The following is a 106755-nucleotide window of genomic DNA, read 5'->3' on the forward strand; positions in this document are numbered from 1 at the left end:
AAGTTTGTGTGTATTTCTCCTCTTGTATTGATCACCCCTGCATTCAATGAGGAAATCGGCAAGAGATTCATCAGCCCTGACAGTGACGAATTCTCTGATCTTCTATACGAATCAACATTGACTAGAATGGAAAGATCAGGTTGGTATACGCCAGAGCAAATGGAGTCCTTCTATAAGTTTCAAGTTGTACCAGACATGAACTACGTAAACAAGCTGAAAGAACAGCAGAAAAAGTTTGCGAGAATTTATTCTGTGTATGATATGGATGTCAAATACGAAGTGAGAGGTTACACCCTACCATTCACCTTGTATGCTGCTCCAGAAGTTCAGGATTTTGTTTTCAAGTGCGGACTTGGAGCATTTACTCACAAAGGATTTGGTATGCTAGATTTGGCCAATCATCCTTCAGGCACTCGTACCACAACTTACAAATTCAAGCGTGAGGGTTTTGTTCCTTACCGACCTACAGAAAGAGTCAGACAGAATGTGGCTCCATCTGAAGAAGGTGAAGAAGAAAACACTCAAGAAAGCGATGATTAATATTTCTAAATCCCCAATCTAAGGTTGGGGATTTTTTTTGGCTAAAATGGAAATGTCAGCAAAGAGTGCTGACTGACGGTATAAAAATCTCTCCAGACCCGATTCAACTCGGAATTTGGATCAGCTGCATGTAAACCTGCAAAAGGATAAAGTGATGCATTACTTTCCCGGCAGAATTGAGTCGTAGTCCGACAGATCCGACTTAAAGATTCCAAACTAGACTCACTTATAAATCTTGAATTGCTGAGTTCAGATTCGGCTTTGTCCACGCTAGAGTAGAATTCCGATCGAAATAAATCCAATTGCTCCGTGGTTTTTTTTGCCTTTTCCTCAAAGAATTCAATTTGCTTTTGATTGAATGGCTTGAGTTCATGTCTATACCAAAAGGACTCATTTATCAAAGACTGAAGGTGCTGTGTGATTCCAAGGATGTTGGCTGAAAGTGTAGCCTCTGCAAATTGCAAAAAAGGAAACCGGTAGATTGGGTTTTCAAGCTTAACCCGATCAGGTACAATTTCAAAGCATCTAGCTCTTGGAACTTTTAACCCTTTGGCTGAAAAGGCATGGCTACCCGTAGCAACCATTCCCATATATTTCCAACTGTCCAATATCTCCACCTCCTCTCTTTTCAGAAGAAAGGCTTTCACGACAGGAGTTCCATTTTCTGATATGATGGGTTTTCCATTCTCAAAAACCTCACAATTCGCAGTGAAATGTGTAGCATGAATAGCACCGGATGCATAAGTCCATTCCCCCGTAATTTCATACCCATTCGGCACTAATTCAGCTTTTCCTCCTACAAAGCCACTTCCTGCCAAACAGACTTTGGGATTATCGAACACCTCATTTCTCAGCTGCTCTTCCATGAACCCGACAAACCAACCTGCTCCTGCACAAAGAGTCACCGTCCAACCCAAGCTTCCATCCATCCGGGCTAAGTGCTCTTCTACTTTCAAAGCTTCTAAAAGTCCCAACTCCAAACCACCAAGATCTTGGGGAACAAAGAGTTTAAACCACTTCCGAGCATAAATTTCTTCAAGCCATTCCGGCAGAAGTGCCCCAAGATTCTCTGCTTTTTTCGCCTGTTCGGCGGAAAATATATAATCCATTTCCTTTCAAAAATTAGCAATCAGGCTTCATTTTAAACATTTTGCCTATTACCGTGTTTAATAGTTATGAAATCCATCTTAAACACCGAAGGTAGAATATCAAGAAGAAAATATTTAAGCCTTTTCATCTTTTTTTATTTTGTGAATCTAATCTGTTTAGCCAAAGCTTTCGAAGCTTATCAATTGGAGGCTTGGATTTCCTTTTATGCTTTTGGGACCCTTCTCATAGCATCGATCGTTTTACTTTTAGTTCAAGCTATTCGTAGATTGCATGATATCGGGCTAGATTGGAAATATTCACTATACCTATTAATTCCACCACCCATCAACTTTTTCGGGTTTGTATGGCTAGCATGGGAAAAAGGTGAAAAAGGACCAAATCAATATGGTCCTGATCCAAGAAAAACAGATGTAGTCTAATATGTCAAATCAGACAGGTGCTAGTAAAGTCGCAGTCTTTTAGTTTTTTTGGCCGGCGAGCCATTCCATAATTGTGACTGGCTTTCCGTCCATCATTACCTGTGAGCCATCAAAGTCTGTTCTTGCAGAATTTGCATGAGAATAGATCCAAGACCAATGGCCGTTGTAGTGAAAATCCTCTCCCCCAAAAAAGCCAGTGATATCGGTAACATTGTCATAGTAGGAGAAGATGACATTTTTTGCTCCGGCCTCTTTCAACCTTTTATAAAGTGGTACAACCGTTTCATCAGGCTTGGTCGTCTGATCATCTTTTGAATGAACAAACCAAATGGGCACGTTTTTAATTTCTTTTATTTGCTGATTGCTGACAAACTCATTGTTGTAAGCGAGCGCACTGATATATCCTGCTGCAAAGTAATCCGGATGCTCCAAAATCAGCTTTAAAGACATATATCCGCCATTTGAACATCCGCCTACGTAGATTCGAGAGTCGTCGATTGAAGGATTATTTTTTACAAAATCATCAATCAATGCAAAAAGTGCTTCATTGTAAATATCGTTTGTCTGACCTCGGGTCATACCCTCTGAAGCCTGCATCCAAAAAGTAGGAGCCTGCGGAACCAACACGGCCGCCCCACCAAAAAGGGCTTGAATCTCAGGAGATGCATAGTTAAAAGCCTTATTTCCCATAAGTGCTATGGTGGGATCAGTTCCTCCTTCCCCACCTCCGTGCAGCCAGATAATCAGTGGAACCTTTCCCTCTACTTGCTCTGGTATCCAAGAGGCATAAGAAAGGGTAGTCGATTGATGTGTAAACTGACCTTCGAGGTCAAATTCATCTACAATTGGTCTTATCCTTTCCGACTCATTATTCCAAATAGTCCCACTTGGCTGATGAATGATTTGAAGCTGATAATCAATCCAAAAATTTCCACCCCTATTTCCAACTCTCATATATTGAATGGGTGACCCTAAAGTCATATTTGGAGCGACTGCTAGTACTAGGGTAAGGTGGTTACCTTCTTCTAGTCGATTTCCTTTGGCATCAGAAGGATAAGACAGGATAATACTTCTCTTTCCATAACTCTGAGCAGGTGGAATTTGACCGTCCGTCGAACTTCGAGTTACAAAAATCTCAAAATCATTAGCCTTATAGTTTTCTGGACTTTCATCCAATGGCAAAATCACTTTACTGACAGCCGGACCCCAGTCAAAGCCATCAATAATGATTGAATAATTCTTAGTCTCAGTACTTTTTTGGGCTTTGGCAAAAAAGGCCGTGCAGGAAAAAAGGACAAATAGGATGAGGAAGAGTGGTTTTTGCATGATTGGGTTATTGGATAATTTTTTGACTTTTTATCTTATTGTTTCAAAATGAAAAAATAAAGTGATAAATCAAATCATTTTTTTTCCAGCCAAAGCTGAATACAATCCAAAACAACTTTATCCTTACTTCAGCCTATCTCATTTCTCTTCAAAGCAGCTACTGCATAGTCCACCGCACGCGCTGTCAAGGCCATGTAGGTGATAGACGGGTTCTGAGTGCCTGTCGAGGTCATACAAGCTCCATCGGTCACAAAAACATTAGGTGCCAAGTGCATTTGATTGAATTCATTCAAAAGTGAAGTTTCAGGATCTCGACCCATACGAACTCCACCCATTTCATGAATGTCCAAACCTGGGGATTGCTTGCTATCAGATTTACGGATATTGAAGCATCCTGCCTTACTGAGCATCTCTTCGCCCTGCTCCAAAAAGTCATTTAAAAGCAATTCGTCATTTTCATCGTAATCCACAGATACTTTCAGCAAAGGAATACCCCATTCATCTTTTTGATCCTGGCTAAGTGATACAAAATTGCTTTCCTTTGGGATAGTCTCACCCTGCATCATCATAAAGACATGCCATGGACCTGGCTTGGCACTTGCTTCCTTAAAATCAGCTCCAAAATTCATATCTCCGGTACCTCCCCAGCCACCTCTTCCTGCAGAGTAAAAACTCATATACCCTCGCTGGAAATCCATTTCTTGCTTATGCACATTTCGAAAGTTGGGAAGCATTACAGCCGTGGGCCTACGTCCGAAATAATATTTATCCTCAAAGCCTTCAAAACCAGCGCTGAGGGAGCCACGGTAATTATGAAAAGCGATATACTTTCCAAGCATTCCCGAATCATTTCCCAAGCCATTTGGAAATCGACTTGAGGTACTGTTAAGTAAAATCAGGTTGGTATTTAGTGCAGAAGCGTTTAAAAAAATTACTTTGGCAAAATACTCGGTTGCTTCCTTGGTGACCCTGTCTATGACTCTTACCCCTGTTACCTTTTCCTTTTTTTCATCCCAAATGAGTGAATGTACCACCGAATCGGGCCGTAGAGTCAAATTACCTGTTTTTGCAGCGGCTGGTATGGTGGAAGAATTAGAGCTGAAATAACCTCCGAAAGGGCATCCTCGATAGCATTGATTTCTGGCCATGCACTGACCCCTACCCTGCTGCAAATGCACATCCTTAGGTTGAGTCAAGTGCGCACAGCGTCCAATGATAAATTTACGGTCTCCGTAAGCTTTCAAAATTCGCTCTTGAATCTCCTTCTCAACGCAATTCATTTCCCACGCTGGCAAAAACTCTCCATCAGGCAAAGTATCCAGTCCCTCATAGCTTCCCGAAATCCCAACAAAGCGCTCTACATAACTATACCATGGAGCAATATCCTCATAGCGAATCGGCCAATCGACTGCAAAGCCATCTCGACTGGGCCCTTCAAAATCATATTTACTCCATCGCTGGGTCTGCCTTGCCCAAATCAGGGACTTTCCACCCACTTGATAGCCCCTTACCCAGTCGAAAGGCTTTTCCTGTACGTAGGGATGATCTTGATCTTTGACAAAAAAATGAGCTGTATCTTCTTTGTATGCATAGCAGCGATTGACGACGGGATTCGCTTTCTTATCTTCTAAAGGGATTTGGTTGCGATGAGGCATTTCCCAAGGAGCTGCGGTCATGGTAGAATAATCTTTTAGATGTTCGACCTGCCTACCTCTTTCAAGAACCAGCGTCTTTAAGCCTTTTTCACAAAGTTCCTTTGCAGCCCAGCCTCCGGAGATACCAGAACCGACAACAATCGCGTCATATTGATGAGAATTCATAATTGAAAAATAAGCGATTCTTTTCTGACTTTTATAAAAATTTTAAAAAACCTCTCCAGGTCTTGATCAGAAATAAGAAACAGCTGGATTTTCTAGGAATCAATACCTCCTCGAATCGTATCGGCTATTTCCCCTAGTTCTTCCTGACTTAACTTCAATTTCGGGCGAGTGAAATTAATATCATCCATGGTCTTGAGAGGAACTAGATGGATATGAACATGAGGCACTTCCAATCCTATCACAGCAACACCAATTCGTGTACATTTGATGGTTTTATCCATTGCTTTTGCCACTTTTTGGGCGAAAAGATGAAGCGCTGTAAGGTCTTCAGAAGCCATATCAAAGATATAATCGACCTCCTTTTTTGGGACCACCAATACATGTCCTCTCACCAGGGGCATAATATCCAAAAAAGCGATATTATTTTCGTCTTCAGCGATGATGTGTCCAGGGATTTCCCGGTTGATGATTTTTGTGAAAATGCTTGCCATATCATCAAAAATAAAAAAATCCCGAGGATTTCCCGGGATTGATCGAAAAGATAAATGTTGAATAATTCTTAGTACGAGATATCTAGGATTTCAAACTGCAACTTTCCAGCAGGAGCATTGATTTCTGCAATCTCGCCTTTTGATTTTCCTACCAAGCCTTTTCCAAATGGTGAGGCAAGGGAAATCTTTCCTGCCTTCAAATCAGCTTCCTCCTCAGACACCAAGGTATAAGTCACCGTCATTCCGTTTTTCACGTTCTTGATCTTGACGGTACTCAATATCCCCACCTTGGATTGATCCATTTTGGAATTGTCCAGTACACGGGCGTTACCTACCACTGCTTCAAGCTTTGCAATCTTCAATTCCAACAAGCCCTGTGCATCCTTTGCCGCATCGTATTCGGCATTTTCTGATAAGTCACCTTTGTCTCTTGCCTCAGCAATCTGCTTAGCGATATCTGCTCTTCCTTTTGTCTTCAACTCCTGAAGTTCATCCTTCAGTTTCTTCAGACCTTCTTCGGTATAATATTGTACTTTCGACATAGTTAGCGATTGTTAGTACCTGCTAAAAAAGAAAGTAACGGTCGCGCAGGAGAGACCGTTACTTTTTTAAGCTTGGCTTTATTTCTTTACAAAAGTAAGAAATCCCCCTATAGATACAAATTTTAGGTTTTAAGGTTCAAATTTTTTTCTTCGATCATCAAAATGCTTTTTTGATTTGCTTGACTAGCACCTCATTGATCTTTTCATAGGATTCAAAAGTCCATCCGGCCACATGAGGTGTAAAAATCACATTTTCGCGATTAGCGAGCTTTTCAAATTCAGTTTTCTGTTCTGGACTTAAGCGGTTGAACTTTTCATTCTCGAGCACATCCAGCACCGCCCCTCTCAATATCCCGGCATCCAGAGCTTGGTTCAATGTCTCAAAACTTATCACCTCTCCCCTAGCCGTATTGATCAACCAAAAAGGTTTGGCAAAGCTTTTTAATTCATCAAAAGTGAAAAAATTCCGGGTTACCTCTGTCAAAGGAACATGCAAGCTCAAAATATCGGCTTCTGCTTTCAATTTTTCCCAGATTACTTCCTGGACCAAATTATCTTCAAAATCCTTTTTATACTTATCGTAGGCTAAGACATCCACTCCAAATCCTTTCAGCCTTTTCGCAAATGCTCTTCCCATATTTCCATAGCCCATGATCCCTACGGTTTTTCCTTTAAGTTCATAGCCACGGTTGCCTTCACGGTCCCAGATTCCCTTTCGCACCTCCTGATCACTTTTGATAAGATGGTTCATAAGCGCTAAAAGTCCCCCTATGGCATGTTCTGCCACAGCGTCCCGGTTGCCTTTGGCAGCATGAAATAGCTGTATCTCATTTTCCGCCAAATATTCAAGATCAATTTGATCCAGGCCTGCCCCTGCACGCGCAATAAACTTAAGGTTATGAGCTTTTTCCAGAAGATCTCTATCCATTGGAGTTTTGGACCGAATGACCAAACCCTCGTACAAAGGGAGGGCTTGCAAAATCTCTGAGCGGGTAATATTAGGCCTATAATCTGCCTGATGCCCTTCCTTCTCCAGCAAAGGGATGATGCTGGAGTGCATTTTATCGATAATAAGTATTTTCATTCTAAAGATTCAAGAGTAACATCGCGATCCCAAAATAAACGGTAAGACCTAGCAAATCATTTGTGGTAGTGATGAATGGTCCAGATGCAATTGCTGGGTTGATACCAAAATGATTTAAAATCAAAGGTGTGACAGTTCCCATAAAGGAAGCCAAAAGGACGACACAGAAAAGTGCCACTCCCACGGTAATCCCAAAAATCGGTTCGAACCCATAAATGAAAACCACTACCAAAAACACGAAAAAAGCTAGTAAAACTCCATTTAGAACAGCGACCAGAAAGCCTTTTATAAAACGCTTTAAGGGCGTATCATCAAAAACTGACTTAGATGCCAAGGATTGTACGATAAGAGAGGATGCCTGTATGCCTACATTTCCCCCAGTAGCAGCTACGAGGGGAATAAAGGATGCTAATGCGATGTATTTATTCAATCCATCTTCAAAAAAGCCGATAATTCTAGCACCTAATAATCCTCCAATCACACCGATTAGTAGCCAAGGAAGACGGGCTTTGGTAATCATAAAAATGGAATCAGACTCTTCAATATCGCCTGAAATACCTGCCATGGCCTGAATATCCTCCTCTGCCTCCTCCTGTACGACGTCCAAGATATCATCAACGGTAATTCGTCCGACCAACTTGTTTTTCGCATTGACGACAGGAACAGACTCAAGGTCATACTTTCGCATGATACCTGCAACCTCCTCCTGATCCATGTAAGTAGGAACAGAAATCACTTCTGGTTCATAAATATCTTCAATCCGAGTATTTTCTCCGGCAAGAATTATTTTTTTGAGTGAAACACGACCAAGCAACTGCTGTCGGTTGTTGACTACATAAATCGAAAAAATCTTTTCTACATTTTCGGCTTGCCTTCTGATTTCATTGATGGTCTGAATGACATTCCAATTTTTATTGGCTCGGATAAATTCCTTAGCCATGATACCACCTGCAGTATCTTCTTCATATCGCAGAAGGTCAAGTACTTGGTCCGACTTTAGCCTATCCTGAAAATTGGCAATGACCTCTTCACGTTCACGCTCACCCAGTAAATTAAGTAAATCCGCCGCATCATCAGAATCCATTAATTCGATGAATGATGCGATCTCCGGATTTTCCAGTTCACGAAATACCCTGATGTGTGTATTATCATCCAATTCGATCAGAATATCTGCTGCTATTTGCTTATCCAGTGCCCGAAGGACATAGATTGACTCATCTAAGGATAATTCATCCAAAATAGCGGCAATATCTGCCTCATTCACCCCATCCAGTGATTCCTGAATAAAATCCAGATCTCGGTTTTCGATACCGTGCTGTAGGCTTTCTAGGTACTCCTTGGAGAGTTCAAATTGCTTAATGATGTCCACGGGATTCTTGGATTTTCTGGGTTAAAAACACAAAATCAGCCACATCCAATTGCTCGGCTCGCAAGTCCAACATAGGATGGCCTTGAAGTGATTCTGGAAGCTGAAAGGATTTCAGGGAATTTCTCAAGGTTTTTCGGCGATTACCAAAGCCTCCTTTTACCACTTTGATAAATAAACTTTCATCACAGTCCAGACTTTTGGTCTCATTTCGTATCAGGCGAATGACACCAGAATTTACTTTGGGAGGAGGATTAAAGACTCCTGGGGGTACCGAAAACAAATATTCAATCGAGTAAAAGGCCTGCAGTAAAACCGATAAAATCCCATAATCCTTATTTCCCTTTGGAGATGCGATTCGCTGTGCTACCTCTTTTTGAAGCATGCATACCACCTCGGTTACTTGATGGCGCAACTCAAGGACTCGGAAAAAGATTTGGCTTGAAATATTGTAAGGAAAATTACCCGCAATGGCAAAAGGCTCTTGGAAAACTTTTGAAATATCCATTTTAAGAAAGTCCCCCTCCAGTATATGATCGACCAAATGTGGATACTTTGCCTCGAGATATCGGATTGACTCTTGGTCAATTTCTGCCAAATAGAGCTCCTGCGGGTTTTCTAGCAAGAAATCTGTGAGTACGCCCATACCAGGGCCAATCTCGAGGACTTTTTGGGCACCACCATGTCCTGTGACAGCTTGAGCTATTCGCTTGGCAATGCTCAAATCCGTCAGGAAGTGTTGTCCCAGATGTTTTTTGGGTCTGACTTTCTCCATCGAATAGCTCCGGTAATTTTTTATAAATTGCAGCCTAAAATTAAGACAATATTCCTAAAGGCCTAAGTTCGACAGTGATTGTAAGTAGCCTTTTTTGAGCAAAGCAATATGACAGCAAAGCAACATAAACCCATAATTGGGATCAGTATCGGAGATATAAACGGAATAGGCCCGGAAGTAGTGATGAAAGCGCTTCAGGACGCCCGAGTTCATCAAGACTTTGTGCCTCTGATATATGGGCATGGAAAAGTGCTCAGTGTTTATAAAAAAATGCTAGATCTGGAAGGATTCAACTTTTTACAGATCAGATCCATCGATGAAATCCAGCATAAACGAATCAATGTGATCAATGTGATGGAGGAATGCCCGGAAATTATTCCCGGCGTAGAAACCCAAGAGGCTGGAAAATTGGCTTTGGAAGCACTTCGAAGCTCAGTTGCGGACATGAAAGAAGGAAAAATCCATGCGCTAGTAACTGCTCCCCTGAACAAGAACAATATCAATAGCGAAGAGATCAAATTCATTGGCCACACGGAATTCCTAAGCGAAGCCGTCAATGCCAAGGACAGTCTGATGTTTATGGTATCTGACAAACTTCGAGTAGGCTTGGTAACAGGACATATGCCAATTGCTCAGGTGAGTCAAGCAGTCACCGTGGAAAGAATCAAGCGGAAGGCCAATCTCATGCTTTCAAGTTTAGAAAAGGACTTTGGCATCAATCGACCAAAAATTGCGATTTTAGGTCTAAATCCTCATGCAGGTGAGGATGGCCTGCTTGGTAAAGAGGAAATCGAGGTCATTAAACCAGCAATCAACCAACTGAAGGATCAGAATAAATTAGTCTTTGGTCCCTACCCTGCTGATGGCTTTTTTGGTATGATGCATCAGACCAAATTTGATGGAGTCCTCGCAATGTATCATGATCAAGGATTGATTCCTTTCAAATCCATGGCGTTTAGCGATGGGGTTAATTTCACAGCAGGGCTTCCGATTATCAGAACTTCCCCAGATCATGGGACAGCATATAATATTGCTGGTAAAGGACTAGCAGATGAAGGTTCAATCAGGGCCGCATTATTTCTGGCTTTGGATGTAATTAGGGCTCACCAAGTCTTAGAGGAAGAAACAGAGGACGCAGAATAAATATAGCCCTACGATGAAAGGAAAATATAATTCTCTTTCATTTTAATCTTTCCAATTAATTACCTATTTTTGCGGTCTTAAAATCGATAAGAGACGTCGTGAAATTCCTGCAGAACTTTGACATTGAGGTAATTAAATACCCAGAAGGGACACATGAATTAGAATTTGATGTTCGTGATCGATTCTTCAGAGAATTCGGTGAGAATGATCTGGTTCAAAATGGCAACTTGACCATAAGGGTCAATATGCACAAAGGAGCAAATTTGATTGAAATGGATTTCCACATCAAGGGAAGCGTTAGGCTAACCTGCGATAGAAGTTTGGAGGAGTTTGACTCCCCACTTGAATCCGAAGAAACCATGATATTTAAATATGGCTCAGAAGAAAAAGAAATTGACGAGGATGTTTTCATGATCACCAGAGACACGCCAAAAGTAAATGTGGCTCAGCTTATTTATGAATTCATTCTTTTAGCCTTACCGGCAAAAAAAATTCATCCTGACCATCGAAACGAACTCGATGATGAGGAAGATGAATTGGACGGGCTTTATGTCTACATCGATTCTGAAAAAGAATCAGAGGAATCTGAAGATGAAGATGTAAACGTAGATCCCCGCTGGGAAAAGCTAAAAAACCTAAATAAAAAAAAGTAATAGAACTCTTAAATCACGCATAAAATGGCACATCCTAAACGAAAGATTTCCAAAACCAGAAGAGATAAAAGAAGAACTCATTACAAGCTAGAAGCTCCTGGTTTGGCAAAATGTCCAACTACTGGTGAAATGCACTTGCCTCATAGAGCTTTTTGGCTTGACGGCAAATTGTACTACAAAGGACAGGTAATCATCGAAAAAGAAGTAATGGCATAAGCCAAAATTTCACTGAATCATAAATCCATTCTATTTATAGTTTGGATTTTTTTTATGCCAAAAATTTCAATACCCTCGCTATCAAACACTTAAGATATTACAAATGGAATATTTTTGGTGGTAAGAGGCATTTATGATATTTTTGACCTTCTTTACAAAAAAGGGGCAAACCCAAAAATGAATAAGGCGAGTGATCGCCTTTTTTAACCCAATTCGAATGGAGAAAATAAAAGCCATGATCACCGGCGTACAAGGCTATGTACCTGAGTACCGGTTGACCAACAAGGAACTTGAGAAAATGGTCGAAACTAACGACGAGTGGATCACCTCAAGAACCGGCATCAAGGAGCGAAGAATTTTAAAAGGCGAAAACCAAGGAACCTCAGTGATGGGGATTGAAGCTGCTAAAGGCCTCCTTGAAAAAACCAATACTGACCCCAAAGACATCGAAGTAGTCATCTGTGCGACAGTGACTCCGGATATGCCCTTCCCTGCTACTGCCAACATAATCGCTGACAAAATCGGTGCGAAAAACAGCTTTAGCTTTGATATTTCTGCAGCTTGCTCAGGGTTTTTGTATGCTTTACAACTTGGCTCACAATTTATCGAGTCTGGTACACATAAGAAAGTACTTGTGGTAGGTGCGGATAAAATGTCTTCCATTGTTGATTACAAAGACAGAACTACCTGTATTCTTTTTGGTGATGGAGCTGGAGCAGTTTTGTTGGAGCCAGCCGAAGGAGACTTGGGGATCAGAGATGCGATATTGAGGTCCGATGGTTCAGGCGAACCATTTCTCCACATGAAAGCAGGAGGAAGCAGAAGGCCAGCTTCGCACGAGACAGTAGAAGCCCGCGAGCATTATGCTTACCAAGAAGGTTCTACCGTGTTCAAATTTGCCGTAACCAATATGGCAGATGTCAGTGCAGAAGTAATGGAGCGAAATGGTCTTAAAGGAGATGATGTCGCTTGGCTAGTACCCCATCAAGCCAACAAACGCATCATCGATGCCACCGCAAACCGAATGGGTGTAGGACCTGAGAAAGTAATGATGAATATTGAGCGCTATGGCAATACCACTGCAGCAACTATTCCACTTTGCCTTTGGGACTATGAGAAGCAACTGAAAAAAGGAGACAATCTCATTCTAGCTGCTTTTGGTGGAGGTTTCACCTGGGGTGCGATCTATGTCAAATGGGCCTATGACCCGAAGTAATTTCATTAAGAATAAACTCAAATAATTAATATGGCGTCGACAGCAGATTTTAAAAATGGACTCTGTCTAGAAATGAACAATGATATCTGGAGCATTGTAGAATTCCAGCATGTCAAGCCTGGGAAAGGGGCAGCTTTTGTAAGAACTAAGCTAAAAAGTTTAAAAACCGGTAAAACGCTCGATAAAACCTTCAATGCAGGTGAGAAAGTAACTACTGCCCGCGTAGAAAAACGTCCACACCAATTCATTTATAAAGATGACATGGGGTACAATTTCATGGACAGCAATTCATTCGAGCAACTTTTGATTCAAGAATCATTGATTGAAAGACCTGAGTTGCTTAAAGAAGGTCAACTCGTGGATATTCTTGTACACGATGAAACAGAAACTCCACTTGCAGTAGAATTACCTCCATTTGTAGAATTGATGATTACTTACACGGAGCCGGGAATTAAGGGTGACACAGCCACTAATACGCTTAAACCTGCTACCTTGGAAACAGGAGCTACAGTAATGGTTCCACTTTTCGTAGATCAAGATACTATGATCAAAGTGGATACTCGAGACGGTTCTTATTCCGAGCGAGTTAAATAAAAATAGAGCTATGAGTTCTTCTCATAGCTTTTGTTATTTTGAAAATCCCAGTCTAAGAAGCTAAAACAAAAAGGAATTTTGAAATCAGGACGATTTTACCTAAAGCATATCAGTAGGTATGCAAGATCCCGATGATAAAAACCTTTAAAAACTCAAAAAAACATGAAAGCAAAAGAAATTCAAGAGCTGATCGATTATATCTCAAATTCCGGTCTTGCCGAAGTTAAAATCAAAACAGATGAGTTTGAACTTTCGATCAAAAAATATGCAGACCAAAGCTTCAGAGCAGTAGAAGCAGCTCCTGCGGCTCCTGCACCTGCCCCAGTTCAAGCATCAGCACCCGCTGCTGCTACAGAATCTCCCAAGGAATCAGCTGCAGAGTCTTCCTCAAACTTGATCGAGATCAAGTCTCCAATGATTGGTACATTTTACACCACTCCAAACCCTGATTCCGATCCATTTGTGAATGTTGGAGATAGCGTGAAAGCTGGTCAGACAGTCTGCATTATTGAGGCGATGAAGCTTTTTAACGAAATCGAATCAGAGGTATCCGGCAAAATCGTCAAAGTTCTTGTCAACAATGCCACCCCTGTAGAGTATGATCAGCCACTTTTCCTTGTAGATCCAGCTGGTTAATTTTTTCACCAAAACCCACTTATTGTGTTTAAAAAAATATTAATCGCAAACCGAGGAGAAATCGCCCTAAGGATAATCCGTACCTGTAAGGAAATGGGCATCAAAACGGTTGCTGTCTATTCAACTGCAGACAAGGATAGTCTTCACGTCAGATTTGCGGATGAGGCTGTATGCATTGGTCCTGCCCCAAGTAGGGACTCCTATCTCAACATCCCACGCATCATTGCAGCTGCTGAGATCACAAACGCTGATGCAATCCATCCGGGCTACGGGTTTCTTTCCGAAAACGCCGAGTTTTCCAAGATCTGTGAAGAATACGGTATCAAATTTATCGGAGCATCACCTGACATGATCGATAGAATGGGTGATAAGGCTACTGCAAAAGCTACCATGAAAGCTGCTGGAGTACCTACAATCCCAGGCTCAGAGGGACTTCTAGACTCCGTAGAGCAAGGATTGAAGCTAGCCAATGAAATGGGCTATCCGGTGATCCTAAAGGCAACTGCGGGCGGTGGTGGCCGTGGAATGCGAATCGTAAAAGAAGATAAAGACTTCCAGAAAGCTTGGGATGATGCCAAAATGGAATCTGGAGCCGCTTTTGGAAATGACGGTCTTTACCTAGAAAAATTCGTTGAAGAGCCTCGTCATATAGAGATTCAAATCGTAGGAGACAGCAATGGAAAGGCATGTCATCTTTCTGAAAGAGATTGCTCTATTCAGCGAAGACATCAAAAACTAGTCGAGGAGACTCCTTCACCCTTCATCACAGACGAACTCCGACATGAGATGGGTGAAGCTGCGATCAAAGGTGCCGAAGCAATCGGATACGAAGGCGCAGGTACAATCGAATTCTTAGTGGATAAAAACCGCAACTTCTATTTCATGGAGATGAACACCCGAATTCAGGTGGAGCATCCTATCACAGAGGAAGTAACAGATTTCGATTTGATCAAAGAGCAAATCAAGGTAGCCGCAGGAGAAAAAATCAGCGGTAGAAATTACTATCCAAAGCTCTTTGCAATGGAATGCCGAATCAATGCAGAAGATCCTGCTAATGGATTCCGCCCTAGTCCGGGAAGAATCAATAATCTTCACCTTCCAGGTGGCAGAGGAGTTCGAGTAGATTCACATGTCTATGCAGGCTATGTAATTCCGCCTAATTATGACTCCATGATCGCCAAACTCATCGTAAGTGGACAATCTAGAGAGGAAGTGATAGTAAGAATGAAAAGGGCGCTAGAAGAGTTTGTGATTGATGGTATCAAAACCACCATTCCGTTCCATATTGCTCTGCTGGAAAACGAGCAATTCAAGGAAGGAAACTTTACAACCAAATTCCTGGAAACTTTTGATTTTTCAGTTGTGAAAGGATAACGGAATTTCCCAACCAAAATGAAAGCCATGCCGACGCATGGCTTTTTTTGTGGTCAATTCTACTTTGAGTAATTCGTTGAAATCGAAAAAGTCATCTTTCTAAAGTACAAATTTGAATCAACATCCCAATTCTTTCTATCAGGTCGGGTCCCTCCTTTCAATTGAACTCAAACTTTAAAAATATTGGACTTTTCAAATAAAGGCAATAAAAAAGCAGGAGAAAATCTCCTGCCCTTTATTTGAAAACTAAACCAACTATTATTTAACTACCACAATGATTTCAAAAATAATACAATTCTTTTCAAATCAAAACACAAAATAAAAATTTGTTAAAATTATTTATTCCTTTGGAAATGTACTTCTGCTAAAGGATATCCCCAAAGCAAGTCCTTGGCTAAATTGTATTTTATCGTCCTGATCCAAATCATATATGCTCAAGCTTGTCAGAGAGACATTAATTAAATTTGAAACTTTGGCTGTAAGGGCTACATCAAGCCGGTGATCAATAGCGTCAAAAGCAAGAATCTCATAATTCACAAACATTTGATGACGGATTAGTAAAGTGACGTTTTCAGACAGTTTCTTATTCCATTCGAGTAGTGAGCTAAAGGCAAGCCATTCTGATCTTACCTTATCTCCTATTGGCACGCCATAATTCTCCGGAACAGTCAGATAAAGATCTGTGTCTGTCACGAAAGTGAACCTTGGAGAAAAAGGAGATAAACGAAGCATGAATTCAGAATTAGGCTTGTATTCCAACCCCCAAGACGATGTCAAATATGCTGGATTGGCAAACTTGGAAATCAGCGTCCTATTTCCATCGGAAAAGTCATACCCCGGAGCAAACTGGGAAAGGAAGTTCAAGGAAGTAAAAAGATTCCATCGATCGCTGATTTTGTAACCCACTTTGGAATCTAGAAAAATCCGGTCATTAGACTTTCTTGCATCCTCATCTTGATTTTTGACGATACCATAGATGAAATCCATTGTATTGTCCCAGGTCCACTTATCTTTTTTATAATTTGCTCTTCCATTCAGGTAAAAGCCCAAAGCCACGGAATTGACACCACCACCCGTCCAGTTACTACTGAATGAGCCTTGGTTCAAATTGATACCACCTGCAATCTCTTTTAACCAATAGGTGGTATCTTTGGGTGTTTCTTCCTGGGCAAACAATAGGCTCGATGAAAAACAGAAAATGAAAAGGGTAAATAGTCGTTTCATAGCATTTATTCTTTAAAATATTAAATCAAGCTTCAAAAATATGGAAAATGAAAAGGAAAATGAGCTGATAGTCAGAGATTTTTTAGCAAGACAGCGAACAACCTTAGCCAATGATCGGACGCTTTTATCCTACATTCGAACGGCCCTATACTTCCTTGTCTCCGGCACGGCCCTTTTCCAAGTAAAGGAATTGGACCATGTAAGAAATTTAGGCTATTTAGCTTTTGCCTTAAGCATCATATTTCTTCTCGTGGGGATAGTGAATTATTTCAAGGTAAAAAAGAGACTTCAAAAGGGTCACTATCAAAAAATGTAAAGAAAAAAACCGCGAGGAAACGCGGTTTTCATTTTTATTGATTGCTGTAAGTAGGAATCAGTTCGACTTGCATCACTTTTTCAGGATCCAAGTTGAAAAACTCCTTGTGAACATTAAAGACCTCTTCGTCTCCCTCCGGTTTCTTAGCAATGTATGATCCGTCTTCCTGCATTACGTAAGCATTAAAATTATCTCGAAGGTTGAAAGACAAAATATTCATCAGTTGCTTTTCCAAGAGAGGAGATTCTACTTTGAAAAGGCTCTCAAGACGCTTATCAAAACTCCGCACCATCATATCTGCACTGCCGGCATAGGTTCTGGTATTTCCATTATTATGAAAATGGTAAATCCTAGAGTGCTCTAAGAAATCCCCAACGATAGATATTACCTCAATATTTTCACTAAGTCCTACCCTGCCTGGTCTGAGGCAACAGATTCCTCGTACGACTAGTTTTACTGTCACTCCAGATTGGGAAGCTCTGTATAGCGCATAAATCGTCTCTGAATCTTCCAAGGAATTCACTTTGATAAATATTCCCGCTGGCAATCCATTTCGAGCATTTTCTGCCTCCTGCTCTATGAAGTGGATGAGCTGATTTCGCATATCTCTCGGCGCCGTGATCAGGTTTTGATAGTTGGTCGGCATCGAATGTCCTGTGATTACATTAAAAAACTCAGACACATCATTTGCCAAGACCTCATTTGTGGTCAATAGACCAATGTCTGTATAAAGTCTTGCAGTATCCTCATTGTAATTTCCAGAACCTAAATGAACAAACCTTGTGATTTTTTCCCCATCCTTTTTGACTATCAAGAGTAGCTTGGTATGCGTCTTCAGGTGAGTAATTCCATAAATCACAAAACAACCGGCTTTCTGAAGTCTTTTGGCCTCCCGAATATTATTCTCCTCATCAAATCTAGCCTTCACTTCAAAAAGAACAGAGACGTGCTTACCATTTTCGGCTGCTCTAAGCAAGGCTTTAGTAATCTGACTATCCTTAGCTAATCGATAAATAGTCATTTTGATAGCCATCACCCCTGGATCATCCGCTGCCTTTTCGATTAGATCCAAAATAGAATCAATGTTGTTGTATGGATGGTGAAGCAGTATATCTTTCTGCTTCAGCGTATCGAATATATCTGCGTTTCCTTCATCTTGGTAAGATAAAGGCTTTACTGGAGCCGGCATCTGTGGCAATCGGTCACGAAACTGCTTGTTACCCACAATCTGCCAAAGCCCGGTGAAATCAATCATGCTTTCGCGCTTGACATGAAAAACAGAGTCTGAGCCTAATTTCCACCGCTCCAGAAGAGAATTCAGCATCCATTTACTGTAGCCTTCTTCGATTTCAATCTTCACCACTCGACCAGTCTTTCGCTCCATTAGCTTTCGCTTCACCTCTTCGAGAAAATTGGCATCCATGTCCTCACTCTCTTCAAGCGTAAAGTCTCCATTTCGAGTAATTCTGAAAAGGCTGATAGACTGAATGTCCACATTTCGAAATAACGAAACGATATTTTCACGAATCACTTCTTCAATAGGCACCAAAAACAAGGTATTTCCCCGCTCCACTTCAAAGAATCTTGGAATATTAGCAGGGATCTGAACAAAGGAAAGTTTACGCATGTCCTTCCTTTCGCCGGGCGTAGTAGTCACAACCCCAAAGATCAACAACTTATTCATCAAGATCGGAAAAGTACGATACCCGTCATAAACCATTGGGGTCAACATCGGATAAATCGCCCGGTCAAAATATTGTTTCACCTTTTTTCGCTCTCCGTCGGTGAGTTTGGATGTATTGCATAAAGCGATGCCTTCACTGGGCAAGGCTGGCAAGATAGAATTCAGAAAATGCTCGTGCTGGGCATGATGAAAGTTTTGACATTCTTCCATCAAGGTAGCTTTGAAAGGCTCCTCCCTTAATCCTGAGTAATCAATCCGCTCTTTGTCATAATCGAGGTAATTGTAAAGTGATCCTACTCGGATCATAAAAAACTCATCCAAGTTTGATGCAGTAATGGCCAGAAACTTGAGCTTTTCGAAAATCGAGCGATGATCTTTTTTAGACTGATCCAATACTCGGTCATTAAATTTCATCCAGCTTAAATCTCTACTGATCAAATCACTTTTGTGAATCACTGAATCAAATCGCTCTCGGACTGCTTGTTTCATTTTTTACTTATTTTTTGATGATGGGCCCTTTCCTCCCCAAATTTATCCACAAATGAATATTGATAATTGGCAAGAACTTAAAAACAATATTTCTATGACAGGCCTTGTTTATTTATTCATTAACAAAAAAGGGCTCTGATGGAGCCCTTCTGCGATGTTTTAAGTATCGATCTTCGCATACTTGGCGTTTCGTTCGATGAATTCCCGCCTTGGGGCTACTTCATCACCCATCAGCATACTGAATAAGTGATCTGCTTCTGCTGCAGAGTCAATAGTCACCTGCTTGATGGTCCGCATATTAGGATCCATGGTAGTAGTCCAAAGTTGTTCAGGATTCATCTCTCCAAGCCCCTTGTATCGCTGAATATTCACGCTATCCTCTTTCCCGTCTTTTGCCATATCGGCAATCAGAGTCTTTCTCTCCTCTTCGGTCCAGCAGTAGCGCTCATCCTTACCCCGCTTCAAAAGATACAAAGGCGGCAATGCGATGTACACGTACCCATTCTCGATGAGGTTTCTCATATATCGGAAGAAAAGCGTCAAAATCAGGGTTCGGATATGCGAACCGTCAATATCAGCATCCGTCATGATAATGATTTTATGATATCTAAGACCAGAAAGATCTAATTCTTTATCATCATCTGCGGTTCCGAATTTCACGCCCAAGGCGGTGAGAATATTCTTGATTTCGTCGTTATCGTAGATTTTGTGCTCATGAGCCTTCTCCACGTTAAGGATTTTTCCCTTCAACGGTAAGATCGCTTGGAAATCACGATCACGACCCTGCTTGGCAGATCCACCCGCAGAGTCTCCCTCCACTAGATAAAGTTCACATACAGTTGGGTCACTATTGGCACAATCCGCTAGCTTACCTGGTAGACCACCGCCACCAAGGACATTCTTTCGCTGTACCATCTCCCGGGCCTTTCGAGCTGCGTGTCGTGCTTGGGCTGCCAAAATAACTTTCCCAACTATGGTTTTGGCTTCCTTCGGATGCTCTTCGAGCCAAAATTGAAGGGTTTCCGATACTGCAGAATCAACTGCTCCAACTACATCGGAGTTACCAAGTTTAGTTTTTGTCTGACCTTCAAATTGAGGCTCAGCTACTTTGACAGAAATGACCGCAGTCAATCCCTCTCTAAAGTCATCTCCAGAAATCTCAATTTTAAGCTTATCAAGCATTCCAGACTTGTCTGCGTAGGATTTCAGCGTACGTGTAAGCGCTCTTCGGAAACCTGTGACATGTGTACCGCCTTCGTAGGTATTGATCGTATTGACGTAGGAAACTACATTTTCACTGTAGGAATTATTGTAGCTCATTGCCACTTGAACCGGTACATCCTGATCTAGTGATTCGATGTAAATCGGTTCAGAAATAATTTTCTCCTTAGTCTCATCCAGATATTGAACAAATTCCACAAGCCCGCCTTCTGAATAAAATTCATCAGACTTTGGCTTACCATCCTCTTCAATCTCCCGAAGATCAGTCAAAAATATGCGGATACCCGCATTCAAAAAGGCCATCTCCCGAAGACGGGTTGCTATGGTCTCATAGCGAAACTCTGTGACAGTGAAAATACTGTCATCAGGTTTGAAATGAATGATAGTTCCGCGCTTATCCGTTTTCCCTATTTCTCGGGCGGGGTACTGAGGAACACCAATTTTGAATTCTTGCTCAAAAATGACTCCATTTCTATGTACCGTAGCTTTCAAATCGGTAGAAAGTGCATTCACACAGGATACACCTACACCGTGCAAACCACCTGATACCTTGTAAGTGTCTTTATCAAACTTACCTCCAGCGTGAAGGACTGTCAAAACAACTTCCAAAGCAGAACGCTTTTCTTTTGGGTGCATGTCCGTAGGAATCCCACGACCATTATCTTCTACTGTGATCGAGTTATCCTCATGTACCGTAACATGAATGGTATCGCAATGGCCTGCAAGAGCTTCATCGACTGAATTATCTACAACTTCCCAAATCAAATGATGAAGTCCTTTGATGCCAACATCTCCGATATACATTGCTGGACGCTTCCTTACTGCTTCAAGACCTTCTAAAATCTGAATGTTACCGGCACCGTATTCGGACGGTTTCTTCGCATTTTCTTCGCTCATATTTTTTGAAAAAAAAGCCTTCAAATAGGCTTAATCGGTGATTTTTTAAGTTTCAAATGATTCGGCAAGATAAGCAAAAATTCTGAGTTGAGCACGCAATATGTAGACTCCATTTCAGATTAGATCTGATTCTGAATTTAAACAAATACTCAAAATAATATTCTGAATTATACCATTTTATCACATTTTTTTACACCTGTTGATACTTGATAATAATCATTTAATACCTGTTTTTGAACCACTTATACCTTTTTGTTGAATTTTTAGCATTAAAGATTAAACAAATTTAATTCTAAAATCTTTTACATCTAAAATCATTTAACCAAACTTAATAATAACCAAATGAACATCACCTTAGCAGCAGAGTTGATCGGTCTTGACAAGATCATCAATTCAGACCCGATCGCCATCACCTTCTTTATTGGTTACATGGCCATGTTTGCCTCCTCAGTTTTCTTCTTTGTTGAGAGAGGTTCTGTAGATGGGAAGTGGAAAACTTCTCTATTGGTTTCCGGTCTTATCACCGGAATTGCGGCTGTACACTATTACTACATGCGGGACTTTTACCTGCAGACTGGTTCTAGTCCGACAGCTTTCCGTTATGTGGACTGGACTCTGACTGTTCCATTGATGTGCGTTGAGTTTTACCTACTTACCAAGCCATTTGGAGCAAAAGGAAGTACACTTTTCAAATTGATCATTGCTTCTTTAGTAATGCTTGTAACTGGTTACATTGGGGAAACTTCTGGTATTGAAAGTAACATCATGTGGGGTATTATTTCCACATTAGGTTATTTGTACATCGTATATGAAGTATTCGCTGGTGACGTTGCAAAGCTTGCAAAAGAAAGCGACAGCCCTGCAATGGGAAGAGCAATGTTCTTATTGAAAATCTTCATCACACTAGGATGGTCTATCTATCCAATCGGATACATGGTACTTCCTGGAAACCTACTTTCAGGTGCATTTGAAGTAAGTTCAATTGACCTATTCTACAACCTTGCCGATGCTATCAACAAAATCGGATTTGGCTTGGTAATCTACTATGTAGCTATTACTGAATCATCTAAAAACAAAACTGCCACTGCTTAATCAGATTCGCCTCTCCCTTCACGGGGAGAGGCTAATTTATGGACTATGGTTCACTACGACTACATATTTGCCGGAGGAGGTTGCGCAGCATACAGCATGCTCTTTTACCTTTCGAAAAGTAAATTGAAGTCAAAGCGAATATTGGTTATCGATCCCATGGGCGATGACTTCCCAAACAAAACCTGGTGCTATTGGGCAAAAAGCCCACTTGAAATTCAGCCAAAGTCTGAAACCAAATTTTGGAACAAGCTAAACCTCTCCAAAAATGGAAGCAAATTGATACTTCCTCTAGGGGAATTAAATTACTATCACATTGAGGCTGGCAATTTTTTCAAAGAACTGAAAGCTTATTTCTCTAGTATCCCTTCTATTACCTTCTTAGAAAGAAAAATAACAAACATCTCCCCTGCTTCTCAAAATTTTGAGATCGAAACAGATTCAGGAGAATCATTCACTTGTGATTATTTACTAGATTCTAGGTTGGAAGAAGGTGACTTTCAAAATCAAAAAATCCTTAAGCAGCAATTTGTTGGCTGGAAAATAAAAACGGAACAACCTTTCTTCGATGATTCTGCTGTCACCCTGATGGATATTTTACCTCAGGATCAAAAAAACTTCTCGTTCGGATACATTTTACCTTACGACTCCAAGCATGCCTTGGTAGAATATACAGCGTATTCGGAGAAAGCTATTCCTAAAGAAAATCTCAAAGCTTCTCTTGATTCATATTTAGAAAAGCACCTTCAAAATGTGGATTATTCGGTATACTTTGAAGAGACCGGAGCGATCCCCATGAGCACACAGTATAAAACGGTTCAGACTCATGAAAGATGGATTCCCATCGGGACACGAGCTGGCTGGTCAAGACCTTCCACTGGTTATACTTTTCAATTTATCCAGGAACATTGCCAAAAGCTCGTCAATGAGCTGGAATCAGAGGTAGCACTTTCCAAAAAATCAATTCCCAGCAGGCATTTTTTCTACGATAACATCCTGCTAAACATTGCAAAAAAATGGCCCGAGCAGCTGGAAAACGTCTTCTTTGACTTATTTACCGTCAATTCCACAGAAAATGTCCTGCGCTTCCTTCAAGCCAAAACCTCATTTTGGGAGGAAATCAATCTCTTACGAAAAGTACGATTTGCCCCTTACCTCAAAAGCCTCTGGTACTATGAGAAGCACTGAGTCTTTGTTCAAAATATTGGGATTGGTGGTTTGTTTGGGCTTTTCACTGATCCCAGAACTACCACAATATATAGAGTTTGGATTTGCGGGCTTGGTTTTATTATTCGTTGGAATCCCACATGGAGCCATTGATCACTTAACCTCCCAACCAACGATTGACTTTAAGGGATTGATTGTTTTTCTAGTTCGTTATTTGTCCCTAATCGGTGCTTATCTAGTCGTTTGGTACTTTCTGCCACAAGTAGCACTCGTGATTTTTCTCGCCTTCTCGGCTTACCATTTTGGTCAAACACATTTTCTGAAAATTGAAAATTCGGATGTTCGAAGTAAAATCTTATTCATCACTCGGGGATCTTTTTTCCTTTCTGTGATCTTATTTGGAGATTTTCAAATGACAGCTTTCATTTTGGACCCCATTGTCGATGTATCCTTTCTGGAAACTTATTCCTTTAGTGTGATGGGAGTTTCCCTGATTTTGACATTAAATATCGAATATTGGACTTTCCGAAAAATCAAATTCGATAGCTTGGTAGACCTTGTCATTTTGGCACCGCTTCTATACATGGCTCCACTTTTTATCAGTTTTGTGGTCTACTTTGGATTTTGGCATGCCTTACCTAGCATGAGACTAGAATACGAATTCTTGAACCGCTTTCCCCAATACAATAGCCTTCTCAAATTCGTCAAACAATTAATTCCCTTCACCCTTTTAAGCCTAGTTGGAATCTCCGGTTTATTACTTTTTGGAATGCGATTCTTGGATCAAAGTGAGCTTTTACTTCTGTTTTTTATTTTGATCTCCCTAATCTCTTTCCCCCATGTATTTTACATGGATCACTTTATCAAAAAATTCAAAACTGCCCGGTACTAAGCATCACTAGATTACAGGCAAACAAAACCTCAATTCCTTCATTTTTCGCTTTTTGAGCAAATTCCATGTTCTCTGTTCCTGGATTAAAAATGATACGCTGCGGTTTCAACGAAATCAAATAATCTATCCATTCACCCTGATTTTGAGGACCAATGTATAAAGTGATGGTATGGATCTCGCCTAAAGGTGGTTTTTCACGAAGGTCTAAAATTTTCTTTCCAAATACCTGACCCGATTTGATTCCGATGGGGATAAACTCAACCCCTTTTTCATAAAAAAGCTGGGCTGCCGAATAAGCATATCTAGAAGGATTGGTTGTGGCGCCAACGATTAAGGTAATTTTCTTTTCAGACATCTCTTGATCCAAATTCTCTATCCCGCTCGAAGGTATCCATGTGTCTATGCTTTTTGGACTCGTAGATATCATCCAAAGTAATCAAAATACCAGTCTCCTCGACTTCCCCAAACTCATCATTCAAAGCCGTACCAAATGTCATCATAGTGGGGGAAAGGTTCATATACGTATTGATCAAAGGAGGGATATTTTCACCATAAGACCGGACTCGTGAATTCAACAACTTGTAGCCTTCCTTGTAATCCAATCCATCAAATGGGTCAGGGTCTGTACCAATATGGGTATCGTAGGTCAGTGTCTTTTCCTTCTTTGGGTTGACTAGGTTGTTTTTGTCAGGAAAGTAATGATTCAGAAAAACAAGCAACAAATCTCTCGCCTCCCTGTGATAATGGGGATACATCGTCACCTTACCAAAGAGATATTTGACATCAGGATGAAGCAGAACGACCGCTCCAAGCCCATCCCAAAGATTATCCAAACTGAATATCCCTTTGCGATTATCGATGCTGGGTTGGTATTTAGGCTGCACAAACGACCTTCCTAATTCAATGGTATAAGGCAGGTAATTTCTCACAAATTCATCTGAAAAGTCAAAAAGATGGAATGTCGACAGATTGATATTTCCGCCTTCGGAAACGGCGTTTTTGCAATGAATCAGCCGATATCCTGCGACGATTTCCTCATCTTCAGGATTCCAGGTGATCAGTTGCTCGTAGCAATTAGGACAAATATCATTTTCATCCAAGTCTAGACTCTTTCCTGTCCCGCCTCCTGCTGTTCGAAAAGTAAGTTCACGCAATCGTCCTATTTCTCGCACCACATTGGGCGAATTATGATGATTGACTAGATAGACTAGATTATTTCCATTATTTGTATATCGTAAAAACCGATCAGGGCTAAGCTCTGACTTCAAAATCTCCTTATCTACTGCAGGAATAATCGCTTCTTCCTTACTCATTTTTTGCTCCAGTTTCACCTGTTTGTAAATTCATTTTCAAACCGTCGTCTACTAATTTGAAGCAAGCTGTTGATTGTTAGCTTTTTTGCTTCGCGTGGTGATTTTTACCTTCTCCGATTTGGTACACCCTTTTCTTTAAATCTCCTGCCCAATAAATATCTGAATGTTCATCCGACAACTCCGTGAAAGAAACCACATCACCCAGATGGATCGTCACTTTCTGACCTCGTTGTTTATACATTTCATCAGGCAAATAAAACATTTCTAAATTAGCTTTTATCCCCAGTTTTTTTCGCCAACTCGCGAGATTATAAAAGAATTTAGAATTTTTACCTTCAATAAAACAAAGAATAATGTTTTTCTTATTCTTTTTCGCCTTGTTGACAAAACTCTTTCTCCAAGTCAAATCCCTCACTCCTTCTTCTGACTTTCTTGAGACTAAGCCTGCCGGAAAAATCAAAACCACACCATCTCCCGAATAGGCTTCATCGATTTTCTTCATGGTATCTGCCGAATTCCGTCCATGTTTATTCACAGGAATAAACAAGGGGTCAAAATTATCAAAAGTCATGAGTAGGTCATTGACCAAAAACCTAAAATCCTTCCGATATCTCCCGATGGCATGCATCAGTGCTATCCCATCCATCCCACCAAGGGGATGATTGGCAGCTATGATAATTCCTCCTGATTTGGGAATCTTCTCAGCACCCCTCAACTCCACGTCCAGCTCAAACTCTTTGACCAGCGCATCTACAAAATCCAGCCCTTTGAGATGTCCGATACGGGCCATGACTGAATTCATCCAAGATTCATGCGTGACATTTTTGATATAAGAAAGCAAAAAGCCCGGCATCCACTTGAGGAGTTTTGGGTTTTTGGAATGAATAGCCTTCTCGATATCGATGAATTTTTTCGACATGAATTTTAGAATTAGCGGGATTTAAGAGTTGGTCAGTTGGAAAAATACAATTTCTCATTTAAAAAATAAGCATAGCCAAAACAATATTAGCCTCAGCTTCATTCATCTAATTGAGTACCAAATGAGTATTTTTTATCAAATTGAAAACTAATATGATCACAGTACTAACAGGAAGCACTTCAGGCATAGGATACGAAACGCTAAAAGGTCTACTTGACCATTCTGAAGTGTTTATTCTGCCAGTGCGAAATATAGAGAAGGCTGAATCCAAACTGGCCAAATTTCCAAATCATGAAAAATTCAAATTATATGAATTTGACCTTGCGGACCTCGAATCGGTGAAGGCAGCAAGCGAAAAAATCAACAAGGAGTTTCCGAAGATCGATTTGATGATCAATAATGCAGGTGGGATGTTTCCCGGAGGAAAGAAAAATAACAAGGGCTTGGACATGACTTTTACTGTCAATCATTTGGGTCATTTCTTGCTAACTCATCAGCTTCTCCCCTCCCTTATCAAAGGAAAAGCAAAAGTCATCCAAGTAAGCTCAGAGGCACACCGATTGGGGAAATTCAGATCCAATGACATTGGACTTTCAAGTGTAAGCAGTACCATCACAGCATATGGAGAAGCCAAACTCTACAATATTTTGATGGCAAAAGAACTAGCAAATCGGTATGGAAATGAAGGAATTACGGCTTTTAGTCTCCATCCCGGTGCGGTAAAAACAGCCTTTGGATCAGAGACGGATCCTATTACAAAAGCAATTATTCGAGCCACACAGTTGTTTTTTATCTCAGCACAGAAAGGGGCCGAAAACTCACTTTTCCTGGCAAAAACTGATTCAACCAAATTGAAAAACGGAGGCTATTACGTGAGGAAGAAACTGAAGAGTCCAAATTCTGCAGGTCTTAGCGCTAGCAATGCCGAAGAACTCTGGGAATTCAGTGAAAAGACCCTCGAAAAGTTGGGACTGATCTAAAACCCTTACTTTTGTCCTCAGATTTTGACAAAACATGGAAGAACGAATACTTTCCCTCAGCCCAGGAGCCTGGGATGATTACGAATTAATAGATACCGGTGGGTTCGAAAAACTGGAACGCTTTGGCGATTTTACTCTAAGCCGGCCAGAGCCTCAGGCCATCTGGGATAAAAGCTTGCCTGAATCTGAATGGAAAAGACAGGCTCATGCTCACTTTGCCAAAGAGAAGAACAACCCAGAAAAAGGAAGCTGGCAGCAACTGAAAAAAATGCCACACAACTGGCAGATTTCTTATAGAAATCAGTCCGGCCTAGAATTAAAGCTTAATCTAGCTCAGACCTCTTTCAAACACATTGGGCTATTTCCAGAGCAGGCGGTCAATTGGGATTACTTGTATGAGAGTATTCAGTCATTTCCTGGAGAAAAACCAAAGGTGTTGAACCTATTTGCCTACACCGGTGCTGCATCAGTAGCAGCAAAGGCAGCAGGAGCTGATGTCACGCACTTGGATTCTGTCAAACAAGTCGTGACTTGGTCCCGACACAATATGGAGGCATCTGGCCTTGATGGAATTCGATGGATCGTGGATGATGCATTGAAATTCATCAAAAGAGAAGCAAGAAGAGGAAATATTTATCAAGGTATTATTCTTGACCCACCTGCTTATGGCCGTGGACCTGATGGAGAAAAATGGATTTTGGAGGAGCAAATCAATGAAATGCTGAAAATCTGTTCGGAAATATTGGACCCGGTGAATAACTTCTTGCTTTTGAACATGTATTCACTGAGCTTCTCCTCACTGATTGCCGTCAACTTGGTTCAATCAAATTTCAAAAACATTAAAAATGCCGAACACGGAGAGCTCTTTCTCAAGGACTCCTTTGGCAAAAAGCTTCCACTCGGTGTTTTCTACCGCTTTCGAAGTTTCTAAAATCCCTTTATGAATCATCGCCAACTATTTCTCAGTCATCTAGCACAAACCACAGATTTTCCTCTTTTGATAGAAGTAGAAAAAGCTGAAGGGATCTACCTATTCGGTCCCGAAGACAGGAAATATATTGATTTGATCTCAGGAATTGGTGTCAGCAATGTAGGCCATCGCCACCCGAAGGTTCTTCAAGCTATTCAGGGACAATTGGACAAGTACCTCCACCTCATGGTGTATGGGGAATATGTCCAAAGCCCGCAGACACTTCTAGCAAAGGCCCTCTGTGATACCCTTCCAGATCACTTGAACAATGTGTATTTGGTCAACAGTGGTTCGGAGGCGATTGAAGGGGCGATGAAATTAGCCAAGAGATATACGGGACGCTCAGAACTGATCTCCTGTGTGAATGCCTACCATGGAAGCTCTCACGGTGCATTGAGTATTGGCGGCAATGAGATTTTCAAAAGAGCTTATCGTCCCTTACTTCCTGGTATCAGCAATATCGTGTATGGTGCTTATTCTCATCTCGATCAGATTACTGAAAAAACAGCAGCCGTTTTTGTAGAAACGATTCAGGGAGAAGCGGGAATCAGAGTAGCATGCAAAGAATACTTTCAGGCGCTCAGAAAACGATGTGATGAAACGGGAACTTTGTTGGTTTTGGATGAAATTCAGGCAGGGTTCGGAAGAACAGGTAAGTTTTGGGCTTTTGAACATTTCGAAATAGTACCTGATATGGTAGTCTGCGCAAAGGGAATGGGAGGAGGAATGCCAATTGGGGCCTTCATTGCCAATCAGAAAGTCATGGCCTCCTTCAAAAACAACCCGCTGCTCGGTCATATCACCACTTTTGGAGGACATCCCGTCAGTGCAGCTGCTTCTCTAGCCACTATTCAGATTTTGCAGGAAGAAAGGCTCATAGATCAAGTAGAAGAAAAAGCTAATCTATTTAAAAAGCTTTTGGTCCATCCAAAAATAAAAGGTATTCGGAATAAAGGCCTGATGATGGCTGTGGAATTTGAATCCTTTGAGGTATTGAAACCTATCATCGATCGGGCGATCGAACTCGGTGTAATCACCGACTGGTTTCTGTTTTGTGATGATTCTATGCGAATTGCTCCGCCTTTGGTCATTACCGAAGAAGAAATACGGAATGCGTGTAAAATTATTCTTCAAGCGGTGGAAGAATTGAGTTGATCTTAGCCGAAAAACTGCTCATTTTTTTCTTAATTAGGACCCACTAAAAACTTTGATTACTATGAGAAAGGTCGGTGCCTTTTTGGGAGGCTTAGTGTTACTTCTCGCCTTGAGTCTTTTGGTTTTTATCTTCCTCCACTCTCCTCAATATAAGGGGGAAATTGAAATCAATGGACTTTCAGAGGAGACCACCGCTTATTTTGATGAGTATGGTATACCGCATATTTATGCCTCGGACGCATCGGATGCCTATCGCGCTTTAGGATACCTTCACGCTCAAGATAGACTTTTCCAATTAGAAATGATGCGAAGAGTAGGCACAGGAACTTTGGCTGAGTTTCTCGGTCCCGATGTGGTCGAAATTGATCAATTTTTCAGAACACTCGGTATTCCGAAACATGCCCAAACATCCACAGAATTCTGGAATTCCCAGCCTGATTCACCTTGGAAAACTGCCACAGAAGCCTACATGTCCGGGGTCAATGAATTTATTCAAAATGGCACTCTACCTGTGGAATATTTACTGCTCGGTGAAAAGCCTAGAGAATTCACCATCAATGATATTCATGGAATTATTGGTTATATGTCCTTTACATTTGGAATGGCTCTAAAAACCGATCCATTGATCACCAAAATGACTCGTGAATTGGGAGAGGAGTATCTGGAAGCACTCTCGATAGAAACTTTACCCGAGCATCATTTCATCCCGAATTTTTATCCTGATAGTGAGCCTAATGGAAATTTAAGCAGCCTACTGGAAAAGTTACCTGTCCCTTTATTGGAAGGATCTAACGGATGGGTGGTTTCTGGGAGCAAAACCAAGAGCGGAAAAGTCATTTTTGCCAATGATACTCACATCGGGTTTTCATCTCCCTCTGTTTGGTATGAAGCACACATAGAGTATCAGGGATTCAGTTTTTATGGAAACCATTTAGCCGGAGTTCCTTTTGGATTGGTAGGACATAGCAGGCATCACAGCGTAGGACTGACGATGTTTGAAAATGACGATCAAGACTTTTTTGAAATCAAATTGAATCCGAATAATTCGAATGAATATCAATTTGGCGATGAGTTTCTACCCTTCAGTGTGAGAAAAGATATTATTTCTGTTAAAGGTCAGGACCCGGTAGAAATTGAAATAAAAGAGACCATTCATGGACCTATCGTGAATTCTGTCGTACCTGAAATTGCTTCTTTGACTGATAATCCTGTAAGCAGCTGGTGGGTATATACGATGGAACCAACCCGTGCTTTGGAATCCATCTACCAAATCAACCACGCACAGGACTTGGAGGATATGGAAGCAGCTGCATCTCTGATACATGCTCCGGGGCTAAATATCATGTATGGTGATAGTCTTGGCAATATTGCCTGGTGGGCAGCAGGAAAGTTACCCATCCGCTCCGAAAAGGTCCATTCCAAAATTTTTGCTGATGGCTCTGATCCTGAAAGCATGCCTCAAGGATGGTACCCATTCAGCTTAAACCCAAGGAGCATCAACCCACCATCGGGTTTTGTAGCCTCTGCAAATAATCAACCCGACACCCTTCAAAACGGCGTACTGTACCCTGGATATTATTTCCCGGGAGAACGCTGGAAGCGAATTGCAGATGCAATCAATTCCAAGGACGATTGGACTATCCAAGAAATGAAAGCGATTCAACTTGAGGTAATGAATACCGATCATGCCCAGATTGCCAAAATCATGTTAAGTCAAATTCCCGATTTTGATTTCGAGGGGAAAGAACGGGTCAAAAGCTTGTTGGAAAACTGGGATGGAAATCATGAACTCAGCTCTTCAATTCCTACTATCTATTATAAGTGGCTTTACCACGTTCTTAGATTGGCTATGGAAGATGAGCTTGGAAAGGAAGCTTTCGAAAGCTATTTAGGATCCTTTGTGATGATCCGCTCAAATTTGCCTTTTATTCGAAATTTTAACCATCCTTGGTGGGATAAGGTAAACACTTCCGAAAAAGAAAATGCATCTCAAATTTTTTCAGAGAGCCTTAAAATCACCCTGCAAGAGCTAGAAGCCCAGTTTGGGGATAACATAAATTCCTGGGATTGGGAAAAAGCAGTGATATTGGAACACCCACATCCATTAGGTAGCCAAAAACCACTAGACAAGATATTCAATGTAAAAACTGACCCAGTTCCAGCAAATGACGAATCAGTCAATAAATTGGCATTTAAACTCAATGGAGAAGGTATTTACAAAGTGACTTCGGGACCGGCTATGCGGATATTGCTAGACTTCATGGATGCAGATCGCTCGCTTTCGGTATTGCCTACAGGTCAAAGTGGAAATAGATTCAGCAAACACTACCGGGATCAGGCTTCCCTCTATACAAAAGGAAAATACCGCTATCAATTAATGGATAAAAATGAAATAGTTGAAAGTGCTAAAGATTCTCTTATAATGACACCGAGATAAGCTTTCGATACTTATCCTGTTTGTGAATTAAAAAGAAGAGGATAGAATAGGTAAAATAATTGGGGGGCATACAATGATTGGTTTATATTTTAAGATGATTCGATACGATGAGCCCCTTCTCCATTGATAATCGAAGGAAAAAATCGTCTTGCCTAAACAACCATTCTTTAGGCAATCGACACAGTAAAAAAACAAAATTTGAATGGGACAGAAAAAATGCCCACACTGCGGAAATTGGTCTGAGTGGAATCAAAATATTGATGACACCTGTGATCACTGTGGCAAAAACCTAAGTCCCGTAGAAGTAAAAAGAGATAAAGTCAGAAAAGACGAAAAGAAAAAGAATGAGGAAGAGTGGATGTTCTACATCAAAGAATCTGATACATCCTTAGTCAAGTTTTTCAAAAAAGTAGGAAATGGATTCTACACGGTTTTTATGGCTATCATGACATTTATTCTTTGGCTTATTGCAGCTTTACCCGGATAATGCGCATCTTCAAAAACCCGATTTTTATCACATGCTGCCTGATTTTTTGGATCAATCAAGCAGTGGAATACTGGTCGTTTGAGAGCTTCCCCTTTCTATACTCCTATCTAGATGACCTATTAGCCATGCCCGTGATCCTGGGCTTAACTTTGCAGATTTTCCAATGGATTCATCCAAAGAAAGACAATTTTCGATTTACCATGACCCAAGTGACCGTCGGATTTTTGTATGTCTCAGTTGCATTTGAGTGGTTTCTACCGGCTTATTCGGATACTTACACCAGAGATTATTGGGATATCTTTTGTTACTTAGTAGGAACAGTGGTTTTTTACCTCGGAATCAACCCTAAAAAGAATTCAAACTAAGTAGGCCCTTAGCTGTTTTTTAATTATGAAAAAGAAAGAAAAAAAGGAATACCCTGTAAAACTTAATCCAGAAGAACTCAGACAGAAATTAGACTCAGAATCTTATCATATTTTGGTAGAAAAAGGTACTGAAAGACCATTTACTGGTGAATATTACCTTAATCATGACACGGGAATCTATGAATGCAAGGCATGCGGAAATGAGATTTTTCATTCCTCAAAAAAATATGATAGCGGCTGTGGCTGGCCTAGCTTTACGGAACCAGTCAAACCGGAGGCAATAGATATTCAGATGGATTATTCCCATTTCATGGTTCGCGAAGAAATTCTTTGTGGCAATTGTGGTTCACACTTGGGACATCGATTCCCTGATGGTCCCAAGGATCAAGGAGGTATTCGTTACTGCATCAATTCGAGAAGTATGGATTTTAAAGGAAGTTGATTTTTGAGTGAAAATTTTATTTTTTAATTTTCAAAAAACGACACATTGCACTATGCCATCGGAATATTATTTGAAAAATAAAGAGAAGATCCTAGCCCGAGCTAAGAAACGGTACGAAGAAGATGCTGAATTCAGGGAGAAGACAAGAAAACGATATCGGGAAAAGTATCAAAAAGACTCTGAATATAAGGAGTACACTCTAAGCAAAAGCCGAAAAAGGTATTATGAAGATGAGGAATATCGAAAGAATACCATTGAGCGTGCAAAAGCGAGAGCTAAACAAACCAAGAAAAAATAATCTTCCTTTGCTCAATAGACCAACTGGATAATAAAAGCCAAAACGCCAATTGTCAGTCCCAGCATAAACACCTGATATGCTCTACTAAGGAGCCTATATTTTTGATTCAAAACGAGACTTTGATAGTACAGTGATGATGACATTTGGTCCATGATTGCATCACGTGAAGCCATCGCATCGTGGATTTTTTGGATATATTCGTCCTTACTGAAATACGAGACTGACCCAAAAAATATCAAAGACCTATTTTCTATAGTCAAGTTATCGGACTTTCCGACGATTTTTGGTTTGGCTGCCTGAACTGCCAAAATGGTGGAGATCAAACACATCAAGACAAATAAAATGATCGGGGTAAGCATCATAAAATTCTGCATATCGAGTTGATTCGATACGGATCCGTAACCTACCAAGGCCACCATGGATGAAATAACCAGCGCATTAATACTAATGACGATATTGGCCTTGTTATCGGCAATTTTGAGCAACTGTGAATTGGTATTGAAGGTAACTCTGAAAAAAGTCTGCCTTTCACGGCTGGTTTTGTCTTTTAGCTTGATCTTTGGAACCTGTTCTTCCATAAAAGAAATTTTATTGGTCAAATTAATAAAATTCAGACAAGCTAGGTTCATCTTCTCATAAAAGTATTCAAGGAATTCTATTGAATATTTGGGGAAAGATGATCGTATTTCCAAGATTCTAAAAGAACCTAAGCTTCAGAATAGAATTTATCCGTCGATAGAATTTCCCTTAATTAATTCAAAGATTTAAGCTATTTTCTCAAAAAATGAAATTGAACCAAGGAATTAATCTTTCTACAGGGTGATGATTTATAAACTTAAGGAATTTTATTAGCTACAAATAACCACTATATCCAATGAAAAAACTCAACAAAGAAGATATTCCACAGGAAGTCTATGACCTCTATGACTACTATGCTCATAACCAGCTAGACAGAAGGACATTCATGGAAAAACTATCGGCCTATGCTGTAGGCGGAATCACGCTGACCACACTCATGAGTACCATGATGCCTGATTATATGACTACTGCTACGGTGGAGCCTTCTGATGAGCGAATGCAAAGCTCAGACTATGTTTTTTATAACTCGCCAAAAGGCGGAGGTGAAATTAGAGGTTTGCTGTCTAAGCCTGCAGGAAGCGGTAAATTTCCCGGTATCGTAGTAGTTCATGAAAATAGAGGGCTCAATCCTTACATTGAAGATGTGGGACGTCGATGTGCAGTAGCAGGTTTTATTTCGATTGCTCCCGATGCGCTTTGGCCTTTGGGTGGATATCCTGGGAATGATGACGAAGGTAGAACCATGCAGCGGGAAAGATCTCGTGATGAGATGCTTGAGGATTTTATCGCGGCATTCGAGTATTTGAAAAACCATCCGGATTGCGATGGCAATGTAGGTGTAGTGGGCTTTTGTTTTGGTGGCTGGATATCGAATATGATGGCGGTGAGGCTTCCAGACCTCAAAGCAGCCGTTCCCTTCTATGGAGGACAACCTTCTGCGGAAGAAGCAGCTCAAATCAAAGCCCCTTTGATGATTCAGTATGCGAGCCTTGATGAGCGGGTCAATGCTGGTTGGCCAGCCTATGAAGAAGCGCTAAAGGCGAATGGGGTAGATTATGTGATGCACATGTATGATGGCGTCAACCATGGCTTTCACAACAATACCACTCCTCGCTATGATGAAAAAGCTGCAAATCTAGCTTGGGAGCGTACAATTGCCTTTTTCAAAGAAAATCTTAAATAAACTCTCAGAATGAAAGGGGCGATTGAGCCCCTTCTTTATTAAATCAGTAACGTAATCTTATGCAAGAAAAAAAATTCAATTTGGCTGTCTTGATTGATGGGGATAATGCATCTGCCAGGCTGGTCAAGGAAATCTTGGATGAAGTATCAAAATATGGAAAAGCGACCATTCGAAGGATATACGGAGATTGGACCACTCCGCATATGAATGGATGGAAGGAGGTGATCAATCAATACTCCTTCAATCCAATTCAAAAGTTTGCCTACACCACTGGTAAGAACTCCACGGACAGCTCTTTGATCATCGATGCCATGGATATTCTTCACGGCAATTCCGTGGACGGATTCTGTATCGTATCCTCCGACTCAGATTATACTGGCTTGGCGAAGCGGATTCGCGAGGAAGGAATGTTTGTGATGGGAATAGGTCGACGGATCACTCCATTGGCTTTTGTTCAGTCCTGTGAGATTTTCACCTTTGCCGAAAACTTAGGGGAAGAAGATGAGGCTGAGGAAATTAAGGATGATAAGAAAGCCGATAGACCAAATGTCGTCAAATCATCAACTCCTAAAAAATCAAAACGCCCCTACCCCAAACTGGATTTACGTTTGATTGACCGTGCATTTGATATTTCGGCAAGCGATGAAGAGGAGGAAATTCACATTGCTAAAATCGGAGCCTCCCTTCGTAAAATAGACCCTAGTTTTGACCCAAGAACCTTTGGTTTTCGAAACCTGACAGAGCTTTTCAAGAGCCTGAATAAGTACACCGTTGTCAGAAATGAGGTCAATGGCTTGAACTATCCACTCGTAAAGTTGAAATAATTTAAAAGAAAATAATGCGTTTGTAGCCGTTTAAAGCACTTTTTCAAAAAAAGTCAATTTTTCTTCGAAATCCCGTTACCACTTTCCTACGCTTTTGTCGCCTATAGATATACAACCAAAAATCTATACGCCATGAAAGCATTATTTCAAAACAAATTGAAGGTGATTTTGGCCTTCGCACTTACCTTAAGTTTTACTGCCTGTGATATAGGAGGCGGTGAAGACCCTATTCTTATATCTCCTGACGCAGAATCAATTACCGACTATTTGAGGAATATGCCCTCTGATAATAGTAGTCTCTTAAACGTTCAGAATATTTCAGGTGGCTCTCAGCGGACAGAAACAAGCAATAAGGTAAATGGAAGTCCCATTGACGGAGGCACTCTCGAATGCCGAACGATTCAATACGATCTCAAAAACAATTTCGAGGACATCGCCATTCTTAGGCCGACAAACGGGATCATCTTCCCCGGAGCCTTAGTTATTGCAGATGAAGCTACACTGGGCGGTTTGCCTACACCCGCTGCAGTTGACCGTGCTCCCATGACTTTAAGGATTGACCTTCCTGGAATGGGGGAAAATGGGTCCCTAAATGTCGAAAGTCCTTCTAACTCTGATGTTCAGACAAAAATTGATGAGGCACTTGAATGGTGGAATGCGAATGCCTATCAGGAAGGATATGTGAACGCCGCCAATTCCAGCTATATCGCGCGCACTTCTTACAGCAGCCGGCAAGTAAGTATGGATATCGGCCTCAATGTGGAATGGGCCCGAGGTGATGTGGAAACCCAATTCAATTTTGAGTCTACTACCACCGAACGGGTAGCAATGATGTCATTTAAGCAGGTTTTTTATTCAGTGACCATGGATCCGCCGACCAATCCCGGACAGGTTTTTGGACCCGATGCCAGCTTGACGGAGATCGAACAAAAATTCGGTCCAAACTCTCCCCCAGCATATGTTCAGGCGGTCAATTATGGCCGGATCATTATGTTTAGAATGACAACAACTGAATCAGCTACAGATGCAGAGTTGGAAGGTGCGATGAACTATGCCACTGGATTAACCAATGTATCAGGTACTATTGAAGCGAAATACAAGTCAATTCTTAACAAGTCCAGCATTACTGTGGTGACCATAGGAGGAAATGCTTCGGTGGCTTCTGAGGCTGTCAATGCCAAAAACTTTGCAGATCTGAACTACATCATCACAGGAGATAATGCAGTCTATTCACGAAACAATCCAGGGGTACCTATCTCCTACAAGTTGCACTACTTAAGTGACAACACAACAGCTAAATTAGGATATACCACCGAATATCAAGTAAAAACCTGCCAGGAGAAAAAGCATCCTGCTAAAGAAGTGACTTTGAACAATAGAAATGGATTCCTTGGAGTAGATGTCCGCTTCACTATCACCTATAAGACCAAGGAAAATGGAATCACATACAACAGGACCATCTCCAGTGGTGATATCAAAACCAATACAAAAACAGCAAAAACAATCCCAGCTGGTGCATTCGGAATCCGACTGACTGTCGAGTATCAGGATGGATTTAAGTGGAAGTTTTTGGCAGACAATACTTACAGTAAACCGACTCAGGTATGTCTGGAGACTACTCAGAACGCTTTGAAAACTAAAATCTTCATCAACCAGGTCAGCTGTTAAATCAAATTTGGCCAGAGAATGTATTCTATTCTCTGGCCGTTATAAGTTGCTCATAGTAAGTTGCCTTTTCCTGATTACCGATTTGAAGATAAGCCTGTGCTAATTGACTATTTACTTTTGAAATTTCTTCGGAATTAGAATCAGAATCCGCCTGAAAAATCTTCAGAGCATCTTCAAGAAAATCTATGGCGGTAGAAAAATCTCCCATCGCTAGCAAGCACCCACCAAAAGCTTGTTGGCTTTGGGCGATTTGAATATGGTTCTCTGGTAATAGATCTTGCCTGATTTTTAAACTTTCCTGAAAATAAATTTTTGCATCCTGATATCGCAATTCATCCATTGCTATTTTGCCAAGGTTCATTCTTGGACTAGCTTTTCTAGGATCTCTTTCGGATAAAAGTTCATCAAAAACTTTAAGGCTGATTTCAAAAACCTCTCGGGCATTTTTCAAATCTCCAGAAGCATAATAGGCATTTCCCAAACTGCCTTTAAGCGCACCATAATAATAATGAGAGGTCCCAAAAATAGAATCTATAACAGAAATTGCAGATTGATAATAAGGAACCGCTTCTCTCGGCTGACCAAGGCCAATTAAAGTCCTTCCCATATTTCCCAAACTAGCTACTGTCTCTACATGATAATCGCCGAGAATAGCCTGTCTCTGTTCGAGTGATTTTTTCACATATTCAAGAGCCTGCTCATAGTCCCCTAAATCTTGGTAAAAGCTCCCAAAATAATTATAGGCATAGGCTATTTCCAGATGAGGCTCATCAAAAAGCTTCCTTTTCATCTCCAAAGACTCATTCAGGTATTTACGAGCAGAGTCCAATCGGTCTAATTTTCTGGCTGTTGCTCCCTTCATGTGTAGTAAAGTGGCTAATTCAATATCGGGTGAAGTATACTCCTGCATCGATAATTGAAGTCCAATACTTAAAGCTGAATCAGCCTGGGAGTAATTTGCCATGTCATAATAGGCAGTACCCAACTCCAGAAAAGCGGCAGACAAAACATCTCCATCTTTAATGCCCGCATCAGAAAGTCTCCTAATGGCCTTTTCAGAAAAAAACTGAGATGAATCAAGTACTCCGTACATAAAAAATGTACTCGAAATCAAAAGCTCATTTCTTGCAAGCGTTTCGGGCGAAACATCGGGAAGGTTCAGATTTATTTCATAAGCCTCGTCGATCGATCTTTTTGCTTTTTCATATTGTCCCAAAGCCAAATAAACAGGTCCCAACCGCATAAGCATGTCAGAATAAAGTGCGGGATCATCGCCCAGGTTTTTCTCTAAATTAATCAGACCTTGATCCAAAAGCTGAACTGCCGTAATCGTATCAGCCCCTCCGATATTGGGATCTGCTGACGAAAAAACGTCCGTAATCAGATTAGTGATCTGATTAGCTCGCTTGGCCTCTGCCAAAGCTATATTTCGCTGTTCCCTTAATTGAAAGGTATAAAACACACCAAGCGCCACTAACAATAATACTGCGGTGTTCACTACTACTAGAATGGTACGATTTCTTCGGATGTATTTTTTAGCGCGATAGGACCAATCCTCCCGATGTGCAAGAATGGGATAGGTTTGCTCAAAATTTTCCAAATCCCTGACAAGCTCATCGACAGAAGCATAGCGATCATCCGGATACTTTTCCATCGCCTTCATGCAAATCAATGACAGATCATCTGCAAAGGCAACCGATCCAAATTCTTTTAATAGTTTAAAGTTGGCTCCATTTCCTTCAAGCACTGCTTTCTTCAATGCAGTGGGGTCTTCGAAATACTGTTTGAAAGGATGATAGCCACAAAGCAACTCAAACAAGACAACACCCAATGAATAAATATCCGAAACCGTATTTGGGTGATTTCTTTCAATCTGCTCTGGAGAGGCATAGGCTAAGGTAAAGCTCCCCTCCTGCTCATTTCCTTCTTCCATCATTTGAGATACTCCAAAATCGAGCAACTTCACCTGGCCATCCCCATTCACAATTATATTTTGTGGCTTGATATCAAGATGGGCAATCATCGATTGATGGGCATACTGTAATGCATGGCAGACTTGCTTGAAAAGTTTCAGGCGCTCCATAAGTCCAAGGTTATTAATACTGCAATAATCTAGAAGATTATTACCTGCAACCCACTCCATGGTAAAAAATGGTCTCTCGTCTTCGGTAAAACCTCCATCATATAATCTGCCAATATTGGGATGATTGAGCTTTGCAAGAATTTGTCTTTCCCGATCAAAGAAACTACGATAAGCAGGATTGATCATCAATGGTTTCATCAATTTGATTGCCACCACCTGATCAAACTGACCATCCACCCGAATACCTTTAAACACGGTCCCCATTGCCCCTTGACCGACCAGCTCCTTGAGTTGAAATGGACCTATTGATTCATTAATAAGCTCATGATCATTATCCAAAATAGAAAAGACACTACCTGTACCCCCCTTGAAAATAGGATGGGAATCTAAATCAGCTTCAAGCAAATCGGTAAGCTGATCATAAAGAGCAGGATTATCTTCAGCAATTTCTTGGAGTCGAGCTTTCCTATCAGTTTCGGAAAGCTCAGTTAATTCATGAAAAAGTCCTGAAACCTCTTCCCACTTTCCATCTCCTCTCTTCATTTTATTTACTTTTTAAAAAATTCATTTGATAAATAGGTACAGGTTTTAAAAAGGAGTTTTATACAGAATCTAAGTTCATCCTCCTGGTCGCAACCGATTCAGTTTTTCAACTCCTTACTAAGCCAAGCTTTTGCAAGGCGCCAATCTCTTCTCACTGTATCAATCGATACTCCCATCATCTCAGCAATTTCTTCGTGTTTGTAGCCACCGAAAAAATGGAACTCTACTACCCGGCAATGCCGATTATTCAAGGCTTTAAGTCTATTCAAAGCATCATTTAGCTGCAAAACTTCCTCTGGGGAGGTCATGACAGCCTGATTAGCAGAGCCGTAAGTAAGCTGTATCTGATCTCCACCCCGCTTCTGTCGCTTTTTTTGCCTCGCATAATCTACCAGAAACCTCCTCATCACGATGGCGGCTATCGCCAGAAAATGGTTTTTATCGGCGTAGCCTTTCTGACTACCGTCCATTTTGAGATAAGCTTCATGAACCAAGGCTGCTGTATCCAAGGTGCTAGACTGATACTCAGATCGGAGTTTTTGCCTTGCCATCTTCGATAATTCATCATAACATCTCAGGAACTGGGAACGAATGGCCGAAAAATTTCCAGGTCCCATTCCTGTCATCATCACTTCACGCATATTCAAAAGTTTTTTTGCTTAGGAAAAATAATACGCAAGCGTGTAAAAGCCTAAAAATCAATAAATTATTTTAAAAAAATTATACTATTCTTGGATCTGCTTAATTATTCAAAAAGTAATGCTGAAAAAAATAAAGGTGAAAGACTTTTGATCATCTTTCACCTTAAAGATTGTTTGAAATAAATAGGGTTTAATCCACTACTTCGACAGTCAGGGTTTCACCTTCTTTGGTCACCTTGACGACACCTTTTTTGGTGAGCCCTTTCATAGAGACATCCCACTTTTTATTGCTAAGACCAGCTTCTTCTTTGACATCCAAAAGGTTTGCCGGGCTACTTTTACTGATCAATTCGAATACAATTTTCTCCTCCTCGGACAACGCAACTGCTTTCTTTTCAGGTCTCATTTGAGGGAAGAAAAGCACTTCCTGAATCGTGAAATTATTCGTGAGTAGCATGGTCAAACGGTCAATTCCTATTCCCAGACCAGAAGTAGGTGGCATCCCATACTCCAATGCTCTCAAGAAATCCTCATCCATCGCCATAGCCTCATCATCTCCACGAGCTGCCAACTTCAGCTGGTCTTCAAAACGCTCCCGCTGATCGATCGGATCATTCAGCTCTGTGTAGGCATTAGCGATTTCTTTTCCATTGACAAAAAGCTCAAAACGCTCCACTAATCCTTCCTCGGTGCGGTGCTTCTTGGCCAATGGCGTCATTTCGATCGGATAATCAATGATGTAAGTAGGCTGAATCAAATGAGTTTCGACTTTTGCACCAAAAATCTCATCGATCAATTTTCCCTTACCCATGGAGTCATCCACCTCTATGGCCAATTTTTTACAGACTTCACGAAGTTCTTGCTCATCCATTTGACTGACATCAATACCTGCATATTCCTTGATGGAATCATACATGGTCAGGCGTCGATAGGGTCCTGCAAAATCAATAATGTGCTCTCCTACCTTGACTTTCGTGTCCTCATGAATGGTCTCAGTGACTTTTTCGATTAGTTCTTCGACCATCTCCATCATCCAGATGTAATCCTTGTAAGCCACATAGATTTCCATGGAAGTGAATTCAGGATTATGTGTCCGGTCCATTCCTTCATTTCGGAACATTTTCCCAAATTCATAGACCCCATCAAAACCTCCTACGATCAATCGCTTCAGGTATAATTCATTGGCTATGCGCAAAAACAGAGGCATGTCCAAAGTATTGTGATGAGTTTGGAAAGGACGTGCTGCCGCTCCACCATGAACAGCCTGAAGAATAGGCGTCTCCACCTCTAACCAACCATGATCATCAAAGTATCGACGCATGGTAGAAATGATCTTTGATCGCGTGACAAAAGTTTTCTTAACCTCAGGATTGACGGTAAGATCCACATAGCGCTGTCTGTAGCGAAGTTCAGGGTCAGTAAATCCATCATAGATATTACCCTCTTCATCTCTTTTTACCACTGGAAGTGGCTTAACTGCTTTAGAAAGCACCTTAAGCTCAGTTACATGCAGAGAAATCTCCCCTGTCTGCGTGGTAAAAATATATCCTTTGACTCCGATGAAATCTCCGATTCCCAGGAGCTTTTTAAAGACTGAATTGTAAAGCATCTTATCATCCTCCGGACAAATATCATCCCGTCTTACATAGATCTGTAGACGGCCAGTCGAATCTTGAATCTCAGCAAAAGATGCCGATCCCATAATTCGTCTTGACATCAAGCGTCCAGCGATGGAAATACTCTTATAGTCGTTTTTTCGATTTTCGTAATTTTGATGAATATCTTCTGCGGTCACATTGATTGGAAAAGCCTCCGCTGGGTAGGGATTCAATCCCAATTTCATTAGCTCTTCCCGGTCTCTACGACGCTCTATTTCCTGTTCGCTCAATACTTGCATTTTATCAATCTATAGTTCTGATTACTACTCACTATTTACTTCTTACGACTTACTACTTTTACGCTATCAATCGCCCTTCCTACGCTTCATTTCACGCTTCACCAATTCAAACTCCCTACTGCTCTGTCCCGCAATGGAAGTATTCTCAGCAGCACGGCGAGTGAGGTAAGGCATGACTTTCTCCACAGGTCCATAAGGAACATATTTCACTACATTATATCCTGCCTTGGCAAGGTTGAATGAAATATTATCACTCATCCCGTACAATTGAGAAAAAAACACTCTGCTATCCTGAGGATCTAAGCCAAACTCATCCATAAGCTCGGTTAGCTCCAGATTACTTTTCTCATTATGAGAGGCACAGACTAAATAAATTCCGTTTTCTACACAGAATCTAATTGCTGCATCATAATCCCTGTCAGTTGCAGCTTTATTTGGCTGGATTGGATCGGGGTAACCCATATCTTCTGCTCGCTCCCGCTCTTTTTCCATGTAGGCACCTCTTACAGGTTTGGCTCCGAATAGGTAACCTTTCTCCTGAGCTACTTGATGCGCCTTCATCAGCCTTGCCAAGGAATCATGTCGATACATTTGATAGGTATTGTATACCACACAGCGCTCCTTGTTATATTTTTCCATGGCTTCATAAGCCAAATCATCAATTACATCCTGAAACCAAGACTCTTCTGCATCCACCATGACCCGAATACCCAAGTCATGAGCAGCTTTGCAAAGACGGTCCACTCTCTCTTTAACTCGATCGAATGCTTTTTCTTCAGCTTGAGTCAGTTTCTGACCGGCCTGGATTTTTTCCATGATGTGAAAATCCCCCAAGCCTGTTGTTTTGAAAACCCCAAATGGCATGTAATCCGTCTCTGCAGATTTTAGCATGGTTTGGTAAATTTCCTCCGTCGTCTTTTCAAAACTTTCCTCATCTCCTTTCCCTTCCACCGATAGATCCAAAATTGCCTGAACTCCATAATCAGCTAGTTTTTGACAAGCCAATATGGTTTCGTCGATGGTCTCTCCACCGCAGAAATGTCCAAACATGGTCTTTTTCATGATGCCTTTGATCGGCAACTTCAGCTTGAAGGCCAAGTTTGCCAAGCCAACCCCCAAATCTGAAATCAGATTATTATTCAGGGTAGCAAAAATCAAATACATTTTCCGAAGCTCGGCATCAGTCTTGGATGCAAAGGCAACTTCTAGATTCTCAAAAGAAATTTTGGGTTTCACTGCCATACAGCGCAAATTAAGTCGCAAAGATATCAAAAAAACAGCTTTGACTTCCTTTTTGTTAGGAAATATGAGAAGAGTCTTGGCAGCAAAAAATTATAGAAATTGCAGGCTGAATTGAGACCAAAAAAGAGATTTAGGAATTATTAATCCATTTGATTTTGAAAAAACTCTTTAATAAGAAAAACCATAAAAATCCGCTCATTATTTCAGGGCCTTGTAGCATCGAATCACCCAATCAACTTGAGGAGACAGTAAGTCAATTGGTAGACCAGGGCATCGAAATCATCCGTGGGGGTGTATGGAAGCCCAGAACCAGACCAGGAAGTTTCGAAGGGCTCGGATCCATTGCATTACCTTGGATTCAGGAAGTAAAAAGTAAATATCCTGTCAAATTTGCTATTGAGGTCGCCTCAGCTGAACACGTCGAGGAAGCTTTGAAATACGACATTGATATCTTTTGGATAGGTGCAAGGTCCACGGTCAACCCATTTACGGTACAGGAGATTGCGGATAGCCTAAAAGGAACAGGAAAGCCAGTGATGATCAAAAACCCCGTCAATGCAGACCTCAGCCTTTGGATGGGCGCTGTAGAAAGATTCCAAAAAGCGGGTATTACCGACCTAGCAGTGATTCATAGAGGTTTCAGCAATTTTAGGGATACCATTCACCGCAATTCACCGCTTTGGCAGATACCGATTGAGTTTCGCACTCATTTTCCAGAGATCATGATGATCAATGACCCAAGCCATATTTCAGGAAAAAGGGAGTTAGTACCATTAATCGCACAGAAAGCATTGGACTTGAATTTTGATGGCTTGATGATAGAAAGTCATATCGATCCGGATAATGCGTGGTCGGATGCCCAGCAACAACTCACTCCAGCTGCTCTAAAAAAGATGCTTTCTGAGCTTAAAACTAGAAAGGTGAAGTTTGAAGGTCAAAAGATGAAATCCCAACTCGAGGAAATCCGTCAGCAAATTGATCAAGCCGACCATGATTTGCTGGAAGCTTTGCATAGAAGATTCGAATTGGTTGAGAAGATTGGGGAATACAAAAAGCTCAATAATGTAGCAGTCCTTCAGTTGGATCGATGGAAAGAGATTTTCGAATCTAGACCTGATTGGGGCAAACCATTGGGATTGAATAAAGACTTGATTCAGGAAATCTTCGGATTATTGCATCAGGAGTCAATTCGAAAACAAACTGAGATCTTGGATTCTGAATAAATGGACTTAAGCATACACTAAAATTTTTCCTGCTTTAAAAAATATTTTTGTCAAAATTTTATTCTAAAAATTTCGATTTAATATATATTTAATTCTAAAACCTATATCAAAATTAGCTCTATTTAAAATATTTAAAAAAATTTGGCCTTCTTTTTATCAATTCAGTAAAATTTTACCAAAAAATTATTTTGCATTTAAAAAGTCTATGAATACATTTACGGCATGTTAATAACAGCAGCGATCTATTTTACTTTCTTTTACTTTTACTTTCGAATGCAAAATCGAATCGGAGCTGTGTATTGTCCAGTCAAAAACTAACAAAATATAAAAATACAAAAGCCCGATTCGAAAGAGTCGGGCTTTTTTCATTTAAACGCTCAGACGTATGAAACCACACAAACAAATCAAAGATTGGGGACTAGGATTGACCACCCCACTGATCATTGCAGGCCCTTGCTCTGCCGAAAGTCCAGAACAAATCGAAAAAATCTGCCTGGAAATGAAAGCAGAGAATGCTGTACCACAACTTTTCAGGGCTGGTATTTGGAAGCCGCGTACGCGTCCAGGTTCTTTTGAAGGAATCGGAGAAGAAGGCCTGAAGTGGATGGAAATCGTCAGACATCACTTGAATATCCCAATTACCGTAGAGGTAGGAAATGCAGCTCATGCAGAACTTGCTCTTAAGCATGGAGTAGATGTGGTTTGGATTGGTGCCCGGACGACTGTCAATCCTTTTGCTGTCCAGGAAATTGCTGAAGCTCTCAGAGGATCTGATGTGCCAGTGATGGTGAAAAACCCCATGAACCCTGATTTGGACCTTTGGATAGGTGCATTAGAAAGAATGTATGCAGTTGGTTTGGACAAACTAGCAGCAATCCACCGTGGATTTTCAGATGCTTATGACAAAAGATTCAGAAATAAGCCAAACTGGTCCATGCCTATTCACTTGAAGCGAGTTTGGACAGGAATGGAAGTTATCAATGACCCTTCTCATATCGTAGGAAAAAGAGACGGAATCCTAGATATTTCTCAACGAGCTATGAACTTTGGTTTGGATGGACTCATGATAGAGACTCATCACGATCCAGATAATGCCTGGTCTGATGCCAAGCAGCAAGTGACTCCAAAAGCTTTGCGCGAGATACTCAACTCGATTGATTTCAAGGAGCCGCTCGAAAATATGAAGCCAGATGAGCGATTGGAAGATCTTCGCCGTGCAGTTGACCACTTGGATGATCAACTTTTGGATGTACTCCAGGAGCGTTTTGCAGTGATCGATCAGATTGGAGAGCACAAGAGACAACATCACCTGACGGTATTCCAATCAGGAAGATGGAAAGAAGTCATGGAAAGCCGTACTCAAAAAGGTGTGAAGAAAAACCTCAGTGAGAAATTCATGAAAGAGTTACTTTATTCGATTCATGAAGAATCAGTAAAGCGTCAAGAAAAACAACTCCGGGAAGCCGACGCAGTAAAAAAAGCATAAAAGGAAATTCTGGAAAAAGGAATAGAATAGTTATTCCTTTTTCTGCTTTCAGCTAACTTTATACAAAATTCAGGTTTGTGAATCCAGTCCATATTACTCTAAATATAGCTTTTGAATTACGAAGTAGGTTAGCCAATCTTTCTCACTCGTCCATATTCCTCCTAAGTGATGAAAACACTGAAAAAATGTGTTTTCCCGCCATTGCTGAGGTTTTGGGTGATGATTTCTATCACTTCACAGTACCTCAAGGGGAGAAGCATAAAACCCTTGAAACCTGCTCTTTGATCTGGAAGGAGATGACTGCAGCCGGTCTAGACCGAAAAGCCATCATGATCAACTTGGGCGGTGGAGTGATTGGTGATATGGGTGGTTTCTGTGCTAGTATCTACAAAAGAGGCATTCGTTTCATCACTATCCCTACCACCCTACTATCTCAAGTCGACGCAAGCGTAGGTGGTAAGCTTGGGGTGGATTTCCAGGGTTTGAAAAACCACCTCGGGGTGTTCAATGAACCCGAAATGGTCTTGATTGCACCTGAATTTCTTAAATCTCTTCCCGAAAGAGAACTTAGATCGGGCTTCGCTGAAGTCATAAAGCATGGACTGATTCAAGACAAATCCTATTTTGAAAAGCTTGATTTTGAAAAATGGGAGAAAAATGATTGGAAAGCACTCATTGAGCATTCGATTCAAATCAAAAAATACGTGGTCCACACAGATCCAAAGGAGAGTGGTTTTAGAAAAATCCTAAACTTCGGGCACACCATAGGCCATGCAATGGAAACTTTCTACCTCGATTCGGAAAAGCATTTGCTTCATGGTGAAGCCATTGCAGCAGGAATGATCTGCGAGGCTTGGCTATCCCAACAGAAATGTGGCTTGAATCAGAGCGAACTTGACACTATCGTAAAGACCATTCTACAAGTCTATGGCAAGACAGAAATCCTGGATAATGAGCTGGAATCAATTGTCAATCTCTGTCTGCAGGACAAAAAAAATGAAGGAAAAACCATTCTTTTCTCCCTTCTTGACCAAATAGGTAAGTGCCAGTACAATATTCCTGCAAGCCAGAAGGAGATTGCTGAGGCCCTTTCTTTTTATCAATCTCTATAACGAAAATCCCCCAATGGAAATACTCGAACTTGGGCAAAAAGCCCGCTTCGAAGCAAAGGAAATTCCCCTTCCTTCCTCAAAAAGTGAATCAAACAGAGTCTTAATTATTGACGCTTTGACCGAAGGTCAAAATCAAATTCATAATCTCGCAGAAGCCAGGGATACCCAGACTATGATCCGCCTTCTTCAGACCAATCCACCGATTTTCGATGTTTTGGATGCAGGTACCACTATGAGATTCTTAACCGCTTTCGCCGCAGCGACCAACCAGAATAAAGTCATGACCGGAACTCCCAGAATGTGTCAGCGACCCATCGGTATTTTGGTTGAGGCTCTGCGAAGCATTGGTGCTGAAATCCATTATATGAATGAAGAGGGCTTTCCACCTCTCGCAATTCATGGCATGAAAGAACAAAGCCAGAATAGGGTAAAAATCCGGGGGGATGTTTCCAGTCAGTATATCTCAGCCATGCTGATGATAGCTCCCACTTTACCTTTGGGTTTGGAAATCGAATTGGAAGGAAAAGTTGGAAGTCGCACCTACATAGAAATGACACTTCAGCTGATGGAGAAATTCGGAGTATCGCACTCTTGGGAAGACAATTTGATCAGCGTAAAGCCTCAAAAATACCAATCCAGTACCTTTTCAGTGGAAAGCGACTGGTCAGGAGCGAGCTATTGGTTTAGTCTTTTGGCTTGTGCTGATGAAGGCACTTTTTTCCTCAAAGGACTAAAAGAAGATAGCCTGCAGGGTGATTCCGAAATCGTAAGGATTATGGAGAATTTTGGCATCAAAAGCACATTCAAAGAAGGCGGTCTTTTAATTGAAAAACAGCAAGTTAAAGGCATTTCTCATATTGATTTTACCCATTGTCCGGACCTAGCCCAAACGGTAGCGGTTACCTGTGCAATCATTGGTCAGAAGGTGAAATTTACTGGACTCGAAAGTCTCCGAATCAAAGAAACAGATCGCATTTTTGCTTTGCAGCAAGAGCTGGCAAAATTCAATGCTGAACTTAAGGAAGTAGAGCCGGATATTTTCGAAGTGATTCCATCCGTCACGATGCCAAGCGAAGTTCAGATTCACACCTATGATGACCACCGAATGGCCATGGCATTCATGCCGCTTTTGACCAAAACCAAGGTCAAAATGGAGGATCCATCCGTGGTCAATAAGTCCTACCCAAGCTTCTGGGATCACTGCGAGTCTTTGGGTATTCAAATACATAAGTCATGAAGCAAATGATTGCTATCCAGGGAATTCCGGGTTCTTTTCACCACCAAGTGGCGATTCAAGAGTATGGCAGAGAAGCTGAGATTTTAACCTTTTCAACCTTTGAGGAAGTAGCTAAAGCTGTATTCAAAGAAGAAGCTACGGTGGGTGTCATGGCTATTGAAAACTCAATTGCCGGAGCCATTCTGCCAAACTACGACCTCATAGACCGCTATGGACTGAAAATTATTGGAGAATACTACCTCTCAATTTCTCATCAATTCATGGTCTTGCCAGGTCAAAAAATAGAGGATATCCATGAGGTTCGTTCTCATCCCATGGCTTTGCTCCAATGCAAAGCTTTTCTCAACCATTATCCTAAAATCAAACGTATCGACGACATCGATACAGCTACAGTGGCGAAGCGTATTTCAGAGCAAAAGCTAAAGGGAGTAGCAGCCATAGCCAGCGAAATAGCAGCAGAAATCTACAATTTGGAGATTTTGGTGAGTGATATCCAATCGGTCAAGAGCAATTTTACCCGGTTCATTTTTCTTGGAAAAACTGCTCAACCCAAGGATCAAACGCCCAATAAGGCATCCATTAAAATCACCATTCAAAATAAGGCCGGTAGTTTGGCCAGGTTGCTCACACATTTCAGCAATTTACACTTAGATTTGAGTAAGATTCAATCGATTCCTGTCATCGAAAAGCCTTGGGAATATGCTTTTTTTATTGATTTGGTTTTTGACAATTACCATGACTACCACGAGGCCATGCGGGTAGCGAAAGCAGAATTTGGAGAGTTGAAAATATTGGGGGAATACCATAACCGAAAAGCATGAAGGGATTTGCAAAGCGCACGGAAGAGGCTAAAGAATACTACTTTTCGGCAAAATTACGAGAGGTCAATCAGCTTATAGCTTCGGGAAAACCGATCATTAATTTGGGAATCGGAAGCCCAGATCTTTCTCCGCCAGCTTCGGTGATTCAAGCTTTACAAAACACAGCCAGTCATCGCAATTCCCACGGATATCAATCTTATCAGGGAATCCCAGAGTTGAGAGTTGCAATGGCTGAATACTATGAAAGGGAATTTGGAGTTTCCCTAAATCCAGATCAACAAATTCTTCCTCTCATGGGCTCCAAAGAAGGCATTATGCATGTCAGCATGGCTTTTCTGAACCCCGGTGATGAAGTTTTGATTCCAAATCCTGGGTACCCTACTTATCGATCCGTAACCGAATTACTTGACTGCAAGGCAATCAGCTATCCCCTACTATCTGATGGCTCTCCGGATTTTGATCTTTTGGAAAAGCAGGACTTAAGCAAAGTGAAGATTCTTTGGGTGAATTATCCGCACATGCCTACAGGACATAGAGGCAGCAAGGCACTCTTTCAGAAACTTGTGGACTTTGCCAAAAAACATGATCTCATTTTGATCAATGATAATCCCTACAGTCATATTCTGAATCCGGAACCCATCAGCATCTTTTCAATTGAAGGTGCGGAAGAAGTTGCCTTAGAATTAAATTCACTGAGCAAAGCTTTCAATATTCCTGGATGGCGTGTAGGAATGGTACTAGGTCAGGAAAATTGGATCAAAGCAATCACCCGAATCAAGTCCAATATGGATTCGGGGATGTTTTTAGGAATTCAACGCGGGGCTGTTGAGGCATTGAGGCTAGGCAAAAATTGGTTTGCAGATATCAATGAGGAATATGAAAAACGAAGAAAATTAGTCTGGGACTTGGCAACGCTTCTCGATTTGGATTTCTCCAAAGATCGTTCAGGTCTTTTCGTTTGGGGAAAATTACCGGTCGACAAATCAGCTCAAGAGCTTGTAGATTGGCTTTTGTATGAAAAAAACATATTCATCACCCCTGGGGAGATTTTCGGAGAAGAAGGTGAAAATCACGTTCGAATTTCCCTTTGCCTACCTGAATTCAAAATATTGGAAGCTATTAAACGATTAAAAAATTAAAGATTTATGAACAAGATTCACATTATCGGATTGGGCCTTTTGGGAGGTTCTTTTGGCCTAGCTGCCCGTCGAAAGTTCCCTGAATTGACTATTACTGGATTCGATATTTCCGAGAAAAACCTCAAAGATGCCGAGGTTTTGGGAATCATTACCGAAGCAAAAGAAAACCCAGATTCTGATACGGATATTATTCTTTTAGCTACTCCTGCCGATAGCTTAGGAGATATTCTGGAAAAAACACTGAATGAAATCGGTGAGAATACGCTTGTAATCGATTTAGGATCCACCAAAAGTAATCTTTGCGCTCTCGCAGGAAAGCATTCGAAGCGGAAGCAATACCTTGCTGGCCACCCTATAGCAGGTACTGAGTACAGTGGACCAAAAGCAGCTTTTGCAGAATTGTTAGACGGAAAAGTCATGATTCTTTGTGAAATGGACAAAACCGATCTTCATCTAAAAGAAAAAGCCTACCAGCTTTTTGAGGCCTTGAATATGAAATTACGCTTCATGGATCCGGAAGAGCATGATCGTCATTTGGCGTTTGTCTCTCACCTGTCCCATTTGAGTTCCTTTATGCTTGGAAAGACTGTCCTTCAGAAAATGGAAGATGATCGGAATATCTTTGACATGGCGGGTTCTGGCTTTGCTTCGACTGTTCGATTGGCAAAATCCAGCCCATCCATGTGGGCTCCAATCTTGACAGAAAATAAGGAGAATATCCTCCAAGCACTTGATGGCTACATCTCCAATCTCTCCAGTATCCGTGATTTGATTGCAAATAATGATGGTGAAAAAATCCAACAAGAACTATCAGATATCAATAAAATTCGAGACATCTTGGACTTGGGTCGAGGATAAGGAAAAATAGGCTTTAAAAACTGATTTTCAATTATTTATTCAATTTTTGAATAATCAATTATGGATATCCGCTTTCTTACCAGAATTGACAAAAAGTCGGCTTATTGTCTACTGAAAGGATCAGAATCCGGAAGCTTCGGTCTTCGGCCTTCGTTCTTTCAACCAGTCAAGCAAAGTAAATAAGGCAACTGGCATGATTGCGGATAATCATATAATCAATTCTCTACCGAAAACAAAAACCTATGAAAACCGCTCTATTCGTCCTTCTCTTATTTTCTTTTGGCTATGTTACGCCTGCTCAAGAGACCTGGAAAGATATCCAAGCCAAAGGAGATGCGATGAAACGACATGAAAACTCCTTTGTGGAATGCAATGGTAAATTTTATGCTTTAGGAGGCCGCGGTGATCGATCAGTGGATGAGTTTGATCCTAATACCTCCACTTGGAGCCAAATAGCAGATGCCCCTATGGAAATAAGCCATTTTCAGGCAGTAAGCTTTGAAGATGAAATCTGGATTTTGGGAGCCATGACTGGGAATTATCCCCACGAACCACCCATTACTCATGCTTGGATTTTCAATCCTGAAACGAAAAGTTGGAGAAAAGGCCCCAAATTACCCGAAGGACGTGCTAGAGGCTCAGCAGGGGTAGCGGTCAGAGAAGGGAAAATCTATTTAGTCGGCGGCATACAAGATGGACACTACGAGGGGTTTGTTCCTTGGTTTGATGTCTTGGATCCCAAGAAGGGTACTTGGGAAAAACTTCCCGATGCTCCGCGAGCCCGTGACCACGTCAGTGCAGCGATAGTAGGAAATAGATTATATCTTGCAGGAGGTCGAACATCCCATGCAGCTGTAGGCAAGGTTTTGGAAACCACCATCGAAGAAATCGATTACTTTGATTTTGAAACTGGAAAATGGGAGACCATTGATACCACCCTCCCTACTCCAAGAGCTGGAAATTCCAATTTGGGAATTGGCCCCTACTTGGTCATTTTGAATGGAGAAAGTGCTGCGCAGGAATCAGCCCACGCAGAAGTTGAAGTCTTGGATACTAGAAATCATACTTGGAAACTTCTCCCAAAATTGAATCAAGGTAGGCATGGCACAGGAGTGGTATTTTGGGAAGGAAAAATCTATGTAGCTGCGGGATCCGCCAATCGTGGCGGAGGCCCAGAACTCAATACTATCGAAATGATCGACTGGGAAAAAGCAATAAAGGAATCAAATCAACCCTGAATAAGGTTTTACATGTCATTATTCCAAAAACTCGAACAAGTAGAACGATTGCCGGGAACAATTTCGTGACTAATGCAATTTTCTAAGCAATAAAATAATCAAAATGAAAACACTCAAATTCAAAACCAATATCAACTGTAATAACTGCCTCTCCAAAGTAAGCCCAAAGCTTAATGAGGAAACAAAAATCGAATCCTGGGAGGTAGATTTAAATAGCGATGACCGCATCCTCACTGTCAATTCCGAAAGTATTACCAATGAGGAAGTTTTCAAAACTGTGCTGAAGGCAGGTTTTATTGCCAAACCTCTTGAATCTTAAGGTTTTGAGAATATCCATTCAATTTTTTAAAAACCCTATTTCAAAAAAAGTCGTATTTTTGAATTCTTGAAAAGAATTGTATCCATAGCGCTTTCTCTTGTAGTACTTTTTTCCACCATTGGAGTGGCGAAGACTACTCACCTATGCATGGGGCATGCGGTAGAAAGTGAAATCGGTATTTCTCCGAAACATCTGGATTGTGGTATGAATATGCCGAAATCATCTGAGGAGTCTTCCTCTGAAGACCCTGAAACTTGTTGCGAAAACGTAATCGAAAAGCTTCAGGTTGAAGATGATTTTTCAATTCAAAAAGCAGACTTAAAATTTGAAATTAATTTTTTGGCCGCTCTCATACCTGTATTCCTATTAGGTCTAGACTTTTTTGAGGCTCCTTTGTCAGCTGTTGTTTATTTTGATAGTCCGCCCTTACCCACTTCCCTACACATCCTACACCAAGTTTTCTTAATCTAAAATTCATTCCTCCAGCATTTTGCTGTTCTCACAAAACCGCCGTTTTGTACACCTTTTTCTTTTTTCCAAAGGAATGAATCATGCTAAACAAAATCATCAAGTATTTTCTTGAAAATAAAATAGTTACGTTTATTTTCCTGATCATTATAATCGCCTGGGGACTCGTTGTGGCCCCTTTCAATTGGAATATCAATTTCCTTCCTCAAGACCCCGTACCTGTGGATGCGATTCCAGATATTGGGGAAAACCAACAAATCGTATTTACCGAATGGATGGGTCGATCACCGCAGGATGTGGAAGATCAAATCACCTATCCACTCACCACTTCCCTGTTAGGATTGCCTGGGGTAAAAAGTGTTCGATCTAGCTCAGCATTCGGCATTTCGAGTATTTATATCATTTTTGAGGAGGATATCGAATTTTACTGGAGTAGGTCGAGAGTCCTCGAAAAACTAAATGCCCTCCCTGCAGGGCTTCTTCCTGAGGGTGTTCAGCCGAAACTGGGTCCAGATGCCACTGCCCTAGGGCAGGTCTTTTGGTACACACTGGAAGGTAGGGATGAAAATGGTAATCCAGCGGGCGGTTGGGACCTACATGAATTACGAAGCATACAGGATTATTTTATTCGCTATTCGCTTTCTGCGGTTTCTGGAGTAGCGGAAGTAGCATCAGTGGGAGGCTATATCAAAGAATACCAAATAGATATTGATCCTACAGCGCTGAAAGCCTATCAGGTAAGCTTGTTCGATGTGATGAATGCAGTCCGGCAATCCAATATCGATGTATCTGCAAATACCATCGAGGTAAATCGGGTAGATTATTTTATCAGAGGACTAGGCTATGTGGAAGAACTGAGCGATCTCGACCAAGCTGTCGTCAAAACCACAAACAATACCCCCATCCGCATTCGAGACGTGGCCAAAGTCAATATTGGTCCCCAACCAAGAAATATGGGAGGGATTTTGGACAAATCAGGGTCTGAAGCAGTTGGAGGTGTGGTCATTGCCCGTTATGGGGAGAATCCTTTGGCAGTCATCGAATCAGTAAAAGCTGAAATCGACAAACTCTCAGATGGCCTTCCCTCCAAAACGCTTGCTGATGGTGGACTTTCTAAGGTCACCATCGTCCCTTTTTACGATCGGTCAGGATTGATCTATGAAACACTCGGTACGCTTTCAGAAGCAATTTCCCTTCAAATATTGATCACCATCATCGTGGTCGTGGTGATGGTATATAATTTACGGGCCTCGCTATTAATTTCCGCACTTCTCCCCTTGGCAGTGCTAATGTGCTTTATCATGATGAAGTACACAGGCGTTGACGCCAACATTGTGGCTCTTTCAGGCATTGCCATAGCCATAGGCACCATGGTTGATTTGGGGATTATCCTCAGTGAAAACATTCTTCAAAAACTTGATCAAGCCCCTGAGGGTGAGTTTAAGCTTAAAACGATTTTCACAGCTACTACTGAAGTTTCTTCAGCAATTATTACAGCGGTCAGTACCACTATCATCAGTTTTCTTCCAGTTTTCACTCTTCAAGCAGCTGAGGGAAAATTGTTTGGACCTCTAGCCTACACCAAAACCTTTGCATTGGTTGCAGCCTTGATTTTCACTTTGCTGATTATGCCTGCCTTAGCGCATTGGGTATTTGGCAAGAATGCACTCAGCAAAAGGTGGAAGCTTTTTGGAAATGGTTTATTGATCATTTTGGGATTAAGTGTTTTGATTTGGGTATGGGCTTGGGCTGGCTGGGTTTTATTGGCCTTTGGAATAGCCAATTTACTCTTGTACTATTTCCCAAAACAACTAGAAACAAAGCGGGATTGGATTCTGATAGGCATTACAGTCCTAGCTGTTTCCTGGTTACTGACTACTTACTGGATGCCGCTGGGTGTAGGGCTTAGCTCCTTTGCTAATTTCACTTTTATTGGAGTTCTACTAATCCTTGTCTTAGGTGGATTTAGGCTGTTTATCCAGATCTATCCAAAAATTCTAAGCTGGTGTCTTTCGCACAAAAAGCAGTTTTTGATCTTTCCTGCAATTATCATCCTATTAGGTGCCAGTATTTGGTTGGGCTTTGGTCAAGTATTCGGTTTCATCCCGCGAACGTTTGACGCACTTGGCTGGAATATTCGCACGACTAATGTATGGAGTTCAATGGATCATACTTTTCCAGGTTTAGGTGAAGAGTTTATGCCAGCATTAGACGAGGGATCGTTTTTACTCATGCCTACGTCCATGCCTCATGCTGGAGTTGAAGAAAACCTCGAAACCCTTCAGAAACTCGATATGCTAGTGACAGCTATCCCAGAAGTGGATTTGGTGGTGGGAAAGGCCGGTAGAGCAGAAACTGCCATTGATCCTGCTCCCTTATCCATGTTTGAGAACGTCATCAATTACAAAAGCGAATACTTAATTGATGAAAACGGATACAGACAAAGATTCCAGACGAATGAAAAAGGGCACTTTGTTTTGGAAAATGGTCTTAGCTATGATCCAGACTCCAATGAACCTTCTAGCATAGATTCCAAGCTATTGATACCTGATCCAAGCGGAAAGTATTTTAGGCAGTGGAGAAAGGAAATCAAGAGTCCAGATGATATTTGGAATGAAATAGTACGGGTCACCAAACTACCAGGCGTCACATCAGCCCCAAAACTTCAACCTATTGAAACCCGGCTTGTGATGCTTCAAACCGGGATGCGTGCTCCAATCGGAATCAAGGTATATGGACCTGATTTAGAAACTATTGAATCATTTGGTCTAAAGTTAGAAAACTACCTGAAAGAGGTTCCTTCTATAAAGCCAGAGTCAGTCTTCGCAGACCGAATTGTGGGAAAACCTTACCTCGAAATTGATATAAACAGAAAGGAGATTGCCCGATATGGAATGAATGTAGCCGATGTGCAAGAATTCATCGAATCAGCCATTGGAGGTAAAATCTTAAGCACGACAGTGGAAGGTAGAGAGCGTTATCCGATTCGGGTCCGCTATGCTCGTGAGTACCGCGACAATCCTGAGGCTTTACATGAAGTATTAATTCCCACTCCATCAGGAAGTTTCATACCCCTTGAGCAATTAGCTGAAATCACTTTCCGAAAAGGACCCGATATGATCCGAGGTGAAAATAGCTTTCTCGTTGGCTATGTACTGCTAGATAAAAAAACCGGGTTTGCGGAAGTAAATGTGGTAGAAGACGCTCAAAAATATTTGAAGCAAAAGATTGAATCGGGAGAATTGGTAGTTCCGTCCGGAGTTCGATTCGAATTCTCCGGAAATTATGAAAATCAGGTTCGGGCTGAAAAACGACTTTCTATCGTAGTTCCACTTTCGCTCATCTTAATCTTTTTGATTCTCTATTTCCAGTTTAGGAGAGCTTCCACTGCTTTGATGGTCTTCTCCGGCGTAGCAATGGCCTTCTCAGGTGGATTCTTGATGATTTGGTTATTTGGTCAAAATTGGTTCTTGGACCTAAATCTTGGCGATATCAATCTAAGAGATCTATTTCAGATGAAAAGCTACAATCTTTCTGTAGCCGTTTGGGTAGGTTTTATTGCCCTATTTGGAATAGCTACAGATGATGGGGTTGTCATGGCAACCTATCTGAAACAGAGTTTTGCAAGCAACCAACCCAAAGACATCAATCAGATAAGGGCTGCAGTCATCGAAGCAGGACAACGAAGAGTGCTCCCTTGCCTGATGACTACTGCAACCACTCTTTTGGCATTGATACCCATCTTCACCTCGACGGGTAAAGGCTCGGATATCATGGTGCCAATGGCCATCCCAGCCCTAGGCGGGATGATCTTAGAGCTTACGACAGTTTTTATTGTACCGACGCTGTATTGCTTATGGGCTGAAAGAAAAATAAAACAAAACAACACGGCTTTTTTCCATGAATCAAATAATTGAAATTATGAAGAATTGGACTAAAAAGAACTTGGACTTTGGAGTTTGGAGAATCCCAAACCCAAAACTCACCCTATTGCTGACTATTTTACTTGCAGTAGTCGGCAATAAGACCATGGCACAAGGCCTGGATGATTATTTAACTCATGCTACAGAAAACAGTCCGCTGTTAAAGGCTAGTTATTCTCAATACTTGGCCAGTAAAGAACGGATCGATCAGCCAGGATTACCAGATCCCGAATTGCAAGTCGGTGTATTTCTTCAGCCTATGGAGCGCTTTATGGGGACGCAGTTAGCAGATTATCGACTCATGCAGTCCTTTCCATGGTTTGGTACTATCAAGGCTCAAAAAAGTGAGGCGGATTTTTCTTCTCAAGCCCAATATCAACTTTTCATGGAAGTTAGAAATGAATTGTTTTTCCAGATAAAGTATACATGGTTTGACTTACATCGCATTCAAGGAGAGATAGATATCACCAAAGAAATTCTCACCTACTTCCATAAATTAGAAGAACTTGCATTGACTGATTTTAAAGCTAGTACTGGTTCAAGACCTAGCCAAACCAGTAAGAATCCCTCAAATTCCAATGGAGAAATAACACAGGAAAAAATGAGCGAGATTAATTCAAGCTCAGGAGGCACAAATGGAATGGCTGAAGTAATCCAAATAAGACTTGAAATCAAGGAGTTGGAAAATCAATTGGCACTGTTGACCTCTAATCAGAATTCTCTCTTCATCAAGTTCAATCAATTGATAAATCGGGATATTCAAGATAAAATTGAATTGAACGAAAAGCTCCAACCACCCTTACTTGAGCTCGATAAATATAGTTTATTGGATAGCATCAAAGAAAAGAATCCGATGATAACCAAATACGAGAATGATGCTTTAGCATACGAACAAAGGGCTAAAATAGCCAAGCTCGAAGGTAACCCTAAGATTGGTCTGGGTATCAACTATTCTCCCTTCCTTCCCCGTGAAAATGATGGTATTGATCATTCAGATCATTCCATGGATATGTTGATGCCCATGGTGACTCTTTCATTACCCATTTTCAGAAATAAGACTGAAGGAAAAATCAATGAGGCTAAATACTTACAAGAGGTAGCTACCCAAAACCAACTTCAAACAGAAAACCTTTTAGCCATACAATGGGCTGAAGCTTTTCAAAACTGGGAAGACGCTACTAGAAGTCTTGAATTATATGACCAGCAAATCGAGTTGGGTCAACAACAAATAAATTTACTTACGACCTCTTTCAGCAATGGCTCGGTGCCGTTTTCCTCTGTTCTGAAATCACAGCTGAAAATCTTGAATTATCAGATAAAGCGGATTGAGGCCATTACCCTACAATATCAGAGCTTGTCCTTATTGGAAAAACTATCTGGAATTAACTTAATCAATACCTAATCTCCCTGTTATGAATAAGCTATTAAATAATAAAATAATATTGGTGCTAGCCACGCTAACATTAGGTGCTTTCATAGGTTGGTGGATTAAACCGACTGAATCAGGTTCTGTTGAAAATCATGATCATGCGCATGAGTTGGAATCAATTAGCCTATGGACCTGCTCCATGCACCCGCAAGTCCAACTTTCAGAACCAGGCGATTGCCCTATTTGCGGCATGGACCTGATTCCCGCTAATTCTGAAGGAAATGAGGACAATGAGTCACCGGTACTGAAAATGACCGAATCATCTATGGCATTAGCACAGATTCAAACCATCCAAGTGGGATCAACCGCAGGAGAGAGCAAATTAGAGTTGACGGGCAAAATTCAAGCTGACGAAAGGGAATCTGCTTCTATCACTGCAAAATTCCCCGGGCGAATCGAAAGACTCTATGTAAGCTTTACTGGGGAAAAGGTAGTCAAAGGTCAAAAACTAGCTTCAATTTATTCTCCAGAGCTACTTTCCGCTCAACAGGAGCTTCTCGAAGCATCAAAAATCAAAAGTGATTTTCCGGAGATTTATCAGGCTGCTAAGCAAAAGCTTCGTCTTTGGAAACTGTCAGAAGAGCAAATTTCATCCATTGAAGTAGCAGGAAAAATACAAGAACAATTCGATGTTTTTGCGGAGCATGGGGGCATCGTGATGGGTCGAAATGTTGCTGTAGGAGACTATGTCACTACAGGACAAGCCTTGTTTCAAATTGTGAATTTGGATAAGGTATGGGTAATTCTAGATGCTTATGAAAGTGATCTTGATCAAATCCAAGTGGGGACCCCGATTCAATTTACTGTCGCAGGGATTCCTAATAAGAAGTTTAGCAGTAAGGTTAGCTTTGTGGATCCCGTGATCAACCCTGAAACACGCGTTGCAGCTGTACGCGCAGAGCTTCCAAATGACCAGGGTAAACTTCTTCCAGAGATGTTTGTAAAGGCGGAAATTTCAAAGAATAGAAATAGTCAGACGACTATATTGGTTCCTCGTACCGCTGTACTTTGGTCAGGAAAAAGATCCGTAGTATATATCAAGGTTCCGAATCAAAGTCCTGCGGGTTTTGAAATGCGGGAAGTAGAAATCGGAGCACTTCAAGGTGATAATTATACTGTTCTTTCAGGATTGGAAGATGGTGAGGAGATAGTAGTAAATGGTGCTTTCACAATTGATGCAGCCTCGCAGCTAGCTGGAAAACCAAGCTTGATGAATCAAACTTCATCGAATCAAGTTGACGTTTCGGAGAACTTTTCTAAAGGTTTTAATCAATTGGCTGATTATTATTTTGAGCTCAAAAATCAACTGGCATCCGATCAGTGGAAGGTCAATACCAAAATATGGGCAGGAATTCGTAATTCGTTGAAATTGATGGAAAATGAGGGGAAAACCACGATTCAACCTTCGGTATGGCTTGGGGTTTTAAGTGATCTTGAAAAAAGTAAAGGGATCAAAGAAGCAAGGGTTAATTTCAATAGTCTTTCTGAATTAATCCTAGAGGCCAACGAAACCTATGGATTGGCTAATCGGGTAGTCTATAAAGACTATTGCCCAATGGCTTTTGGTGATGAAGGAGCCTATTGGCTAAGTGAGAAAAAAGAAATTTTAAACCCTTATTTTGGAGCCTCTATGCTAACTTGCGGCGAGGTAAAAGAAACTTACCGAAATTAAACTTCCCCTTTCCAATTCAAATCGTTGATGAGAAAAACACTTCTATTAATCGGTTTTCTATTTTTCTCCATATACAGCTTTGGGCAGTCAAAGGTCCTTTCAGTTTTGCCCGAATCTTCTATCCGAGGAGTTCAGGTATTTGGAAAACCTGTAGACAATCAAACCCGCTGCATTCACTGGCATTCGGATTTAGATATCATTGCCATCAAATTTAAGTGTTGCGATAAATACTACCCATGCTTCAGTTGTCATGAAGAAGAGGCTGACCATGACCATCAAGTTTGGCCAAAAAGTGAGTATGATCAAAAAGCCATTCTCTGCGGAGTTTGCGGGACAGAATTAAGCATCAACGACTATATGTCCTCCAACAATTCCTGTCCAAAATGTCAATCAGCATTCAACCCAGGATGCAGCAAGCATTATCATCTTTACTTTGATGAGGAAAAGAAGGAAATCGACTGATTACTCTGAATAGTGAGAAGCGTAATAATCCTGATAGGCACCTGAAGTGACATGATCCAACCAGTCTTGATTGGCCAAATACCAATCAATCGTTATTTCGATACCCTCTTCAAATTGTAAGCTTGGCTCCCATCCCAACTCTTTTTGGATTTTAGTAGCATCAATCGCATAGCGAAGGTCATGCCCAGCACGATCTTTTACAAATGTGATTAGCTTTTCTGAAGTACCGCTCGGACGACCCAGCTTTTCATCCATTTTTTGACAAAGCAATCGGACGATATCAATGTTTTTCCACTCGTTAAACCCACCGATATTATAGGTCTCCCCCGCCTTTCCTTTATGGAAAACAGTATCAATTGCCCGTGCATGATCCTTGACAAAAAGCCAATCCCGAACATTCTCTCCTTTTCCATAAACTGGCAAAGGTTTCATGTTTTTAATGTTGTTTATACACAACGGAATTAACTTCTCTGGAAAATGATTGGGGCCGTAGTTGTTTGAGCAGTTGGAAATGACCGTCCGCATTTTATAGGTATTTGCATAAGCCCTCACAAAGTGATCAGAAGCAGCTTTAGAGGCAGAATAAGGAGATTGAGGGTCATAAGCGGTCGTTTCCAAGAAAAAACCTCCGTCATGCAAAGATCCATAGACCTCATCAGTAGATACATGATAGAAAAGATGTTCATCCAACTTTTCAGCCCATGCTTTTTTTGCAGCATTCAGCAAGTTAACCGTTCCAAAAACATTGGTCTTCACGAATGCCAAAGGATCTGAGATCGAGCGATCCACGTGCGACTCTGCTGCCAGGTGAATGACATCCGTAATATGGTGCGTTTTAAAAACCTCATCGAGCTTTTCTGCATCTTGAATATCTACCTTTACAAAAGTATAATTGGGGGAATTTTCTACTTCCTTCAGGTTTTCAAGGTTACCCGCATAAGTAAGAGCATCCAGATTAATGATTTGATAATCAGGATAATTTTCCACAAAAAGTTTGACAACATGCGAACCGATAAAACCCGCTCCGCCTGTGATTAAAATATTCTTACTCATAAATTCTATTTCTTGTAATAATCTAAATACCAATCTGTAAAGGCTTTCACCCCATCTTCAATTGGAGTATTTGGCTTATATCCAGTATCTCGGATTAAATCTTCCACGTCAGCGTGAGAAGCTGGAACATCTCCAGGTTGAAGAGGGAGTAACTCCATAGTGGCCTTCTTTCCAAGTCCCTTTTCAATGGCATGAATGTAATCCATCAGTAAAACAGGTGAAGAGTTCCCAATATTGTAAACCTTATACGGTGCATTTCCGCTTCCTGGATCTGGGTTTTGGGAGTCAAAATCAGGATTTGGACGGGCAGGCCGATCGGCTACTTTGAGTACACCCTCTACGATATCATCTACATAGGTGAAGTCTCGTTTCATCTTCCCATAGTTGAAAACCTGTATAGGCTTGTCTTCCAAAATGGCTTTGGTAAAAAGGAACAGCGCCATATCCGGCCGTCCCCAAGGCCCATACACTGTAAAAAAGCGCAGTCCAGTTGTAGGAATCCCAAATAGATGACTGTAAGTATGAGCCATCAATTCATTGGATTTTTTTGAAGCAGCGTAAAGCGAAATTGGATGGTCGACTGGATCTGAAGTCGAAAAAGGCATTTTCTCATTCGAGCCATAGACCGAACTAGAAGATGCGTAAACTAAGTGCTTTACCGGGTGAAATCTACAGCATTCGAGGATATTCAAAAATGCGATAATATTACTTTGCACATATACCTCAGGATGCGTCAATGAATATCTAACTCCCGCTTGTGCAGCTAGATGGATTACAACATCAAATTTTTCGCTGCCAAATAAATCCATTAAAGGCTCTTTCTGAGCCAAATCCATTCTGACAAAATTAAAATTTGAAAATTTCTCTGATTCTAACTTTTGGTTGGCTTCGAGCTTATTTTTTTGAATTCCCAAAAAATCCAATCGATCGAATTTCAGATTTATATCGTAGTAATCATTGATTATATCTAAGCCTACAACGGTGTCTCCGCGCTCCACAAGGGCTTTAGAGACATGAAAACCAACAAATCCGGCTGCACCGGTGACTAAATATTTCATTTTAAATTCACTTGCTAATCAAAGGTTGCATTTGGTTGAAGCATTCTTGTAGGTTCAAGATATTTTCTGATTAACCAAATATTCCAAAATCTTAAGTTTAAAGGGCTCTTTCGATCAAATATAAACTATTCCATCTTATCAGCCTCTTGGATTAGGCGCTCATAGTTAGAAAAAATCTCTGCATGGACTTTCCTTCTGTCGTAATTTGCAATCACCTCCTGATATAAAGCATCGGCCATAGCCAACATTCTATCCCGTTTTACATAGGCAAATTCCATCGCCTCTTTCAGAATTTCTATATTTCCTAACGGAAAAATCAAGCCTGTTTTTTGCTGAATGACTAAATCGGTATTACCGATAATATCGGAGCAAATAATAGGAAGTTGCATCGCAGCCGCTTCCAAAAGTACATTCGGAAAGCCTTCCCGATGAGAAGGATGAACCAAAACATCTGCCAAAGCCATATAATGAGCTACATGGTCTGACCAGTCAATCTGCGTAATGCGTGGATGATCATTGATCTGCTGAATGGTGTCAGGACTCAAGGGATTGAGGTCTTGTTCGAAACTACCAAGTAATACCAGTTTGGCACGGTTGACAATCTTTGAACTCAAGAATGCTGACACCAATTCCTCTATACCTTTATCCTTTACCAATCGACCAACTGCCAAGATGATAAAATCATCCTCTCCTGGCATAATTCGCATGGTTGCGGCTACCAAATGATTCTCTTTCAGCACATTCCGATTGTACTTTTCCAAATCAACTCCATTGGAGGAGCCTTTAGCGATTACCCGAAGCTTTTTTGACTCACATAGATTATTCTCCTCCACAAATTTCTTAAGCCCCAAAGAATTGGGCCATACCTCCGAAGCGTTAGAATATGTCCACTTTTCGGCATTTTCCAAAAGGCTTTTTTTGTTGCCAGTGGCAGCCATGGCAGGAATTCCTGCGAGTGTGTGAATTCGAATTTTGACTCCAGCCAGATTAGCTGCAATCATCCCAAGGAGACCTGCTTTCGGAGTATGCGTATGAACGATATCAGGTTGCTCTTTTTTGAAAAGCCTGTAAAGTTTCCAGATACAAGAAAGGTCATCGAAGGGTGTGATTCTACGGGTAAAAGGAATTACCTCATGTCTAACTCCCTCTGCCCTTTCAATATGTGGAATTTCTTTCCCGTCGGCACTTACCATTATCACCTCCCAACCCTTTTCCTTCATGTAGGCCATTTGGCCTTGAAGGAGCAGTTTGAGTGAAAGTGGTACAGTTGTAATCCGAATGAGTTTGGGCATATCCAAAAGTCTGATAAAAATGCAAATGTAAGATAATCGACAAATAAAGCGATCCAAAGTGCCATTCTTATGGCATTCGATCTTAGAGTAACGAATGAAAAAACCTAAAATTTCATTACGTCACAATCATTCAAAGTCTAAATCCTCTAATTGAAAAACCGCTTCCACTGGCAATTCAAAGACTTTGGCGATCTTGAGTGCTAAAACAGTAGAAGGGACATATTTACCTGCTTCAATTGAATTAATAGTTTGGCGGGAGACAGCCACTTTATCAGCTAAGTCTTGCTGTGTCAAATTATGGCGAGCTCTCTCAATTTTTATAGTATTCTTCATAATTCACACTTGAAAAGGCACACTATTAATTCAGCGAATGGAGATATTCCTATCCAATTGAGTTTGGAAAATCCATGAAGTGATGAAGTCTGCATGGGCATTAGTTTTCCTTTTTGGAATGATACACTTGGACCTGAAATGCAGCATAGATGTATAAATTCAAAAGGAAAAGCACCAAATAAGCTGTAAACATCTCGGATGTCAGCCTATCAAAGCGCAGGTAATTGATCAACATCAGTGCTCCTAAGCCCCAAATAAGCCAGAAAAATCCCGTCTGAAAGGCCTGCAATCGGAAGCTTTGAATCATTTCATCCTCTACCTTTTCACGGGTGAGATTTAATATCCCAAAGCCTATCGCCCAAAACCCATAAATAATTTGAGCTGCCTCGTTTGGATCTGTATCTGGATTAGAAAATGCCAAACCTATCACCAAAAGGATTGGAAGTGGGAAAAAGAGATAAGCAAACTTTTTCCAGGCAGTTGGCAAAAGCGGAACAGTGAGAAAAGATCTATTATTCATAAGTCAAATATTTTTTACCAAATGTAAAACAAACTTTACTTTTTGTCAAAATATCTTTCCTAATATTTTTAAAAAATTAATGTTTAAATAAGATTAGCACCGAATATTTATGCTTTTTAAAAAAAAGGAGGACAAATCTTTACCTTTATTCAATCAAACAGATAAAAAATTAACGTTTTTATGATAAGCAGAACAAAAATCACAATCATAGGATGTGGCAATCTTGGAACCTCCATTGCAAGGGGCTTGCTATCCATACCAGGTTTTCCAGCGAAAAATCTGACACTCACCAAACGAAATACAAGCTCTTTAAAAGAATTTGAAAATCAGGGTGTACATACTTTATCGAATAATTTAGAAGCAGTTAAAAGCAGCCACATTGTAATCCTGGGTGTCAAACCTTACAACATCCCTTCAATATTGCAGGAAATCAAACCGGGCCTAGATGAAATAAATCAAATGATTGTTTCCCTAGCAACCGGAGTGACTTTGGATGAAATTCTAGAAAATATTAATCCAACCAGCCCGACTTTTCGAGCCATGCCTAATATCGCTGCTGATATTCAGGAATCCATTACCTGTATTTGTTCCAAGAATACGAACTCCCAGCAAGAGCAATTGGTAAAAGAACTTTTCGATTCTATCGGTCAGACTATCACGATTGATGAAAGCCTAATGGAAGCAGCTACTGTCCTTGGTGCCTGCGGAATAGCTTACGTTCTACGATTTATGCGAGCGATGATTCAAGGTGGAATACAAATCGGTTTTGATGCTAAAACAGCCAGTCAAATCGTAAATCAGACTGTAAAGGGGGCCGCCCAGCTAATGATTCAAAAAAATATGCATCCTGAGGAAGCGATTGATAAGGTCACCACTCCAAAGGGATGTACTATCGTAGGGCTAAATGAAATGGAGCATCAAGGATTCAGTTCTGCCATGGTAAGAGGTGTCTTGGCCAGTTACGAGAAAATTGAGAAATAAAAGTTTAACTGAGTTCAAAAAAATTAACGCTTTGATAATTTATTGGCTTGGAAGTGCCTGAGGCCCTTCGCAATCGATTTAAAATAAAAAAATCCAATTTTTTATTTTATAAATCATAAATATTTTATTGTAAACCAATAAGAGATTGTTTTTCTTTTAAATATTTTTACTAGTTTTGTCTCGGGTGATAAACAACTTTTGCTATTCCTTTTTGAAAGAAACGACTTTTAAAGGAAGGACTGTTTGGTACTTTTTATTCCTTCCTTTTCATATAACTTCTGCTCATTCTGGCTCCGGTTTGGTGACCGGAGTTAGTTTTTGAAGCCTGACTGATTCAATTTTTAATCGAGTATTGTAAAGCGAGCCCCTAGAAATCCTCTTATTCCTTGATTCGGAGCAAACATGTATGACGGATCAAATGTCAAAGCATTAGGGTTTCCTGGAGTAGGAATCACGCTTCCATCCTCTGCAAAGTCCACTCCCCTATCAAATGGATCAAATGCACGGGCAATACTATTGGCCGGAGGTAAAAAATTCAAAAGGTTTTTTACACCGCCATAAATCTCCCATCGCTTTCCAATCACTTTTGTAGCTTGGATGTTTTGAATACTAAACCAAGGAGAATACTCTGGACGAGGATCCAATTCTCCCAACAATGGTAATCGCATCGGGCCGTATACGTTTCCGGTATAATCAATTTTCAAACCTATTCTTGAGAAACTATAGGCAATATTCCACACCCCAGAAAACCGCTCTGCCAAAATCTGACGCTCAGTAATTCCTTCCTCAGTAAGTGTTACGTCCAAGAATGTCGCACCAATATTTCCCTCCAACCCACTGGGTAAAGCGAAGTTTGTGGTCAAAGAAACTCCTTGGGAAACCGAATGCCCATCAAGATTTGCGTAAATGATCTGATTAGGATTGGTTTCATAATCAGGGATAATCCGATTTGTGAAATAAGTGTAAAAGGCCGAGGCATCTAGACTCAAAAAGGCTCCCGAATTAGTATAGAACTTCTTTACCAAATTCGCATTCGTATTCCAGGATCGCTCTGGCTGGAGCTCTTCTTCGAAAATCACATCTCTTGCTCCAGTCAACGCTGCATGATCTTCGGTAAACACATTTGCCACGCGGAATCCATTCCCCGCCGAAAGTCGAAATATTAAACTTTGATCAGAGGAAGATACTTTGAAATTTGCGCGAGGCGAAAATATAGGCCCATGAACCGAATTGTAATCAACGCGGGCTCCTAAAAGAAGGCTTTTATTTTTACCTACCTGAATTTCATCCTGAACAAACGCCCCTGGAAGATGAATTTCAGATGGCAAATTCTGATCTAATCCTGCACTTGCAGTAGCGGGAGTATTGTCATCGTAGTAGGTGTAGCGATAAGCAAGACCTGAAAGGAGTTGGTGATTACCTAGGGACTTGGTCCAAGTCAATTGACCAAAGGCAATTTTCTGATCTCCCAGGTAAAGCATATCTCCGTATACCGAATTTTGATTATGTCCATTGGCAGAAAACTGAAAGTTCAGATTTTCAATGGTTGGAAGTTCATAATTTCCAAAAAGCTCCCAGCGACTCGTGTAAATGCTTTCTCCGTAGATCTCGACACCACCTCGAAATTCTGGTGTCCAATTCATTTCTCCTCCCCAGCGATCTTCATAGAGGTACCTTAAGGCTACATTAAACTCCTTTCTGTTTTTTCGATCTACGCGAAATTTTTGAAAAAGTGAAATACGCTTTGAAAGAGTCACATCTGTCATCCCGTCCTCATTGTTGTCAATTGGATTATCATACTGAAAAATATTAACCCCAGTCATAGAATGAACACGTTCACCAATCTTTGTTTTAAGACCCAGGTCCAGATTGACCTCCCCCCAACTCGTCCCAAAAGCATCTACTGAAACGATGGGCGCCAGTTCCGCGCTCTTAGTAATGATATTAATCAATCCACCCACTGCTTCTGAACCGTATAGCGTCGATGCCGGGCCTTTGACCACCTCGATTCGATCAATCAAAGATTGTGGTATTCCTGTCAAGCCATAAACAGTTGCCAATCCACTTACAATCGGCATCCCATCGATCAAAACCATGGTATAAGGCCCTTCCAAACCATTAATATGAATATCTCCCGTGTTACAAATATTACAATTGATCTGAGGACGGACTCCATTAATAGTCTGAAGTGATTCAAATATGGACGGTGTTGGATTGGCTTTGAAGAATCCATCCTTGTAAACCTCAATAGGAACGGGACTATTCGATCTGGAAACTTCCTGTAGCGTTCCACTGACTACCACTTCTTCCAGGCTTGTATCTAATGGATTAAGCGAAATCACAAGTTCTTCCTTAGAGGGAATTGTCCAATCCTCCACAGATTTACGATAACCCATCATCGAAACCTCTACCCGATAAGTGCCAGGGAGCAGATCATCTAACAAGAAATATCCAGCACTATCAGTCATAGTTCCCTTACCTAGCTCAGGTAGATAGACAGAAGCAAATTCAAGCGGCTTATCTGCTTGAACTACTCTCCCCGAAAGATTCCCCTGGGCAACAGCTCCATATGAGGAAAAAAACATAAGAACTAAGAAACCGTATAGCTTTTTCATAATTAATGCAACATTGTTGCAATTATAAGAATTTTTCGTTTTAAATCGGTAATTAGATATGCAAATATATTTTGTTAGATTATTCTAACAAATTTGATTTGAAAGTATTTTTAAAAATATTTGAGAAAAATAAGATTCCATGGCATCTATCACAGAGGAAAACTATCTAAAAGCCCTATTCAACTTATCTAATAATCAGGGAGAGGCAAGTATCTCTGATTTGGCTAATCAACTGGGCGTCAGTATGCCTACTGCTAATAGCATGGTAAAGACCCTTCAGAAACAGGGATTGTGCAAGTATGAAAAGTACAAGCCTGTGATTTTGACCGAGCAGGGAAAAAAAGCTGCCGCTTTAATCATTCGAAAGCACCGGCTTACAGAAATGTTTTTAGTCAATAAAATGGGCTTTGGCTGGGAAGAGGTCCATGAAATTGCGGAGCAAGTAGAGCATATTCATGCACCGAAATTCTTTGAGCGAATGGACGAAATGATGGGCTTTCCGACCGTAGACCCGCATGGTTCTCCTATTCCGGACAAGCAGGGAAGAATACAAGAACTGCATTTAAAAAGTCTGAGTGAAGCAGTGCCCGGCCAAGAAGCAGTAATCGCTGCTCTATCTGACTCTTCAGCGGAATTTTTGGCTTATCTTAATTCTCGCCAACTGAGTCTCGGTACAGAATTGAAGATTCTTTCAAAAGAATCCTTTGACCAGAGTATGACGGTAGCTTATGGTGAAAAGGAGCGGGAATCGCTCAGTCAGAAAGTATGCGAAAAACTTCTAATCAGGATTTTTGATTGATCTAATAATCTTTACTCCAACCCCTACCCGACTTCTTTTCAGCTTTTATCTTCTTGGCTTTCAGTCGCTTTTCGATAGCTGCCTTGCTCGGTTTTGTTGCTTTTCTAACCTTCTTTTTTGCAAAGGACTTGCGAAGTAGGTCATAAAACTTTCGAATGACCAAGTCCTTATTTTGAATTTGGGACCGCTTATCCTGTGCTGTCAGGTGAAGAATTCCTTCTTGGTCGATTTTATTTGCAGCTTTTTTGGCGAGAATTTCTTTTTCCTCCTCAGTTAGCACCTCGGATGAATTTACAGCAAAAAGCAATTCGACCTTTGTCTCTACCTTGTTGACGTTTTGACCACCAGGTCCTGAGCTTCTAGAAGTTTTAAATTGAAACTCCTTTTCAAAAACTCCTGAACTTATCCGTTGATTGAGTTTTGAATTTATCATTCCTCTAAATACCGGTCAAATCTCTAAATCTCACACTCTGTCGCTGACTCAAATCAATTTGATGTCCCGAATTCAAATGAATCACCAGCGTACTATTAAAATAAGGTTCTATTTTTTTCACGAAATCCAAATTGAAGATGAATTGCCTATTTGCTCTGAAAAAAAGATCCTCAGGGAGCCTTTCCTCTAGATATGAAAGCGATTTATGCAACAAAGGTTTCTGATCTTCGAAATGAACCCGCACATAGTTTCCGACACTTTCCAGAAGAAAAATCTTATGGACAGCCACAAAATAACAGGAGTCTCCATCCTTAATAAAAATCTTTTTGTCCAAAGAAAGTTTTTGGGAGGGAGCATGCTCCGATTCTGAGTTTAGGAGAAAACGTCTAATGGCATCCTGAAGTCTCAGTGGATTGACCGGCTTTAGCAGATAATCTAAGGCATTAATCTCGAAGGCCTTGATAGCGTATTGATCATAGGCCGTCACGAAAATCACTTGATTTACAGAGTTTAGAGATTCTAAAAACTGAAAACCATCCATCCCTGGCATATTAATATCCAAAATAATAAGGTCTGGATTTAGGTCATTACATTCTCTCACTGCCTCTTCTACACGGGCACTTTTGCCGATCACCTTCAATTCAGAAAAGGGCTTCAGCATTACCTCCATCTCCTGTAAGGCGAGCAATTCGTCATCAACTAGATAAACTGTTTTTTGCATTACTCAAATATTTGGAATCAATATTCTAGCCTCAATCTCTTCTTTAGCATTCCTGACCAATTCAAAGGAAGCATCATTACCATATAGTGCTTGTAATCGCTTAGTCACATTTTTTAAACCGATCCCAAATGTTTGCTTTCCATCCAAGCTACCAGGGTTTGTAACCATAATCCTCAAATTCCCTTTTCGCTTTTGACAGACCACCCTTACCATACCTCCATCGGGAACCTGACTGATTCCATGCTTGATTGCATTCTCAGCAAGGGTCAAAACCATGGCGGGAGGAATTTTGAGCTCCATGGTATCCTCCTCTAGCTGGATTTCTAATTCCAACCTATCCCCAAACCTAATTTTTTCTAACTCCAAATATTTTTGAACTTCATTCATTTCATCTTGAATGGCTATCAAAGTCACCCGCTCATAGTTCAAAGAGAATCTCAAGAGCTCTGAAAGTTTGATGATTCCATCTCTGGCCTTTTCCTGATCGATCAAAACCAAAGCTTTGATGGAATTCAATGAATTGAATAAAAAGTGGGGATTAAGTTGATTTTTCAGAAGTTCAAGTTCTGCTGATTTGGCAGCATTCTCTAAGATGAGCTTTTGTTCCTTTACGTGTTGATTCTGTTTCATGATGTGATACAGATAATAAATCACTACCCAACCCATCACGTACCTTCCAAGATTCATCACCTGCCCAAAAAAGCTGATCCAGAACTCCCTTTTTGAAAAGTCATCTGGATTGGTAAATACAGTCATTGGAACATATAGAAAAAAGGTCATCAAAAATGAAATTACCAAAACATCAAAAACTCCCTTGATCCAAATCCGCGATAGATCTTTTTCAAAGATTGATTTCGGTATAAACCATTTTTTGTAGAAATGAGAAACCAAAACCCCTAAACTTGCCATTACAAGAAACTGGAAAAAATATTCCCACTGAAACTGTCCAAAAATAAAAAAGGTATAATTGACCGTCTCCACAAAAACTATGGAACTCCAGCCTAGAACCTGAAACACCCAATATAATTGCGTATGGTTAAGTTTTACTGGAGTTCCTCTCAGCATATTCATTTTACTTCACAGCCTCTACTTTGTACCCAGCTTTCTCAAGTAAGCTTATCACACCGTTTTCTCCACCGAGATGTCCCGCACCTACCGCAAAAAAGGTTGCTTCTTCCTTCATTAGATTTTCCATATCATCAATCCATTCTTCATTTCTGTCATCTAGCATGATCTCCGCAAAATCCCCGGTCATAGTGCCTGATTCAGCTATCATTTTATACAACTGATCCAAATCTTCGGCCCGATAGGCTTCAATCATTTTGGCAAACTCCTTTTGTGTATAATCTTCGGTAACCATTTTTCCCAACTCATCTAGCTGATAATCAATGGGGATCTGATCAAAAACCTGCATCTGAAATTCAACCGTTTCTAAGCCCAAAATCTCCTTTTGCTGTTCAGTTGCTAGATTGGTAAAAAACAGCTCATAGCTTTCAATCTGCTCACAAGGAAGCTGCTTCAGCATAATCATGCTCGACAGCACAAATGGCTTAAGCACTCCAAACTGGGAGATATTAGCACCATAATTTTCCATCAAAAACTTATTCAGAGCCTCTTTGTATTCTTCCTTGATCTGAGGTTCGAGGTTTTTCATTCCTGCATTTAGCGAAAGTTGCTGCATTTTCTGCTGCATCGTAGGATCATCCATATCGAGCTCCATCACAAGCTGATCAGTATTTTCAAAGGCCTCTTTGATTCTATCATCCATCATAAACTGATCAGGACAGATCAAATGAATGGTACCAAACAGATAAGAATCTTCAGCTAGTCCATTCCCACTAATCTTCCACAGGAGACTTTTCTCCGACTGAGCATGCGTAGTTAAGCCTGCTGAAATCACCAGCAGGAGAACCAATAGCCATTGTGATAAATTAAATTTCTTCATGATTTTAAGGTTTTATTGATCCTAAGCTAGAAACAAGCGAATAAAAACCTGCAAAAAACTTTTCAATCGCATAAAATCAGCTGTTCAGCTAAGAAAAAACCTGCTGAATAACACCGACTTTCTAGACTAATTGAAAAATTAATTAAAAAATACGTAAGAAAAATTCTGAATTTCGTTTCTATTCATTTAAATTGACACAATAGAAAGCCAAACTTGCTCTCAAACCTATTATTACAAATGAAAAACAGAAGGGAATTTCTCGTAAAATCTGCAATTGGAGTAGCCTCACTTGCGGTAGCTCCGGGATTATTGAAGGGTGCACCAGCAATAATTAAAAGCTGGAACAAGCCCGATAGTCGAATCAATGGCGTACAAATCGGCTGCATCACCTATTCCTTTCGATCTCTTCCCGATCAAAGTGCAGAGGCAACTTTAAAATATGTCGTGGACAGTGGAATTTCAGCAATCGAACTAATGGGTGATCCTGCAGAGAGTTTTGCCGGAATGCCTCAGGCTAATTTTGATCGCAGGAAAGCATGGCAACTTGGCCGGAAAGCTAGAGCCGGAGAAAATTTGACCGAAGATGAGCAAAAAGAGTTGAAGGATATCCAATCGGAGGCAGAGGCTTATTCAAAAGCTGTGGCTGATTGGAGAGCAAGTGCCGATATGGCTCCATTTGAAAAGCTTCGAAAGATGTACAAGGATGCAGGTGTAAGCATTTATGCCTTCAAGCCCAGTGCTTTCGGCTTTAATAATACCGATGCAGAAATCGCCTATGGAATGAAAGCAGCGAGAGCTTTGGGAGCTTCTCATGTCACGCTAGAGCATCCATCTAATGATGCGCATACACTCAAGTTGGGCAAAATGGGCGAGCAAAATAAAATGTCTGTAGCCTATCATGGTCATGAGCAGCAAACTTTTGACTTTTGGGACAGCGCCTTGGCTCAGAGCCCAAACAATGCACTAAATCTAGATATGGGTCACTATATCGCTGCAGGACACCAAGATCTTTTTCCACTGATTGAAAAAAACCATCAGCGGATTCTCAGTATGCATACCAAGGACAGGCAGACACCTGAGCATGGTAAAGGAAATGTAGCTTGGGGAACTGGTGACACTCCGATTGGAGATGTTTTGAAAATGATGCAAAAAAACAAATACAAATTTCCAGCTACGATCGAATTGGAATATCAAGTTCCTGAAAATTCGGATCCTGTCTCTGAAGTACAAAAATGTTTGGAATTTTGTAGAAAGTCTTTGGCCTGATTCCTTGAAAAACAGGAACTTAACACAGCCTGCCGGCAGCGGAAACGTTGCCGGTTTTTTTATAGAATTCGTTTCAAACCCTCCAATCTTCCTAGTGCCTCCTGCAACTCGGAATCTTCTTTTGCAAAGCAAAATCGAATAAACTTATGGTCCTGCCCATTGTGATAAAAAGCAGAAACCGGAATACAGGCAACCTTGAGTTCCTTTGTCATACGCTCCGCCAATTCCTTATCTGAGATATCTGATAGGTAACCATAGGAGGCCATCTGAAAAAAGCTTCCTTGCGCAGGACTAAATTCCAAGCCTGTTGTTTTTAATCCCTGGCAGAAAAAATCCCGCTTTTTCTGATAGAATTCAGAAACTGATTCATAATTAGATGGAGTCTTCAGGTATTCTGCCAAAGCATATTGGATTGGTGTCACCGTGCTGAAAGTGACAAATTGATGAATCTTACGAAACTCCTCCATCAGTTCTGGTGGGGCGATGCAAAACCCTACTTTCCATCCTGTCACATGAAAGGTTTTGCCAAATGATCCGCATACGAATGACTTTTCCCTCAACTCTTCATGTCCTATGAGAGACAGATGCTTTCTCTCATCAAAAGTGATATGCTCATATACTTCATCGCTGATCACTAAGATATTTCGATCCCTTATCAGTTGGGCCAAATGATCCAAATCCGAAGAAGACCAAACATAGCCGGAAGGATTGTGAGGAGTGTTGATTACGATTGCCTTGGTTTTAAAAGTCACGGAGGAAATAACCCTTTCCCAATCGATTGAAAAATCGCCTTTTTTCAAAGGAATATGAATGGAAATTCCACCACTGAGGAGAATAGCAGGCTCATAGCTATCATAGGCAGGCTCCAAAATTAAGACTTCATCACCGGGCTTAACCACCGCAGTGATCGCACAAAAAATAGCCTCAGTAGCCCCTGAAACTATACTGATTTCAGTTTCTGGATTAGGTCTATATGCATGGCAACGTTCTGCTTTGGATGATAATACCTCTCTAAGAGCAGGAATTCCAGCCATCGGAGCATACTGGTTGTATCCTTCTCTGGTGTACTTAGCAACCAACTCCAAGAGCACTGGATCCGAATCAAAGCCTGGAAAGCCTTGAGATAAATTGATAGCATTATAATCTTTGGCCATTTGAGACATGACCGTAAATATGGTGGTACCTAAATGGGGTAATTTTGATCGAAGGGGCATGAATTAAATTTATGCTACGGAAAGCATCTAAAATGAAGATTTAACTTGTAAGTATTAATTCTTAATTTGATAAAAATAACCGAGCAATGAAACCCTTTCCAATTTTTCTAACCCTATTACTACTTTCTCTCCATTCGATAGCCTTCTGTCAAGAGCCGATCAAACTCTTGCCGGAAAACCCTCACTATTTCGAATACAAAGGAAAACCATTAGCCCTAATTACCTCTGCCGAACACTATGGTGCCTTGGTGAATTTGGATTTTGACTTTGAGAAATACTTGAGGACACTACATCAAGAGGGCATGAACTATACCCGGATTTTTATGGGAAGTTATTTTGAAATAGCTTCTACCAGCTTTGGGATCAAATACAACACGCTAGCACCAGAGAAAAACCGGGTAATCACACCCTGGAATACCGTGGAGCGTGACGGAAGAATTTTGTACGACTGGTCAAGCTATAACCCCACCTATTTTGAGAGATTACATGAGTTTATGAGGCTGGCTGAGGAGCTCGACATCATCGTAGAAGTTACTTTTTTCTCTTCCATTTACACAGATGAACACTGGGAAATCAACCCCCAAAACCCTTTAAACAGAATAGATTCAGCAGCTCCACTTGAGCGAAAACTGGTACACACTACTCGAAACGGATCCTTGCTCGAACTTCAAAAGTCTTATGTCAGCAAGTTGGTGAAAGAACTCAACCCATACCCGAACTTCTTCTTTGAAATCCAAAATGAGCCTTGGTCCGACCGAGGTCGATCCATCCTAAATCTGAAAAATCAATATTCATTAGATGCTGACTGGACAGAAAAAATCGACATTGCAGACTCACTTTCCTTGGCTTGGCAAGATGAAATGGTCAAAACCATTGTAGAATCAGAAAGCGGCCTTCCCAAGAAGCACCTGATCGCCCAGAATTACGCAAACTTCTACGCCCCGCTTTCCAAAATATCTGAACATATTTCCATTCTAAATTTTCACTACAACTGGCCCCAATCTGCCACAATGAATTATCATTGGGATCGGGTAATTGGCTTTGATGAATCAGGGTTTGCCGGAAACTCCGACATGGTTTACCGAAGACAGGCTTGGGCATTTTTATTTTCTGGCGGAGGGCTTTTCAATAATTTAGATTATTCATTTTTCACCGGAAAAGAAGATGGCACACTTGTGAATGAAGCACCTGGAGGTGGTAGTGTGAGTCTTAGAAAGCAGTTGAAAATCCTCCATGACTTCTTCCATTCCTTTGACTTGAAATTCCTCACTCCTGATCAGGATGTGGTAATTGGGTCTCCTGGATTCCTAACCTATGCCATGAAAAATGGAAATCAGGGGTATGGATTCTTTGTGGTCGAGGCAGGAGAACAGTCCAGCTACCTAAAGCTGAATGTACCGCCGGGAACCTATCGAGTGGAACTACTCAATACCCTGACTGGTGAATTGAAGAATATCCGCAGCTTTCAAGTCACAGTCGAAGAGCTGATTTTAACCCTTAAGCTTAATGAAGGCGAGATCGCCGTCAAACTGATTAAAGAGTGAGACAAAAATTCCCCAGCAAACTATCAGCCTTTGACTACAATCATTGGCAGTATCACTTCCCGGTGCCGGATGAGGTAGCTATTTCAATGATTCGTGATGATAACCGGAGAGTATTGGCCTGGTTTGAGGAAGAAGGTCCTTTCCATGTTGCATTGATGAAAGCCAAAGAATATTGGTATATTCTCGTAACCAAAAATCTTAGAAAAAAGCTCGGACTAAATGAAGATAGCCTATGCAATATTTCGCTAGAGCAAGATCAGAGCGAGTATGGTCATGAAGTCCCTGAAGAGTTTGAGGTACTTTTGGATCAAGATGAAGAAGGACAAAAATATTTCAACTCCCTTACTCCAGGAAAGCAGCGATCATTAATCTATTTGGTCACCAAAGTAAAAAATCCAGAAAGTCGAATGAAAAAGTCTTTGGCCATCTTGCATCACCTCAAAGTGGCCGAAGGGAAACTGGACTTCAAACAGCTAAATGAATGGATCAAGCATTACAATAACCTTTAGGAAATCATGAATCAAAAAGCTTTTGAAAAAATCCGAAAAATAGCATTTGATGCCTTGGAGCCAGTTGATCGAGAATCGCTGACTGAGTCTTGGGAAGATGCAGTTGTAAAAGAATCAGAAAATCAATTTTTTGTAACCTTCAAAACATTTGAAGATTTGATCAAGGGACCTCTGACCGTCCTGATTGACAAGAAAACAAAGGAAGTATTGATGATTCAGCCTAGAGGATAAAAAAAGGGGCCGAAGCCCCTGGTACATCAATCAATCATTTTTTTCTAAACCCCATTTCAGGCGCCTCGCTTGGCGATTGGCTTCTTTTTTGGGTCTGCTTCCTCCGAAAGTTCCACGATTGATTTTTCCTCGTTTAGATTTCAAATCTCCTTTTCCCATAAGAATTTAGGTTTTTGTTTCACATACGTTAAAATTAAAAAACATAGCCATTCAAGTCAATTTTGAGACAATTGGTAATGTCGAAGGCAAAAATCATTTCTGAATTTCCTAACTTCCCTCATGCAGAAAAGCCTACAAATCAATATCGATTTAGGAGAAGGAGTTCCCCACGAAAAAAAACTGATCCCATACCTCCACGCTGCATCTGTGGCTTGCGGTGGACATTACGGAGATCGAGACAGTATTCGGGAGACGGTATTAGCCTGTGGCGAATTGGAAAAAAAAGTAGGAGCTCATCCCTCCTACCCTGACCGGAAAAATTTCGGCAGAAAATCCTACCGGATGCATCGGATGCAATTGCTGGATACCTTGCTCGAGCAAATCCATTTATTTCAAGAAGTAATTCAAGCTCAGGAAATGGATTTTGACCATATCAAATTTCATGGTGCGCTCTACAATGATGCAGCATCACAACCAGAACTTGCCAATTGGTTGAGTGAATTTTTATACTCCGAATTTCCGGAGATCCCCGTCTTCGTACCTCCTTTTTCGGAAATGGAGCGAGCTGCAAAATTTGTGGGGCTAAAAACCAGAAAAGAGCTATTTGGAGATCGAGCTTACACGGATCAATTACTCTTACTCCGAAGAACTGAAAAAGGAGCACTTCTAACAAGTTTTGAGGAAATTGAAGCACACATTTCTCCGATCTTAAAAGAGTCAAAAATCCATACCAAAAGCGGCAAAGAGATTAAAGTGTCGGCAGAAACGATCTGCTTTCACGGAGACAATCCGGGGATTCTTGATTTTCTTCCCAAAATCTTTAGGAAATGGTAGTCAAAAGACCAAAATTAAGGAAAATCACCCCAAGAATATGGGAATTGTTTTGGGAGGAAGAACCCTCAAGCAGCCTTCGCAACACTAGAATTGGCCTTAAAAAATGGCTGGAGAATCAATACCATTCAAAACTCCTTGAAATCAGACAGGGGTATCAGACTATCAGTATTGTTTGGAAAAATGAAGGTCCGGAGGATTTCTATAATTCACTTCCCAAATGCTTTAACTCAGAAGATTTAATACCCCAAACTTGGGAAATCCCAGTCTGCTATGGAGGAAAATTCGGAAAGGATTTAGATCAGCTTTGTAAGGAGAAAGCCATTAGCAAAGAAAATCTGATTCAGATTCACAGTCAGAGTGAATATGTATTGGAGTTTTATGGCTTTTTGCCGGGATTCATGTATTTATCAGGTCTGCATCCAGATTTGATATCGGCTAGAAAACGCATTCCTGATCGAAAGATTGACGCAGGATCAGTAGCTATTGGAGGGAAGCAAACAGGGATATATCCTCTGGACAGCCCGGGAGGTTGGCATGTCATCGGAAAAACTCCAATTCAAATTTTCGACAAAGGCCAAAACCCTCCGGTGAATCCGCAACCCGGAGACTTCATTCGATTTTATCCGATATCTGAGGAAGAATTTGATGAATTATCAGCTAGCGCCAAAATTCTAGGACAGTCATGATCAAAGACCCTGCATCTGCCAGCATTTTGAAGACTGGCCCAGGCAGCAAAATCAGAGATCTGGGACGGAATGGGATGGCTGAATATGGGATCGCTCAAGCAGGTCCATTGGATCATTTAGCCTATCTATGGGTAAACCATTTACTGAGAAACCACCAAGATGACGCCGTACTGGAAATCACCCAACCAGGTTTCTCCATTCGATTTGACGCTCCGACTCTGATTTGCCTTGCTGGTGCTAAAGCTCAAGTATTTTTGAATGGGAAGGAAACTAGCTCATCTGGTCTGATTCCTATTTTGGAAGGGTCAAAGCTAGAAATTGGAAACTTTGAATCAGGCAGTATTCTATACCTCGGAATAAAGTGGGGCTTCCGAAGTCCCTCTTGGCTTGATTCGAGAAGCTATTTCACAGGAATCAGTGATCAAGATTTTATAAAAAAGGGAGATTATATCCCCTATTTTACCAATCACGAAACACCTATCATTCAGACATCTAGTCAAGCAAATTGGGACTATAAATACCTCTCGGAATCAACAATAAGAGTGTATGCAGGACCAGAATTTTACCAACTCTCTGAAAGTGAGAAGGAAGAAATTATGGGCCTTGAATTCACCATTTCAACCTTAAAAAACAGTATGGCTATCCAGCTTGAAGAATCCTTTCCTAATCAACTTTCAGAAATATACACCACGCCAGTTTACCCCGGCACTGTCCAACTGACACCGGGAGGAAAAGTCATTTGCTTGCTAAGCGATGCCCAAGTCACGGGAGGATACCCCCGAATACTCCAGATTCACGAAGATGATATAAGGATTTTGGCACAAAAAAAACCGAATCAAAAGATCCGGTTTTTAATCTAACAATTAACTATTTCATTAACCTCTTGCAGGATCTCTTTCTTGCTGAGCCTCCCACCATTTAGACCAAAGTAGAAGCATCTCAAATTCGAACTTTCTTCGGTTCAGCTGAATAGTAGCCCAATCCATATCACCAGAGGCATCATATTTTTCATTCACTAGACCAAAAATTGAGCCTCCTGCCCCAAAAGCCATGTATGTACCAGCTGATTTACCGAGCTCCAATCCATAAGATCTGCCTACACTCTCAATATTTATCCAATCCTTATGTTCACCATCTGCATTAGCTTGCGGAACATCTGCCTGCTTTTGTACCGCAGGAAGGAGCAATCCTATAATAATTCGCTGATCCAGTTCACCGCTTAGAATATCAAGCTGCTGAGCCAAAGCTGCTGGTTGGGCTTGAGTGCGTGCCAATACCGGCAACCAATCAACTAATTTCTCGATATCAGGCTGCTTGATGGGTGGAATACTATCACACCAGGGTCCCTTTCCTTTACAATCATCTCCTGATGTAGTAGAGCTGTTTCCGACAAATTTGAAAATCGGGTATTTTTTGTCTTGTGATTCCCCTTTAATGTCACCAATTTTGATAAAACCTGCAAGAGTTGCTAAGGCCTCATCATCATCCTTAAATTTCCCAGCCAAAATATCATATTCTACCTCATGCTCATCTGCTGCTAAGGATTGATGATTTCTTCTTGATAGCGGACTTAGGAATCTTCCACTTCGCTGGATGTTATTATCAAAAATCTCAAGAGAAGCCATAATCATTTTTTCTACGAATTGTTCACGGCTTCTGCTAGTCTCATATGCTCCCTCCACCTTTTGCAAAGGCAAATAAGACGGAAGCATTTGATAGGCATTTTCCATCATTCGATAATTCCTCTTAGCCTTTAGTTCAAGCTTTGGAAAATTAAACCCTCGACGATAATTTTCCCCACCTTCTTCTGAATGAATTTCCTGCTGCTCCAAATCTACAGGTACTGTGTTTTCCTGATTCATCGAATCACATCCTGAGCCGTAAAGTAATGCTCCTACACCGATTGCTAAAATGTACTTTCTCATGTTTTTATTATGTTTGATTGGTTTCGTGTTTTGAAGGGAATTTCCCTTCCGACGATTCAAACTTAGCAGCTGTAATTGGTTGATTTTTAGACAATTTCACCTATCATCTTTATGATTTGACAAAAGATACATTTCAATTGATGAGGCAAAAATTCAGTGATAAAAGGGTGAAATTTTGGGCCTTTTTGCGATTCATCAATTCAAAAGGGCGATCGGTCAATTTGAAAAGCGATCACAAAAAAACTCCTGTCTATTCAGAGCAGGAGCTTGTTGAAATTTTATTCGAATCACTAAACAATTCTTAATTCAGTTTGGCATTCATTCAAAATCTAGAGAATATTTTTTCCTCTCATTTTTTTAGAAATAGCAAGTCCCGTGTTTCATTGTCGGGGCAAACCAAAAGCACTAGATGAAATATTTAATCGCATCCCTGCTCCACCTGCACCGGCCGTCTGTGTTACTGATATAGGGCTATGATAAGATTCAATAACCCCATTTAACACATGCCCCTGACCCTGTTGAGACACTTCAATTCTCGGGACCATGGATGCTGGTGCTCCTTCCCCAATTAGTGTCAAATCGATTTGATTTCCTCTCCCCTGCTGCGTGAATGAGCTATAATGACGGGATTCTGATCTATTTTCTATTCTGGCCACCAGTTGATTCTCATCCCCTGCTTGAAGCGAATAGATATGAGTTTTGCTGCCGAAAACTTGTAGATTGGACTCATTGAAATTTCCAATTTGGGTAAGGACTATCTGATTTTGAATCCCTTGTTGTTTGCTGAAATTAGAATTGGAAAAACCTCTTTGACTCATTTGAAGCGTATTTTCCCCTTGCTGTTGAGCCCAGGATATATTTTGATCTCCGACTTGTACCATACGAACCAGATTCCCTTTTTGGCGAAAAGAGGTGTGACTTTCATCTAGAGAAAATGGTTCGGTAGTCGCTGTTTGGAGCTCTTGGGCCATTGCAACGAACGGAAAAAGGAACAGCCATGCCATTCCTATAATCGGACGGAAAATAAAATTAGGATTCTTCATGGTAGTAGAACTTTTTGGGCCTTGTATGATTTATGCGGAAAAAAACCTGGCCAGTTTTAAATTGGCCAGGCTGTGTGATTTATCAGTTTTGAGTGACTACAGAGACATTTCCGCTTCCTACCACAAATTGAGCTGAGACATGCTGAGTGCCTGTTTGAGATAAAATGGAAAGGTTTCCGTCTCCTAGAATATTGATAGAGCCGACATTGAAATTACCATCTTGATTGACAATCGAGGTATTATCATCACCCTCTTGTCTGACTCCCAAAAGATTACCATTTCCGGTTTGATTGATTTCAAGAGCAATATTTCGATCCCCTACCTGACCTAAGAATGCCCTGTTGGCATTACCAACTTGGTAGGTCTTTGCTCTATTTTCAATTCCTTCCTGGTAGATTTCGGCAAGTCCATTACTGGATAAAAGCTGGTCAACTTCCGCTATATTCAGATTTCCGAATTGTTCGATTTTCAAAGAATTTCCGGAGGAATTTTGACTTCCATATGCTTGGTTACTGATACCATCCTGAAATACATAGCCCTTATTTCCACCATCAAATGAGCGTAGATTGGCGAAATTCTCTCTACCATTCTGGACGATTTCATGAGAACTCACTAATGTACCTTGAGGTGATGCTTGTTTTTGAGAGATGGAAGCATTGTTAAAAGAGCCCACCTGACGGATAAATGCCTTAGCATCATTAGAAGGGTTCGCATCCCCACCAAAGTTTCCTTGCTGAACAGCTGCCAAATTGGTTGATCCCTTTTGATCAATCACCGAGGAATTGTCTTTTCCGATTTGATTCACTACCGCACTGTTGTCGGTTCCTGTTTGCATCAATGTAGATGTGTTCTGAGCGAGAGAAAGTGATGCTGATAATGTAATCACTCCCAAGATTAAAATTGACTTTTTCATTTGTTATAAAGTTTGATTGGTTTCGTTATTTGAAGGGAACTTCCCTTCGGACGATTCAAACATAGTGGGAGGATTTCAATCGATTTGGGCCTTTTTCACACATCCCAAATCTGCCTTGACAAAAATCACATTTCAATTGATTGGATAAAAAATCAAGCCCAAAAGCTCAGAAATCCAGTCTTTTAAAAATATATCAAGTCAAAAGCACAAACCGTCAATCAGAAATGGAATTTGATCAATCAAACAGTGCCCTCATTGATTAGAAGACTACTTTTGAAAGTATCTGCTATTTATTAATGGCGTCACATTACCCATTTCATTTTACATTTCTTAAATTCCAGAAGACTTGAATCTCAGGGATATGAAAACAATCCAGCCCAAGGAAATTGAAGAAATCCTTCTCCACTTTTCCAGCTCACTTCACCACCTGATGGAAGAGGAGGATGTGGTATGGGATCTAGTCAAAAATTGTATAGGGATATTGGGATTTGAAGATGCAGTCATTTATTTGGTAGAAGGAAACTATCTAGTCCAAAAAGCCGCAATAGGGCCAAAAAACCCAAATGAAAAGGAGATAATCAACCCACTTAAAATAAAAATAGGAGAAGGGATCACAGGAAAGGTAGCTTCTAAAGGACTTCCCACAATAATAAATGACACAAGAGAAGATAGCGATTACATTCCGGACGACCATTTCAGGCTTTCTGAGATAGCAGTCCCTATCCTTTTGGAAGGAAAAGTAATCGGAGTAATCGATAGTGAAAATTCGGAGGCTAATTTTTTTTCTCAGCAGCATCTCCAGATTTTGACTGCTGTAGCATCCATTTATTCCGGACAAATTGCCAGAATTAGGGCTGAAAAAAAAGCGAAAGAGGAACAACAAATCCGACTCGAACTACAACGAAAAAGCTACCAGCTACAACTTGAAGCCCTATCTGCACAGTTAAGCCCTCATTTTGTATTTAATTCTCTGAATGCCATTCAAAACCATATTCTGTCAGAGGATAAGCGTACTTCTATTCGTTTTTTGAATATTTTCGGAAAGCTCCTCAGATATTTTTTAAGCCAATTGAAAGAAGAGTTTGCCTGGCTTGGCAAAGAAATCCAAATGGTCAAGTGGTATTTGGAGCTTCAAAAACTCCGATATGGACAAAAAATTACTTATGAGATCAAAGTATCGGAGGGTTTAAATGAGGAAAATCTCAAAATCCCCAGTATAGTCGTACAAAATCTCATAGAAAACCTGCTGGAAGAACAGATCCAAAAAGCTGATGGAGAGATTTCCATCTTTGTGAGGTTTGATCTCTGCGGAGAATTTGTAAAACTACAGGTCAGAATCAATGATTCTACACGTGCAAAAAAAGACAGAAAGAACGGAAACGGGCAAACTGTACTCCCCTGGAATTCAATTATTGACCTGATCAACCAGGTAAATACAGTAGATATTAAGGTAGAAACCAAAGAAGAACCCTGTCTGGATAAGGGGCAGCATTGCAAAATCGTCAACTTAGCACTTCCTATTTTATGAAGCCATTCTTTTTGTTTTTTTTGGCTATTTACCTTCAGACATTTTGTGCCTGGTCCCAGAGCATCTTATTCAATGAAGCTATCAAACCCGAAATCTATAAATTCGACACTTCTGTCACTCTTTGGGATTTCCTTTATCAAATTGACTCTTTGAATCTAAAACCGTCCTCAGAGGCCGGTATCGCAGACTACCGACATGAGTATTGGTTTGCTCTTGATTTTTCAGCCTACTCTGAGGCACTTTCAAGCCAAGATTCGATTTATCTCTACCCAGGCAGTTTAGAATTCAGTCAGCTTTACCTGTGGAAACAGAGCCAAATTGACTCCTTGACTTTGACTCGGATCGGTAAAAATGACCTAAAACGGAATGATCTTACTTACACGACTTATGTGGCTATTTCCACCCAAGATTTATTTCCAGATTACAAATTATATCTCAAGGCCAAATTTTACAGAAGGACGCCACTCTTGGATAATAAGGTCTTTTATTTCTCTGATCAGATTTCACACAGAAGCTTTTATGGCTTCATAAGCCCTGCTTCTTTCCGGAGTCAGGTATTAGGATTTTTCTTCTTGGGGGCCGCGGCCGTATTGACAGTTTTTAATCTCATTTTCTTTTTCTACATGAGAGAAAAGCAATACATCTATTATGGCAGTTTTCTTATTCTACAGCTTGTTTACTTTTCCCAAATAAGCCCCTATCTGGCTAATGCCTTTGGCTATAAGCAGTATCACCTCTATTTCTGGTTAGGAACTATCTCTCAGCTGGGAATCAACTTGGTCTACTTGTTATTCATCAGACATTTTCTCGATTTACCCAGAATAATGCCTCGATTTGATCTTCTTATCAAATGGATAGCAGGAGGGCTGACAGTTTTGATAGTAGTCCTTTCAATTATGATCTGGCAAAATCCATATAGTATTATCCAGACACAACTGATGGATTTTCAGCGGTATTTTATGGCCAGTTTTGCCTTTGGAGGTGTGATTTTTTTATTCTTTAGATATCCCAGCAAACTGAAATACTTTGTCATAGCAGGCACAATAATTTTCACCTCAGGTGCACTAATGACCATGTTTTTTCTCAATTTGGATTACATGATAGCTGGTTCGGCGATTGAAAGCACCATTTTTGCCTTGGGACTGGCCTACAAAATCAAAGTAATCCACCTCGAAAAGCGTGAAGCTGAAAAATCGGCCTTTTCTACCAAAATGGGGGCCCTTCGAGCACAAATAAATCCCCATTTTATTTTCAATAGTTTAAGCTCTATCCAACATCTTATCAGCTCAGGTCAAAAGGAGGCTGCCCTCTCCTATCTGACCAAGTTCAGCAAATTTGTAAGACAAGTTTTGGAAAGTTCCATTGATGTGAATGTCAGTCTTGAAAAAGAAATCGAACTACTCAAGGTATATCTTGACCTAGAATCGCTTCGCTTTGATCATGCATTTTCGTACCAAATCAATACGCCGGACAATACTGATCTGAGCTTTTTCGAAGTGCCTATGCTCATCGTGCAGCCATTCGTGGAGAATGCTTTAAAGCATGGTCTAATGCCCAAACAAACAGGGGAAAGAAAACTCTGGATTCGTTTTATTGAAGAGGAGAACCACTTTCGATGCGAAATAGAGGATAATGGAATCGGAAGAAAAGCATCCGCCAAACTGAGGCCATTGGATCATAGACCATCTAGGGGTATCAGTATCACTGAGGAAAGACTTAAGATGGTCAATGGAAATTCCAAAAAGACACAAATCCATCTGGAAGATCTAGAAAAAGGAACCAAAGTCATCATCAAATTACCAAAACTATGAACCCTAAAATCACAGCCCTAATCGTAGAGGATGAGTTCCACAGCAGGGAAACTCTGAAGGGATTTCTTAGGGAATATTGTCCTGAAGTCCAACTTGTCGAAGAGGCCACCAATGTAGACGATGCAGTAAATAAAATAGCTGTGCATAGACCTGAGTTGATTTTCTTAGATATTGAACTTCAGACGGGAACTGGATTTGATGTTCTTCAGCGACTAAATCATCTTAATTTTCAGTTGATTTTTACTACGGCCTTCGAGCACTATGCAATCAAAGCTATCAAGTTTAGCTCATTGGACTATCTACTAAAACCCATTGATTTGGAAGAGCTTCAAGCTGCGGTACAAAAAGCAATTGAACGAAAAGAAAGTGAAAACCGACAGGAGCTTATAGAAAATCTTCTGGGCAACCTTACCAATCCACAAAGTGAGCACCAAAAAATTTGCCTTTCTACGGCCGAAGGAGTGGAATTTATCCCCATAAAGGATATTTTGTTTTGCGAAGCAGCTGGCTCTTATACCAAGTTTTTCCTGTCTGGTGGCAAAGAGCTTCTCGTCAGTAAAAATCTCAAAGAATACGAAATAATCCTTCAAAACCAGCATTTTATGCGAACGCATAATAGTTTCTTGATCAATCTACAGGAAGTCAAGAAATACGTTCGATCTGATGGAGGCTACATAATCATGAATGGAGGCAAACAAGCAAATCTTTCGCCAAGCAAAAAAGATGAGTTTCTAAAAAGAATGGGTTTCTAAATTGAAAATTGCATTTTTTGGAAAAAAATTACTGCTTTTTTGAGCAAAGTAAGATAGACTGCTATCTTAAAGGATACTTTTCAAAAACCGAAATTCATGAACACTGAACTAATCGAACTAGTCAAAAAGCAGGGAATGGACCCAGAGACCGTTTCTCAGCAAATCGAAAATTTCAAAACGGGCTTTCCTTTTTTAGAAATCACAGGACCTGCCACTCCCAATAATGGTATTCGAATCATGTCTGATGAAGATTTGGACCATTTTCAGGAAACCTATCCAAAAAAAGCTGCTGAAATCGAAGTTGTCAAATTCGTCCCAGCCTCAGGAGCTGCATCCAGAATGTTCAAGGATCTTTTCGCCTTTTTGGATGGCGACGGTGACATAAGCAAAAGTGGTTTTGTCCAGAAGTTTATGGATAGAATCGAAAAATTCGCCTTCTATCAAGATCTTGACGAAGTCTTAAAAACCAGAGGAACAAGCATTTCAGACTGCTTGGACCGTAAAGATTATAAAGAGATTTTAGCTGCATTACTTAATGATGACGGATTGGGATATGGAAGTCTCCCAAAGGGACTCTTGAAGTTTCATAGCTATGAATCCGGGACACGCACACCAGCTTTTGAGCACCTGATAGAGGGAAGTCAGTACGCTGTCGGGAAAGGAAAAATCGTAAAAATCCATTTTACTGTCTCTCCTGAACACGAAGAGAAGTTTAGAGCTGAGATCGATAGCATTGTTCCACAGCTTCAAAAGGAAACGGGCCTTAAGTTCGAGGTCAGCTATTCACAACAGAAAAAGAGCACAGACACCATTGCTGTCACCATGGATAATGAGCCTTTCCTCGAGGAAGATGGGAGTATTCTATTCCGACCTGCAGGACACGGGGCACTGCTCGAAAATCTAAATGACATCGATGCTGATCTAATCTTTATCAAAAATATCGATAACGTGGTGCCTGATCGAATCAAGCAAGCCACGGTAGAGTACAAACAAGCAATCGGTGGGCTCCTGCTGGAAGTACAAGGAAAAGTATTCGAAGCACTGGAAGAACTTGAAACCGAAATATCTCCTGCGGCCATCGATCGGGCAAAGAAAGTTTACGTGGAAGATTTGGGAGGAAAGCTTCCGGCAAGATTTGATGGGATGCCTCGCATGGAGCAGTTTAGTTTTCTCAAGGGAAAGCTGAATCGACCAATCCGAGTTTGTGGTATGGTGAAAAATACCGGAGAGCCCGGAGGAGGACCATTTTGGATAGCCGAAGAAGACGGCTCCCAATCATTGCAAATTTTGGAAACTGCCCAAATCAATTTGGAAGACCCAAACTCCGAACGGCATTTGCAGGCAGCTACTCATTTTAATCCAGTGGATTTGGTTTGCGGAACGAGAAATTACAAGGGTGAAAAATTTGATTTACTTCAGTACCGAGACATGAAGACCGGTTTTATTACGGAGAAATCAAAAAGTGGAAGAGAGCTAAAAGCGCTTGAACTTCCCGGTCTTTGGAACGGATCGATGGCTGGATGGAATACACTCTTTGTGGAAGTTCCTCTGATCACTTTCAATCCGGTAAAAACCGTCAATGATTTACTTCGAGACGAACATCAATAACAAGAAAACCGGGCTTAACCCCGGTTTTTTTATCCTTCTTTTTTCCCCTCGTAGAGATCGTATTTTAATAAGCGACAATCTATTGTTCCATTCCAGAATTCAATTCTTCGACTTGCCCGAAGACCTACTTTTTTGGCAAGGCTAAGATTCCCCGTAAAAATGTAGCCTCTGTAACCCGCACACTTTTGTTTTAGAAAATCACCGATTCGGCTGTAGGTTTCTGCCAACTCTTCCTCTTCTCCCAATCGCTCTCCATATTCTGGGTTGAACATGATCACACCTTTGGGCTTTTCGGGGATTTCCGTCTCTGCAAAATCACATACCTGAAAATCAATCAGATGCTCGACCTCGGCCGTTGCGGCATTTTCCTTTGCAAAAGAAATAGCCTGCAGCGAAATGTCCGAAGCTATGATTTTCACTCCTAGATTGTCTATGACCTTATCTCGGAGCTTTTTCATCTTTGCTTGATAAGCTTCCTCAGGATACCCTAAAATACTCATGAAAGCATAATGATCCCGGTAAAGCCCCGGAAAGCGCTTGCATGCCATCAAGGCCGCTTCAATGGCCAAAGTACCTGAGCCGCACATGGGATTGATGAATGGTACGCGTGTATTCCATTCGGTAGCCATGATTGTCGCTGCGGCTAGATCTTCCATCATTGGAGCTTTTCCGGGAATCTTCCTGTAGCCATGTTTGGCAAGGGTATCTCCTGTCGTATTGAGATAAATTTGCGCCTGTGTCCCTTTCCAGTACACTTGAATGACTAAACCTGAAAACTCTGAACCCGAGTCAGGTCTCCTTCCAAATTTCTCCCGAAAACGATCTACAATTGCATCTTTTACTTTGACATTGACAATTAATGGGGTGGTAACTGTGTCATTTTCTACCACCGAATTGACCGAAAAATAGCCATCTACGTCTAGATAATCTTCCCAAGGCAAGGCCTTGATTCTCCGGTAGATATCAGAAGCCTGATGTAGGTAAATACTCCGAATCTCAAACAGTACATGAGAAGCAGTACGGAGATGAAGGTTCAAATCCATGCAATCCTCCAGAGAGGCTTTGAGCTCCACTCCAGTTCGGTGCACTTTCTCAGGAAAAAATCCTAACTCACGGATTTCCTTTTCCAAATAGTCAACGGACCGATCCTTACATGTGACAAAAACCGTCCGCCTTTCATTAAAATCTAGCATGCACAAAAGTAGATAATTTGAAATAGAATGCTTCAGAGAGATTTTCCGGGAGTAAAATATCTTTCAAAAATTCGCAATCGATTGCGTAACTTGAGTACTTGTTCATTTGTGCACAAGCCCTGAATTCTTCAATTTAGAATATCAAAAATCACCAAAACACATGATACGAATACGATCAATGTTCACTGTCATCCTTGTTCAGTTCTTACTTTTTTCCTGTGCAAAGCAAGAAGAATCAGCAGATGATGGCTGGAGAGAACTTTTCAATGGACAAGACCTCTCAGGCTGGAAAGCTGTCGCGGGTACCGCTGAATTTTCTGTGGAGAATGGAGAAATAATAGGTACCGCAGTGGAAGGGTCTCCAAATACTTTTCTGATCACCGAGGAGACATTTGGAGATTTCATTTTAGAGTTAGAATTGAAAGTGGAGCATGTTTCTTCCAATTCAGGGATCATGGCTCGAGGACAATTTGATCCTGAGGCTAGAGAAGGAAAGGGGCTGGTATTTGGATACCAAATCGAAGCAGATCCCACCGAAAGAGCTTGGTCAGCGGGAGTTTATGATGAAGCAAGAAGAGGCTGGCTTTACCCTTTGGATCTAAATCCCTCAGCAAAATCTGCATTCAAACTTGGAGAGTACAACAAATACCGAATAGAAGTCATTGGCGATGAAATCAAAACCTGGCTCAATGGACAAGAAGTAGCTTATGTCGTCGATGACACTGATTCAAGGGGCTTTGTCGGCCTGCAGGTACACAGCATCCGAAACCCTGAAGACGCGGGTCGAAAAACATATTTCAGAAACGTTCAGATCAAAACGGAAAACCTTGATCCTAAGCCTTTTGATACAGACATTTTTGTGGTGAACAACCGTAAAAACCAATTGACTGATTATGAGATTGCTCAAGGTTGGAGGCTTCTCTTCAATGGACAAAATTCTGAAGGATGGGTTGGTGCTTACAAAGATTCTTTTCCTGATTTTGGCTGGTCTGTTTCGGATGGAGTCTTGACAATTGCAGCATCTGATGGTGGGGAATCTACCAATGCCGGCGATATTGTAACCGAAGAGAAATTCACCACTTTTGATTTGGGCTTTGAGTTCAAACTCACCGAAGGTGCCAATAGTGGTGTGAAATATTTCGTCACACTCTCTGAAAACAACTCCGGCTCAGCAATCGGTCTGGAATACCAAATCTTGGATGATGAAAAACATCCTGATGCGAAAATGGGAAGAGATGGCAATCGGACTTTAGCTTCCCTTTATGATTTGATCAAAGCTGACAAGCAAAGTCGCTTTGTCAAACCAATTGGGGAATGGAATAAAGGTAGAATCGTAGTACACCCGGATAATCGAGTAGAACACTTCCTAAATGGAGTCAAGGTAGTAGAATACAACCGAGGTTCTCAAGAATATCGGGATCTAGTCGCTATTTCCAAATATAAAGTTTGGGAAAACTTCGGAGAAGCTACCGAGGGACATATCCTCCTTCAGGACCACGGCGACGAAGTGAGCTTTAAAAACATCAAAATCAAGACCTTAAATTAACCCAGTTAAATTATGAGTAAGCAATCCAGAAGATCTTTCATCAAAAAAAGTACAGCAGCAAGCCTTGGTATTTCAGCATTGGGAGCTGTAGGCTTTTCAGCAAAATCATACGGAAGAATACTAGGTGCCAATGACAGATTGAATGTTGCTATAGCTGGTCTTGGCAGAAGATTAGGGGCTTTTTATGAACCTATCTCTTTGAAATCATCTAATGTCAATCTTCTCTATCTCTGTGACGTGATGGATAGCCAACTCACAAGAGCTGCTGAAAACTTCTCCAAGCGGATTGACTATCAACCCAAGCAGGAAAAAAGTATCTTAAAAGTATTGGAAGACAAGGATTTAGACGTCTTGATTAATGCTACTCCGGATCATTGGCACGCACCGGGAACCTGGATTGCTCTGGAGCATGGAAAGCATGTCTATGTTGAAAAGCCCTGTTCTCACAATCCTAGAGAAGGAGAGCTTTTGATCGCTTTGCAGAAAAAATATGGCAAGGTGGTTCAAATGGGGAATCAACAAAGATCCGCACCCGAAAGTCGTGAGATCATTCAGGCCATTCATGATGGAGCTATCGGAAAGGCCTACAAGGCAGTAGCTTTTTACAGCAATGCCCGGGGTGAGGTAATCAATCCCTCTCCAGCTCCCGTTCCCGAAGGACTGGACTGGGAATTGTTCCAAGGGCCAGCACCCAGAAAGCCTTATACCCATGATACCTGGAACTACAACTGGCACTGGTATGGATGGGACTATGGCACGGCAGAGACTGGTAATAATGCCACTCATGAATTGGATGTGGCGAGATGGGCATTGCAGGTTAATTATCCTGAGAAAGTAATGGTCGACGCCGCCAAGCTACACTTCCCAAATGATGGCTGGACCATGTACGATACAATGGAGGCTACTTTCAAGTTTTCAAATAATTCCACAATCGTATGGGACGGAAAAAGCAGAAACGGATACAATACCTATGGCTCGGACAGAGGTACGATTATTTATGGCTCAGAAGGTAGCGTTTTTGTCAATCGAGGAGGCTACAAACACTACGATAGAAGCGGCAAACTGATAAAAGATAGTTCTTCTGCTAGTAATGAATCTGGCACTGCACTTGGAGGTGGAGGTGATATGAGTACAAGGCATGTGGTCAATTTCTTCAATGCCGTGCGCGGTACAGAAACCCAAAACTCCAATATCGAAGAAGGAGCTGTCAGTACTCTATTATGTCACTTGGCTAATATTTCCTATCGAACCGGCGAGACACTGGAATGTGATACAAATTCTGGCCGCATCAAAAACTCCAAAAAAGCGATGGAGCTCTGGTCTCGAGAATATGAAAAAGGATGGGAGCCTCCTAAGGTTTAATTTCATTCTTACATGGCTAGACAAGTCATTTTTTAATCACAAATAATTCCTCGGATTTAAAGTCTATCTAGGCAATGGCAGCATAGCTAATGCACTTAGATAGACTTTTTAGTTTTTAAATACAATAAACTGAATATCAAATACTTCAATTCGAAATCGATTCCGTAAGATGCATTTTCAAGCTATTGATTTTAGCTTGAATTGGGGGTATATTAAAATTCTTTAGTTAGTAACTCTAACAGAATATCTATCTATCAATTTACTATAACCCAAAACAGTATGCATGTTAAAATTTACAGTCCCTACTTGATGGTGCTGTTACTGCTTTTTTCAGTAACTGTCAGCTTGGCTCAAGAAAGCCAAGTGAACGGCACCGTAGTCGACGAAACAGGCACTCCCATACCGGGAGTTTCGGTTTTGCTTCAAGGTACAACCCGTGGCACAACGACGGACCTTGATGGAAAATACACCATAGAAGCTCCTTCCTCAGGAGTGTTGATTTTCTCTTTCATTGGTTATACTCCAGTAGAAGAAACCGTTGGAAATAGAAGTATCATAGATGTCAGACTCGAGCCTGACCTTTCAGACTTGGAGGAAGTCGTGGTCGTGGGATATGGTACTCAGAAAAAAAGTCAGCTGACTGGTGCAATCTCTTCTGTAGGAAATAAGGAAATCCAAGAATTACCTATCACAGACGCACGTCAAGCCCTTCAAGGTCGTGCTGCCGGGGTCGATGTGACTCAGGCAGGATCCAAGCCAGGTACTGCACCTCAAGTACGGATTCGGGGAAGGCGATCCTTTAATGCATCCAATGAACCACTTTATGTAATTGATGGAATTCCTACAGTGGGTGGACTGGAAGATATCAACCCCCAAGATATTACATCAATGGAGGTTTTGAAAGATGCATCTGCTACCGCCATCTACGGTTCTCGAGGCGCAAATGGGGTAGTTTTGATCACAACCAAAAGAGGCAGCACCGGGAAAACTGTGGTATCGGTTGACTCCTATTATGGAATCAGTGAGGAACTGGGCCGAATTGAAGTGTTTGATGGGCCCGGTTTTGCAGAATATAAGCGAGAATCTAGAAGAGCTACAGGAAACTATCCAGACGGACCAGCAACACCTGATGCAGATGCTACGCTATTTGAACCAGTGGAACTTGAAAGCATAGCCTTAGGCAGAAGCACGGACTACATCGCAGGTTTGATGCGAACAGGAAGTATTCAAAGTCATCAAGTAAGTGTCAGTGGAGGAAATCAAAAGACAAGCTTCTTCGTCTCCGGAAACTATTTTAGAGATGTGGGAGTGATCAAAAATCAGGACTTTACCAGAGGTACTTTTAGAATAAATCTAGATCATCAAATCAATGATAAGCTAAGAATAGGCACCTCTACCCTAGTAACATACAGTAAACGAAATGGCGAAAACTTCAATCCATTAGGAGGTGCATTACAAGAAAATCCACTGGGTAAGCCCTTTGAGGATGATGGCACACTTATATTTCTTCCCACCTCAGATGGATTGCGGACTAATCCATTTGCAGAAATCGTTCCCGGTGCTCAAATCGATGAAACCTTTAGAACACGAATTTTCTCCAGTATTTATTTAAACTGGGAAATCACCAAAGGCCTTACCTATCGATTCAATTTTGGTCCAGATTACACAGTCAGACGTTCGGGAAGATTCACCGGATCACAGACCAATGCCAGACGGGGTGGAGATGCTACAGCCAGTGTCAGTGATCGATTTAACCTCAATTATACCCTTGAAAATATCCTGACCTACAACAAAAAGTTTGGCACAGATCACAATCTGAATGTCACCTTACTCCAATCGTTTCAGCAGGATCGCTTTGAGCGAAGTGATATTGGTGTGCTTGGAATCCCAGCTCCATCTCAGCTATACCACCGCCTCGGAGATGCTTCTCAGATCACTAGTGCGAACACTGAACTCATAGAATGGGCTCTTCTCTCATACATGGGAAGAGTAAACTATGACTATAAAGGAAAATACCTTCTGACCGCTACCCTGAGAGCTGATGGAAGTTCTCGATTTGGCGAGAATAACCGATTTGGATACTTTCCTTCTATGGCCATAGGCTGGAATATGCATGAGGAGGGTTTTATTAAAAATTCATCTTGGATAGATCAGTTGAAGTTCAGAGTAAGTTATGGTTCTATAGGAAACCAAGCGATTGTACCTTATCAAACGCAAGCATTACTCGGTAGAACTTCCTATGCTTGGGCAGGTGGGGGTTCGGCTGCATTTGGTTACCGTCCCAATACCATCGGAAACCCAGATCTTCGATGGGAAACTTCCACAACATTTAATAGCGGAATTGATTTCGCAATTTTCAAGAATAGGATCTTTGGTGCAATTGAATATTATGTCACCAATACCTCTGACCTCTTGGCTCCGCAGCCACTACCTAATTCAACGGGATTTGGAGGTTTTATCACCAACATTGGAAAAACTCAAAACCGAGGGATAGAGCTAAGTCTATCTACGCTCAATATTGAGAAAGGAGATTTCTCTTGGTCTACAGACTTGATTTTCACACGAAACAGAGAAGAAATCCTTGAGCTTCCAAATGGTGACGATATTGCTGCGGGAAGATTCATTGGCAGACCGCTTACTGTATTTTATGATTTGCGAAAAGTAGGAATCTGGCAATTGGATGAAGCCGATTTGGCAAACTCCTTTGGAGATCGTCCAGGAGAAATCAAGATTGAAGATTTCAATGGAGATGGAAGAATCAATGCCAATGACCGTCAATTCTTAGGCTCGGCCGTTCCTGATTTCTCTATGGGGATGACTAACCGCTTCACCTTTAAGGACTTTGATTTCTCCTTCTTTATCTTCGGAAGATTTGGCTCTCTCATTCGCTCAGCCTTCCATGATAATTTCAATACTCTCTTTGGCAGATACAACAACTTGGCTGTAGATTATTGGACACCAACCAATCCAACCAATCTCTACCCAAGACCCAATCAAAACCAAGAACGACCAAAGTACAACACTTCCATGTCTTACTTTGACGGTACATTCATCAAAGTTAGAAATATCAACTTTGGCTACACTTTGAACGAAGGCGCATTGAAGAAGATTGGATTCAACAGTCTTCGAATCTTCTCCAGTATTCAGAATCCATTCATTTTCTCAGAATACCGAAGCGTGCATAAGGGAATTGACCCTGAGACCTTTATCGATGGTGAACAAGGTGTCGAAGGTGGTGTGGTGAATGCCAATATCGCGCCTCCTGTAGTTCAGTTTACATTCGGTATCAACGCCAAGTTTTAATCAACAATGAAGAATATTATGGAAACTTTGAACATAAAAAATATATTAAAAAGGACTGCTTCATATAGTCTGATCAGTGCTTCCCTGCTTTTGGCGAGTTCTTGCGAAAATGCTTTGCAGGAAGATGTTATATCTCAAATAGGAACTGAATATCTAAACACTCCAAAAGGAATAGAAGATGCTGTGAACGCAGCCTACAGTACGATGAGAGTATGGTACGGCACCGAGAGAGGGAATAATTTGACTGAATTTGGTACAGATATCTATACCAACGGAGCTGATGGTGCTTGGAAATTTATGAACACCTACACTAATCAATTCGATACACAAAACGGTCATGTCCGGGAATTGTGGGATGAGCTTTACAGGGGAATCAATACTGCCAATTCGGTAATTGACCGTGCTCCTGAAGTGAGTGGACTGAATGAGGGGGTCCGTAGCCAGCGAATCGCCGAGGCTAAATTTATCCGAGCACATCATTACTTCCTTTTGGTTCAATTATTTGGTCCGGTAGAACTTCGAATGAACGAGACTACCATTCCTACCAATGAGGTAAGCAGAACCCCTGAATCGGAAATTTATGCAGCCATTATTCAAGATTTGGAAGAAGCTATTCCCAATCTGGAAGATAAAAGCGCCTCTAGTGATTATGGAAGAGCCACCAAATATGCAGCAGAGCACCTATTGGGAAGGGTATATGTGACCAAAGCCACCTCTTCTTCCGCGGCAGGAGACGATTATTCGAAAGCTGAAAATCTATTCAAAGACGTCATCAATAATTCTGGACTGAGACTTTTGGATGACTTTGCTGAAGTTCATGCTTTTGGAAATGAGATCAATGATGAAATCATTTGGTCTGTTCAGTATACTCGAAGCCCCTTGACAAACGGTGGAGGGAATAATGCTCACGTATTCTTCCTGATGGAATATGATACACAGCCAGGAATGATTCGCGATACAGAAAATGGCCGCCCATTTAAAAGATACCGTCCTACTGTATATGCCTTGGAAACTGTATTCCAAAACCGTGAAAATGACAGCCGGTACAAAAAATCCTTCAAGGATACCTACCTCTCTAACCGACCGGGAACTTACAATAGCACTTTTGATCAGACAAAAAGTAGTTTGACATTTGCTCAAGGTGATACGACCATGTTCCTCCCAGGATTTGAGATGTCTGAGGAAGAAATGGCAAAAAGACCTTATCAGGTATTGGTTCCTAGCCGCTATGACGAGAAACTCTTTCCAGCACTCACCAAGCATCTCGATCCAGGAAGAGTAGACCGTACGCAGTTTCAAGGGGGAAGAAATTATTTGGCGATGAGGCTTGCGGACACCTACCTCCTACTTGCTGAAGCGCAGTTCCGCCAAGGAAAAATTGCTGAAGCAACAGAGACCATCAATTTCGTCAGAAGAAGGGCTGCCTGGCCTGGGAGAGAAGCAGAAATGGAAATCACTCCGGACCAATTCACCTTTGAGTTTCTGATGGAGGAAAGAGCAAGAGAGCTTACAGGTGAACAAACTCGATGGTTGGATCTTAAAAGATGGGGCAACCTTGTCGAAAGAGTCCGACTCTTTAACCCACAAGGAGCTCCAAATATTCAGGACTTTCATGTGTTAAGACCAATTCCTCAAAACCAGATAGATCGGGCTCAAGGAGGGGAATCAGCCTTCCCACAAAACCCCGGGTACTAAGACCTAAAAAAGAAAAACCGCAATCAAGAGTTTGATTGCGGTTTTTTTATTTATCAATCTTCAACTTATCTAACCATCGTCGACTCACGAATCTGAATTTGGCTAGGGATGACAATGATCTGATCTAAAAAATCAGGTTGTCTCGGACGGGTCAGTTTCTTAATCAAAAGCTTGGCACATTCCTGACCGATTGTCTCTGCAGGCTGGGTGATAGTGGTCAGAGATGGATTTAAAATTCCAGCGATACTCATATTTGAAAATGTAATGATTTTCAGGTCATAAGGGATTTTCAAATTGGTTTTTCTGACTGCCTGATAGGTGGAGATAGCCAATTTTTCAACAGAGGAGATAATTCCATCAGGGCGGTTCTCAGATTGCAATAATTTTAATATCAACTCAGTATTATCTTCATCACTGTGCTTGCAATAAAGGCTGAAAGTCGGTTCTGGAGTAAGGTTAGCCATTTTCAAGGCATCGGAATACCCCCTGTAGCGCTCTTTTGTAATTGAAAGATCTTTGGATAATGTCAGAAAGGCTATTTTTTTACAGCCCTGCTGGATTAAATGATTGGTGCCTTTATAGGCGCTTTCATAGTCATTCGTGATGAATTTAGTAGTAGGTATTTCCCCACATATTCGATCAAAGAAGACCAAAGGCAGCCCCCGTTCGTGGATCTTGCGAAGATGCGAGGTATCACTTGTCTGACTCGTCACAGACATGACTATTGCGTCAGCCCGGCCATTTTGTAATAGTGAAAGGATTTTCTTTTCTTTTTCCACATCTTCGTGCGTGTTGTACACCAAGAGATGATATCCATGCTCTTGCGCAATCTCTTCAATACCATCAATTACCTTAGCAAAAAAGTTATTGATTCGCTCAGGAATCACCACGGCAATGGTTCGGCTCTTATTTGCGCGTAAACTTCTGGCAAAAGGGTTAGGCTGATAATTCAACTTCTCGGCCATGCTGATAACCTTTTGCTTGGTAGCCTCAGAGATTTCATAGCTGTCATTCAGCGCACGCGATACGGTCGAAGGCGCAAGATTCAGAGCTGCAGCAAGCTCTTTGATGCTAATTCCGGAATTCATGGTCTAGGTATTTTGGGTTGATCTAAATTTAGAAATTCTTAAGTGAACTTCTCTTCAGATCCCTCCCAAAATACGAAAACGTTTGCGTAGTTTGATTATCAAAAGCGCCTTTAACCCAATAAATTAGAATCATCTTTTATTTAGAATTTAATATGAGCCAGGCATTCACTATCGACAAGTTCATCAATGAACATTTTCTTCTCCACAATGAATTTGCCCAACGACTATATCATCAATTTGCTGCTAATCAGCCAATCATAGATTATCACAATCACCTTCCCCCCGCTGAAATCCAAGCCAATCGGCAATTTGAAAACCTGAGTCAAATCTGGCTTGCCGGAGATCACTATAAATGGCGTGCCATGCGTACGCTCGGCATTAATGAAAATTATATCACTGGAAATGCCTCGGATTGGGAAAAATTTGAAAAATGGGCTTTCACAGTACCTTACACAGCCAGGAATCCATTGTATCATTGGACTCATCTGGAATTGCAACGCTACTTCGGAGTGGAGGAATTATTATCACAAGAGAATGCAAAATCAGTTTATGAGACTTGTAATGAGCAACTTGCTCAACCTGGATTTTCAACCCAAGGACTGCTATCCAAGATGAATGTAGAGGTGATTTGTACGACCGATGACCCTACGGACACCCTAGAATACCACAGACAGTTTTCACTGTCCGATTCTTCCCTTCAGATGTATCCAGCTTTCAGGCCTGACAAAGCCTATTCTGTAGAAAATCCTTCAATTTACAATACTTACCTTGAGAAGCTGGAGAAGCAATCGGGATTAAAAATTCAGTCCTACGAAGACCTTCTAGTTGCACTTCAAAACAGAATTGACTTTTTCCACGCAAATGGATGTCGGCTTTCTGACCATGGACTGGAACAATTGGTCTTCTTTCCCACAGAAAGATTTAACATTGAAAAGCTGTTTCAAAGCATTCGTTCAGGTCAAAGCATTCAGGCCGAAGAAATCCAATATTTCAAATTCAAAACGCTTCAGGCTCTTTGTAAAATGTATCATTCAAAAGGCTGGGTACAGCAGTTTCATCTTGGAGCTTTAAGAAATACGAACACCCGTCAATTAAGTACGCTAGGGCCCGATACTGGCTTTGATTCGATTGGGGATTTTGAGCAGGCAAAAACTCTGGCAGGATTCTTAAATTCCCTTGACGAGACAGACCAACTCTCGAAAACCATCCTTTATAATCTCAATCCAAGAGACAATGAAGTCTTTGCTACCATGACGGGAAATTTCAACGATGGAAAGATCAAAGGCAAATTGCAATTTGGCTCCGGTTGGTGGTATCTAGATCAGATTGACGGGATGGAAAAACAACTGAATACGCTTTCGAACATGAGTCTCCTCTCCTGCTTTATCGGTATGCTGACGGATTCTAGAAGTTTTCTCTCTTTTCCCAGACATGAATATTTCAGGAGAATTCTGTGTAACCTCATCGGAACTGATGTAGAAAAAGGTCTTCTTCCGGCAGATGAAGCTTGGTTGGGAAAAATTGTAGCGGATATCAGCTATCACAATGCTAAAAATTACTTTGATTTTTCACCGGATAATTTTCAAGTTTAGGTATGACAAAAAACCTATTTGACCTAGCAGGAAAGAAAATCGCCTTTTCGGGAGCTACTGGAGTCCTGGGAAAAAGCATGAGCCTCCACCTAGCAAACCAAGGCGCCGAAGTCTTGATCTTGGGAAGAAATCCTGAAAAAACAGAAGCACTCGTCAAGGAAATCGAAAATAACGGAGGGAAAGCAGAGGCCTACACCTGTGATGTCATGGATTGGGAAAGTGTAGAAAGTGCTGCGAAAGAAATTGAGAGTGACCATGACTCATTGGATATTCTCATCAATGCCGCTGGAGGAAATATGCCTGGAGCAGTGGTAACACCAGAACAGAACTTCTTAGACCTAGACCTTCCTTCCCTTCGGAAGGTAATGGATCTCAACTACTTGGGAACAGTACTCCCTATCAAAGCACTCCTTCCATTAATGCTCAAAAATAACAGAGGCAACATATTGAATATCAGCTCCATGGCAGCCTCTCGCCCAATGACCCGTGTCATGGGCTATGCTTCAGCAAAGGCTGCAATTGACAACTTGACCAAATGGCTATCAGTGGAATTAGCGACTAAGCATGGCCCCCAGTTTCGGGTAAATGCCATAGCACCGGGTTTTTTCCTGACAGAACAAAACCGCACGCTTCTGACTGAAAAGGATGGGTCTTTGACTAGCCGGGGCAATCAAATTATCACTCACACTCCAATGAGTCGGTTTGGTGAACCGGATGATTTGTTAGGCACCTTGCAATGGCTTTGTTCGGAGGCATCTGCATTTGTGACGGGCACCATTGTACCAGTTGATGGTGGATTTAGTGCTTACTCGGGAGTGTAAATTCAATCTTAAACCCAAAACAATCAAACTATGATTCCTAGAATGGAACAAACCATGCGATGGTATGGTCCGAATGACCCTGTAAGCCTTCGCGATATTAGACAGGCCGGAGCAACTGGCATAGTCACGGCTCTCCATCACATTCCAAACGGAGAAGTTTGGTCGATTGAGGAAATCAAGAAGCGAAAAAGAATCATTGAGGATGCAGGCATGACTTGGTCAGTAGTCGAATCCGTGCCTGTGCATGAACGGATTAAAACCCGAACTGAAAATTATCTCCAATTGATCGAGAATTACCAACAGACGCTGCGAAATTTGGCATCAGAGGGGATTTACACGGTTTGCTACAACTTCATGCCCATTTTGGACTGGACTCGCACGGAGCTTTACAAAGAGCTTCCAAATGGCGCCAAGGCTTTATACTATGAAAAAAAGGCAGTTCAAGCATTTGATCTTTTTATCCTAGAGCGGAAGGAAGCCTTCAATGAATATTCAGCAGCGGAAATTGAAGAGCTCAAGCTATATTATCAATCCCTTCCCCCGGAAAAGCATCAGCTTATCATTGATAATATTCTAAAAGGTCTGCCAGGTTCAGAGATTGGCTATACCTTGGATGAATTTAGAGACATGCTGAAGACCTATGATGGAATTGATGAGAAAAAACTTCAGGAGCATTTACGATTGTTTTTGGACGCAATTGTCCCTGTAGCAGAGGAAGTGGGAATATACCTGACGATTCATCCCGATGACCCTCCATTCAGCCTATATGGACTCCCACGGATAGTTTCCACAGCCGCTGATGCCCGTAGAATTGTTCAAGATAACCCAAGTCCTCATAATGGCTTTTGTTTTTGCACGGGTAGCTATGGTGTGCAACCTGACAATGATTTGATTGCGATGATCCGTGAATTTGGCGATCATATCAATTTTATTCATTTGCGAAGTACCAAACGCGATGCAGAGGGAAACTTCATGGAAGACAATCATCTCACCGGGGATGTGCCCATGGCCGCAGTCGTAGACGAACTCCTACAAGTACAAGAAAAAAGACAAAAGAGAATCCCTATGCGACCGGATCACGGTCATAAGATGCTTGATGATTTGGAAAAAAAGACCAATCCAGGCTATTCTGCAATTGGAAGATTGAAAGGTTTGGCTGAAATTAGGGGATTAGAGGAAGCTCTGATTTACCAAAAAAGCAAATGACTGAAAAAGAAAAAATGATCGCCGGCCAACTCTACCAAGCCGGCGATCCTGTTTTAGAGGCGGAAAGACTACATGCACGAAAACTTTTAAAAGAATTCAACGATTCAGACCCTGAGAATAAGGACAAGCGCCAAAAGCTACTTGAAAATCTGCTTGGCGAGATTGGGGAAGGACTTTGGATTGAGCCTCCATTTTTTTGCGATTATGGGTATAATATAAAAGTTGGAAATCAGGTCTTTTTCAATTTCAATTGTGTGATCCTAGACGTGGTTCCCGTAGTCTTCGGAGATCGTGTCCTCGTAGGTCCCAATGTTCAATTTTACCCGGCTACCCATCCTTTGGATGCCAAAACCAGAGGCGAACTTTGGGAATATGGAACAGAAATCCATGTCGGTTCGGATGTCTGGATTGGAGGAGGGAGTATCATTTGCCCCGGAGTAAAAATTGGTGATCGTGCGGTAGTCGCTGCAGGAGCCGTAGTGACCAAGGATGTGGCCGCTGATACCCTCGTAGGAGGAAATCCAGCAAGAATCATCAAGGAATTAAAACAAGAATAGAACATGTCAGATTTTTACTCAAAAAAAGACCTAAACTTTCAGCTTTTTGATCACTTGCAGGTAGAGAACCTAAGCCAACTAGCCTACTTCCAAGACCACAGCAAGGAGACTTTTGAAATGATTCTGGATGCCGCTGACCAAATCGCCTTCAAATCACTTCGGCCATTACTGACGGAGATGGATCGTCAAGAGCCACAGCTTGAAAATGGATCCATCAAAATACACCCCGGAATGAGACCGATCTTGAAACAATTTGGTCAAGATGGGTGGATCAATGCGACTTTCAGCTATGAAGAAGGTGGACAGCAACTTCCTTGGACCCTTCATCTGGCCGCTGGCTATATTTTGCAGGCAGCGAACTATTCCGCTTCTGTTTTCCCATTTTTGACCACAGGAGCGGCCAATTTGATTCGCACTTTTGGATCAAGTGCTTTAGTCGAACGCTTCACCCCAAAGATGTACGCCGGAGATTGGCAAGGAACTATGGCCTTAACAGAGCCTGATGCAGGAAGTTCGCTTTCTGATATTTCCACTACCGCCTATCCTACCGAGAACCCAGGAGAGTATCGGATTAAAGGTCAGAAAATTTACATTTCCTGCGGTGATCATGACGCCTGCCAAAACATCATTCATCTAATGCTAGCGAGAGTAGAAGGTGCTCCTGCCGGCACTAAAGGGATTTCTTTGTTTGTGGTACCCAAGTTCATTCCCGAAACAGGTGAATCAAATGATGTGCTCACCGAAGGTCTTTACCACAAAATGGGCTACAAAGGGGCACCGATTGCCCATCTTATGATCGGGTCCAATGAAAAGACAATCGGTTATTTGGTTGGGGAGGAAAATATGGGACTCAAGTATATGTTCCAAATGATGAATGAGGCAAGAATAGGCGTTGGGATGAACGCAGTGGCAATTGCTCAAGCTGCTTATCAAGCTTCTTTGGCCTATGCAAAGGAGCGTCCTCAAGGAAGAAAAATCACAGAAAAAGATCTCTCCAAACCTCAAGTTCCGATCATTGAGCATGCCGACGTGAAGCGGATGCTTTTATTCCAAAAGAGCATTTCGGAAGGTTCTTTGGCACTCTTGCTATATGCATCTAGAATGATGGACGAAACGATCCACGAACCTATTCCACATCGAAAAAAGGAAAAGCATTTGCTCTTAGAATTGCTTACGCCTATCGCAAAAAGCTACCCCTCCGAAATGGGAGTTTTAAGTACTTCGGCAGCAGTGCAGGTACTTGGAGGAGCAGGGTATACACAAGACTTTCCGGTGGAACAATATTACCGGGAGGCACGAATCCACCCCATTCATGAGGGGACGACAGGTATTCATGGATTGGATCTTTTGGGAAGAAAAATTTTCCTTGAAAATGGCTTAGGTTGGAAAATGCTGTACCAGGCCATCGAAAAAGACATCAAATCCTACCAAGGCCCTGAAGATATCTTGTTACTCTTTGATCAGTCTTGGAAAAAATCACAGGATACTGCTGGGACAATACTGCAAAAAGCCCAGGAAGGACCAGAGATTTTTCTGGCAGATGCAAGTCTCTTTTTGGAGCTTTGTGGAGTATTGTGTGTAGGATGGATGTGGCTGAGACAGACTCATGTCGCAAGTCAAATGATAGATAAAGAAAATGCTGATACTGCATTTCTAAATGGGAAAATAGAGACGGCTCGCTATTTCATGGAATATGAACTACCAAAAATCCATTCCATCGCCAAGCGGCTTCATTCCAGTGCATACCCTACCGTAAACATGCGTTCCTATTGGTTTTGATTGAATTTTGGATTTCTCTCATAGACTTTAGAAACAATTCTTTATTTTCACCCAAATTTTGAATATAAATGAAACGAGTTTTAGTAAGTGGTGGTGGAGGATTTCTCGGTAGCCACCTTTGTGAGCGTTTGCTCAAAGAAGGAAATGAGGTGTTGTGCGTCGACAATTTTTTCACCGGAAACAGAAGAAATATCCATCACCTCCTCGATGATAAAAATTTTGAACTTCTTAGACATGATGTCACTCACCCGCTCTATGTAGAGGTTGATGAAATTTACAATTTGGCATGTCCTGCTTCTCCAATTCATTATCAATTTGATCCGGTACAGACTACCAAAACATCTGTGATTGGAGCGATGAATATGCTTGGATTAGCAAAAAGATTGAAAATCAAAATCTTACAAGCTTCAACCTCTGAGGTTTACGGAGATCCAGAAGTTCACCCACAACCAGAGTCTTACAGAGGAAATGTTAACACGCTTGGACCACGAGCTTGCTACGATGAAGGAAAACGATGTGCGGAGACACTATTTTTTGACTATCACCGCCAGCATGGAGTCGATATCAAGGTCATGCGTATTTTCAATACCTACGGACCAAGAATGCATCCCAATGACGGACGAGTGGTCAGTAATTTCATCGTACAGGCATTGAAAGGTCAGGATATCACCATCTACGGAGATGGAAAGCAGACCCGCTCATTTTGCTATGTGGATGATAATATCGAAGGGATGTATCGTCTGATGAATTCGAGAGATGGATTCACAGGTCCTGTGAATATTGGAAACCCTGGAGAATTCACGATGCTAGAGTTGGCAAATTTGGTACTGGAACTTACAGAAAGCAAAAGTAAGCTAGTCTTCATGCCTCTTCCCCAAGATGATCCTATGCAACGAAAGCCGGTCATTGACCTAGCTAAAAAAGAATTGGGATGGGAACCAACCGTACCACTCAGAGAAGGACTCGTAAAAACCATTGATTATTTCAGACAGATCATTTGACACTTTCAAAATCCCGCTTTTATTGGCGGGATTTTTTTTTGATTTAGCGGCAAGATTTGATCCTAATCAGACAATCTTTATTTTTCAATATGACTATTCGTGATGTTGCACGTATGGGTAGACAGCCGCAATAATGAGTCTG

At 41.2% G+C, this 106755-nt stretch carries 97 protein-coding genes (1 of these 97 cut by a window edge); 61 read left to right on the plus strand and 36 right to left on the minus strand.

Features of this window, described 5'->3' with window-relative positions:
- A protein-coding gene (gene cas6 / locus OU792_RS02785; RefSeq protein ID WP_100627243.1) for a CRISPR-associated endoribonuclease Cas6 crosses the window boundary here: on the plus strand, positions 1 to 540 show its 3' portion. Its footprint begins 354 nt before the window's first position; 540 of the gene's 894 nt are visible here — the last part of the coding sequence; its start codon lies beyond the left edge, outside the window; its stop codon occupies positions 538 to 540.
- Between the two features lie 41 nt (positions 541 to 581).
- On the opposite strand, the gene OU792_RS02790 is transcribed toward cas6, so the two are convergent.
- Positions 582 to 1649 (minus strand): acyl-CoA dehydrogenase, encoded by a 1068-nt coding sequence (locus OU792_RS02790; protein ID WP_274669402.1) that lies wholly within the window; start codon positions 1647 to 1649, stop codon positions 582 to 584.
- A gap of 66 nt (positions 1650 to 1715) precedes the next feature.
- Here OU792_RS02790 and OU792_RS02795 point away from each other — a divergent pair, with 66 nt between their 5' ends.
- Positions 1716 to 2069 (plus strand): DUF805 domain-containing protein, encoded by a 354-nt coding sequence (locus OU792_RS02795; protein WP_134202068.1) that lies wholly within the window; start codon positions 1716 to 1718, stop codon positions 2067 to 2069.
- A 39-nt stretch (positions 2070 to 2108) separates the two neighbouring features.
- Here OU792_RS02795 and OU792_RS02800 read toward each other — a convergent pair whose 3' ends face one another.
- The 7 genes from OU792_RS02800 to rsmA form a co-directional block, all read right to left on the minus strand.
- Positions 2109 to 3395 carry a prolyl oligopeptidase family serine peptidase gene (locus OU792_RS02800; RefSeq protein ID WP_274669403.1) on the minus strand — a complete coding sequence of 429 codons (1287 nt, stop codon included), beginning with the start codon at positions 3393 to 3395 and terminating at the stop codon, positions 2109 to 2111.
- A 128-nt stretch (positions 3396 to 3523) separates the two neighbouring features.
- On the minus strand, positions 3524 to 5215 hold the full coding sequence (locus tag OU792_RS02805; RefSeq protein ID WP_274669404.1) for a GMC oxidoreductase: 1692 nt from the start codon (positions 5213 to 5215) through the stop codon (positions 3524 to 3526).
- 92 nt (positions 5216 to 5307) lie between these two features.
- A complete protein-coding gene (locus tag OU792_RS02810; RefSeq protein WP_222582984.1) occupies positions 5308 to 5706 on the minus strand; it encodes an HIT family protein in 399 nt (132 codons plus the stop codon).
- A 68-nt stretch (positions 5707 to 5774) separates the two neighbouring features.
- Positions 5775 to 6248: a transcription elongation factor GreA gene (gene greA / locus OU792_RS02815; RefSeq protein WP_024282126.1), complete on the minus strand. Its 474-nt coding sequence runs from the start codon at positions 6246 to 6248 to the stop codon at positions 5775 to 5777.
- A gap of 157 nt (positions 6249 to 6405) precedes the next feature.
- A complete protein-coding gene (locus OU792_RS02820; RefSeq protein ID WP_274669405.1) occupies positions 6406 to 7332 on the minus strand; it encodes a 2-hydroxyacid dehydrogenase in 927 nt (308 codons plus the stop codon).
- A gap of 1 nt (position 7333) precedes the next feature.
- Positions 7334 to 8701 carry a magnesium transporter gene (gene mgtE / locus OU792_RS02825; protein WP_274669406.1) on the minus strand — a complete coding sequence of 456 codons (1368 nt, stop codon included), beginning with the start codon at positions 8699 to 8701 and terminating at the stop codon, positions 7334 to 7336.
- Positions 8688 to 9473, minus strand: a complete 786-nt coding sequence (gene rsmA / locus OU792_RS02830) for a 16S rRNA (adenine(1518)-N(6)/adenine(1519)-N(6))-dimethyltransferase RsmA (RefSeq protein ID WP_133392008.1) — start codon at positions 9471 to 9473, stop codon at positions 8688 to 8690. Before rsmA ends, mgtE begins: the two co-directional genes overlap by 14 nt.
- 108 nt (positions 9474 to 9581) lie before the next feature.
- Here rsmA and pdxA point away from each other — a divergent pair, with 108 nt between their 5' ends.
- From pdxA to accC, 7 genes are all read left to right on the plus strand, one after another.
- Positions 9582 to 10616 (plus strand): 4-hydroxythreonine-4-phosphate dehydrogenase PdxA, encoded by a 1035-nt coding sequence (pdxA, locus tag OU792_RS02835; RefSeq protein ID WP_274669407.1) that lies wholly within the window; start codon positions 9582 to 9584, stop codon positions 10614 to 10616.
- A 98-nt stretch (positions 10617 to 10714) separates the two neighbouring features.
- A complete protein-coding gene (locus tag OU792_RS02840; protein ID WP_274669408.1) occupies positions 10715 to 11269 on the plus strand; it encodes a YceD family protein in 555 nt (184 codons plus the stop codon).
- 24 nt (positions 11270 to 11293) lie between these two features.
- Complete coding sequence (rpmF, locus tag OU792_RS02845; RefSeq protein ID WP_024282120.1) at positions 11294 to 11485, plus strand: 50S ribosomal protein L32; 192 nt, start codon at positions 11294 to 11296, stop codon at positions 11483 to 11485.
- Positions 11486 to 11702: 217 nt separating this feature from the next.
- A complete protein-coding gene (locus OU792_RS02850) occupies positions 11703 to 12701 on the plus strand; it encodes a beta-ketoacyl-ACP synthase III (RefSeq protein ID WP_100627253.1) in 999 nt (332 codons plus the stop codon).
- Positions 12702 to 12731: 30 nt separating this feature from the next.
- On the plus strand, positions 12732 to 13295 hold the full coding sequence (gene efp / locus OU792_RS02855) for an elongation factor P (RefSeq protein WP_024282118.1): 564 nt from the start codon (positions 12732 to 12734) through the stop codon (positions 13293 to 13295).
- Positions 13296 to 13457: 162 nt separating this feature from the next.
- The gene (accB, locus tag OU792_RS02860) at positions 13458 to 13931 is read left to right on the plus strand and encodes an acetyl-CoA carboxylase biotin carboxyl carrier protein (protein WP_026945943.1); all 474 of its coding nucleotides are present in this window, start codon (positions 13458 to 13460) and stop codon (positions 13929 to 13931) included.
- Positions 13932 to 13955: 24 nt separating this feature from the next.
- Entirely contained in the window at positions 13956 to 15305 is a 1350-nt protein-coding gene (gene accC / locus OU792_RS02865; RefSeq protein ID WP_026945944.1) for an acetyl-CoA carboxylase biotin carboxylase subunit, read from the plus strand.
- 339 nt (positions 15306 to 15644) lie between these two features.
- On the opposite strand, the gene OU792_RS02870 is transcribed toward accC, so the two are convergent.
- Complete coding sequence (locus OU792_RS02870; RefSeq protein WP_274669409.1) at positions 15645 to 16529, minus strand: DUF3078 domain-containing protein; 885 nt, start codon at positions 16527 to 16529, stop codon at positions 15645 to 15647.
- 40 nt (positions 16530 to 16569) lie between these two features.
- On the opposite strand from OU792_RS02870, the gene OU792_RS02875 reads away from it, so the two are divergent.
- Positions 16570 to 16845, plus strand: coding sequence for a DUF202 domain-containing protein (locus OU792_RS02875; RefSeq protein WP_026945946.1), 276 nt, complete (start codon positions 16570 to 16572; stop codon positions 16843 to 16845).
- Between the two features lie 34 nt (positions 16846 to 16879).
- On the opposite strand, the gene ppk1 is transcribed toward OU792_RS02875, so the two are convergent.
- Positions 16880 to 19018, minus strand: coding sequence for a polyphosphate kinase 1 (gene ppk1, locus OU792_RS02880; RefSeq protein WP_134202059.1), 2139 nt, complete (start codon positions 19016 to 19018; stop codon positions 16880 to 16882).
- Positions 19019 to 19177: 159 nt separating this feature from the next.
- Positions 19178 to 21136, minus strand: a complete 1959-nt coding sequence (gyrB, locus tag OU792_RS02885; protein ID WP_026945948.1) for a DNA topoisomerase (ATP-hydrolyzing) subunit B — start codon at positions 21134 to 21136, stop codon at positions 19178 to 19180.
- A gap of 342 nt (positions 21137 to 21478) precedes the next feature.
- On the opposite strand from gyrB, the gene OU792_RS02890 reads away from it, so the two are divergent.
- From OU792_RS02890 to OU792_RS02900, 3 genes are read left to right on the plus strand one after another with little or no spacing between them, the layout of a single operon-like run.
- Positions 21479 to 22228 (plus strand): bacteriorhodopsin-like, encoded by a 750-nt coding sequence (locus OU792_RS02890; RefSeq protein WP_026945949.1) that lies wholly within the window; start codon positions 21479 to 21481, stop codon positions 22226 to 22228.
- A 45-nt stretch (positions 22229 to 22273) separates the two neighbouring features.
- Positions 22274 to 23413 (plus strand): lycopene cyclase family protein, encoded by a 1140-nt coding sequence (locus tag OU792_RS02895; RefSeq protein ID WP_274669410.1) that lies wholly within the window; start codon positions 22274 to 22276, stop codon positions 23411 to 23413.
- The gene (locus tag OU792_RS02900) at positions 23400 to 24284 is read left to right on the plus strand and encodes a Brp/Blh family beta-carotene 15,15'-dioxygenase (RefSeq protein WP_274669411.1); all 885 of its coding nucleotides are present in this window, start codon (positions 23400 to 23402) and stop codon (positions 24282 to 24284) included. Before OU792_RS02895 ends, OU792_RS02900 begins: the two co-directional genes overlap by 14 nt.
- On the opposite strand, the gene OU792_RS02905 is transcribed toward OU792_RS02900, so the two are convergent.
- The 3 genes from OU792_RS02905 to OU792_RS02915 all read right to left on the minus strand — a co-directional run bounded on the left by OU792_RS02905 (position 24265) and on the right by OU792_RS02915 (position 26516).
- Positions 24265 to 24639 carry a CoA-binding protein gene (locus OU792_RS02905; protein WP_134202056.1) on the minus strand — a complete coding sequence of 125 codons (375 nt, stop codon included), beginning with the start codon at positions 24637 to 24639 and terminating at the stop codon, positions 24265 to 24267. The two genes, OU792_RS02900 and OU792_RS02905, sit on opposite strands and share 20 nt — an antisense overlap.
- On the minus strand, positions 24632 to 25597 hold the full coding sequence (locus OU792_RS02910; RefSeq protein ID WP_274669412.1) for a GNAT family N-acetyltransferase: 966 nt from the start codon (positions 25595 to 25597) through the stop codon (positions 24632 to 24634). Before OU792_RS02910 ends, OU792_RS02905 begins: the two co-directional genes overlap by 8 nt.
- 76 nt (positions 25598 to 25673) lie before the next feature.
- A complete protein-coding gene (locus OU792_RS02915) occupies positions 25674 to 26516 on the minus strand; it encodes a 1-acyl-sn-glycerol-3-phosphate acyltransferase (protein ID WP_274669413.1) in 843 nt (280 codons plus the stop codon).
- Positions 26517 to 26668: 152 nt separating this feature from the next.
- Between OU792_RS02915 and OU792_RS02920 the strand changes: the two genes are divergently transcribed.
- The 8 genes from OU792_RS02920 (at position 26669) to OU792_RS02955 (ending at position 33650) form a co-directional block, all read left to right on the plus strand.
- The gene (locus OU792_RS02920; RefSeq protein ID WP_274669414.1) at positions 26669 to 27496 is read left to right on the plus strand and encodes an SDR family NAD(P)-dependent oxidoreductase; all 828 of its coding nucleotides are present in this window, start codon (positions 26669 to 26671) and stop codon (positions 27494 to 27496) included.
- A 34-nt stretch (positions 27497 to 27530) separates the two neighbouring features.
- On the plus strand, positions 27531 to 28427 hold the full coding sequence (locus tag OU792_RS02925) for a class I SAM-dependent methyltransferase (RefSeq protein ID WP_274669415.1): 897 nt from the start codon (positions 27531 to 27533) through the stop codon (positions 28425 to 28427).
- A 9-nt stretch (positions 28428 to 28436) separates the two neighbouring features.
- Positions 28437 to 29621, plus strand: coding sequence for an aspartate aminotransferase family protein (locus OU792_RS02930; RefSeq protein WP_274669416.1), 1185 nt, complete (start codon positions 28437 to 28439; stop codon positions 29619 to 29621).
- A gap of 61 nt (positions 29622 to 29682) precedes the next feature.
- Positions 29683 to 32058: a penicillin acylase family protein gene (locus tag OU792_RS02935; RefSeq protein ID WP_274669417.1), complete on the plus strand. Its 2376-nt coding sequence runs from the start codon at positions 29683 to 29685 to the stop codon at positions 32056 to 32058.
- Positions 32059 to 32260: 202 nt separating this feature from the next.
- Entirely contained in the window at positions 32261 to 32545 is a 285-nt protein-coding gene (locus OU792_RS02940) for a class I tRNA ligase family protein (RefSeq protein ID WP_024282101.1), read from the plus strand.
- Entirely contained in the window at positions 32545 to 32910 is a 366-nt protein-coding gene (locus OU792_RS02945) for a magnesium citrate secondary transporter (protein WP_134202048.1), read from the plus strand. The genes OU792_RS02940 and OU792_RS02945 overlap by 1 nt, the downstream gene beginning before the upstream one ends.
- Before the next feature lie 25 nt (positions 32911 to 32935).
- Entirely contained in the window at positions 32936 to 33352 is a 417-nt protein-coding gene (gene msrB / locus OU792_RS02950) for a peptide-methionine (R)-S-oxide reductase MsrB (protein WP_274669418.1), read from the plus strand.
- Positions 33353 to 33404: 52 nt separating this feature from the next.
- Positions 33405 to 33650: a hypothetical protein gene (locus tag OU792_RS02955; protein ID WP_100627269.1), complete on the plus strand. Its 246-nt coding sequence runs from the start codon at positions 33405 to 33407 to the stop codon at positions 33648 to 33650.
- 11 nt (positions 33651 to 33661) lie between these two features.
- Here OU792_RS02955 and OU792_RS02960 read toward each other — a convergent pair whose 3' ends face one another.
- On the minus strand, positions 33662 to 34228 hold the full coding sequence (locus OU792_RS02960) for a Pycsar system effector family protein (RefSeq protein ID WP_026945962.1): 567 nt from the start codon (positions 34226 to 34228) through the stop codon (positions 33662 to 33664).
- Between the two features lie 296 nt (positions 34229 to 34524).
- Here OU792_RS02960 and OU792_RS02965 point away from each other — a divergent pair, with 296 nt between their 5' ends.
- The 3 genes from OU792_RS02965 (at position 34525) to OU792_RS02975 (ending at position 37904) form a co-directional block, all read left to right on the plus strand.
- Positions 34525 to 35412 carry a dienelactone hydrolase family protein gene (locus OU792_RS02965; RefSeq protein WP_133391992.1) on the plus strand — a complete coding sequence of 296 codons (888 nt, stop codon included), beginning with the start codon at positions 34525 to 34527 and terminating at the stop codon, positions 35410 to 35412.
- Between the two features lie 59 nt (positions 35413 to 35471).
- Positions 35472 to 36236, plus strand: coding sequence for an NYN domain-containing protein (locus OU792_RS02970; protein WP_026945964.1), 765 nt, complete (start codon positions 35472 to 35474; stop codon positions 36234 to 36236).
- Between the two features lie 132 nt (positions 36237 to 36368).
- The gene (locus tag OU792_RS02975) at positions 36369 to 37904 is read left to right on the plus strand and encodes a thiol-activated cytolysin family protein (protein WP_274669419.1); all 1536 of its coding nucleotides are present in this window, start codon (positions 36369 to 36371) and stop codon (positions 37902 to 37904) included.
- A 25-nt stretch (positions 37905 to 37929) separates the two neighbouring features.
- Here OU792_RS02975 and OU792_RS02980 read toward each other — a convergent pair whose 3' ends face one another.
- The 4 genes from OU792_RS02980 to OU792_RS02995 all read right to left on the minus strand — a co-directional run bounded on the left by OU792_RS02980 (position 37930) and on the right by OU792_RS02995 (position 44310).
- The gene (locus OU792_RS02980; protein ID WP_274669420.1) at positions 37930 to 40530 is read right to left on the minus strand and encodes a serine/threonine-protein kinase; all 2601 of its coding nucleotides are present in this window, start codon (positions 40528 to 40530) and stop codon (positions 37930 to 37932) included.
- 98 nt (positions 40531 to 40628) lie between these two features.
- On the minus strand, positions 40629 to 41171 hold the full coding sequence (locus OU792_RS02985; protein ID WP_024282092.1) for an ECF-type sigma factor: 543 nt from the start codon (positions 41169 to 41171) through the stop codon (positions 40629 to 40631).
- Between the two features lie 190 nt (positions 41172 to 41361).
- Positions 41362 to 43068 carry a lysine--tRNA ligase gene (gene lysS / locus OU792_RS02990; protein WP_274669421.1) on the minus strand — a complete coding sequence of 569 codons (1707 nt, stop codon included), beginning with the start codon at positions 43066 to 43068 and terminating at the stop codon, positions 41362 to 41364.
- Between the two features lie 66 nt (positions 43069 to 43134).
- Entirely contained in the window at positions 43135 to 44310 is a 1176-nt protein-coding gene (locus OU792_RS02995) for a proline dehydrogenase family protein (RefSeq protein ID WP_026945968.1), read from the minus strand.
- Positions 44311 to 44465: 155 nt separating this feature from the next.
- On the opposite strand from OU792_RS02995, the gene OU792_RS03000 reads away from it, so the two are divergent.
- The 14 genes from OU792_RS03000 (at position 44466) to OU792_RS03065 (ending at position 61697) form a co-directional block, all read left to right on the plus strand.
- The gene (locus OU792_RS03000) at positions 44466 to 45533 is read left to right on the plus strand and encodes a bifunctional 3-deoxy-7-phosphoheptulonate synthase/chorismate mutase type II (RefSeq protein WP_274669422.1); all 1068 of its coding nucleotides are present in this window, start codon (positions 44466 to 44468) and stop codon (positions 45531 to 45533) included.
- A gap of 385 nt (positions 45534 to 45918) precedes the next feature.
- On the plus strand, positions 45919 to 47019 hold the full coding sequence (locus tag OU792_RS03005; RefSeq protein ID WP_274669423.1) for a chorismate mutase: 1101 nt from the start codon (positions 45919 to 45921) through the stop codon (positions 47017 to 47019).
- A gap of 77 nt (positions 47020 to 47096) precedes the next feature.
- Entirely contained in the window at positions 47097 to 48131 is a 1035-nt protein-coding gene (aroB, locus tag OU792_RS03010; RefSeq protein ID WP_342453723.1) for a 3-dehydroquinate synthase, read from the plus strand.
- 13 nt (positions 48132 to 48144) lie between these two features.
- Positions 48145 to 49368: a 3-phosphoshikimate 1-carboxyvinyltransferase gene (locus OU792_RS03015; protein ID WP_274669424.1), complete on the plus strand. Its 1224-nt coding sequence runs from the start codon at positions 48145 to 48147 to the stop codon at positions 49366 to 49368.
- Entirely contained in the window at positions 49365 to 50189 is an 825-nt protein-coding gene (locus OU792_RS03020; RefSeq protein ID WP_134202042.1) for a prephenate dehydratase, read from the plus strand. Before OU792_RS03015 ends, OU792_RS03020 begins: the two co-directional genes overlap by 4 nt.
- Positions 50186 to 51328, plus strand: coding sequence for a pyridoxal phosphate-dependent aminotransferase (locus OU792_RS03025; protein WP_274669425.1), 1143 nt, complete (start codon positions 50186 to 50188; stop codon positions 51326 to 51328). The genes OU792_RS03020 and OU792_RS03025 overlap by 4 nt, the downstream gene beginning before the upstream one ends.
- A gap of 6 nt (positions 51329 to 51334) precedes the next feature.
- Positions 51335 to 52186, plus strand: coding sequence for a prephenate dehydrogenase (locus OU792_RS03030; RefSeq protein ID WP_274669426.1), 852 nt, complete (start codon positions 51335 to 51337; stop codon positions 52184 to 52186).
- Positions 52187 to 52428: 242 nt separating this feature from the next.
- Positions 52429 to 53424, plus strand: a complete 996-nt coding sequence (locus OU792_RS03035) for a Kelch repeat-containing protein (RefSeq protein ID WP_274669427.1) — start codon at positions 52429 to 52431, stop codon at positions 53422 to 53424.
- A gap of 103 nt (positions 53425 to 53527) precedes the next feature.
- Positions 53528 to 53743, plus strand: a complete 216-nt coding sequence (locus tag OU792_RS03040; protein ID WP_222582959.1) for a heavy-metal-associated domain-containing protein — start codon at positions 53528 to 53530, stop codon at positions 53741 to 53743.
- 66 nt (positions 53744 to 53809) lie between these two features.
- On the plus strand, positions 53810 to 54214 hold the full coding sequence (locus OU792_RS03045; RefSeq protein WP_134202038.1) for an HYC_CC_PP family protein: 405 nt from the start codon (positions 53810 to 53812) through the stop codon (positions 54212 to 54214).
- Between the two features lie 80 nt (positions 54215 to 54294).
- Positions 54295 to 58128 carry an efflux RND transporter permease subunit gene (locus OU792_RS03050; protein ID WP_274669428.1) on the plus strand — a complete coding sequence of 1278 codons (3834 nt, stop codon included), beginning with the start codon at positions 54295 to 54297 and terminating at the stop codon, positions 58126 to 58128.
- Between the two features lie 4 nt (positions 58129 to 58132).
- Positions 58133 to 59536 (plus strand): TolC family protein, encoded by a 1404-nt coding sequence (locus OU792_RS03055; protein ID WP_274669429.1) that lies wholly within the window; start codon positions 58133 to 58135, stop codon positions 59534 to 59536.
- Positions 59537 to 59546: 10 nt separating this feature from the next.
- Entirely contained in the window at positions 59547 to 61235 is a 1689-nt protein-coding gene (locus OU792_RS03060; RefSeq protein ID WP_274669430.1) for an efflux RND transporter periplasmic adaptor subunit, read from the plus strand.
- 27 nt (positions 61236 to 61262) lie between these two features.
- A complete protein-coding gene (locus tag OU792_RS03065) occupies positions 61263 to 61697 on the plus strand; it encodes a CHY zinc finger protein (protein ID WP_274669431.1) in 435 nt (144 codons plus the stop codon).
- On the opposite strand, the gene rfbB is transcribed toward OU792_RS03065, so the two are convergent.
- From rfbB to OU792_RS03090, 5 genes are all read right to left on the minus strand, one after another.
- Positions 61698 to 62750: a dTDP-glucose 4,6-dehydratase gene (gene rfbB / locus OU792_RS03070; RefSeq protein ID WP_274669432.1), complete on the minus strand. Its 1053-nt coding sequence runs from the start codon at positions 62748 to 62750 to the stop codon at positions 61698 to 61700. It abuts the gene before it with no gap.
- Positions 62751 to 62755: 5 nt separating this feature from the next.
- A complete protein-coding gene (locus tag OU792_RS03075; RefSeq protein WP_274669433.1) occupies positions 62756 to 63808 on the minus strand; it encodes an NAD-dependent epimerase in 1053 nt (350 codons plus the stop codon).
- Positions 63809 to 63933: 125 nt separating this feature from the next.
- Positions 63934 to 65100, minus strand: coding sequence for a glycosyltransferase family 4 protein (locus OU792_RS03080; RefSeq protein ID WP_026945984.1), 1167 nt, complete (start codon positions 65098 to 65100; stop codon positions 63934 to 63936).
- Between the two features lie 126 nt (positions 65101 to 65226).
- The gene (locus tag OU792_RS03085) at positions 65227 to 65433 is read right to left on the minus strand and encodes a helix-turn-helix transcriptional regulator (RefSeq protein WP_026945985.1); all 207 of its coding nucleotides are present in this window, start codon (positions 65431 to 65433) and stop codon (positions 65227 to 65229) included.
- Positions 65434 to 65533: 100 nt separating this feature from the next.
- Positions 65534 to 65953 carry a hypothetical protein gene (locus OU792_RS03090; protein ID WP_274669434.1) on the minus strand — a complete coding sequence of 140 codons (420 nt, stop codon included), beginning with the start codon at positions 65951 to 65953 and terminating at the stop codon, positions 65534 to 65536.
- Between the two features lie 180 nt (positions 65954 to 66133).
- On the opposite strand from OU792_RS03090, the gene proC reads away from it, so the two are divergent.
- Positions 66134 to 66934, plus strand: coding sequence for a pyrroline-5-carboxylate reductase (gene proC / locus OU792_RS03095; protein WP_222582951.1), 801 nt, complete (start codon positions 66134 to 66136; stop codon positions 66932 to 66934).
- Between the two features lie 341 nt (positions 66935 to 67275).
- Here proC and OU792_RS03100 read toward each other — a convergent pair whose 3' ends face one another.
- Positions 67276 to 69549 carry a TonB-dependent receptor gene (locus OU792_RS03100; protein ID WP_274669435.1) on the minus strand — a complete coding sequence of 758 codons (2274 nt, stop codon included), beginning with the start codon at positions 69547 to 69549 and terminating at the stop codon, positions 67276 to 67278.
- Positions 69550 to 69688: 139 nt separating this feature from the next.
- Between OU792_RS03100 and OU792_RS03105 the strand changes: the two genes are divergently transcribed.
- Positions 69689 to 70348 carry a metal-dependent transcriptional regulator gene (locus tag OU792_RS03105; RefSeq protein ID WP_026945989.1) on the plus strand — a complete coding sequence of 220 codons (660 nt, stop codon included), beginning with the start codon at positions 69689 to 69691 and terminating at the stop codon, positions 70346 to 70348.
- Position 70349: 1 nt separating this feature from the next.
- Here the strand turns inward: OU792_RS03105 and arfB are convergent, their stop codons facing one another.
- From arfB to OU792_RS03125, 4 genes are read right to left on the minus strand one after another with little or no spacing between them, the layout of a single operon-like run.
- A complete protein-coding gene (gene arfB / locus OU792_RS03110) occupies positions 70350 to 70781 on the minus strand; it encodes an alternative ribosome rescue aminoacyl-tRNA hydrolase ArfB (protein ID WP_026945990.1) in 432 nt (143 codons plus the stop codon).
- Positions 70782 to 70785: 4 nt separating this feature from the next.
- Positions 70786 to 71502 (minus strand): LytR/AlgR family response regulator transcription factor, encoded by a 717-nt coding sequence (locus OU792_RS03115; RefSeq protein ID WP_134202030.1) that lies wholly within the window; start codon positions 71500 to 71502, stop codon positions 70786 to 70788.
- 3 nt (positions 71503 to 71505) lie between these two features.
- A complete protein-coding gene (locus OU792_RS03120; RefSeq protein WP_274669436.1) occupies positions 71506 to 72567 on the minus strand; it encodes a sensor histidine kinase in 1062 nt (353 codons plus the stop codon).
- A gap of 7 nt (positions 72568 to 72574) precedes the next feature.
- The gene (locus OU792_RS03125; RefSeq protein ID WP_274669437.1) at positions 72575 to 73447 is read right to left on the minus strand and encodes a TraB/GumN family protein; all 873 of its coding nucleotides are present in this window, start codon (positions 73445 to 73447) and stop codon (positions 72575 to 72577) included.
- A gap of 237 nt (positions 73448 to 73684) precedes the next feature.
- Here OU792_RS03125 and OU792_RS03130 point away from each other — a divergent pair, with 237 nt between their 5' ends.
- Entirely contained in the window at positions 73685 to 74713 is a 1029-nt protein-coding gene (locus tag OU792_RS03130; RefSeq protein ID WP_274669438.1) for a sugar phosphate isomerase/epimerase family protein, read from the plus strand.
- A gap of 59 nt (positions 74714 to 74772) precedes the next feature.
- On the opposite strand, the gene OU792_RS03135 is transcribed toward OU792_RS03130, so the two are convergent.
- Positions 74773 to 75927: a methionine aminotransferase gene (locus OU792_RS03135; RefSeq protein WP_274669439.1), complete on the minus strand. Its 1155-nt coding sequence runs from the start codon at positions 75925 to 75927 to the stop codon at positions 74773 to 74775.
- Between the two features lie 86 nt (positions 75928 to 76013).
- Here OU792_RS03135 and OU792_RS03140 point away from each other — a divergent pair, with 86 nt between their 5' ends.
- The 3 genes from OU792_RS03140 to OU792_RS03150 are packed head-to-tail and all read left to right on the plus strand — an operon-like array spanning position 76014 to position 78211.
- Positions 76014 to 77471 carry a hypothetical protein gene (locus tag OU792_RS03140; protein WP_274669440.1) on the plus strand — a complete coding sequence of 486 codons (1458 nt, stop codon included), beginning with the start codon at positions 76014 to 76016 and terminating at the stop codon, positions 77469 to 77471.
- Positions 77468 to 77980: a YdeI/OmpD-associated family protein gene (locus OU792_RS03145; RefSeq protein ID WP_274669441.1), complete on the plus strand. Its 513-nt coding sequence runs from the start codon at positions 77468 to 77470 to the stop codon at positions 77978 to 77980. Before OU792_RS03140 ends, OU792_RS03145 begins: the two co-directional genes overlap by 4 nt.
- A gap of 6 nt (positions 77981 to 77986) precedes the next feature.
- On the plus strand, positions 77987 to 78211 hold the full coding sequence (locus OU792_RS03150; protein ID WP_026945998.1) for a hypothetical protein: 225 nt from the start codon (positions 77987 to 77989) through the stop codon (positions 78209 to 78211).
- 30 nt (positions 78212 to 78241) lie between these two features.
- Here OU792_RS03150 and OU792_RS18660 read toward each other — a convergent pair whose 3' ends face one another.
- A complete protein-coding gene (locus OU792_RS18660; protein ID WP_446698875.1) occupies positions 78242 to 78370 on the minus strand; it encodes a 30S ribosomal protein THX in 129 nt (42 codons plus the stop codon).
- 120 nt (positions 78371 to 78490) lie between these two features.
- On the opposite strand from OU792_RS18660, the gene OU792_RS03155 reads away from it, so the two are divergent.
- Genes OU792_RS03155 through OU792_RS03165 form a run of 3 tightly spaced genes read left to right on the plus strand, consistent with a single transcriptional unit; the run spans position 78491 to position 80750 of the window.
- On the plus strand, positions 78491 to 79204 hold the full coding sequence (locus tag OU792_RS03155) for a LamB/YcsF family protein (RefSeq protein ID WP_274669442.1): 714 nt from the start codon (positions 78491 to 78493) through the stop codon (positions 79202 to 79204).
- Positions 79198 to 79890, plus strand: coding sequence for a 5-oxoprolinase subunit PxpB (pxpB, locus tag OU792_RS03160; protein ID WP_274669443.1), 693 nt, complete (start codon positions 79198 to 79200; stop codon positions 79888 to 79890). Before OU792_RS03155 ends, pxpB begins: the two co-directional genes overlap by 7 nt.
- A complete protein-coding gene (locus OU792_RS03165; protein ID WP_274669444.1) occupies positions 79887 to 80750 on the plus strand; it encodes a 5-oxoprolinase subunit C family protein in 864 nt (287 codons plus the stop codon). The genes pxpB and OU792_RS03165 overlap by 4 nt, the downstream gene beginning before the upstream one ends.
- A 15-nt stretch (positions 80751 to 80765) precedes the next feature.
- On the opposite strand, the gene OU792_RS03170 is transcribed toward OU792_RS03165, so the two are convergent.
- The 3 genes from OU792_RS03170 to OU792_RS03180 all read right to left on the minus strand — a co-directional run bounded on the left by OU792_RS03170 (position 80766) and on the right by OU792_RS03180 (position 83771).
- On the minus strand, positions 80766 to 81815 hold the full coding sequence (locus OU792_RS03170; protein WP_274669445.1) for a hypothetical protein: 1050 nt from the start codon (positions 81813 to 81815) through the stop codon (positions 80766 to 80768).
- Positions 81816 to 82195: 380 nt separating this feature from the next.
- Complete coding sequence (locus OU792_RS03175; protein WP_274669446.1) at positions 82196 to 82858, minus strand: hypothetical protein; 663 nt, start codon at positions 82856 to 82858, stop codon at positions 82196 to 82198.
- 82 nt (positions 82859 to 82940) lie between these two features.
- On the minus strand, positions 82941 to 83771 hold the full coding sequence (locus OU792_RS03180; RefSeq protein WP_274669447.1) for a hypothetical protein: 831 nt from the start codon (positions 83769 to 83771) through the stop codon (positions 82941 to 82943).
- A 361-nt stretch (positions 83772 to 84132) separates the two neighbouring features.
- Here OU792_RS03180 and OU792_RS03185 point away from each other — a divergent pair, with 361 nt between their 5' ends.
- From OU792_RS03185 to OU792_RS03200, 4 genes are all read left to right on the plus strand, one after another.
- The gene (locus tag OU792_RS03185; protein ID WP_134202017.1) at positions 84133 to 85299 is read left to right on the plus strand and encodes a histidine kinase; all 1167 of its coding nucleotides are present in this window, start codon (positions 84133 to 84135) and stop codon (positions 85297 to 85299) included.
- Complete coding sequence (locus OU792_RS03190; protein ID WP_274669448.1) at positions 85296 to 87110, plus strand: sensor histidine kinase; 1815 nt, start codon at positions 85296 to 85298, stop codon at positions 87108 to 87110. The genes OU792_RS03185 and OU792_RS03190 overlap by 4 nt, the downstream gene beginning before the upstream one ends.
- A complete protein-coding gene (locus OU792_RS03195) occupies positions 87107 to 87862 on the plus strand; it encodes a LytR/AlgR family response regulator transcription factor (RefSeq protein WP_134202015.1) in 756 nt (251 codons plus the stop codon). Before OU792_RS03190 ends, OU792_RS03195 begins: the two co-directional genes overlap by 4 nt.
- 96 nt (positions 87863 to 87958) lie before the next feature.
- Positions 87959 to 89470 carry a DUF4301 family protein gene (locus OU792_RS03200; RefSeq protein WP_134202014.1) on the plus strand — a complete coding sequence of 504 codons (1512 nt, stop codon included), beginning with the start codon at positions 87959 to 87961 and terminating at the stop codon, positions 89468 to 89470.
- Positions 89471 to 89499: 29 nt separating this feature from the next.
- On the opposite strand, the gene OU792_RS03205 is transcribed toward OU792_RS03200, so the two are convergent.
- Positions 89500 to 90663, minus strand: a complete 1164-nt coding sequence (locus tag OU792_RS03205) for a THUMP domain-containing class I SAM-dependent RNA methyltransferase (RefSeq protein WP_274669449.1) — start codon at positions 90661 to 90663, stop codon at positions 89500 to 89502.
- Between the two features lie 160 nt (positions 90664 to 90823).
- Here OU792_RS03205 and OU792_RS03210 point away from each other — a divergent pair, with 160 nt between their 5' ends.
- The 4 genes from OU792_RS03210 to OU792_RS03225 all read left to right on the plus strand — a co-directional run bounded on the left by OU792_RS03210 (position 90824) and on the right by OU792_RS03225 (position 98569).
- Complete coding sequence (locus tag OU792_RS03210) at positions 90824 to 92209, plus strand: 3-keto-disaccharide hydrolase (RefSeq protein WP_274669450.1); 1386 nt, start codon at positions 90824 to 90826, stop codon at positions 92207 to 92209.
- 12 nt (positions 92210 to 92221) lie between these two features.
- Positions 92222 to 93571 (plus strand): Gfo/Idh/MocA family protein, encoded by a 1350-nt coding sequence (locus OU792_RS03215; RefSeq protein ID WP_274669451.1) that lies wholly within the window; start codon positions 92222 to 92224, stop codon positions 93569 to 93571.
- Between the two features lie 279 nt (positions 93572 to 93850).
- Positions 93851 to 96874: a SusC/RagA family TonB-linked outer membrane protein gene (locus OU792_RS03220; protein ID WP_134202010.1), complete on the plus strand. Its 3024-nt coding sequence runs from the start codon at positions 93851 to 93853 to the stop codon at positions 96872 to 96874.
- Between the two features lie 18 nt (positions 96875 to 96892).
- Positions 96893 to 98569, plus strand: a complete 1677-nt coding sequence (locus OU792_RS03225; RefSeq protein ID WP_274669457.1) for a RagB/SusD family nutrient uptake outer membrane protein — start codon at positions 96893 to 96895, stop codon at positions 98567 to 98569.
- A gap of 65 nt (positions 98570 to 98634) precedes the next feature.
- On the opposite strand, the gene OU792_RS03230 is transcribed toward OU792_RS03225, so the two are convergent.
- The gene (locus OU792_RS03230; RefSeq protein ID WP_134202008.1) at positions 98635 to 99657 is read right to left on the minus strand and encodes a LacI family DNA-binding transcriptional regulator; all 1023 of its coding nucleotides are present in this window, start codon (positions 99655 to 99657) and stop codon (positions 98635 to 98637) included.
- A 152-nt stretch (positions 99658 to 99809) separates the two neighbouring features.
- Here OU792_RS03230 and uxaC point away from each other — a divergent pair, with 152 nt between their 5' ends.
- From uxaC to OU792_RS03260, 6 genes are all read left to right on the plus strand, one after another.
- Complete coding sequence (gene uxaC, locus OU792_RS03235) at positions 99810 to 101249, plus strand: glucuronate isomerase (protein WP_134202007.1); 1440 nt, start codon at positions 99810 to 99812, stop codon at positions 101247 to 101249.
- Positions 101250 to 101251: 2 nt separating this feature from the next.
- Positions 101252 to 102070: an SDR family oxidoreductase gene (locus OU792_RS03240; protein ID WP_134202006.1), complete on the plus strand. Its 819-nt coding sequence runs from the start codon at positions 101252 to 101254 to the stop codon at positions 102068 to 102070.
- A 30-nt stretch (positions 102071 to 102100) separates the two neighbouring features.
- Entirely contained in the window at positions 102101 to 103276 is a 1176-nt protein-coding gene (uxuA, locus tag OU792_RS03245; RefSeq protein ID WP_274669452.1) for a mannonate dehydratase, read from the plus strand.
- Complete coding sequence (locus OU792_RS03250) at positions 103273 to 103833, plus strand: sugar O-acetyltransferase (RefSeq protein ID WP_274669453.1); 561 nt, start codon at positions 103273 to 103275, stop codon at positions 103831 to 103833. Before uxuA ends, OU792_RS03250 begins: the two co-directional genes overlap by 4 nt.
- Positions 103834 to 103836: 3 nt before the next feature.
- On the plus strand, positions 103837 to 105612 hold the full coding sequence (locus OU792_RS03255; RefSeq protein ID WP_274669454.1) for an acyl-CoA dehydrogenase: 1776 nt from the start codon (positions 103837 to 103839) through the stop codon (positions 105610 to 105612).
- 68 nt (positions 105613 to 105680) lie between these two features.
- Complete coding sequence (locus OU792_RS03260; RefSeq protein WP_134202002.1) at positions 105681 to 106613, plus strand: UDP-glucuronic acid decarboxylase family protein; 933 nt, start codon at positions 105681 to 105683, stop codon at positions 106611 to 106613.
- The last annotated feature ends 142 nt before the right edge of the window (positions 106614 to 106755 follow it).

This window comes from Algoriphagus sp. NF (assembly GCF_028823735.1).
Lineage (GTDB): Bacteria > Bacteroidota > Bacteroidia > Cytophagales > Cyclobacteriaceae > Algoriphagus > Algoriphagus marincola.

Bases quoted from the DNA above. Each gene is read 5' to 3' on its own strand.
- OU792_RS02790 (WP_274669402.1), bottom strand. From the start codon at position 1,649: ATGGATTATATATTTTCCGCCGAACAGGCGAAAAAAGCAGAGAATCTT.
- OU792_RS02795 (WP_134202068.1), top strand. From the start codon at position 1,716: ATGAAATCCATCTTAAACACCGAAGGTAGAATATCAAGAAGAAAATAT.
- OU792_RS02800 (WP_274669403.1), bottom strand. From the start codon at position 3,395: ATGCAAAAACCACTCTTCCTCATCCTATTTGTCCTTTTTTCCTGCACG.
- OU792_RS02805 (WP_274669404.1), bottom strand. From the start codon at position 5,215: ATGAATTCTCATCAATATGACGCGATTGTTGTCGGTTCTGGTATCTCC.
- OU792_RS02810 (WP_222582984.1), bottom strand. From the start codon at position 5,706: ATGGCAAGCATTTTCACAAAAATCATCAACCGGGAAATCCCTGGACAC.
- greA (WP_024282126.1), bottom strand. From the start codon at position 6,248: ATGTCGAAAGTACAATATTATACCGAAGAAGGTCTGAAGAAACTGAAG.
- OU792_RS02820 (WP_274669405.1), bottom strand. From the start codon at position 7,332: ATGAAAATACTTATTATCGATAAAATGCACTCCAGCATCATCCCTTTG.
- rsmA (WP_133392008.1), bottom strand. From the start codon at position 9,473: ATGGAGAAAGTCAGACCCAAAAAACATCTGGGACAACACTTCCTGACG.
- pdxA (WP_274669407.1), top strand. From the start codon at position 9,582: ATGACAGCAAAGCAACATAAACCCATAATTGGGATCAGTATCGGAGAT.
- rpmF (WP_024282120.1), top strand. From the start codon at position 11,294: ATGGCACATCCTAAACGAAAGATTTCCAAAACCAGAAGAGATAAAAGA.
- OU792_RS02850 (WP_100627253.1), top strand. From the start codon at position 11,703: ATGGAGAAAATAAAAGCCATGATCACCGGCGTACAAGGCTATGTACCT.
- efp (WP_024282118.1), top strand. From the start codon at position 12,732: ATGGCGTCGACAGCAGATTTTAAAAATGGACTCTGTCTAGAAATGAAC.
- accB (WP_026945943.1), top strand. From the start codon at position 13,458: ATGAAAGCAAAAGAAATTCAAGAGCTGATCGATTATATCTCAAATTCC.
- OU792_RS02870 (WP_274669409.1), bottom strand. From the start codon at position 16,529: ATGAAACGACTATTTACCCTTTTCATTTTCTGTTTTTCATCGAGCCTA.
- OU792_RS02875 (WP_026945946.1), top strand. From the start codon at position 16,570: ATGGAAAATGAAAAGGAAAATGAGCTGATAGTCAGAGATTTTTTAGCA.
- ppk1 (WP_134202059.1), bottom strand. From the start codon at position 19,018: ATGAAACAAGCAGTCCGAGAGCGATTTGATTCAGTGATTCACAAAAGT.
- gyrB (WP_026945948.1), bottom strand. From the start codon at position 21,136: ATGAGCGAAGAAAATGCGAAGAAACCGTCCGAATACGGTGCCGGTAAC.
- OU792_RS02890 (WP_026945949.1), top strand. From the start codon at position 21,479: ATGAACATCACCTTAGCAGCAGAGTTGATCGGTCTTGACAAGATCATC.
- OU792_RS02895 (WP_274669410.1), top strand. From the start codon at position 22,274: ATGGTTCACTACGACTACATATTTGCCGGAGGAGGTTGCGCAGCATAC.
- OU792_RS02900 (WP_274669411.1), top strand. From the start codon at position 23,400: ATGAGAAGCACTGAGTCTTTGTTCAAAATATTGGGATTGGTGGTTTGT.
- OU792_RS02905 (WP_134202056.1), bottom strand. From the start codon at position 24,639: ATGTCTGAAAAGAAAATTACCTTAATCGTTGGCGCCACAACCAATCCT.
- OU792_RS02910 (WP_274669412.1), bottom strand. From the start codon at position 25,597: ATGAGTAAGGAAGAAGCGATTATTCCTGCAGTAGATAAGGAGATTTTG.
- OU792_RS02915 (WP_274669413.1), bottom strand. From the start codon at position 26,516: ATGTCGAAAAAATTCATCGATATCGAGAAGGCTATTCATTCCAAAAAC.
- OU792_RS02920 (WP_274669414.1), top strand. From the start codon at position 26,669: ATGATCACAGTACTAACAGGAAGCACTTCAGGCATAGGATACGAAACG.
- OU792_RS02925 (WP_274669415.1), top strand. From the start codon at position 27,531: ATGGAAGAACGAATACTTTCCCTCAGCCCAGGAGCCTGGGATGATTAC.
- OU792_RS02930 (WP_274669416.1), top strand. From the start codon at position 28,437: ATGAATCATCGCCAACTATTTCTCAGTCATCTAGCACAAACCACAGAT.
- OU792_RS02935 (WP_274669417.1), top strand. From the start codon at position 29,683: ATGAGAAAGGTCGGTGCCTTTTTGGGAGGCTTAGTGTTACTTCTCGCC.
- OU792_RS02940 (WP_024282101.1), top strand. From the start codon at position 32,261: ATGGGACAGAAAAAATGCCCACACTGCGGAAATTGGTCTGAGTGGAAT.
- OU792_RS02945 (WP_134202048.1), top strand. From the start codon at position 32,545: ATGCGCATCTTCAAAAACCCGATTTTTATCACATGCTGCCTGATTTTT.
- msrB (WP_274669418.1), top strand. From the start codon at position 32,936: ATGAAAAAGAAAGAAAAAAAGGAATACCCTGTAAAACTTAATCCAGAA.
- OU792_RS02955 (WP_100627269.1), top strand. From the start codon at position 33,405: ATGCCATCGGAATATTATTTGAAAAATAAAGAGAAGATCCTAGCCCGA.
- OU792_RS02960 (WP_026945962.1), bottom strand. From the start codon at position 34,228: ATGGAAGAACAGGTTCCAAAGATCAAGCTAAAAGACAAAACCAGCCGT.
- OU792_RS02965 (WP_133391992.1), top strand. From the start codon at position 34,525: ATGAAAAAACTCAACAAAGAAGATATTCCACAGGAAGTCTATGACCTC.
- OU792_RS02970 (WP_026945964.1), top strand. From the start codon at position 35,472: ATGCAAGAAAAAAAATTCAATTTGGCTGTCTTGATTGATGGGGATAAT.
- OU792_RS02975 (WP_274669419.1), top strand. From the start codon at position 36,369: ATGAAAGCATTATTTCAAAACAAATTGAAGGTGATTTTGGCCTTCGCA.
- OU792_RS02980 (WP_274669420.1), bottom strand. From the start codon at position 40,530: ATGAAGAGAGGAGATGGAAAGTGGGAAGAGGTTTCAGGACTTTTTCAT.
- OU792_RS02985 (WP_024282092.1), bottom strand. From the start codon at position 41,171: ATGCGTGAAGTGATGATGACAGGAATGGGACCTGGAAATTTTTCGGCC.
- lysS (WP_274669421.1), bottom strand. From the start codon at position 43,068: ATGCAAGTATTGAGCGAACAGGAAATAGAGCGTCGTAGAGACCGGGAA.
- OU792_RS02995 (WP_026945968.1), bottom strand. From the start codon at position 44,310: ATGGCAGTGAAACCCAAAATTTCTTTTGAGAATCTAGAAGTTGCCTTT.
- OU792_RS03005 (WP_274669423.1), top strand. From the start codon at position 45,919: ATGAAACCACACAAACAAATCAAAGATTGGGGACTAGGATTGACCACC.
- OU792_RS03015 (WP_274669424.1), top strand. From the start codon at position 48,145: ATGGAAATACTCGAACTTGGGCAAAAAGCCCGCTTCGAAGCAAAGGAA.
- OU792_RS03020 (WP_134202042.1), top strand. From the start codon at position 49,365: ATGAAGCAAATGATTGCTATCCAGGGAATTCCGGGTTCTTTTCACCAC.
- OU792_RS03025 (WP_274669425.1), top strand. From the start codon at position 50,186: ATGAAGGGATTTGCAAAGCGCACGGAAGAGGCTAAAGAATACTACTTT.
- OU792_RS03030 (WP_274669426.1), top strand. From the start codon at position 51,335: ATGAACAAGATTCACATTATCGGATTGGGCCTTTTGGGAGGTTCTTTT.
- OU792_RS03035 (WP_274669427.1), top strand. From the start codon at position 52,429: ATGAAAACCGCTCTATTCGTCCTTCTCTTATTTTCTTTTGGCTATGTT.
- OU792_RS03040 (WP_222582959.1), top strand. From the start codon at position 53,528: ATGAAAACACTCAAATTCAAAACCAATATCAACTGTAATAACTGCCTC.
- OU792_RS03050 (WP_274669428.1), top strand. From the start codon at position 54,295: ATGCTAAACAAAATCATCAAGTATTTTCTTGAAAATAAAATAGTTACG.
- OU792_RS03055 (WP_274669429.1), top strand. From the start codon at position 58,133: ATGAAGAATTGGACTAAAAAGAACTTGGACTTTGGAGTTTGGAGAATC.
- OU792_RS03060 (WP_274669430.1), top strand. From the start codon at position 59,547: ATGAATAAGCTATTAAATAATAAAATAATATTGGTGCTAGCCACGCTA.
- OU792_RS03065 (WP_274669431.1), top strand. From the start codon at position 61,263: ATGAGAAAAACACTTCTATTAATCGGTTTTCTATTTTTCTCCATATAC.
- rfbB (WP_274669432.1), bottom strand. From the start codon at position 62,750: ATGAGTAAGAATATTTTAATCACAGGCGGAGCGGGTTTTATCGGTTCG.
- OU792_RS03075 (WP_274669433.1), bottom strand. From the start codon at position 63,808: ATGAAATATTTAGTCACCGGTGCAGCCGGATTTGTTGGTTTTCATGTC.
- OU792_RS03080 (WP_026945984.1), bottom strand. From the start codon at position 65,100: ATGCCCAAACTCATTCGGATTACAACTGTACCACTTTCACTCAAACTG.
- OU792_RS03085 (WP_026945985.1), bottom strand. From the start codon at position 65,433: ATGAAGAATACTATAAAAATTGAGAGAGCTCGCCATAATTTGACACAG.
- OU792_RS03090 (WP_274669434.1), bottom strand. From the start codon at position 65,953: ATGAATAATAGATCTTTTCTCACTGTTCCGCTTTTGCCAACTGCCTGG.
- proC (WP_222582951.1), top strand. From the start codon at position 66,134: ATGATAAGCAGAACAAAAATCACAATCATAGGATGTGGCAATCTTGGA.
- OU792_RS03100 (WP_274669435.1), bottom strand. From the start codon at position 69,549: ATGAAAAAGCTATACGGTTTCTTAGTTCTTATGTTTTTTTCCTCATAT.
- OU792_RS03105 (WP_026945989.1), top strand. From the start codon at position 69,689: ATGGCATCTATCACAGAGGAAAACTATCTAAAAGCCCTATTCAACTTA.
- arfB (WP_026945990.1), bottom strand. From the start codon at position 70,781: ATGATAAATTCAAAACTCAATCAACGGATAAGTTCAGGAGTTTTTGAA.
- OU792_RS03115 (WP_134202030.1), bottom strand. From the start codon at position 71,502: ATGCAAAAAACAGTTTATCTAGTTGATGACGAATTGCTCGCCTTACAG.
- OU792_RS03120 (WP_274669436.1), bottom strand. From the start codon at position 72,567: ATGCTGAGAGGAACTCCAGTAAAACTTAACCATACGCAATTATATTGG.
- OU792_RS03125 (WP_274669437.1), bottom strand. From the start codon at position 73,447: ATGAAGAAATTTAATTTATCACAATGGCTATTGGTTCTCCTGCTGGTG.
- OU792_RS03130 (WP_274669438.1), top strand. From the start codon at position 73,685: ATGAAAAACAGAAGGGAATTTCTCGTAAAATCTGCAATTGGAGTAGCC.
- OU792_RS03135 (WP_274669439.1), bottom strand. From the start codon at position 75,927: ATGCCCCTTCGATCAAAATTACCCCATTTAGGTACCACCATATTTACG.
- OU792_RS03140 (WP_274669440.1), top strand. From the start codon at position 76,014: ATGAAACCCTTTCCAATTTTTCTAACCCTATTACTACTTTCTCTCCAT.
- OU792_RS03150 (WP_026945998.1), top strand. From the start codon at position 77,987: ATGAATCAAAAAGCTTTTGAAAAAATCCGAAAAATAGCATTTGATGCC.
- OU792_RS18660 (WP_446698875.1), bottom strand. From the start codon at position 78,370: ATGGGAAAAGGAGATTTGAAATCTAAACGAGGAAAAATCAATCGTGGA.
- OU792_RS03155 (WP_274669442.1), top strand. From the start codon at position 78,491: ATGCAGAAAAGCCTACAAATCAATATCGATTTAGGAGAAGGAGTTCCC.
- pxpB (WP_274669443.1), top strand. From the start codon at position 79,198: ATGGTAGTCAAAAGACCAAAATTAAGGAAAATCACCCCAAGAATATGG.
- OU792_RS03165 (WP_274669444.1), top strand. From the start codon at position 79,887: ATGATCAAAGACCCTGCATCTGCCAGCATTTTGAAGACTGGCCCAGGC.
- OU792_RS03170 (WP_274669445.1), bottom strand. From the start codon at position 81,815: ATGAGAAAGTACATTTTAGCAATCGGTGTAGGAGCATTACTTTACGGC.
- OU792_RS03175 (WP_274669446.1), bottom strand. From the start codon at position 82,858: ATGAAGAATCCTAATTTTATTTTCCGTCCGATTATAGGAATGGCATGG.
- OU792_RS03180 (WP_274669447.1), bottom strand. From the start codon at position 83,771: ATGAAAAAGTCAATTTTAATCTTGGGAGTGATTACATTATCAGCATCA.
- OU792_RS03185 (WP_134202017.1), top strand. From the start codon at position 84,133: ATGAAAACAATCCAGCCCAAGGAAATTGAAGAAATCCTTCTCCACTTT.
- OU792_RS03190 (WP_274669448.1), top strand. From the start codon at position 85,296: ATGAAGCCATTCTTTTTGTTTTTTTTGGCTATTTACCTTCAGACATTT.
- OU792_RS03195 (WP_134202015.1), top strand. From the start codon at position 87,107: ATGAACCCTAAAATCACAGCCCTAATCGTAGAGGATGAGTTCCACAGC.
- OU792_RS03200 (WP_134202014.1), top strand. From the start codon at position 87,959: ATGAACACTGAACTAATCGAACTAGTCAAAAAGCAGGGAATGGACCCA.
- OU792_RS03205 (WP_274669449.1), bottom strand. From the start codon at position 90,663: ATGCTAGATTTTAATGAAAGGCGGACGGTTTTTGTCACATGTAAGGAT.
- OU792_RS03210 (WP_274669450.1), top strand. From the start codon at position 90,824: ATGATACGAATACGATCAATGTTCACTGTCATCCTTGTTCAGTTCTTA.
- OU792_RS03215 (WP_274669451.1), top strand. From the start codon at position 92,222: ATGAGTAAGCAATCCAGAAGATCTTTCATCAAAAAAAGTACAGCAGCA.
- OU792_RS03220 (WP_134202010.1), top strand. From the start codon at position 93,851: ATGCATGTTAAAATTTACAGTCCCTACTTGATGGTGCTGTTACTGCTT.
- OU792_RS03225 (WP_274669457.1), top strand. From the start codon at position 96,893: ATGGAAACTTTGAACATAAAAAATATATTAAAAAGGACTGCTTCATAT.
- OU792_RS03230 (WP_134202008.1), bottom strand. From the start codon at position 99,657: ATGAATTCCGGAATTAGCATCAAAGAGCTTGCTGCAGCTCTGAATCTT.
- uxaC (WP_134202007.1), top strand. From the start codon at position 99,810: ATGAGCCAGGCATTCACTATCGACAAGTTCATCAATGAACATTTTCTT.
- OU792_RS03240 (WP_134202006.1), top strand. From the start codon at position 101,252: ATGACAAAAAACCTATTTGACCTAGCAGGAAAGAAAATCGCCTTTTCG.
- uxuA (WP_274669452.1), top strand. From the start codon at position 102,101: ATGATTCCTAGAATGGAACAAACCATGCGATGGTATGGTCCGAATGAC.
- OU792_RS03250 (WP_274669453.1), top strand. From the start codon at position 103,273: ATGACTGAAAAAGAAAAAATGATCGCCGGCCAACTCTACCAAGCCGGC.
- OU792_RS03255 (WP_274669454.1), top strand. From the start codon at position 103,837: ATGTCAGATTTTTACTCAAAAAAAGACCTAAACTTTCAGCTTTTTGAT.
- OU792_RS03260 (WP_134202002.1), top strand. From the start codon at position 105,681: ATGAAACGAGTTTTAGTAAGTGGTGGTGGAGGATTTCTCGGTAGCCAC.